The sequence below is a fragment of the Kineothrix sp. MSJ-39 genome (genome assembly GCF_018917935.1).
Taxonomy (GTDB): domain Bacteria; phylum Bacillota; class Clostridia; order Lachnospirales; family Lachnospiraceae; genus CAG-194.
Genome location: NZ_JAHLPN010000004.1, coordinates 1 through 115343, shown reverse-complemented (window position 1 = coordinate 115343; position 115343 = coordinate 1). Strand labels below are relative to the sequence as shown.

106 protein-coding genes and 1 tRNA gene (1 of these 107 running past the window's edge) are annotated in these 115343 nt (G+C 45.0%); 100 read left to right on the top strand and 7 right to left on the bottom strand.

Features of this window, described 5'->3' with window-relative positions; translation table 11 throughout:
• The 15 genes from KQI22_RS04490 to tsf all read left to right on the top strand — a co-directional run.
• On the top strand, positions 1–644 hold the 3' portion of the coding sequence (locus KQI22_RS04490) for a P-loop NTPase (protein WP_216550888.1). 241 nt of this gene lie to the left of the window's left edge; only the last 644 of its 885 coding nucleotides appear in the window; its start codon lies beyond the left edge, outside the window; it ends in the stop codon at positions 642–644.
• A gap of 15 nt (positions 645–659) precedes the next feature.
• Positions 660–1379: a flagellar brake protein gene (locus KQI22_RS04485; RefSeq protein ID WP_216550887.1), complete on the top strand. Its 720-nt coding sequence runs from the start codon at positions 660–662 to the stop codon at positions 1377–1379.
• The gene (gene cheB / locus KQI22_RS04480; RefSeq protein ID WP_216550886.1) at positions 1372–2430 is read left to right on the top strand and encodes a chemotaxis-specific protein-glutamate methyltransferase CheB; all 1059 of its coding nucleotides are present in this window, start codon (positions 1372–1374) and stop codon (positions 2428–2430) included. The genes KQI22_RS04485 and cheB overlap by 8 nt, the downstream gene beginning before the upstream one ends.
• A gap of 1 nt (position 2431) precedes the next feature.
• Positions 2432–4522, top strand: coding sequence for a chemotaxis protein CheA (locus tag KQI22_RS04475; RefSeq protein ID WP_216550885.1), 2091 nt, complete (start codon positions 2432–2434; stop codon positions 4520–4522).
• Between the two features lie 11 nt (positions 4523–4533).
• Positions 4534–4992 carry a chemotaxis protein CheW gene (locus KQI22_RS04470; protein WP_216550884.1) on the top strand — a complete coding sequence of 153 codons (459 nt, stop codon included), beginning with the start codon at positions 4534–4536 and terminating at the stop codon, positions 4990–4992.
• 31 nt (positions 4993–5023) lie between these two features.
• Positions 5024–5641: a chemotaxis protein CheC gene (locus tag KQI22_RS04465; RefSeq protein WP_216550883.1), complete on the top strand. Its 618-nt coding sequence runs from the start codon at positions 5024–5026 to the stop codon at positions 5639–5641.
• 24 nt (positions 5642–5665) lie between these two features.
• Entirely contained in the window at positions 5666–6151 is a 486-nt protein-coding gene (locus tag KQI22_RS04460) for a chemotaxis protein CheD (protein WP_216550882.1), read from the top strand.
• Positions 6148–6435, top strand: coding sequence for a hypothetical protein (locus KQI22_RS04455; protein WP_216550881.1), 288 nt, complete (start codon positions 6148–6150; stop codon positions 6433–6435). Before KQI22_RS04460 ends, KQI22_RS04455 begins: the two co-directional genes overlap by 4 nt.
• A 16-nt stretch (positions 6436–6451) precedes the next feature.
• Positions 6452–7225, top strand: coding sequence for a FliA/WhiG family RNA polymerase sigma factor (locus tag KQI22_RS04450; protein WP_216550880.1), 774 nt, complete (start codon positions 6452–6454; stop codon positions 7223–7225).
• Positions 7226–7246: 21 nt separating this feature from the next.
• A complete protein-coding gene (locus KQI22_RS04445) occupies positions 7247–8839 on the top strand; it encodes a DUF342 domain-containing protein (protein ID WP_216550879.1) in 1593 nt (530 codons plus the stop codon).
• A 13-nt stretch (positions 8840–8852) separates the two neighbouring features.
• Complete coding sequence (locus KQI22_RS04440; RefSeq protein WP_216550878.1) at positions 8853–9176, top strand: hypothetical protein; 324 nt, start codon at positions 8853–8855, stop codon at positions 9174–9176.
• 28 nt (positions 9177–9204) lie between these two features.
• Positions 9205–10200 (top strand): DUF6115 domain-containing protein, encoded by a 996-nt coding sequence (locus KQI22_RS04435; protein ID WP_216550877.1) that lies wholly within the window; start codon positions 9205–9207, stop codon positions 10198–10200.
• 2 nt (positions 10201–10202) lie between these two features.
• Positions 10203–10964: a hypothetical protein gene (locus KQI22_RS04430; RefSeq protein ID WP_216550876.1), complete on the top strand. Its 762-nt coding sequence runs from the start codon at positions 10203–10205 to the stop codon at positions 10962–10964.
• A 226-nt stretch (positions 10965–11190) separates the two neighbouring features.
• Complete coding sequence (rpsB, locus tag KQI22_RS04425) at positions 11191–11931, top strand: 30S ribosomal protein S2 (RefSeq protein WP_216550875.1); 741 nt, start codon at positions 11191–11193, stop codon at positions 11929–11931.
• Between the two features lie 54 nt (positions 11932–11985).
• Positions 11986–13068: a translation elongation factor Ts gene (tsf, locus tag KQI22_RS04420; RefSeq protein ID WP_216550874.1), complete on the top strand. Its 1083-nt coding sequence runs from the start codon at positions 11986–11988 to the stop codon at positions 13066–13068.
• 170 nt (positions 13069–13238) lie between these two features.
• On the opposite strand, the gene pdxR is transcribed toward tsf, so the two are convergent.
• Positions 13239–14639 carry a MocR-like pyridoxine biosynthesis transcription factor PdxR gene (gene pdxR / locus KQI22_RS04415; RefSeq protein WP_216550873.1) on the bottom strand — a complete coding sequence of 467 codons (1401 nt, stop codon included), beginning with the start codon at positions 14637–14639 and terminating at the stop codon, positions 13239–13241.
• 148 nt (positions 14640–14787) lie between these two features.
• On the opposite strand from pdxR, the gene KQI22_RS04410 reads away from it, so the two are divergent.
• Genes KQI22_RS04410 through KQI22_RS04395 form a run of 4 tightly spaced genes read left to right on the top strand, consistent with a single transcriptional unit; the run spans position 14788 to position 17403 of the window.
• Entirely contained in the window at positions 14788–15624 is an 837-nt protein-coding gene (locus tag KQI22_RS04410) for an arylamine N-acetyltransferase family protein (RefSeq protein ID WP_216550872.1), read from the top strand.
• Between the two features lie 5 nt (positions 15625–15629).
• The gene (locus tag KQI22_RS04405; RefSeq protein ID WP_216550871.1) at positions 15630–16721 is read left to right on the top strand and encodes a DegT/DnrJ/EryC1/StrS family aminotransferase; all 1092 of its coding nucleotides are present in this window, start codon (positions 15630–15632) and stop codon (positions 16719–16721) included.
• Between the two features lie 48 nt (positions 16722–16769).
• On the top strand, positions 16770–17243 hold the full coding sequence (locus tag KQI22_RS04400) for a pyridoxamine 5'-phosphate oxidase family protein (RefSeq protein ID WP_216550870.1): 474 nt from the start codon (positions 16770–16772) through the stop codon (positions 17241–17243).
• A complete protein-coding gene (locus tag KQI22_RS04395) occupies positions 17236–17403 on the top strand; it encodes a hypothetical protein (protein ID WP_216550869.1) in 168 nt (55 codons plus the stop codon). Before KQI22_RS04400 ends, KQI22_RS04395 begins: the two co-directional genes overlap by 8 nt.
• A 124-nt stretch (positions 17404–17527) precedes the next feature.
• Here the strand turns inward: KQI22_RS04395 and KQI22_RS04390 are convergent, their stop codons facing one another.
• Positions 17528–17926, bottom strand: coding sequence for an RrF2 family transcriptional regulator (locus KQI22_RS04390; RefSeq protein ID WP_216550868.1), 399 nt, complete (start codon positions 17924–17926; stop codon positions 17528–17530).
• A 355-nt stretch (positions 17927–18281) separates the two neighbouring features.
• On the opposite strand from KQI22_RS04390, the gene sufC reads away from it, so the two are divergent.
• The 24 genes from sufC (at position 18282) to KQI22_RS04270 (ending at position 47046) form a co-directional block, all read left to right on the top strand.
• Positions 18282–19055, top strand: coding sequence for a Fe-S cluster assembly ATPase SufC (sufC, locus tag KQI22_RS04385; protein WP_216550918.1), 774 nt, complete (start codon positions 18282–18284; stop codon positions 19053–19055).
• A gap of 5 nt (positions 19056–19060) precedes the next feature.
• Positions 19061–20467 (top strand): Fe-S cluster assembly protein SufB, encoded by a 1407-nt coding sequence (gene sufB, locus KQI22_RS04380; protein WP_216550867.1) that lies wholly within the window; start codon positions 19061–19063, stop codon positions 20465–20467.
• Between the two features lie 30 nt (positions 20468–20497).
• Entirely contained in the window at positions 20498–21616 is a 1119-nt protein-coding gene (locus KQI22_RS04375) for a SufB/SufD family protein (protein WP_216550866.1), read from the top strand.
• Positions 21606–22820: an aminotransferase class V-fold PLP-dependent enzyme gene (locus KQI22_RS04370; protein ID WP_216550865.1), complete on the top strand. Its 1215-nt coding sequence runs from the start codon at positions 21606–21608 to the stop codon at positions 22818–22820. Before KQI22_RS04375 ends, KQI22_RS04370 begins: the two co-directional genes overlap by 11 nt.
• A complete protein-coding gene (sufU, locus tag KQI22_RS04365; protein WP_216550864.1) occupies positions 22810–23247 on the top strand; it encodes a Fe-S cluster assembly sulfur transfer protein SufU in 438 nt (145 codons plus the stop codon). The genes KQI22_RS04370 and sufU overlap by 11 nt, the downstream gene beginning before the upstream one ends.
• Positions 23248–23615: 368 nt before the next feature.
• On the top strand, positions 23616–24173 hold the full coding sequence (locus tag KQI22_RS04360) for a hypothetical protein (protein ID WP_216550863.1): 558 nt from the start codon (positions 23616–23618) through the stop codon (positions 24171–24173).
• 235 nt (positions 24174–24408) lie between these two features.
• Positions 24409–25110, top strand: a complete 702-nt coding sequence (locus tag KQI22_RS04355) for a methylated-DNA--[protein]-cysteine S-methyltransferase (protein WP_216550917.1) — start codon at positions 24409–24411, stop codon at positions 25108–25110.
• Between the two features lie 497 nt (positions 25111–25607).
• On the top strand, positions 25608–28340 hold the full coding sequence (locus KQI22_RS04350) for an AAA domain-containing protein (RefSeq protein WP_216550862.1): 2733 nt from the start codon (positions 25608–25610) through the stop codon (positions 28338–28340).
• Between the two features lie 33 nt (positions 28341–28373).
• Positions 28374–29318: an NERD domain-containing protein gene (locus KQI22_RS04345; RefSeq protein ID WP_216550861.1), complete on the top strand. Its 945-nt coding sequence runs from the start codon at positions 28374–28376 to the stop codon at positions 29316–29318.
• Positions 29319–29325: 7 nt separating this feature from the next.
• Positions 29326–29940 (top strand): YbhB/YbcL family Raf kinase inhibitor-like protein, encoded by a 615-nt coding sequence (locus KQI22_RS04340; RefSeq protein ID WP_216550860.1) that lies wholly within the window; start codon positions 29326–29328, stop codon positions 29938–29940.
• Positions 29941–30045: 105 nt separating this feature from the next.
• The gene (locus tag KQI22_RS04335; protein ID WP_216550859.1) at positions 30046–30885 is read left to right on the top strand and encodes a DUF3737 family protein; all 840 of its coding nucleotides are present in this window, start codon (positions 30046–30048) and stop codon (positions 30883–30885) included.
• Between the two features lie 38 nt (positions 30886–30923).
• A complete protein-coding gene (locus KQI22_RS04330; RefSeq protein ID WP_216550858.1) occupies positions 30924–32297 on the top strand; it encodes an MATE family efflux transporter in 1374 nt (457 codons plus the stop codon).
• Positions 32298–32348: 51 nt separating this feature from the next.
• On the top strand, positions 32349–33521 hold the full coding sequence (locus tag KQI22_RS04325; protein WP_216550857.1) for a MalY/PatB family protein: 1173 nt from the start codon (positions 32349–32351) through the stop codon (positions 33519–33521).
• Positions 33522–33711: 190 nt separating this feature from the next.
• Positions 33712–34659 (top strand): polysaccharide deacetylase family protein, encoded by a 948-nt coding sequence (locus KQI22_RS04320; protein ID WP_216550856.1) that lies wholly within the window; start codon positions 33712–33714, stop codon positions 34657–34659.
• Positions 34660–34694: 35 nt separating this feature from the next.
• On the top strand, positions 34695–35795 hold the full coding sequence (locus KQI22_RS13795) for a polymer-forming cytoskeletal protein (protein ID WP_253293505.1): 1101 nt from the start codon (positions 34695–34697) through the stop codon (positions 35793–35795).
• Between the two features lie 30 nt (positions 35796–35825).
• On the top strand, positions 35826–36521 hold the full coding sequence (pyrH, locus tag KQI22_RS04310) for a UMP kinase (protein WP_022005382.1): 696 nt from the start codon (positions 35826–35828) through the stop codon (positions 36519–36521).
• A gap of 21 nt (positions 36522–36542) precedes the next feature.
• Entirely contained in the window at positions 36543–37094 is a 552-nt protein-coding gene (gene frr / locus KQI22_RS04305; RefSeq protein WP_022005381.1) for a ribosome recycling factor, read from the top strand.
• Entirely contained in the window at positions 37094–37798 is a 705-nt protein-coding gene (locus KQI22_RS04300) for an isoprenyl transferase (RefSeq protein WP_216550855.1), read from the top strand. The genes frr and KQI22_RS04300 overlap by 1 nt, the downstream gene beginning before the upstream one ends.
• A 1-nt stretch (position 37799) precedes the next feature.
• Positions 37800–38627, top strand: a complete 828-nt coding sequence (locus tag KQI22_RS04295) for a phosphatidate cytidylyltransferase (protein WP_216550854.1) — start codon at positions 37800–37802, stop codon at positions 38625–38627.
• Between the two features lie 37 nt (positions 38628–38664).
• Entirely contained in the window at positions 38665–39810 is a 1146-nt protein-coding gene (dxr, locus tag KQI22_RS04290) for a 1-deoxy-D-xylulose-5-phosphate reductoisomerase (protein WP_216550853.1), read from the top strand.
• Positions 39811–39813: 3 nt separating this feature from the next.
• Complete coding sequence (gene rseP, locus KQI22_RS04285; protein WP_216550852.1) at positions 39814–40938, top strand: RIP metalloprotease RseP; 1125 nt, start codon at positions 39814–39816, stop codon at positions 40936–40938.
• 35 nt (positions 40939–40973) lie between these two features.
• The gene (gene ispG, locus KQI22_RS04280; RefSeq protein ID WP_216550851.1) at positions 40974–42032 is read left to right on the top strand and encodes a flavodoxin-dependent (E)-4-hydroxy-3-methylbut-2-enyl-diphosphate synthase; all 1059 of its coding nucleotides are present in this window, start codon (positions 40974–40976) and stop codon (positions 42030–42032) included.
• Positions 42032–46621, top strand: coding sequence for a PolC-type DNA polymerase III (locus KQI22_RS04275; RefSeq protein WP_216550850.1), 4590 nt, complete (start codon positions 42032–42034; stop codon positions 46619–46621). Before ispG ends, KQI22_RS04275 begins: the two co-directional genes overlap by 1 nt.
• 221 nt (positions 46622–46842) lie before the next feature.
• Positions 46843–47046: a hypothetical protein gene (locus KQI22_RS04270; protein ID WP_216550849.1), complete on the top strand. Its 204-nt coding sequence runs from the start codon at positions 46843–46845 to the stop codon at positions 47044–47046.
• A gap of 46 nt (positions 47047–47092) precedes the next feature.
• On the opposite strand, the gene KQI22_RS04265 is transcribed toward KQI22_RS04270, so the two are convergent.
• On the bottom strand, positions 47093–47962 hold the full coding sequence (locus KQI22_RS04265; RefSeq protein ID WP_216550848.1) for a helix-turn-helix transcriptional regulator: 870 nt from the start codon (positions 47960–47962) through the stop codon (positions 47093–47095).
• A gap of 221 nt (positions 47963–48183) precedes the next feature.
• Between KQI22_RS04265 and KQI22_RS04260 the strand changes: the two genes are divergently transcribed.
• The 3 genes from KQI22_RS04260 to KQI22_RS04250 are packed head-to-tail and all read left to right on the top strand — an operon-like array spanning position 48184 to position 54044.
• Positions 48184–51234, top strand: coding sequence for a glycoside hydrolase family 2 TIM barrel-domain containing protein (locus tag KQI22_RS04260; protein ID WP_216550847.1), 3051 nt, complete (start codon positions 48184–48186; stop codon positions 51232–51234).
• A gap of 4 nt (positions 51235–51238) precedes the next feature.
• The gene (locus tag KQI22_RS04255) at positions 51239–52522 is read left to right on the top strand and encodes a galactokinase (RefSeq protein WP_216550846.1); all 1284 of its coding nucleotides are present in this window, start codon (positions 51239–51241) and stop codon (positions 52520–52522) included.
• A 31-nt stretch (positions 52523–52553) separates the two neighbouring features.
• A complete protein-coding gene (locus KQI22_RS04250; RefSeq protein WP_216550845.1) occupies positions 52554–54044 on the top strand; it encodes a UDP-glucose--hexose-1-phosphate uridylyltransferase in 1491 nt (496 codons plus the stop codon).
• Between the two features lie 60 nt (positions 54045–54104).
• Here the strand turns inward: KQI22_RS04250 and KQI22_RS04245 are convergent.
• Positions 54105–54176 (bottom strand) — tRNA-Glu (locus KQI22_RS04245).
• A 194-nt stretch (positions 54177–54370) separates the two neighbouring features.
• Between KQI22_RS04245 and KQI22_RS04240 the strand changes: the two genes are divergently transcribed.
• The 13 genes from KQI22_RS04240 (at position 54371) to dtd (ending at position 69524) form a co-directional block, all read left to right on the top strand.
• Positions 54371–54805: a hypothetical protein gene (locus tag KQI22_RS04240; RefSeq protein ID WP_216550844.1), complete on the top strand. Its 435-nt coding sequence runs from the start codon at positions 54371–54373 to the stop codon at positions 54803–54805.
• 317 nt (positions 54806–55122) lie between these two features.
• On the top strand, positions 55123–59208 hold the full coding sequence (locus KQI22_RS04235; RefSeq protein WP_216550843.1) for an efflux RND transporter permease subunit: 4086 nt from the start codon (positions 55123–55125) through the stop codon (positions 59206–59208).
• A 329-nt stretch (positions 59209–59537) separates the two neighbouring features.
• A complete protein-coding gene (locus KQI22_RS04230) occupies positions 59538–60500 on the top strand; it encodes an Rpn family recombination-promoting nuclease/putative transposase (RefSeq protein ID WP_216550842.1) in 963 nt (320 codons plus the stop codon).
• Between the two features lie 169 nt (positions 60501–60669).
• Positions 60670–61137: a ribosome maturation factor RimP gene (gene rimP, locus KQI22_RS04225; RefSeq protein ID WP_216550841.1), complete on the top strand. Its 468-nt coding sequence runs from the start codon at positions 60670–60672 to the stop codon at positions 61135–61137.
• 60 nt (positions 61138–61197) lie between these two features.
• Positions 61198–62370 carry a transcription termination factor NusA gene (nusA, locus tag KQI22_RS04220; RefSeq protein WP_216550840.1) on the top strand — a complete coding sequence of 391 codons (1173 nt, stop codon included), beginning with the start codon at positions 61198–61200 and terminating at the stop codon, positions 62368–62370.
• A gap of 18 nt (positions 62371–62388) precedes the next feature.
• Positions 62389–62661, top strand: a complete 273-nt coding sequence (rnpM, locus tag KQI22_RS04215; protein WP_022003895.1) for an RNase P modulator RnpM — start codon at positions 62389–62391, stop codon at positions 62659–62661.
• Complete coding sequence (locus KQI22_RS04210; protein WP_253293504.1) at positions 62639–62956, top strand: ribosomal L7Ae/L30e/S12e/Gadd45 family protein; 318 nt, start codon at positions 62639–62641, stop codon at positions 62954–62956. The genes rnpM and KQI22_RS04210 overlap by 23 nt, the downstream gene beginning before the upstream one ends.
• A gap of 18 nt (positions 62957–62974) precedes the next feature.
• Positions 62975–65836, top strand: a complete 2862-nt coding sequence (gene infB / locus KQI22_RS04205) for a translation initiation factor IF-2 (RefSeq protein ID WP_216550839.1) — start codon at positions 62975–62977, stop codon at positions 65834–65836.
• Between the two features lie 9 nt (positions 65837–65845).
• Complete coding sequence (gene rbfA, locus KQI22_RS04200; RefSeq protein ID WP_216550838.1) at positions 65846–66217, top strand: 30S ribosome-binding factor RbfA; 372 nt, start codon at positions 65846–65848, stop codon at positions 66215–66217.
• 7 nt (positions 66218–66224) lie between these two features.
• On the top strand, positions 66225–67205 hold the full coding sequence (locus KQI22_RS04195) for a DHH family phosphoesterase (protein WP_216550837.1): 981 nt from the start codon (positions 66225–66227) through the stop codon (positions 67203–67205).
• A 5-nt stretch (positions 67206–67210) separates the two neighbouring features.
• A complete protein-coding gene (gene truB, locus KQI22_RS04190) occupies positions 67211–68125 on the top strand; it encodes a tRNA pseudouridine(55) synthase TruB (protein WP_216550836.1) in 915 nt (304 codons plus the stop codon).
• 26 nt (positions 68126–68151) lie between these two features.
• Positions 68152–69072 carry a riboflavin biosynthesis protein RibF gene (ribF, locus tag KQI22_RS04185; protein ID WP_216550835.1) on the top strand — a complete coding sequence of 307 codons (921 nt, stop codon included), beginning with the start codon at positions 68152–68154 and terminating at the stop codon, positions 69070–69072.
• The gene (gene dtd, locus KQI22_RS04180) at positions 69069–69524 is read left to right on the top strand and encodes a D-aminoacyl-tRNA deacylase (RefSeq protein ID WP_216550834.1); all 456 of its coding nucleotides are present in this window, start codon (positions 69069–69071) and stop codon (positions 69522–69524) included. The genes ribF and dtd overlap by 4 nt, the downstream gene beginning before the upstream one ends.
• Before the next feature lie 71 nt (positions 69525–69595).
• Here dtd and KQI22_RS04175 read toward each other — a convergent pair whose 3' ends face one another.
• Positions 69596–70606, bottom strand: coding sequence for a glycoside hydrolase family 5 protein (locus KQI22_RS04175; protein WP_216550833.1), 1011 nt, complete (start codon positions 70604–70606; stop codon positions 69596–69598).
• Between the two features lie 264 nt (positions 70607–70870).
• Between KQI22_RS04175 and KQI22_RS04170 the strand changes: the two genes are divergently transcribed.
• The 25 genes from KQI22_RS04170 to KQI22_RS04050 all read left to right on the top strand — a co-directional run bounded on the left by KQI22_RS04170 (position 70871) and on the right by KQI22_RS04050 (position 93839).
• Complete coding sequence (locus KQI22_RS04170; protein ID WP_216550832.1) at positions 70871–72043, top strand: C40 family peptidase; 1173 nt, start codon at positions 70871–70873, stop codon at positions 72041–72043.
• 125 nt (positions 72044–72168) lie between these two features.
• Positions 72169–72516 carry a 50S ribosomal protein L19 gene (rplS, locus tag KQI22_RS04165; RefSeq protein ID WP_216550831.1) on the top strand — a complete coding sequence of 116 codons (348 nt, stop codon included), beginning with the start codon at positions 72169–72171 and terminating at the stop codon, positions 72514–72516.
• A 181-nt stretch (positions 72517–72697) separates the two neighbouring features.
• Positions 72698–73279 carry a signal peptidase I gene (gene lepB, locus KQI22_RS04160; RefSeq protein ID WP_216550830.1) on the top strand — a complete coding sequence of 194 codons (582 nt, stop codon included), beginning with the start codon at positions 72698–72700 and terminating at the stop codon, positions 73277–73279.
• Between the two features lie 8 nt (positions 73280–73287).
• On the top strand, positions 73288–74157 hold the full coding sequence (ylqF, locus tag KQI22_RS04155; RefSeq protein ID WP_216550829.1) for a ribosome biogenesis GTPase YlqF: 870 nt from the start codon (positions 73288–73290) through the stop codon (positions 74155–74157).
• A 39-nt stretch (positions 74158–74196) separates the two neighbouring features.
• Positions 74197–74739: a signal peptidase I gene (gene lepB / locus KQI22_RS04150; RefSeq protein WP_216550828.1), complete on the top strand. Its 543-nt coding sequence runs from the start codon at positions 74197–74199 to the stop codon at positions 74737–74739.
• A 22-nt stretch (positions 74740–74761) separates the two neighbouring features.
• Complete coding sequence (locus tag KQI22_RS04145; RefSeq protein WP_216550827.1) at positions 74762–75523, top strand: ribonuclease HII; 762 nt, start codon at positions 74762–74764, stop codon at positions 75521–75523.
• Positions 75520–77259 carry a flagellar hook-length control protein FliK gene (gene fliK, locus KQI22_RS04140; RefSeq protein ID WP_216550826.1) on the top strand — a complete coding sequence of 580 codons (1740 nt, stop codon included), beginning with the start codon at positions 75520–75522 and terminating at the stop codon, positions 77257–77259. The genes KQI22_RS04145 and fliK overlap by 4 nt, the downstream gene beginning before the upstream one ends.
• Before the next feature lies 1 nt (position 77260).
• The gene (locus KQI22_RS04135; RefSeq protein WP_216550825.1) at positions 77261–77560 is read left to right on the top strand and encodes an EscU/YscU/HrcU family type III secretion system export apparatus switch protein; all 300 of its coding nucleotides are present in this window, start codon (positions 77261–77263) and stop codon (positions 77558–77560) included.
• A 44-nt stretch (positions 77561–77604) separates the two neighbouring features.
• A complete protein-coding gene (locus KQI22_RS04130; RefSeq protein ID WP_216550824.1) occupies positions 77605–77961 on the top strand; it encodes a YraN family protein in 357 nt (118 codons plus the stop codon).
• Between the two features lie 133 nt (positions 77962–78094).
• A complete protein-coding gene (gene pgeF / locus KQI22_RS04125) occupies positions 78095–79003 on the top strand; it encodes a peptidoglycan editing factor PgeF (protein ID WP_216550823.1) in 909 nt (302 codons plus the stop codon).
• A 28-nt stretch (positions 79004–79031) separates the two neighbouring features.
• Positions 79032–80021 carry a Gfo/Idh/MocA family protein gene (locus tag KQI22_RS04120; protein ID WP_216550822.1) on the top strand — a complete coding sequence of 330 codons (990 nt, stop codon included), beginning with the start codon at positions 79032–79034 and terminating at the stop codon, positions 80019–80021.
• Positions 80018–80983, top strand: coding sequence for a sugar ABC transporter substrate-binding protein (locus KQI22_RS04115; RefSeq protein WP_216550821.1), 966 nt, complete (start codon positions 80018–80020; stop codon positions 80981–80983). Before KQI22_RS04120 ends, KQI22_RS04115 begins: the two co-directional genes overlap by 4 nt.
• A 12-nt stretch (positions 80984–80995) precedes the next feature.
• Positions 80996–82294 carry a sensor histidine kinase gene (locus KQI22_RS13790; RefSeq protein WP_253293503.1) on the top strand — a complete coding sequence of 433 codons (1299 nt, stop codon included), beginning with the start codon at positions 80996–80998 and terminating at the stop codon, positions 82292–82294.
• Positions 82287–82964, top strand: a complete 678-nt coding sequence (locus KQI22_RS04105) for a response regulator transcription factor (protein ID WP_216550820.1) — start codon at positions 82287–82289, stop codon at positions 82962–82964. Before KQI22_RS13790 ends, KQI22_RS04105 begins: the two co-directional genes overlap by 8 nt.
• A 9-nt stretch (positions 82965–82973) precedes the next feature.
• Positions 82974–84326: an ABC transporter substrate-binding protein gene (locus tag KQI22_RS04100; RefSeq protein ID WP_216550819.1), complete on the top strand. Its 1353-nt coding sequence runs from the start codon at positions 82974–82976 to the stop codon at positions 84324–84326.
• Between the two features lie 134 nt (positions 84327–84460).
• Complete coding sequence (locus tag KQI22_RS04095; RefSeq protein WP_216550818.1) at positions 84461–84889, top strand: PTS sugar transporter subunit IIA; 429 nt, start codon at positions 84461–84463, stop codon at positions 84887–84889.
• Between the two features lie 26 nt (positions 84890–84915).
• Positions 84916–85410 (top strand): PTS system mannose/fructose/N-acetylgalactosamine-transporter subunit IIB, encoded by a 495-nt coding sequence (locus tag KQI22_RS04090; protein WP_216550817.1) that lies wholly within the window; start codon positions 84916–84918, stop codon positions 85408–85410.
• 22 nt (positions 85411–85432) lie between these two features.
• Positions 85433–86272 (top strand): PTS mannose/fructose/sorbose/N-acetylgalactosamine transporter subunit IIC, encoded by an 840-nt coding sequence (locus KQI22_RS04085; protein WP_216550816.1) that lies wholly within the window; start codon positions 85433–85435, stop codon positions 86270–86272.
• Positions 86273–87106, top strand: coding sequence for a PTS system mannose/fructose/sorbose family transporter subunit IID (locus tag KQI22_RS04080; protein ID WP_216550815.1), 834 nt, complete (start codon positions 86273–86275; stop codon positions 87104–87106).
• Positions 87107–87260: 154 nt separating this feature from the next.
• Complete coding sequence (locus KQI22_RS04075; RefSeq protein ID WP_216550814.1) at positions 87261–87554, top strand: hypothetical protein; 294 nt, start codon at positions 87261–87263, stop codon at positions 87552–87554.
• Positions 87544–88359, top strand: a complete 816-nt coding sequence (locus KQI22_RS04070) for a Cof-type HAD-IIB family hydrolase (protein WP_216550813.1) — start codon at positions 87544–87546, stop codon at positions 88357–88359. Before KQI22_RS04075 ends, KQI22_RS04070 begins: the two co-directional genes overlap by 11 nt.
• A gap of 28 nt (positions 88360–88387) precedes the next feature.
• Positions 88388–88645, top strand: a complete 258-nt coding sequence (locus tag KQI22_RS04065; protein ID WP_216550812.1) for an HPr family phosphocarrier protein — start codon at positions 88388–88390, stop codon at positions 88643–88645.
• Positions 88646–88677: 32 nt separating this feature from the next.
• Positions 88678–90291, top strand: coding sequence for a phosphoenolpyruvate--protein phosphotransferase (gene ptsP / locus KQI22_RS04060; protein WP_216550811.1), 1614 nt, complete (start codon positions 88678–88680; stop codon positions 90289–90291).
• Between the two features lie 152 nt (positions 90292–90443).
• Complete coding sequence (locus KQI22_RS04055) at positions 90444–91130, top strand: response regulator transcription factor (protein ID WP_216550810.1); 687 nt, start codon at positions 90444–90446, stop codon at positions 91128–91130.
• A 48-nt stretch (positions 91131–91178) separates the two neighbouring features.
• Positions 91179–93839, top strand: coding sequence for a HAMP domain-containing sensor histidine kinase (locus tag KQI22_RS04050; protein WP_216550809.1), 2661 nt, complete (start codon positions 91179–91181; stop codon positions 93837–93839).
• Positions 93840–94373: 534 nt separating this feature from the next.
• On the opposite strand, the gene KQI22_RS04045 is transcribed toward KQI22_RS04050, so the two are convergent.
• Positions 94374–95561 (bottom strand): ribose-phosphate pyrophosphokinase, encoded by a 1188-nt coding sequence (locus tag KQI22_RS04045; protein ID WP_216550808.1) that lies wholly within the window; start codon positions 95559–95561, stop codon positions 94374–94376.
• 198 nt (positions 95562–95759) lie between these two features.
• Here KQI22_RS04045 and KQI22_RS04040 point away from each other — a divergent pair, with 198 nt between their 5' ends.
• From KQI22_RS04040 to KQI22_RS03995, 10 genes are all read left to right on the top strand, one after another.
• The gene (locus tag KQI22_RS04040) at positions 95760–97184 is read left to right on the top strand and encodes a fibronectin type III domain-containing protein (RefSeq protein ID WP_216550807.1); all 1425 of its coding nucleotides are present in this window, start codon (positions 95760–95762) and stop codon (positions 97182–97184) included.
• Positions 97185–97211: 27 nt separating this feature from the next.
• The gene (der, locus tag KQI22_RS04035) at positions 97212–98552 is read left to right on the top strand and encodes a ribosome biogenesis GTPase Der (RefSeq protein WP_216550806.1); all 1341 of its coding nucleotides are present in this window, start codon (positions 97212–97214) and stop codon (positions 98550–98552) included.
• Positions 98553–98587: 35 nt separating this feature from the next.
• On the top strand, positions 98588–99238 hold the full coding sequence (gene plsY / locus KQI22_RS04030) for a glycerol-3-phosphate 1-O-acyltransferase PlsY (protein WP_216550805.1): 651 nt from the start codon (positions 98588–98590) through the stop codon (positions 99236–99238).
• 3 nt (positions 99239–99241) lie between these two features.
• The gene (locus tag KQI22_RS04025; protein WP_216550804.1) at positions 99242–100246 is read left to right on the top strand and encodes an NAD(P)H-dependent glycerol-3-phosphate dehydrogenase; all 1005 of its coding nucleotides are present in this window, start codon (positions 99242–99244) and stop codon (positions 100244–100246) included.
• A gap of 127 nt (positions 100247–100373) precedes the next feature.
• Positions 100374–101606: a BMP family ABC transporter substrate-binding protein gene (locus KQI22_RS04020; RefSeq protein WP_216550803.1), complete on the top strand. Its 1233-nt coding sequence runs from the start codon at positions 100374–100376 to the stop codon at positions 101604–101606.
• Between the two features lie 103 nt (positions 101607–101709).
• Positions 101710–103251, top strand: coding sequence for an ABC transporter ATP-binding protein (locus tag KQI22_RS04015; protein WP_216550802.1), 1542 nt, complete (start codon positions 101710–101712; stop codon positions 103249–103251).
• Positions 103244–104329 carry an ABC transporter permease gene (locus KQI22_RS04010; RefSeq protein WP_216550801.1) on the top strand — a complete coding sequence of 362 codons (1086 nt, stop codon included), beginning with the start codon at positions 103244–103246 and terminating at the stop codon, positions 104327–104329. Before KQI22_RS04015 ends, KQI22_RS04010 begins: the two co-directional genes overlap by 8 nt.
• A complete protein-coding gene (locus KQI22_RS04005) occupies positions 104329–105285 on the top strand; it encodes an ABC transporter permease (protein WP_216550800.1) in 957 nt (318 codons plus the stop codon). The genes KQI22_RS04010 and KQI22_RS04005 overlap by 1 nt, the downstream gene beginning before the upstream one ends.
• Before the next feature lie 26 nt (positions 105286–105311).
• Positions 105312–106178, top strand: coding sequence for a hypothetical protein (locus tag KQI22_RS04000; protein WP_216550799.1), 867 nt, complete (start codon positions 105312–105314; stop codon positions 106176–106178).
• A 13-nt stretch (positions 106179–106191) separates the two neighbouring features.
• A complete protein-coding gene (locus KQI22_RS03995; RefSeq protein ID WP_216550798.1) occupies positions 106192–107040 on the top strand; it encodes a hypothetical protein in 849 nt (282 codons plus the stop codon).
• A 72-nt stretch (positions 107041–107112) separates the two neighbouring features.
• Here the strand turns inward: KQI22_RS03995 and KQI22_RS03990 are convergent, their stop codons facing one another.
• The gene (locus KQI22_RS03990; RefSeq protein WP_216550797.1) at positions 107113–107970 is read right to left on the bottom strand and encodes a formate/nitrite transporter family protein; all 858 of its coding nucleotides are present in this window, start codon (positions 107968–107970) and stop codon (positions 107113–107115) included.
• A gap of 267 nt (positions 107971–108237) precedes the next feature.
• Here KQI22_RS03990 and KQI22_RS03985 point away from each other — a divergent pair, with 267 nt between their 5' ends.
• From KQI22_RS03985 to metA, 6 genes are all read left to right on the top strand, one after another.
• Positions 108238–108834, top strand: a complete 597-nt coding sequence (locus tag KQI22_RS03985; protein ID WP_216550796.1) for a hypothetical protein — start codon at positions 108238–108240, stop codon at positions 108832–108834.
• Positions 108835–108961: 127 nt separating this feature from the next.
• On the top strand, positions 108962–110479 hold the full coding sequence (locus KQI22_RS03980; RefSeq protein ID WP_216550795.1) for a Y-family DNA polymerase: 1518 nt from the start codon (positions 108962–108964) through the stop codon (positions 110477–110479).
• Between the two features lie 12 nt (positions 110480–110491).
• Positions 110492–110908 carry a hypothetical protein gene (locus KQI22_RS03975; RefSeq protein ID WP_216550794.1) on the top strand — a complete coding sequence of 139 codons (417 nt, stop codon included), beginning with the start codon at positions 110492–110494 and terminating at the stop codon, positions 110906–110908.
• Positions 110909–111014: 106 nt separating this feature from the next.
• Positions 111015–111758: a pseudouridine synthase gene (locus KQI22_RS03970; RefSeq protein ID WP_330623260.1), complete on the top strand. Its 744-nt coding sequence runs from the start codon at positions 111015–111017 to the stop codon at positions 111756–111758.
• Between the two features lie 61 nt (positions 111759–111819).
• Complete coding sequence (ligA, locus tag KQI22_RS03965; RefSeq protein ID WP_216550913.1) at positions 111820–113784, top strand: NAD-dependent DNA ligase LigA; 1965 nt, start codon at positions 111820–111822, stop codon at positions 113782–113784.
• 209 nt (positions 113785–113993) lie between these two features.
• On the top strand, positions 113994–114911 hold the full coding sequence (metA, locus tag KQI22_RS03960; protein WP_216550793.1) for a homoserine O-acetyltransferase MetA: 918 nt from the start codon (positions 113994–113996) through the stop codon (positions 114909–114911).
• Positions 114912–115343 lie beyond the last annotated feature (432 nt).

The following is a 115343-nucleotide window of genomic DNA, read 5'->3' as shown; positions in this document are numbered from 1 at the left end:
TGATCTATAAGGGAAAGGATATCACGGAGATCATTACCTGGGGACCGGGCGGGATCGGTTTTATTTCAGGCGGTTCCGGTATTGCGGGACTTTCCAATCTGAACAGAGAATACCTGACCTATATCATTCAGAATCTGGCAAAGCTGGATTCCATAGCGGATGTGATCATCGTGGATACTGGAGCAGGCATTTCGGATGCGGTACTGGAATTTCTGGTGGCAAGCAGTGAGGTACTTCTGGTGACAACACCGGAGCCGACTTCCATCACAGATTCTTATTCCCTGTTAAAAGCACTTAGCCGTCACCCACGTTTTTCCAATGAAATGACAAAAGTCATGATGATCGCTAATAAAATGGAAAAGATAGAGGAAGGGCAGATCCTTTATCAGAAGCTGAATACGGTTGTGACAAGATATCTGAAGATGGAGATTTCCTATCTGGGTACGGTTCCACAGGATGTACAGCTTGAAAAGGCAGTGATGCAGCAGATGCCTGTCTCTTTACAGAACGAAAATGCAAAATCTGCCAAAGCATATGAGCGGATCGCAACAAAACTGATGCATCCCGGAGAAGATACGCCGGCGATAAAAAAACGCGGTATGGCTGCATTTTTTGCACATTTTATCGGAACTACACAGCAATAAAAACAGGAGAATAATATGCTGACAAAATTGATTTTACCGGGAGAAAAAATCGAATTACAGTCGATGGAGAAGAGTATATTGGGAAACTCTTCAGATAAGAAAAGTTATGTATCCAGAATCTATGATGTGTTATCAGACGATCAGTTTGAGGTTTTGATGCCAATGGAGCAGACAAAGCTGATTCTGCTTCCTGTAGATGGGGAGTATGATGTCTGTTTTTATACAAAACAGGGACTGTATCAATGCTATGTCAGAATTGCAGACCGCTATAAAAAGGACAATACTTACATTTTACTATGTGAGACAATCTCTAATCTGCGTAAACACCAGAGAAGAGAGTTTTATCGTTTCTCCTGTATCCTGAATATGAGTAGCAGGGAGCTTGTGGAGGAAGAGCTTTCTGCGATAGAACAGAACCAGCAGTATATTCAGGCGGGACTTCCGCTCAGACAAAGCGTGGTGGTGGATATCAGCGGCGGAGGAATCCGTTTTGTATCCGATTATAAATATGAAAACGGAACATTGATCTACCTGACATATAATTTGAGCAGCGAAAAGATCAAGAAAACCTATAACCTCGTGGGAAAGATCCTTTCTGTGAAAGAACTGGAAAACAGAAGAGGGACATATGAACACAGAGTACAGTATGTCAATATTGATAACCAGCAGCGGGAAGAGATCATTCGCTATATTTTTGAGGAAGAGCGAAAGAACAGGCAGAGAAAAAATGGATAAAAAGAAAAAAATACTGGTTGTAGATGACTCTGCACTCATGAGAAGAATAGTGTGTGATATAATCAGTTTGGATGAGCAGTTTTGTGTGCAGGATCTGGCGGCAAACGGACAGGAGGCTATCCTTCTGATGCAGAAAAATGCATATGATGCAGTCATTCTTGACATCATTATGCCAAAGCTGGACGGGATCGGCGTATTAAAAGAGATCAACCGTCTGGGGCTGCAGGAGCATGTGGTGATATTCAGCTCCGAAACAAGAAAGGATGCAGAGGTCACCTTACAGGCACTGGAGCTTGGTGCAGTGGATTTTATCCATAAGCCGGATTCCATTCTGGAGGCAAAAAAGGATACCTTTGTCAGACGATTCCTGGCAATTTTATCTTCTGCCGTGCAGAGCAGACCACAGCCGAAAAAGCCTGTGGTCAGGGAAAATAGTGGTAAACAGATAAAGAAACAAACGGTTACACCGGATGGAAAGACGGTTGTAGCGATAGCCTGTTCCACGGGTGGACCGAAAGCACTCGCAGAGGTCATACCGAAGTTACCGGAAAATCTGGATGCACCGGTTCTGATCGTACAGCATATGCCTGAGGGCTTTACAAAGTCTCTTGCACAGCGTCTGGATGAACGCAGTCCGCTGCATGTCATGGAAGCGGAAAACAATATGGAGATCCGGAAGGGCTGCGCCTATATTGCAAGAGGTGGCAAGCATATGGAGATCGGGCAGCGGGATGGAAAGCATTACCTGATCCTGAAGGACGGCCCGGCGCGGGAAGGTGTCCGGCCATGTGCTAATTTTATGTATGAATCCCTTGCAGAGTCAGGGTATTCGAGGGTCGTCTGCGTGGTACTGACCGGTATGGGACAGGATGGAACCGCAGGCATACGAAATCTGCATCAGAAGAAACCGATTTATGTGATTGCGCAGCAGAAGGAAAGCTGTGCAGTATACGGAATGCCACGCAGCATTGTGGCGTCCGGCTTAACCGATCAAATTGAACCAGTAGAAAATGTGGCAGATGCCATTATAAAAAGCGTGGGGGTAAAGTGATATGGATGTAACGCAATATCTGGAGATCTTTCTTGACGAAACAAAAGAACACTTACAGAGCCTGAGTGATCAGTTTATGATCCTTGAGCAGGAACCGGACAACATGGATACCATCAATGAAATATTCCGTTCCGCGCATACCCTGAAAGGTATGGCAGGTACAATGGGATATAAGCGGATGCAGACGCTGACACATGACATGGAAAATGTGTTTTCGGAAGTCCGCAACAATACGATCAAGGTTGACAGTGCCATGGTAGATCTTTTATTCCAGTGTCTGGATGCACTCGAAGAGTATACGGAGAATATCCAGAACACAGGTGATGAAGGCACCAATGACAATGAGCACCTGATCAAGGCACTGAATGATTATCTGGCTAAAAACAGCGGAGACGGCGCACCGCAGCCTGCAAAAGAAGAAAAGAAGGAGCCTGCCAGGGAAGAACCAAAGCAGGAAGCAGGGGCAGACGCCGGCAAGGAAAAATGGCGAGAGATCAAGCTGGGAGATACAGAGATCAGCGTCATGACAGAAGCAAAAAAACAAGGAAAGAAATGTCTTGGTGTAACGGTTTATGTGCAGGAATCCTGCATTTTAAAAGCAGCCAGAGCATTTCTTGTATATAAAGCACTGGAGGAACTGGGTGATATGATCGTTTCTGTTCCAAGTGCACAGGATATCGAGGATGAACGTTTTGATTTCGATTTTAGTGTGATCATCCTGACAGATGCGGATGCAGAGGCTGTAAAAAAGGCGGTTCTCAATGTATCTGAGATTGAAGCTGCATATGTGGGAGAGGTAGAGCTTGCACAGCCGGAAGAAGCTACGCAGCCTGCAAAAGCTGCGGAAGCACAGCCAAAGGCAGAGGAACAGCCGAAGCAGACAGTACCTGCAGCACCGGCAAAAGCAGCAGATAAAAAGCCGATTTCCAAACCGATCGTCAACAGAACGGTACGTGTTGATATTGAAAAACTGGATGTCCTGATGAACCTGGTCAGCGAGCTGATCATTGCGAAAAACTCTCTGGTATCGACTTCTTCACAGGAAGGTATCCTGACAAACAATACATTTAACGAGCAGATCGAATATCTGGAAAGTGTGACAACAAACCTGCATGAATCTGTTATGAAGGTACGAATGGTTCCGATTGAGACTGTTGTACAGAAATTCCCGAAGATGATCCGTGATCTGTCCAAGAAGCTGGATAAGAAGATGCAGCTCATCATGTCCGGTGAAGAGACAGAGCTTGACAGAACGGTGGTAGATGAGATCGGTGATCCGCTGATGCATCTGCTGCGTAACTCCGCAGACCATGGTCTGGAATCCGCTGAAGTCCGTAAGGAGAGAGGAAAGCCGGAAATCGGTTCTATTTTCCTGGATGCTTATCAGGATGGTAATAATGTTATTATTGAGGTAAGAGATGACGGTAACGGAATCGATGTGGAAGCAGTGAAACAGAAAGCAATCGAACGTGGTACGATCACACCGGAACAGGCGGAGAATATGGCAGATAAAGATGTCATCGGCCTTCTGTTCTTACCAAGCTTCTCTACAGCAAAGAAAGTATCCGATGTATCAGGTCGAGGCGTCGGTCTTGATGTTGTAAAATCAAAGATCGAATCCCTGAGCGGTGAAGTTGAAGTCAAAACAAAGCTGGGAGAAGGAAGTACCTTTATTATCAGACTTCCTCTGACACTGGCGATCATACAGGCACTGATGGTAGAAGTAGGCGGTGAGAAATATGCAATCCCGCTTGGCTCCATCCAGACGATCGAAGATGTGGAACCGGAAGAGATCAAATATGTACAGGCAAAAGAAGTGATCAACCTGCGTGGTACGGTCATTCCGCTGATCCGGTTAAACGAAGTGCTGGATAACGAATCCACAAAGAAACCGGATGAAAATCTGCTTGTGATCATTGTCAAGAAGGGTGACAAGCTGGCAGGTCTTGTGGTAGACGAACTGATGGGACAGCAGGAGATCGTTATCAAGTCACTCGGTAATTATATCAATAAGAATAAGATCATCAGCGGTGCAACAATCTTAGGTGACGGCGAGATCGCTCTGATCCTTGATACGAATGCATTATTATAAGGAGGGGCAGTATGGACGAATTAAAAGAGCAGTATATGACAACACAGTTCATCGTAGTCCGTTATGGAGATGAGCAGTTCGGTATCGATATCAAATATGTAGATAATATTGTCCGGATGCAGCGTATTACACGTGTGCCAAAGGTGCAGAGCTACATAAAGGGTGTGATTAACCTGCGCGGTGAGATCATTCCGGTCATCAGCCTGCGGCTGAAAATGGGACTTGCCGATGATGAAATTACAAAAGCAACACGTATCATCATTATCAAACTGGAAAGCGGAGACAGTATCGGTGTTTTAGTGGATGCGGTAGAAGAAGTGGTAACACTGGAGCATTCCCAGATTGAAAAGGTTGCTTATGATTCCAAGGACACAAAAGCAAACTTTATCAACGGAGTCGGTAAGGACAGAGACAGACTGATCTCCCTGCTGGATGTCAATGCAACATTTACAGATAAAGACGGACAATAAACGCATTACATTTAGAAAAGGGGGGGTATATATGAGTAAATTTGATTTAAATCATGTATCCCAGCAATATTTTGACATCTTAAAAGAACTGGGCAATATCGGTGCCGGTAATGCAACGACTGCATTGGCACAGATGCTTGGCTGCAAGGTGGATATGAAGGTTCCGCAGGTCAAACTTCTGGAATTTCAGGAGGTTGGTGCGGTGATGGGCGGTGAGGAGCAGATCATGGCAGGTGTTTACCTTCTGGTGGAAGGTGATATTACCGGAAGTATCATGTTCCTTTTGAAGGAAGATGCGGCTCATGATCTTGTGAATAAGCTGATGGGCGTATCCGGACCGGCCAGCGGGGAGTTTTCGGAAATGGAACTTTCTGCACTGAAAGAGATCGGTAATATTATTACGGGCGCGTATCTGAATTCCTTATCCATGCTGACTAATATGAAGATCATCCCATCGGTTCCCGATCTGAGCATTGATATGGCGGGAGCGATCTTAAGTGTTCCGGCGATAGAATTTGGGGCACTGGGTGACAGGATCCTGTTGATCCAGACACAGTTTACGGATGATAAATTGCTGGACGGCTTTTTTATTCTTGTGCCTGATCTGGAATCTTATGATAAGATCATGGCATCTTTGGGATGTAATTAGTAGAAAGTGTAACAGGGTAATGGAATGAGTGAGATAATAAAAGTGGGAATGGCAGATCTGAATATCTGTATCAGTCCGGACGGCATTACGACTCTGGGACTGGGATCCTGTGTAGGAATCGCACTGCGGGATCCGGTAACAGGTATTGGAGGTCTTGCCCATATTATGCTGCCTGACAGTACGCAGATCAAAGACAATTCCAACATCCCCAAATTCGCTGATACGGGAATTGAGGAACTGGTCAGACGGATTGTGGCAGCGGGTGGCAACAGATCGAGGCTGGTTGCAAAGATAGCCGGTGGAGCACAAATGTTTGCATTCCAGAACAAATCCAGTATGGTACGCGTGGGTGAGAGAAATGTGGAAGCAACGAAAGCAAAGCTGAAACAGCTGAACATACCGATTCTGGCGGAAGATACAGGAAAGAATTTCGGTAGAACCGTTATTTTTTACCCGGAAACGGGTGAATTTCAGATCAAGGCAGTTGGAAAGGAAACATACACAATATGAATACCAGAAATATACCAGCGCTTGTTATGCTGACAGCAGGACTGGTGGCAAGCATTGTCATGTTTTGGATGCATTATGATCTGTATACGATGTCCTGGGTGCTTCTTCTTGTTTTTGCAGTTTTTTATGTGCTTGGCTGTGTGATCAGGCTGATGCTTGACAAATTTGGCATGCAGCAGGAGAAGAAGGAAGCACAGCAGCAGGAGGATGCAGCTGCACAGGAGACAGGACAGCAGGAAGAAAAACAGCAAAGTGAGGATGGCGCTGTGATTGAGAAACAGTAGCCAAGGAGGGTAATCTATGGAGGAAGCGGCAAGAAAGCGTCTCTGGGTGGATTATGCGAGAACAAAGGATCCGGGCATCCGGGAGAAGATCATTCTGGAATATGCCCCACTTGTAAAGGTGGTAGCAGGCAGGCTTCATATGTATCTTGGCAGCAATGTGGAATATGAAGAACTGGTAAGTTATGGGATCTTTGGACTGATCGATGCAATAGATAAATTCGATTCTTTAAAAGATGTGAAATTTGAAACGTATGCGAGTCTTCGTATCAGGGGGGCAATTCTGGATCAGATCCGGAAAATGGACTGGATTCCCCGTACGATACGAAAAAAACAGAAACAGATCGAAGGTGTGATGCGTCAGGTCGAACTGGAAAAGGGCAGAGAAGCAACTGATGAAGAGATTGCACAGGGACTGGGCATAACGCAGGAAGAATATACGGACTGGCAATCCAGTATGAAGATCACGGGGATTGTTTCCCTGAATGAATATCTGGAGCAGGGAAGTGATATTTCAGGCGACGGCAGACAGGTTTCCAGACATTTTGCACAGCCGGAATCCGTGATAGAGCAGCAGGAGCTGAAAGCAAAGCTGGCAGATGCACTGGAACTTCTGACAGAGAAAGAAAAGAAAGTCATTCTTCTTTATTATTATGAAGATCTGACTTTGAAAGAAATCAGCAATATATTGGAAGTATCGGAATCGCGTGTTTCCCAGTTACATACGAAGGGACTTTCCAAGATGAAGAAAAAGCTTGGAAATTATATGGGAATTTTGCATGAAACCGTGTAGTCCGGGAGAAAGGGGGCTTATATGAACGCATATTTTCGATTGATCATATCACAGACAGGAACAGCAATCGAACTGATCCCGCAGACAAACGGAGGCAGTCCGCTCAGTATTGACGAGATTGCGGCGTATCTGCAGCTGAAAGGAATTTCGGATTATGACATCAAACTGATCTATCAGACAATCGGAAGGCTGAAAGATAAGCCTGTACAGATCCCGCTCTGTGGCATGCGTTCTTATCAGGAAAACGAAATGTGTTTTTTCCGCATGTCAGAGGATAAAATGACTGTGACAGCGCGGTTTATCGCACCAAGCAGTGCTGGCAGCCTGATGACAAAGGATGAGATCTTAAAGGATCTTTATGCAAGGCAGGTCAGATTTGGAATTGATGAAGCAGCAATCGATGCATTCCTCAAAGACAGAACTTACTGCACGGATATTGTGGTAGCAAGGGGAAAAGAACCGAGACACGGCGAGAATGCGTGGATCGAGTATTTCTTTGAAACAGATCTACAGGCAAAGCCGACGAGACGGGAAGACGGCTCGGTTGATTTTTTTAATCTGAATACAATGAATCACTGCAAAAAGGGAGATCTTCTGGCAAGACTTCATCCCGAGGATAAAGGGGAGGAAGGCTGCAATGTGCTGGGAGAGCGGATCAGACCGCGGGATGTCAAACATCTGACACTCCGTTTTGGCAGAAATATAACGATATCGGAAGACAGACTGGAGTTATATTCCGATATCAACGGGCACGTAGTCCTGTCAGGTGATCAGGTGTTTGTTTCCAATATTTATGAAGTGGAGAATGTTGGCCCTGCTACCGGAAATATTACTTCTGAGGGCAGTGTGATCGTAAACGGCAACGTACAGGCAGGTTTTTCCGTGACCGCAGCGGAAAACGTACAGGTCAAAGGCGTGGTGGAAGGTGCCACAATCCAGGCGGGCGGTGATATTATCATTGAGCGCGGGATGAACGGTATGGGACGCGGCAAGCTTCTGGCAGGTGGCAGAGTAGTTGCCAAATTTGTGGAAAATGCGGTGATCGAAGCCGGAACTTATGTAGAAGCGGATTCTCTGATGCACAGTAAGGTAAGTGCAAAAACAGAGGTAACCGTAGATGGCAGAAAAGGATTTATTGCAGGCGGCATTGTACGGGCAACCGTCAAGATATCCTGTAAAACGCTTGGATCAGAGCTTGGAGCGGACACAGTGGTAGAGGTTGGTGTCAATCCGGAGCAGAAGGCAAGATATGTGGTGCTGCAGAAAGAACTTGTAGAATTACAGAAAAAATATACAACGGTAAAGACAACTCTGACAGGTGCAGCGGCAAAAATCAAAAGTGGTGCTAAACTTTCGCCGGAGCAGATGAAATATGTACAGACATTGCTTGCTGCCAGTCAGCAGATGGAAAAACAGCTGGCGGAAGACAATGCGGAATTTGATGAACTGGAAGTTTTGCTGGGACAGAAGACAGAGGCCTGTGTCTGCGTGCGGGATACTGCATATCCGGGGACAAAGGTTGTGATCGGGGATGATTCCATGACGTTAAAGAGCAAAGTACAGTTTTGCCGTTTTGCCCTGATCGGCGGTGAAGTGAAGTACACCGCACTGTAAAGGAGGAATCGTTATGGCACTGGGACCGATCGAACTGAATATGATGGTAGGACGTGCACAGGATATTTCTGCGATCAAGCAGAATGAAGATATCAGACCGATGACCGAGCAGGCAGCCTTTCAGAATCAGATGGAAAAGGCAGAAAAAAAGCAGGCAGGTCAGGTCAGACGTTCGGAAGAAACGGATACAAGACAGAGACGTCAGGATGCGAGTGAAAAAGGGAAGAATGAATATTTCGGAGATGGTGGACGCAGAAGAAAGAAAAACGAGATTCCACCGGAAGGAAGAGTCATTAAGGGAAAGAACAGTATTTCTCATTTTGACTGTTCGATTTGATACTGGCATATGAAAAGAGGAAGATACTATGACAACATTGGAGATTTTGCTTCTGATATTAGGTGCGGTTATTTTTATTGCAAGTTTTATCGTACCGGAAAGCAAAAGTGAACTGGACGCAGCAGACAGACAACTGACACAGGAAAAACTGCAGGAACTTTTGCAGGAGGAAATGAAAAATGTACGCTCACAGGTAACAGACGCTGTGGATGAAACCATTCATTATTCCATGGAAAAAACAGAGCGGGGGCTGGAACGCCTGACGAATGAAAAGATGACAGCAGTTTCAGAGTATGCACAGACTGTTCTGGAAGATATCCATAAAAACCATGAAGAAGTCATGTTTTTATATGACATGCTCAATAACAAGCATGAAAATTTGAAAGAAACGGCAACAGAAGTATCTATGGCGGTGAAGGAAGCAAATGCCAAGGTGAGTGAGCTGGATGCTGCACGGGCGGCAGAGCCTGAAATCGATCCGGATGTCCCGGTTGAACCTGTGATGGAAGATGCGAGAACGGGTGAACCGATTGTGGAGGAAAATTTTGAGCCGATCAGTCTTTCCGGGATTGAAAAGCTGAAACGCAGGGAGGACAGCCTGCATGAGATGGATAAAGCGGCGGAGTCTGTTGTTAAAAAGGCAATTGCACAGAGCCCTGTGATCCCAAAGGAGAAAAAAGCAGCTACGGCAGAAGAAAAAGCTGAAAAGCCGGCAGAACCGGCAGTGAAGACTGAGGAGAAAATTGCGGTAAAACCGGCAGCTAAGCCTGCGGAAAAAGCAAAAACGGCAGAAAATAAACCGAAAAAGGTTGCGAAGGCAAAAGCAGAAGCAAAGACAAAGCAGCAGACACTGGAAAACGGCGATATTGCACTTTCTCTGCAGCCGATTACAGACAGCAGCAATAAAAACGAACGCGTACTCGCGCTTCATAAACAGGGAAAAAGCAATGTGGCGATCGCAAAAGAGCTTGGGCTCGGCGTCGGCGAAGTAAAACTGATCATTGACTTGTTTAAGGAGATGTAGGGATGAAATTACGATATTATATGCGGGGGCTCGGCATTGGCATTTTTGTGACAGCGATCCTTATGGCACTGACAATACATGGCAAAACAGAGCGTCTGACAGATGAACAGATCATAGAACGCGCCGAAGCACTTGGCATGGAAATGAAATACAGCAGTGATGTGCTGGCAGATACAGTGTCAGAGAATGCTGCGGAAGATACAAAATCGACTGAGCTGTCCGATCAGGTGAAGGAAGAAACTTCTCTGGCAAATCAACTGGCAGCAGAAGAAAAAACAGAAAATCCACTGCTCGACAGGGAAGTGGGAAATACAGATGCTGCTGAAGCAGGAATGACAGACAGCCTGCAGCAGGACATTTATCATGAAGATCCGGATGCGGCAGAACGTACGGAAACAAAGACCGGGCAGACAGACGGCAGTGCAGATGCGGACAGTACGGCGGAAAGCACAGCAGATGAAAGTTCGGCGGATGAACAGGACGAAAGCGCTGCAGGTGATACAGAACAGACAGACGCAGCGGGCAGCAGTATAGCAGACACAGATACACAAGCTGCAGGCAGCAAGCAGATCACAGTCAGCAGCGGCGACGGCTCCGATACGGTAGCCAGAAAGCTGTATGAGGCAGGACTGGTCAGCGATGCAGCCGCCTATGACAAATATCTCTGCCAAAATGGTTATGATAAGAAGATCTGCACGGGTGTCAAGACAATTCCGGCAGGTTCCGGCGAGGCGGAGATCGCAAAGATTCTGACAACGAGGTAGAATTCACAATTTCACAAAATACGAAAAATCCCTTGCAGTAAGGGATTTTTTATGTTAAACTCTATTCGTTGTGACTAGAAAACACGTATGCAGATTTTCAGTTGGTTTTCTGGGTAATAAATGCATTTTATTACTTTGTGCAGCGCACATCCCGTATAACGCCCGGGAAGAATGACTGTAAAAGAAGAAGCATGCGGAAGCAAAAAAACCAAATGGAGGTAAAGACATGAGCGTTATTTCAATGAAACAGTTATTAGAAGCAGGTGTTCATTTCGGACATCAGACAAGAAGATGGAACCCTAAGATGGCTCCATACATCTACACAGAGAGAAATGGTATCCACATTATCGATCTGCAGACATCTGTAGGTAAAGTAGACGAAGCTTATCAGGCAGTATCTGAAATCGCTGCAGCAGGTGGTACAATCCTTTTCGTTGGTACAAAGAAGCAGGCACAGGAAGCTGTTAAGACAGAAGCTGAGCGTTGCGGTATGTACTATGTAAATGAGAGATGGTTAGGCGGTATGCTGACAAACTTCAAGACAATCCAGACACGTATCGCTACATTAAAGAAATATGAAGCTATGGAAGAAGACGGTACATTTGATGTTCTTCCTAAAAAAGAAGTAATCCAGATCAAGAAAGAAATGGAAAAACTCGAGAAGAACTTAGGCGGTATCAAAGAGATGGAACATATTCCGGATGCAATCTTTGTTGTTGACCCTAAGAAGGAAAGAATCTGCGTACAGGAAGCACAGGCTCTTGGAATCACTCTGATCGGTATCGCTGATACAAACTGTGATCCTGAAGAACTTGATTTCGTTATCCCGGGTAACGATGACGCTATCCGTGCTGTAAAACTGATCGTTTCCAAGATGGCAGATGCTGTTATCGAAGCAAATCAGGGTTCAGCTGAGGAAGTTGCTCAGGCAGAAGCTGAAGAATCCGCAGAGGCAGATGCTGAATAATCAGTATCCGAAAGTAAGATTACGACTAACATAATATAAATGGAGGACACGAAAATGGCTATCACAGCAGCTATGGTAAAAGAGTTAAGAGAAATGACTGGTGCAGGCATGATGGACTGTAAGAAAGCTCTTGCAGAAACTGATGGAGATATGGATGCAGCAGTTGAAGTATTAAGAAAAAGCGGCGCAGCTAAGGCTGAGAAGAAAGCCAGCCGTATCGCAGCAGAGGGTATTACACGTACAGCAGCAAACGGTAATACAGCAGTTGTTGTAGAAGTAAACTCAGAAACAGACTTCGTTGCAAAGAACGCAGTATTCCAGGAATTTGTACAGTCTATCGCTGATCAGGCACTTGCTTCATCTTTAAACGGTGGCAAGGACGGCGAAGATGTAGAAGCACTTCTTGGTGAGAACGGACTGAAAGATGCTTTAGTTGAAAAGACAGCAACAATTGGTGAAAAATTATCCTTCAGACGTTTTGAGAAGGTAACAGGAGATGTTGTAACATCTTACCTTCACGGCGGCGGAAGAATCGGTGTATTAGTTGCCGGTACTGGCGCATCTGATGATGCAGCTAAGGAAGCACTTACAAATATCGCAATGCAGATCGCAGCTATGAACCCACAGTATATCAGCAGAGCTGATATGGCTGATGAAGAAGTCGCAAAGCTTCGTGAGATCACAGTTGACAGCGCATTAAATGATCCTGCATCTCTGCCAAAACCGATCTTAAACAAACTGATCGAAAAAGCAGTTGCTGGTGTATGGTCAGCAGAAGATGTAGCTATCTACGAAGAAAAGAAATCTAATATGCAGTATTTATTCAACTTCCTTTCAAAGGAAGCTGCTGCACAGCTTGCTGAGATCGCTATGGCTGATAAAGAAACAATCGTAGCTGATAAGATCTTCAACGGTCTTGTAGAAGGTCGTGTATCTAAGCAGCTGAAAGAGATCTGCCTGCTTGATCAGACATATGTAAAAGCAGAAGATGGAAAACAGTCTGTAGCAAAATATCTTGCTTCTGTAAACAAAGATCTTGCAATCAAGAAATTTGTTCGTTTTGAAGTTGGCGAAGGTATGGAAAAGAAAAATGAAGACTTCGCTGCAGAAGTAGCTGCACAGATGGCTAATGCTTAATTTACAGGTAAATCAAGTATTAGACTACAAATCATAATAAAGTTAATAAAACTCACAACACAACACAAATCCCCGGGATCATTTCTGATCCCGGGGTATTTTATTTTGTATTTAGATTCGAACTTAAAAGCTTCAAACGTAAGAATTCTTTTTCGGTAAACCCCACAAATTCAATCTATGCCGTTTATTACTTCTGAGAGACGTTCCATTGCTTTTGGAAGTTGCGTCAGTGGTATTGCACTAAAGCCAAGTAAAAATTGATTTTGAGGGTAGAGAGCCTTATTGCTCCAAAAAGGAGCTGTAGGGTATATCTGTATTCTGTTCCGTGTAAAATATTCTATCAGTTCATCCTGTTTTCTCTTTGTTTGTATGGAGAGGACAAAGTGCAAACCAGCATCCTCGCCGAGCAGGACAGCTTTTCCGGATAAATTTTCTTTGACATAATTTCTGATGTAATCATGCTTTTTTCTGTAATGTGTTCTCATGGCATTGATATGACGCTGATATTCTCCGCTTTCTATGTATTCGGCAAGCGTTAATTGAAGAAGCGCAGGAACTGTACAGTTTGCATATAAATATTTTTCTCGATAGGAAGGCAGCAGGTGTGTTGGAAGTACCATATATGCCATCCTTAAGTCGGGGGAAAGTGATTTTGAAAAAGTTCCGAGATAGATGGTGCGCTCACTGGAATCAATGGACTGCAGGGAGGGTATGGGGCGGTTGTGGTAACGCAGTTCACTGTCATAGTCATCTTCTATGATGTATCCGTCATTTTTCTTTACCCATTCCAAAAGCTGTAACCGTTTTGATATAGGCAGTACGCTCCCTAATGGGAATTGGTGGGACGGTGTGACGCACAGCAGCGTATGAAAAAGATTTTGAATTCCATCAATGGAAATTCCATCATTTTCTACGGGGACAGGTGTGATATGGAAATCATGATGTTCCATGACCTGTCTTGTTCCACTGTAGCCAGGATCTTCCATAGCGAAGCCCCAGTCTGTACGGTGAAACAGGCTTGCTATCATATTCATGGACTGTTGATGACCGCTTGTAAATATGATTTGCTCAGCAGAACATTTGACGCCCCGTGACAGATACAGATAGCCACTGAGGATATGACGCAGATTAGAAAATCCCTGTGGTTCCTCATAGGCTATGCTGTCTTTTGAGGCGAGTGTGTCGTAAGCATTTAGCATACATTTTCGCCATGTTTTGGAACTGTAGCAATTGTAATCCAGATCGCCGTAGACAAATGTATAGTCGTATGACTTTGCCGTTTGTTTTGACATGACCGGAAAAGTAGCAGGTTTCGGGAAATCAATTTTAAAAGAGGTAAGGTTTTCCACATAATACCCGGAACCAGTGACGGGCCTTATATACCCTTCCACTTCCAATTGGCGGTACGCATTGATGACCGTATTTCTGCTTAAATGATATTCGGCGGCAAGTTCACGGGTAGCAGGCAGCCGTTGTCCGGCAGCCATATTCCCGGAAAAAATTTGTTGTTTTAACTGTTCGTATAACTGTCCATAAAGAGAAACTCCGGATTTTTTGTCAATTGTAAGCATCTCATCCGTCCCTCCATATCTGCTTTGAAAATTGGTTCTATATAATTTTATGAAATTGGAACTTTAAGAAGAACCAATCTGATGATAGTATAAAAAATATTGTAGAAAAACGCAAGGAAAAGCAGATGAAAACAAGGTGGATTTAGATATGCTGGAGAATATGCAGATAAAACAATATTTACAACGGATTGAGTACAGCCAGCCCGTTTTCCCGAATTTAGATACTTTATCCGGGTTGCAGTGGGCGCATATCACCCATATTCCCTATGAAAATCTTGCTATATTGGCGGGTATACCGCTGTCTTTGAAAGTGGAAGATTTATTCCAGAAGATTGTGGCAGAAGAGCGAGGTGGATATTGTTTCGAACTTCAAGGTTTGTATGGAGAGCTTCTTAAAAGCATCGGATTTCAGGTTACACAATATTCCGCAAGGTTTATGGATGAGCCGGGAATTGTGCAGATGAGAAGACACAGGGTTTTGATTGTTCAAATGGGAAATGAGCGTTACCTTACCGACGTAGGAGTACGGAGCGAATCCCCAAGGATTCCGTTGAAATTGAGATGTGATGAATTGCAGTCGGATGGCGTTTGCCAATACAGATTTGGGCGGGATCCTTTTTATGGGTGGGTGCTCTGGCAGAAAGAACGGGGAAAGGCATGGAAAGCCATGTATGGATTTACGGAGGAGCCACAGATAGATGATGATTTTGTCATGCCCTCTTTCTATTGTGAAAAACATCCCGATTCCACGTTTAATAAATTTATGAAAATATCTATTTTCAGCGGGGAAAGCAATTTCACTTTAGTAGACGGCGTATTTCGGGAATACCGGAATGCAAAGGTACAGTTGAGAAAAAAACTCACCAGTAAATTGGAAACTAGTAATATTTTAAAAACATATTTTGGGTTAGATGGATATTCTCATAATCTGAAAGAGAAAAAGGACGAAAACGGGAAAGAAGTACCGCAGAAAGGGGCAGTGTAACGAAGATGCAGATAAAAACGAATGTGCTGGACAGGCAGTTTCAAATGTACCAACGGGAATATGAGGAGGCTGCGCTATGTGTACTCCGTTCCGGCTGGTATGTGCTTGGAAAAGAAGTGGAGCAGTTTGAACGGGAATTTGCTGCGTATATAGGCAGAAAATATTGTGTAGGACTAAATTCAGGATTGGATGCACTGATCATGTCTGTGCGGGCATTGGGGATTGGTGCAGGAGACGAAGTTATTGTACAGGCCAACACTTATATTGCGACCGTAATCGGAATCACGGAGAACGGTGCAACACCTGTGTTTGTGGAGCCGGATGAGTATTTTAATATGGACGCACAGAGGATAGAGGCGGCTGTGACCGACAGGACAAAGGCAATTCTGGTAACACATCTGTACGGGCAGGCCAGCAATATGGGAAAAATTATGGCAGTTGCACAAAAACACGGTATAGCCGTGATTGAGGACTGCGCACAGTCTCATGGGGCATGCTTTGACGGAAAAATGACAGGAACTTTTGGCATATCCGGATGCTTCAGTTTCTATCCGACAAAAAACCTTGGTGCTTTCGGGGATGCAGGTGCAGTTGTAACGGATGATGAAGCGTTTGCGGATATGGTTCGGATGATGCGCAATTACGGAAGCCGTGTCCGGTATTACCACGAGATAGAAGGTCTTAACTCCCGGCTGGATGAGTTACAGGCTTCTTTGCTGCGGGTAAAACTTTCGCATCTGGATGAGTTGAACAAAGAACGAAAAGCATTGGCGGACTGCTATAACAGTGGTATCAATAACAGCAAGATTCTAAAGCCACAGGTACAAAAAGGTGCGGACAGCATTTATCATCAGTATGTGATACGATGCCGTGAAAGAGATGCGCTTTTAAAGTATCTTGCAAAGAACGACATTCAGACACTGATACACTATCCGGTTCCGCCACACTTGGCGCAGTGCTATCGGTATCTTGGCGCAAAAAAAGGTGATTATCCTATTGCGGAGCAATATGCGGATGAGGTATTGAGCCTGCCAATCTACACAGGAATGACTGCGGAAGAACAGGCGTATGTAATTGAAAAAATAAATGCGTTTTAAATGAAATGTTTTGGAACAAGGAATATGATTCGAAAGGAGGATTTGCTCATGCAGCACAGAATGAAAACGCACCAATTAACGGACGGGGAAATGGAGCATTTATTATTGAATTGCCTGACAGGTACTCTGGCAACTGTCAATCCGGATGGAACACCCTACAACGTGCCAGTGCATTATGTTTTTTGCGATAATCTCATTTATATTCATGGACTGCCTGCCGGACAGAAAATTGAAAATATACAAAGAAACCATAATATTTGCTTTAATGTTTATGAAATGCAGGGATTGCTGATTGACAAGGAAGAAAAACCATGTGATACCAATACTGCTTATGCAAGTGTTATAATTCGGGGGACAGCACAGCTTGTTGAGGATATGGATGAAAAGAAAGTTGCATTATCGGCAATTATTCAGAAGTATACACCTCATTTAAGTGGGAAAGAAATCCCATTCAATATGTTAAAAGGAACTGCAGTCATGAAACTTTCTGTTTGTGAAAAGACCGGAAAATATTATGTTTAAAAGAAAAGATGGAGAAGTACGTGAAAAAAACTGTGTTTATCGGGTGCCTTCTGGCGACATCACAGGAAATTTTATGGATGAAAATGTAATTTTTAAAATAATTTACAACACAACACAAATCCCCGGGATCATTTCTGATCCCGGGGTATTCTTTTTGTAGTGAGGAAGGAAACCAAGCATATGCGAAGCATGTATTTGGTTTCTCCCGAACGTACAACGAGAAAATCATGGAGCGCGAAGCGCGGGTGCTGCGATAGCAGCAGGATTTTCGAGTACATAGGTGCTTACAAAAGCTGTGCCAGTGTGACACCATCCAGATAGTCATTGATGATCGCATCCAGCTTCTGCCAGACAGGATGTGTGGGACAGGTGGCAATATTGGCACATGGGCCGGTAGATAAGGAAGTGCAGGATACAGAAGTCAGGTCGCCTTCCGTCAGGCGAAGAATTTCTCCTAACGTATAGTCCGCTGCAGGCTTTGTCAGACGATAACCGCCGCCTTTTCCTTTCACGCCCTCCAGCAGGTCGTGTTCTACCAGGATCTTTAAAATCCCTTCCATATATTTCTTGGAAATGTGCTGCCGTTCGGCAATTTCTTTCAGTGGCACATATCCTTCGTTTTCATGATGAGCAAGATCAATCAGCACATAGAGTGCATATCGTCCCCGGGTTGAGATCAGCATATGAAATCCGTCCTTTTTCCGTCTTTAGAGTAAAATACTATTGCTACAACCTCATTATAACATAAACTATAACCTGCTGCGCAGGTTATTTGGAACTTGCAGTGCATTTGCTACGCAGGTTGATTAGAAGAATATAGGTGGGCTATAACCTGCTACGCAGGTTATTTGGTCCCATATTTGCCTTGCGGACTATATGAGAAGTGTAGGAAGTCTATAACCTGCTATCGCAGGTTATTTAGCAGTGCATTTGCTATGGAAATGCACTGCAAGAGTTGACAAAACCTTAGTAACATACTATAGTTTAATTGCCTACCAAACAGGTGGGTTGAATAAAATGAAAGGTGTGGATCAGAAAATGGCAGACAAACTTTTGCAGGTAAACGGTATATCAGTTCGTGTAGAGGATAAGGAAATTCTGCATGATATAAATTTAGAAATCGGAAAAGGAGAAACCCATGTTTTAATGGGACCTAACGGTGCAGGAAAATCAACACTTGGTTATGCGCTGATGGGCAATCCGAAATATGATGTAACGAAAGGGGATATCCTGTTTCATGGAAATCGGATCAATGAGGACGGGGCAGACAAGAGAGCCAAGGACGGTATCTTTTTATCCTTCCAGAATCCTTTGGAGGTTCCGGGACTTTCTTTAAGCTCCTTTATCAGAAACGCAGTGGAAAAGAGACGTGGCAGCAGAATCCGTCTTTGGGATTTTAAGAAGGAGCTGCAGAAGGAAATGGAGCTGCTGCAGATGGATCCATCTTATGCAGAACGTGATCTGAATGTAGGATTTTCCGGCGGTGAAAAAAAGAAAACAGAGATTTTGCAGATGCTGATGCTCAGACCGGAGCTGGCAATTCTGGATGAGACGGATTCCGGACTTGATGTGGATGCAGTGCGTACTGTTTCAAAAGGTGTGGAGGAATACCAGAAGACAAGAGATGGAGCACTTCTGATCATCACGCACAGCACAAGGATTTTGGAGTCGTTACATGTGGATTATACGCATGTTCTGGTAGACGGACATATTGTAAAGACGGGAGATGCTTCCCTGATTGACGAGATCAATGAGCACGGATTTGAAAAATATCTGGATCTTTTAAAACAGGAATCAGAGACAGGGAGGTAAGTCAGATGAAAGAAAAAACCTATGTCGATGATGTGGACAGAAGCATTTACGATATCCGCAATGAAGAAAAAGACGTATATCGTGTGCAGGAAGGTCTGGATGCTTCCATTGTAGAAAAAATCTCAAAGGAAAAGAACGATCCTGCCTGGATGACGTTGTTCCGTCTGCAGTCATTGCAGATTTATAATGAACTGAAAGTGCCTGACTGGGGACCTTCCATTGACGGACTGGACATGAGCCATATTGCAACCTATGTACGTCCGAATACGAAAATGAGTGCAAAATGGTCTGAAGTACCGGAGGATATCAAGGATACGTTTGAAAAACTGGGCATTCCGCAGGCAGAAAGAAAATCGCTGGCAGGTGTCGGTGCGCAGTATGATTCCGAGCTTGTTTATCATAATGTCAGAGAAGAAGTGGCAGCGCAGGGCGTTGTGTATACGGATATGGAAAGTGCCTTAAAAGGCGAATATGCAGATATGGTCAGAAAATATTTTATGAAGCTTGTAAGACCGAGTGATCATAAATTTGCAGCTCTGCACGGGGCAGTCTGGTCAGGTGGATCCTTTGTCTATGTACCACCGGGTGTTTCCGTGGAAATCCCGTTGCAGTCTTATTTCCGTCTGAATGCACCGGGCGCAGGACAGTTTGAACATACGCTGATCATTGTAGATGAGGGCGCAGATCTGCACTTTATTGAAGGCTGCTCTGCTCCTAAATATAATGTGGCGAACCTGCATGCGGGCTGTGTGGAGCTTTTTGTAAAGAAAAACGCCAGACTGCGTTATTCTACGATTGAAAACTGGTCTAAAAATATGTATAACCTGAATACCAAACGCGCCATGGTGGAAGAAGGCGGCGTGATGGAATGGGTTTCCGGTTCATTTGGATCCCATGTTTCTTACTTATATCCGATGACGATCCTGAAAGGGGATCATTCCCGGATGGAATTTACGGGAATCACCTTTGCCGGAAAAGGACAGAATCTGGACACGGGAGCAAAGGTTGTGCACATCGGGAAAGATACTTCTTCCTTTATCGGTACAAGATCCATTTCCAAAGATGGCGGTGTCAGCACATTCAGAAGCAGTGTGCAGGTAGAAAAGTCTGCAAAGAATACAAAATCGGCTGTTTCCTGCCAGTCCCTGATGCTGGATGACAAGTCAAGATCCGATACGATCCCGGCGATGGATATTCGGACAGCAGATGCGGATATCGGACATGAGGCAAAGATCGGACGGATCAGTGATGAAGCTGTCTTTTATCTGATGTCGAGAGGGCTTTCGGAAGAAGATGCGAGAGCAATGATCGTCAGCGGCTTTGCAGATAATGTATCAAAGGAACTGCCACTTGAGTATGCGGTGGAAATGAATAACCTGATACAGCTCGAAATGAAAGGCAGCATAGGCTAAATAGGAAATGGGCATTGTAGGAGGAACGAAATGGAACAAAAAATAGATATGATCGTAAACAGACTGCCTGCAAAAACCTGGAACAGACTATCGGTCAATCAGGCAGAGATCAAGGATCTGACGGCTGATGGCTGGACGAAACCGGCTGTTACCGTCCGCTATCCAAAAGCGGAAAAGCCGGTAGTAAAAGAACTGACAGCAGAGCAGCAAGACTCTTTGTATAAAAAGATGGAAGAAATCCATACCGGAATGGGAGCAGAAGTAAGCAGGCTGAAACCGGAAGATGCAACAGATATTTGTGTGGAGACAGCAGGTCATTCTGAAGAAACAGTCCCAAATGACGTGCAGACAGTTCTTGTATTTGACTATTCATCGCAGAAAAACAGCTATCAGGATGTGAAGATCCATGCGAAAGCAGGAGAAAATGTGACTGTCTGGACAGTGGTAAGATCCGAAAAGGATGCAGAAGGGAAAGCCGTGCTGCGGACACTGATGCAGGCAGAAGAAAATGCAAAGATCCGGCTTGTGCAGGTAGACCTGCTTGGAAACCGGATGGAGCTTTTCAATGATATCGGAGCTGAAAGCGGCAAACAGGCACAGATAGAAGTTGTGCAGTTGTTCCTGGGTGCAGAAAAAATCTGGGCAGGAAGTTATGCTACGCTAACCGGAGAAAAGAGCCATCTGCAGCTTGACGCCGGTTATTACAGAGAAAAACAGCAGCTTCTGGATATGAACTATGTGGCGCAGCATATCGGAAAGAAAACAGAAAGCGGCATGAATGTGGGCGGTGTGCTGCAGGATGCGTCTAAGAAAGTATTCCGCGGAACAATTGACTTTCCGCTGGGCTGCGCAGGCGCAAAGGGAGATGAAATGGAGGATGTGCTCATTTTAGGAGAGGATGCCATCAACCAGACAGTTCCGCTGATCCTATGCGCAGAGGAAGATGTAGAAGGAAACCATGGTGCTTCAATCGGAAGACCGGCGGATGAGGTACTGTTTTATCTGGCAAGCAGAGGACTTTCGGAAGAGGATGCCTGCAATCTGTTGGCAAGAGCAAAGCTGGAAGCACTCTGTAACCGGATCGGAGAACAGGAAATCGCAGAGCAGGCAGAAAACTGGCTTTTGGAGGTGACTGGCGATGAAGCGTGATTACAGGCAGGATTTTCCGCTTCTGCGGGAGAATCCGATCGTATATCTGGACAGTGCAGCAACGGCGCAGCGTCCCGATGTGGTCATAGAAGCGGAAATGGAATTTTACAAAAAATATAATGCAAATCCTTTGCGTGGTCTGTATTCGCTGGGAATAGAGGCGACGGATCGTTATGAGGAGGCGCGGGAATGCGTGGCAAACTTTATTCATGCAGCATCCGCAAAAGAGATCATCTTTACGAGAAATGCAACGGAAAGTCTGAATCTGGTTGCCTATAGCTACGGTTTATCACATCTGCGGGAAGGCGATGAGATTGTCGTCAGTATATTAGAGCATCATAGCAATCAGCTTCCGTGGCGTATGGTAGCTGAAAAAACAGGTGCGGTCGTCAAGTATCTGGAATGTGACCGGCAGGGACATATTTCGGATGTGGATCTGCAGGCAGCTTTTTCAGAAAAAACAAAGCTGGTCGCAGTCACGCAGGTATCCAATGTGCTTGGCATCAAGACACCGATCGACAAGATCGTCGCACTGGCAAAGAAAAGCGGAGCTGTTGTCGTACTGGATGCAGCACAGTCTACGCCGCATATGGAAGTGGATGTGCAAAAGCTGGATGTGGATTTTTTGGCATTTTCCGGGCATAAACTGATGGCACCTATGGGAATCGGCGTATTATATGGCAGGAAGGAACTGCTTTCTGAAATGCCGCCTTTTTTGACCGGTGGAGAAATGATCCAGACGGTGACAAGAGATAAGGTGGTTTATGCCGAACTGCCGCATAAATTTGAAGCAGGTACTGTCAATGGTGCAGGGGCATGGGCACTTGCAGCAGCGATCCGGTATTTACAGGAAGTCGGTTATGAGCATATACAGAAGCAGGAGCTTTTGCTGACGACGCAGTTGATGGAAGGACTCACGAAGCTGCCCTATGTACAGATTCAGGGATCGCCGGATCCGAAGGAACACTGCGGGATTGTCAGCTTTACCATAGATGGCGTGCATCCGCATGATGTCAGCAGCATTTTGGATGCGGATGGCATTGCAGTCCGTGCTGGACATCACTGTGCACAGCCTCTGATGCAGCAGATTGACGTTATGTCAACCACTCGCGCCAGTATGTATTTTTATAATACGGAAGAAGACATAGAAAAGCTGCTTACAAGTGTGCAGACGATCAGAAGGAGAATGGGCTATGGAGAATAACAGAAGCTTTTACAATGAAATATTAACAGATCACAACCTGCATCCCATGCACAAGCATGCACTGGCAGATGCCAATATGCAGCTGGAAGGTGTGAATCCAAGTTGTGGCGATGACATCATTTTAAATCTCAAGGTGGAGGACGGAAAGATCGTAGACGGTTCCTTTACCGGTGATGGCTGTGCGATTTCGCAGGCTTCCGCTGATATTATGCTGGATCTGATCATCGGCAGAGAGGTGGAGGAAGCGGAAAAATTAAAGGAAAGTTTTCTGCATATGATTAAGGGAGAAGCCACAGACGAGGAAATGGAGCTTTTGGAAGAAGCTGGTGCACTTGCCGATATTTCCCATATGCCTGCCCGTGTCAAATGTGCGGTACTTGGCTGGCATACACTGGAGAATATGCTGGAAGGCAAGACAGAAGCGTAAAAAGTCTGCACATATTTGCTTTTCATAGTATGCATATGATATGCTGTAACAGGAAGATAGGACACACGGTTATAGCGCTGCGGTATATAGATGTGAAATGCCGTTATGGCATAGAAAAGTTGACAGCGGCTAACTATGGAGGATATATGTGGAATAAAACAAAGTCTCTGTATGATACGGATGCGGCATATTGGTATTCGCAATACCTAAAAATAATGAAGTTAGATACGTACAAATAATGGTATGATACGGATGCGGCATATTGGTATTCGCAATATGAAGAGCAGTTTCTTTTTGAAAAGGGAAAGCTGGAGAGCCAGCTTGCGGCAGCACGTAAAAGAAAAGGGGACGATATCTTTGAACTTAGGATGTATGGTGGTATTTTAGCGGCACTTGTATTACTGGTGCCGCTGGAAGCCGTTTTTATGCTGGCAGGCGGTCTGGCACTTTCAATCGTAGCAACTATCGGTCTGTTTATACTGATCGCAGGGTATACGATCGTTCTGCCGGTTGTCTGCTATAAACTTGTAAAAGGATCTTTTTTATATCTGGTCTATCATAACAGGGATTTCGCAGCTTTTCTGAAAAACAAGTATCAGATCAGTAATATCAATCATGAAATACTGGCACTTCAGAAACGGCTGCAGGAATTTGAAGAATACGAAAAGAAGCTGGATGCTTGGAAAATGCAGTTAGAAGATGGCATGACCGAGCAGCAGCTTCTTTCTTATCGGCAATATTTTGAGCAGGTTGACTATGGGTTACCGATCACGATCATTGAAGGCAGTAAAGGCGGTTTGCAGTCGCTTACCAAAAAGGCCGCCTGGATTGGCGGGATCCTGCTGTGGCTTTTGCTGGTTTCGTTGGTGATAAAAGTACTGCTGTGGATCGGTGGCGGTATCACAGCTTTATTCAGTCAGTTGTAAGAGGAGACGGAAGAAATATAGCAATAGATCGGAATCGATAAATGTTATAGAAGCGGGCAGGAAACGAATAGAGGAAAATTCAAGTGGTATGTACAACCTGACAGGAAAATAGTAGAGGAAAAGTTAAATGATATGTACAACCTGCCAGGAACATAGTAGAAGGGTCGATAAAGAAATCAGGAGAAGGAATGAAAAGGATATGAAAGAAGCAAAAGCGACAAGAAACACAACGGATATGCTGACGAGGCAGGCAGTATTAGAATATGGACTGTCTTTTCCAGCTGCTTATCAGGAAGCGCCGTTTCACGATCCGAACTGGCAGCTTGTCCGGGTGAAGGGAAGCAAAAAGGCCTTTCTCTGGACGTATGAAAAAGATGGCTTTTTAAATCTGAATGTGAAAGTAAAGCCGGAATGGCGTGACTTCTGGAGAAATGCATATGCTGCGGTTATCCCCGGCTATCATTTAAATAAAGAACACTGGAATACGATCATTGTGGACGGCAGTATTCCGGCAGAAGAGATCAAACGGATGATCGCGGAAAGCTATGATCTGGTCACAGACAGCCCTACAAAGCGGATCTATGAAGCGGTCAGGCAGGTGCCTAAGGGGAAAGTTGCAACCTATGGGCAGATCGCAGAGCTGGCAGGAGATAAAAAGATGTGCAGGGCGGTTGGCAATGCACTGCATAAAAATCCCGACCCGGAACTTACCCCGTGCTATCGCATTGTAAATGCCAAAGGGGAGCTTGCAGGTGCTTTTGCATTCGGCGGAGAGAATGCACAAGCAGACCGCCTTCGCGCAGACGGGATTGAAGTTGTGGATGGCAGAGTCGATTTGGAGAAGTATGGGATCAAGGTTGTGGATGGCAGAGTCAATCTGGAGAAGTATGGGATCAGGGTTGTAGATGGCAGGATAGACTTTGAGAAGCAGAGATAAAGCCCTTAGAGAAGAGAATTTGCCAGATATGGGAATTATATTGGGGATGAGACTGCTGAGGAGATATGGAATATTGGTGAAAATGAAAAGATAATTGCAGAAATTCATCCAGTACCGGAAAAACATCAATTTTAGTATGAAGTATAAATCCTTAGTATGAAAAAATTCGTCCAAAATGAAGAAGGGAAGTAATTAAGTATGAATACTAATTTTGCTGAAAGTCTGTTATTCGTACAATATAAGAGAAAATCAGATTATAGGGCGAAAAATAACACAAGATGCTTCTCATAACAGAAAATCCTGTGCATGTAGCTAGAGAAATTCACACTTATTTCATACAAAATTGATAAAGAAAAGAAAAAAGGGCGAAAAACTGAAAAAGCGTACAAATGGGTGTCGTCCAAAATTGGAAAAAGTATTAAATGTGGGCGAACAATAAAAATAGCCACAAGGATTTCATTTCATTGGAGACAGAAATAGAAAAGGGGAGGGAATAGATGAATACAAGAGCGTATATGATTCTCATTAAGGATGAAATAAAAACATCTGAGATAAGGTCATGTATTTACAATAGAGAAATTCAGAAATGGGATATAAAATTCAATAATGGGAAAGTATACTCTTATGCATATCCTAATGTGAAAAAATTGACAGATCCTACTGTATTAAATCCGAATATGTACCACATTGGTAGAGAGGGAAGAGAGTTTTTTGATATCAGTGCAATATATGTATTTAAAAATGGATTAGAATCATATTGGCACATTTGCTTTGGGGACGGTAGTGAGAGAGATTACAGACAAGATGATTTACATATCATAGAATCATGTCTTAACCAAAGTCAGGCAGCAAATGTATTTGAATATATAAAACAAATCTCAGGTTTGTGTGCAATCAAAAATGATGATACGGGCGAAAAATTATTATCAAAACAAATTGACAAAATCTCTTTTGTGGGTAACGATGTAGCATTAGCTAAATATTTAAATCCAGCTTCAGGAAAGAATAAGAAGAGTAAGTATCATTATACTCCAATTTTTCCATTTGGTTGTAATAGTAGTCAGTATAAAGCAGTCAAAAATGCTATGGAAAATCAGATCAGTGTTATACAAGGACCTCCAGGGACAGGAAAGACACAGACTATATTAAATATCATTGCAAATATATTGTTACAGGGAAAAACAGTACAGATAGTGTCAAATAATAATTCGGCAACTGAAAATGTATATGAAAAATTATCTGCATCGAAATACAATTTAGGTTTTATTGTAGCTGCGTTAGGAAATTCTAAGAATAAAGAATGGTTTATTGAACATCAAAAGACTGATTATCCGGATTTCTCATCATGGAAAACAGATAAAAAACCAAGAGATATAAAACAGAAAATAGCGGAGCAGTCTGAGCAGTTGAAAACTGTATTTGAAAAGCAGGAAAAACTGGCATATTTAAGACAGGAACTTTCTCAGTTAGTCACAGAGCAGAAATATTTTGATCAATATGTTGATGAATCTGATGTAGATACCAGTAATATAAAATTCAGAAAAAAATTATTTTCTAAGCATTGGATGGAATTATGGCAAGAATGTCAGATGCTGGCAGAAAAGAAAAATGCAACAAGTTTTTGGGTGAAGATAAAAATATTTTTGAAATATAGATCAAGCAATTGGAATTTCTACAAACAGCCTATAGCAAAAATGATTACATCCTTTCAGGCTATGTATTATGCAGCAAGGCTGGCAGAATTATCTGAAGAAATTGCAGATATTGAAAACTATTTAAAGGGTGTTAATAAGAATTTGCTTAATGAGTTATGCGAGCAGTCAATGATTTTGTTAAAAGATCATTTGGCTAGAAAGTATGAAGGGTGCAACCAAAGAAAATTATTTAGTCTGGATGATTTGTGGAAGAATCCGTATGATGTTCTGTTTGAATATCCAGTTATACTAAGTACAACATTTTCATCCAGAAATAGTTTGAACACAGATATTGTATATGATTATCTGATCATGGATGAGGCATCACAGGTAGATGTCGCGACCGGAGCACTGGCACTTTCCTGTGCGAGAAACGCTGTTATTGTTGGTGATACAAAGCAGCTTCCGAATGTTATTAAAGATGATGTAAAAGACAGGGCAAAAGCCATTTTTGATACATTTCATATAAATGAAGGATATCAATACACAAAAAGCTTCTTACAATCTATTCTTGATATTATGCCAAATGTAACACAGGTAATGCTACGGGAGCATTATAGATGTCATCCTAAAATTATTAATTTTTGTAATCAGAAATTTTATCGTGGTGAATTGATTATTATGACAAAAGATGAGGGGGAAAAAGATGTTTTATCCGTAGTTAAAACAACCAAAGGAAATCATGAAAGAAGCCATTACAGCCAACGACAGATAGATGTTATAAAAAATGATATTATCCCTAAATACGATCTGGATCCAAAAGAAACTGGAATTATAGCCCCATATAAAAATCAGGTAGAGGCATTGAACAGGGAAATTAATGATATTGATATTGCTACAGTGCATAAATTTCAGGGAAAAGAAAAGGAAAATATTATCATATCTACTGTAGATGATGAGATATCTGATTTTACAGATGATCCATACTTGATTAATGTCGCTGTGTCAAGAGCAAAGAAAAGATTGCTTTTGGTGGTAACAGGAAATGAACAATCAAAAGAACGTAATATAACAGACTTGATAAATTATATTCAGTACAATAACTTTGATGTAGTTGAAAGCAGGATCTATTCAGTCTTTGACTATTTATACAAGCAGTATACAGAAGAAAGAATGGCATATTTGCAGAAATATAAAAAAGTATCGGAATACGATTCTGAAAATCTGGTATATACTCTGATCAGAGAAATTATATCCGATAATAAATATGCGAGTTTGGATGTGGTATGTCATTTTCCACTGAATATGCTGATTAAAGATCCTGTGTTATTGGATGATCAGGAGTGTCGTTATGCAATGAATCCAGCAACTCATTTAGATTTCCTGATATACAATAGAATTGGCAAAACACCTATATTAGCGATAGAAGTGGATGGATATGAGTATCATAAAAAAGATACTTTACAAGCAGCAAGGGATTTGTTGAAAGACCATATAATGGAACTGTATAAAATTCCATTGTTGAGACTGAAAACCAATGGGAGCGGAGAAAAAGAAAAAATCATAGCGTTGTTGAGCAAAATTTATAAGGAATGAAAGCTATTTTAACAAATGGTAAGGAGGCAGTACATGGGATTTTTTTCAAAACCGGAACAGATTATTTTAAAGGAAGCAAGTGATGCGAGAGCATATTTGGAAAGACTGGAGAAACTGTTGCCACAAACAAGTGGGGAACTGAATACAAAATTACAGAAAGAAATAGCTATTACAAAAGCCGGAATTGCAGGAGAAGATAATATTGTCTTTGAACTGAAAAACAGTGGGATAGATATGGTAGTCTTACATGATATTTATATTGAAATGGAGAATGGCTTAAGTGCACAAATAGATTTTATTGTTGTGACAGCAAAACTGATATATGTTATAGAATGTAAAAACCTATTTGGTAATATTGAAATCAATAACAGTGGAGCTTTTATCAGGACATTTGAGTATGGCGGTAAACGAGTCAAGGAAGGTATTTATTCTCCGATTACGCAAAATGAAAGACATCTTACTGTTTTGAACCAATGCAGAGTAGAAAATGCGGGAGCTTTTATGGGCTTGCTAAAACAATGGGGAACCAAAACTTTTTATAAACCACTTGTTGTTCTTGCGAATCCTAAGACTATTGTAAATGACAGATATGCGAAAAAAGAAATAAAAGAACAGGTAATACGTGCAGATCAATTAGTGGCAACGATAAAAAGAATGAATGCTGAATCCAAAGAGCCATCCTCCAGTTTGAAACAGATGCAACAGGTTGCCCAGAGGCTGTTAGATATGAATATGGAAAGTAAGAAAGACTATTTTGCAAAATTTGATCTTCTGGCACAGGAAGCATATTTGGAGAAGAAAAAGGATAAGGAACAAGAAACAGAAAAGATCAAATCAAAGCAGGAAGAACTGCGTTGCCCGAAGTGTGGAGCAGAGCTTGTTCTTAGAACCGCACAAAAGGGACCGAATGTGGGTAAACAGTTTTATGGATGCAAAGCATTTCCAAAATGTAAATACATAAGAAATATGGAAGCGTGAATCTTATATGAAAAAGGAACATAAGAAGAGTAAGAACAGGATATTTATAATAGGAACACTTTGTCTGGTGCTATTATTATTGGTATTACTGGCAATAGTGCTGACAATGGCAGTTAGCCATAAGCAACGGAATACAGACTCCACATTCGATTGGGCAGGAATAGACGAGCTGACCGTAACAAGTGAAAATCTGCAAAATGGCATATGGGATGACAGTATTGCCAATACGGATCGGGGCAGGAATCTTTCGCCGCAGCTAAGCTGGGAGAAAGCAGGAAATGCTCAGGCATACGTGATCTATATGATAGACCCGGATGGAAATAACTGGATACATCTGATCTCAGGTACTCTGACCAAAGAAGAACTGGCGCAGGGGGAGATCACATCGATCAATAAGGGGACAAGTGACATCGGTTATATCGGACCGTATCCACCTGCCGGAACTCATTCCTATGAAGTGTATGTGTTTGCATTAAAGCAGGCAAAGACAGACTATGCAGGAAAAGTCAATACAGTGTGTGATGGTATTGACAGGATTGCACAGGAACTGAATGCAGATGATGCAGGAGCGAGTGGAAATATAGCCGCCTATGGTAAATTGACCGGTACTTATACAAAATAGATACCTAAACCTGACTTTACCTTGACAGGTGGCAAAAGTCGTGATAAAAAAGAACAGGATAATCGAAATCCGGATATGCTATAAGAAGAAAGTGAGTGGAAGAACATGAATCAGTATACACAACAAAAATTTGTAGGAGAGCGTGCTTTATTTCAGAGCAGGGATTTGGAGCTTTCCTATTGTACCTTTGCAGACGGTGAATCACCGCTCAAAGAAAGTAAAAATCTAAAAATAGAAAATTGTCTGTTCCAGTGGAAATATCCACTGTGGTATTGCCGGAACGTAGAGGTAAAGCATTCTACCATGTTTGAAATGGCAAGAGCCGGTATCTGGTATACAGACCATATTTCGATGGAAGATATCACCTATCAGGCACCAAAGGGCTTCAGACGCTGCAAGGATGTCGTGCTCAAGGATATCAATTTCCCGAATGCGGCAGAGACACTCTGGAACTGCAGTCAGGTAAAGATGCAGAATGTAACCGCCAAGGGCGATTATTTTGCAATGGGAAGCTCCGATATGGAGATCGAAAACTTTACACTGGTCGGCAATTACAGCTTTGACGGCGCAAAGAATCTGACGATCCGCAATGCCAGAATGCTGTCAAAGGATGCTTTCTGGAACTGTGAGAATGTAACAGTATATGACTCCTTTATATCAGGCGAATATCTGGGCTGGAATGCCAAAAATGTCACACTGATCAACTGCACGATCGAGAGCGAGCAGGGCATGTGTTACATGGAAAATCTGAAGATGGAAAACTGTAAGCTGTTGAACACCAATCTGGCATTTGAATATGCAACCGTAGATGCACAGATCGACTCTAAGATCGATAGCGTGAAAAATCCGATCTCCGGAAAAATCCGTGCAAAACACATTGACGAGATCATTTTCGATAACCCGGATGTCAAGAAAGAAAATACAGATATTATTACCGAAGACTAACAGGTAATTTATAGTAGAAAAGAAAGACTACCAGTTACATGAAACAAGCAAGCGTAAGTAATAAAAAAGAAAACAGAGAAGAACTGATCTCCTATATACGGACGGGGCGCGAGCTTTCCAGCAGGCAGCAGATCCTGCTGGTGATCCAGCTTTCGCTCCCGGCGATCATGGCACAGCTTACTTCTGTGGCAATGCAGTATATCGATGCATCCATGGTGGGACGGCTCGGCTCGGGGGCAGCAGCGGCGATCGGTCTTGTTGCATCGACAACATGGCTTTTTGGTGGTGTCTGCCATTCTTTTTCAGTCGGATTTGCCGTACAGGCGGCGCAGTTGATCGGCGCCAATAAGCTCGAGGCGGCAAGAGATGTCCTGAAGCAGGCACTTTTTACCATTTCGTGTATTTCCGTATTTCTGGCTGTGCTGGGCATTTCTATCAGCAGCTTTCTGCCGGGCTGGCTTGGCGGAGAACCTGCCATTTTAAAGGATGCAGGGCATTATTTTCTGATCTACGTCTGTTTTCTGCCGTGTTCGGGACTGAATGTGCTCGCAGGCAGTATGCTGCAGAGCAGCGGTAATATGAAGGTGCCCGGCATTTTAAATTCACTGCTGTGTGTATTGGATGTTTTGTTTAATGCACTGTTTATTTACGGCTGCAGACTGGGCGTGGCAGGTGCAGCACTTGGCACGGGCGTATCGGAGCTGATCATTGCAAGCATCATGTTATATTTTGCCTGTGTGAAAAGTCCGATTCTGCATATCCGGAAGGAAGAAGGCTTTCATCTGTCGGCAGAATGCCAGAAAAAGGCGATCACTTTATCACTTCCTGTGACATTTGAACGATTTGTTGTCTGCCTTGCCATGATCGTGACGACAGGGATCGTGGCTCCGCTCGGTTCGATCGCACTGGCGGCAAACTCTTTTGCGGTAACGGCGGAAAGTCTGTGTTATATGCCGGGCTATGGAATCGGTGAGGCAGCAGCAACACTGGTAGGACAGAGTACAGGCGCGGGACGCAAAAATCTGGTACATCATTTTTCAAGGATGACGGCGTGGATCGGGATCGGTGTTATGACAGTGACAGGCATACTGATGTATTTTCTGGCACCGCTCATGATGATGTCGCTTTCCCCGGATCCGGCGGTACAGGCACTTGGAACAAAGGTGCTTCGGATCGAAGTTTTTGCGGAACCGATGTATGCGGCTTCTATTGTGGCGTCAGGCGCATTGCGCGGGGCAGGGGATACGATGATCCCAAGTATTTTGAATTTTATCAGCCTTTGGCTTGTGCGGATCCCACTTTCCTGGATCCTTGCAAAGCCGTTTGGGCTGACGGGCGTATGGATCGCCATGTGTCTGGAACTGATCTGCAGAGGAATCCTCATGCTGATCCGCCTTTTGAAAAAATTGTAACAAGTGGTACGAAAGCATTATAAAAACTGCAAGCAGTGGAAAGGAAGGAAAATGGAAGCATTTCATTTTGATCAGATAACAGACAGAAGAAACACCTTCTCTTATAAATGGGATATCAAAGAGGGAGAACTCCCGATGTGGGTTGCAGATATGGATTTTGAAACAGCACCTTGCATCAAGGAAGCTTTGATCAGGCGGGCAGAGCATGGTATCTTTGGCTATTCTGTTGTTCCACAGGAGTGGAATCAGGCAATTTGCGGCTGGTGGCAGAGAAGACATCGTTTTCAAATGCAGGAGGACTGGCTGATCTTTTGTACGGGCGTGATCCCGGCAATCGATGTGGCGGTCAAGCGCATGACAAATGTAGGAGATAACGTTGTTGTGCAGACGCCGGTCTACAATATTTTCTATAACTGTGTTGAAAATCATGGCAGACATGTACTGGAAAACCGTCTCCTTTATGAGAACGGACAATACAAGATGGACTTTGCGGATCTGGAGAAAAAACTGGCACATCCGCAGACAACGCTGCTGCTTTTGTGCAATCCGCAGAATCCGGCAGGAAAGATCTGGAGCAAAGAAGAACTTGCCAGAGTCGGTGCACTTTGCAAAAAGCATCATGTACTGGTTGTAGCGGACGAGATCCACTGTGATCTGACGATGCCCGGCTATGAATATGTGCCGTTTGCTTCCGTATCGGACGACTGTAAGTATAACAGCATTACCTGTCTTGCACCGAGTAAGACCTTTAATATAGCGGGGCTGCAGTCGGCAGCAGTCATGATACCGGATGAAGCGATCCGGGAAAAGATGAACCGGGGACTGAATTCCGATGAAGTGGCAGAGCCGAATGCATTTGCCATGGCAGGCACGATCGCGGCTTTTTCAGAGGGGGATGCATGGCTTGACAGCCTGCGGAGCTACTTAAAAGAAAGCAGGGATATGGTTGCAGCCTTTCTGGCGGACAAACTGCCGCAGATACATCTGGTGGAAAATACAGCGACTTATCTGCTCTGGCTGGATTGCTCCAAGGTAACGGATGATACGGATCATCTGCAGGAATTCCTGCGGAAAGAAACAGGACTGTATCTGTCCAAGGGCAGCAGCTACCACGGAAACGGAAACCTCTTTTTGCGTATGAACATCGCATGCCCGCATGCAGCAGTGAAAGACGGGCTTACGCGTCTTGCCCATGGTATACAGCTTTTTGAAAAAACAAAATAAGGGATAAAGAAGCAGAAAAGCTTATCTGAGCAGCCATAAGGAAAAGGCTGCAAGGATAAGCTTTATTTGTGTAATAGAAAACTTCGTTCCTATTACACAAATACGCTCCGCCAATTTGTATCTATAACGCTGGATTTCAGATAAAAATTATGATAGAATAAATCGAATATGCAAAGAATGGAGTCTTGGTATGCCAAAAAGTGAAGAGGAAAAGAGACGCAGCCGGATTTCTTCCATGAAAAGGCTGATAGTAGCGTATTTACTTTTGGGGATTCTGATTCCGATCCTGTTATGTATTTTGTTGTTCATCAAGGTGGACAGACTGCAGAAAGAGCTGGACCAGATGCAGCGGCAGATCGCATCGCAGCAAAGGGAAGGCACTATAGCACCTGAACAGGCAGATCCGGCAAATGCAGATACAGATGCCGGGCAGCAGGCAGATGGGATGCAGGCAGATAGCAGCCTTGCAAAATGGCAGACAGAAGAAACGGAACCGGACGATGGACAGAAGAGAAAGGTTTATCTGACATTTGATGATGGACCGAGCAGTAATACAGATGCCATACTGGATATTTTAAAGCAGTATGATGTGAAAGCCACTTTTTTTGTGACCGGAAAGCCGCAGGAGAGGTACCAGGCAATGTATCAGCGGATCGTAGCGGAAGGGCATACACTTGGTATGCATTCCTACAGCCACAAATATGATGAAATCTATGCTTCGGAGGAAGCCTTTGAAGAGGATCTGTCCAAATTGCAGGATTTCTTATATGATACGACCGGTGTGTGGTCGCATTTTTACAGATTTCCGGGCGGAAGCTCCAATCAGGTCAGTACGGTGGATATGCGTGAGCTTGCGGCGTATATGCAGCAGCAGGATATCTATTATCTGGACTGGAATGTGGCAAGCGGTGATGCGACCAACAAAAAGATAAAAGCACAGACACTTGTGGATAATGTGCTGACAGGCGTAGGCAAGCATCAGACCGCAGTTGTCCTTCTGCATGATGCGGCAAATAAAAATGCAACAGTGGAAGCGCTTCCTGCGATCATTGAAGGCATACAGGCAATGGAAGATACTGTTCTTTTGCCGGTCAGTGATGACATGGAACTGGTACAGCATCTGAAAATACAACAATAAACTGCGCAGCAGTAATAATAAACGGAGGAGAAAAAATGGGTTTTTTTCAGGAACTGAAAGAAGACCTGTCTCAGGCGGTCAATGAACTTTTGCCGGAAGAAGAGGCAGGACAGGAAAGTAAAAAAGAAGACGAAGATAAGGCACTGGATGATGCGCTGAAGGAAGTGCAGGAAGCGCTGGCTGCAGAAGTCGGAAATTCTGATACAGAAGAAGCCGGAAAGCAGGAAACAGAGGCAGCAGAAGAAACAGCAGAGACTGCAGAAGAAACAGCAGAGTCGGAGGCAGAGCAGACCAGCCAGACTGCTGAAGCGGAATCGGAAGATGAAGCCAAAAAGCAGAATGCCGAGGCACAGGAACCGGAAACTGTGCAGGGGGAAGAAGTTGAGGCGGCAGAACCTGCAGAAGAAACAGAAGCTGCAGAGGAAGCGGATGAAGAGCCGGAGGCAGTGATGCCACAGAAGGCAGCAGCTGAGCAGATGCAGAGCATTGCAGGTATTGTAAAGCCGGATGCAGATGAGGAAGAAGACGATTTTGCAGAGAGACAGATGCAGACACCGGAAGAAATGCTCATGCATATGGATCTGGGACAGCATACAGAAAAAGAAGAATCAGAATTGGAAAAAGAGGTAGGAAAAGCAATGGAAGAACAGAAAATGAGTTTAGAAGATACAGAAGTATTAGACGAAACAGCGATCATCACAGCAGGTATGACATTAAACGGTGATATCAGTGCAAAAGGCAATGTGGATATTCTCGGTAAGGTAAAAGGAAAAGTCGAACTGCTCGGCAAGTTAAATGTTTCCGGTACGATCGAAGGAGATTCCAAAGCTGCAGAAGTATTTGCAGACGGTGCACATATCACAGGCATGATCGTTGCGGAAGGCACAGTCAAGATCGGACAGAATTCCGTTGTGATCGGTAATGTGGCAGCTTCCAGTGCAGTGATCGCAGGTGCTGTCAAGGGTGATATTGATGTGAAGGGCCCGGTTATCTTAGATGCATCTGCCATCGTGATGGGTAATATCAAATCCAAATCCGTCCAGATCAACAACGGTGCGGTGATCGAAGGTATGTGCAGCCAGTGCTACGCAGAAGTAAATCCGACAGATTTCTTTAATGATCTGATCGCAAAATAAACCAAGGGACAAAGTGATAGGAGAAAAACAATGAAAAGAGTAATGCTGAAGCTGAGCGGTGAAGCGCTTGCAGGAGAAAAAAAGACCGGTTTTGACGAGGAGACAGTACGTGGTGTGGCACTGCAGGTAAAGCAGCTTGTCGATGACGGCGTACAGGTCGGTATTGTGATCGGCGGCGGTAATTTCTGGCGTGGACGTTCCAGTGAGAACATCGACAGAACAAAGGCAGATCAGATCGGAATGCTGGCAACTGTCATGAACTGTATTTATGTATCGGAGATCTTCAGAAGTGTCGGTATGATGACAGCGATCCTGACTCCGTTTGAATGCGGTTCCTTTACAAAGCTGTTTTCCAAGGATCGTGCCAATAAATATTTTTCCAAGAATATGGTAGTATTTTTCGCAGGTGGTACAGGACATCCTTATTTCTCAACAGATACAGGTGTTGTACTGCGTGCCATTGAAGTAGAGGCAGATGTGATCCTGCTGGCAAAAGCGATCGACGGTGTGTACGATGATGATCCGCATAAAAATCCGAATGCAAAGAAATATGATGAGGTTTCCATTGATGACGTGGTTGCACAGAATCTGCAGGTTGTTGATATGACAGCTTCCATTCTGGCAAGAGATAACAAAATGCCGATGTGGGTATTCGGTCTGAATGAAGAAAACAGCATTGTCAATACCATGAACGGTAAATTTAACGGAACAAAGGTAACAGTATAGAATAAGGGAGGATATATAAAAATGGATGCAAGAGTAAAAACATTTGAAGAAAAAATGCAGAAGACAGTTGACTTTTTAGGAGAGGATTTTATGACGATCCGTGCAGGAAGAGCCAATCCGCATGTACTCGATAAGATCAAGGTAGATTACTACGGAACACCGACCCCGCTGCAGCAGGTTGGTAATATCACAGTTCCGGAACCGAGAATGATCCAGATCGCACCATGGGAAAAATCCCTGATCAAAGAGATCGAAAAAGCAATTTTATGTTCCGATGTCGGCATTACACCATCCAACGATGGTTCTGTGATCCGTCTGGTATTCCCGGAGCTTACCGAGGAACGCCGTAAGGATCTTGTAAAAGAAGTGAAGAAAAAAGGCGAGGAAAGCAAGGTTGCAGTCCGCAATTCCAGAAGAGACGGAAATGACTCCTTCAAGAAGCTGGCAAAGGAAGATGTTTCCGAAGACGAGATCAAGATGTTAGAAGAACAGTTACAGAAAGTTACCGATAAATTCATCAAAGAAATTGATGGTATGGTAGAAGAGAAGTCAAAGGAGATCATGACTGTATAATGAGTGTACCAAATCATATCGCCATTATATTGGATGGAAACGGCAGATGGGCAAAGAGCAAGGGCATGCCACGTAATTACGGACATGTGCAGGGCAGCAAGAATGTGGAAACGGTCTGTGCTGCAGCATATGATCTTGGTGTGAAATATCTGACGGTTTATGCATTTTCCACGGAAAACTGGAACAGACCGAAGGATGAAGTGGATGCACTGATGAAGCTTCTGCATAATTATATGAAGACCTGTCTGAAAACCGCAGCAAAAAATAATATGCGTGTCCGTGTACTGGGAGATAAGACGGGGCTTGCACCGGATATCCAGAAGCGGATCGCTGAGCTTGAGGAAGCAACGAAAGACTATGACGGTCTGAATTTCCAGATTGCTTTAAATTACGGCGGGCAGGATGAGATCGTTCGTGCAGTCCGCAAGGTAATGGCAGATACCCAGAAGGGGCTTCAGCCGGAGGATATGACGATCGAAAAGTTTGCCGATTATCTGGATACCAAAGGGATCCCTGAACCGGATCTGATGATCCGTACAAGCGGAGAACAGAGGATTTCCAATTTCCTGATCTGGCAGCTTGCCTATACGGAGCTTTATTTCACACCGGTTCCGTGGCCGGCTTTCGGCAAAAAGGAACTGGAGGAAGCGATCGCAGCCTACAATCAGCGGGATCGCAGATTCGGGCTTGTAAAGGAGGAGTAATATGCTGACAAGGCTGATCAGTGGAATACTGCTTCTGATCATTCTGGCATTTGCAATGAGTAACGGGGGCATCGTTTTGTATGCCCTGACTCTTTTTATTTCACTTGTCGGATTTTCAGAGCTTGTGAAAGCAACGAATGTACGAAAAGAAGAGAAAAAGCCGTCCGGTATCGAGATCGTCGGATATCTTGGTATCGTGGCGTATTATATTGTGCGGTATCTGTCGGATTCGGATACATATGCCATGCTTGCGATCATTCTGACGATCATGGGCATGATGCTTGTGTATGTCCTGACATTCCCGAAGTTCCATGCGCAGCAGGTCATGTCGGCGGGATTTTCCTTCCTGTATTGTCCGGTGCTTCTGTCCTATATTTATATGACCAGAAATCTGACACACGGCATCTTCTTGGTATGGCTGATCTTTTCTGCTTCCTGGGGCTGTGATACGTGTGCGTATGCGTTCGGTAAGCTTTTGGGAAAACATAAGCTGGCACCGGTTCTGAGCCCGAAAAAATCAATAGAAGGTGCGGTCGGTGGTGTGGCAGGTGCTGCGCTGATCGGCTTTTTATATGCGTGGGGACTGCAGAAGGCGGGCGTGACAGCTATTTCGGACGATGCGATCTGGGCATTTCCGCTGATCTCAGGTGTCGGAGCAGTCTTAAGCCAGCTCGGTGATCTGGCAGCTTCCGGTATCAAGCGTGATCATAACATCAAGGATTATGGCAAGCTGATTCCGGGACATGGCGGCATTATGGATCGTTTTGACAGCGTGATCGTAACAGCACCGCTGATCTATTACTTATGTATCATTCTTCTGGAGCTGTAGGTGTGATCCGGAGGAAGCTGATAAAAGGAGCAGAAAGATGAAAAATATCGTTTTGCTGGGTTCCACAGGTTCGATCGGAACACAGACACTGGATGTGGTACGCAGCTATAAAGAAGATCTGCATGTGGTTGCACTGGCAGCAGGCAGCAGTGTGGAAAAGATGGAGCAGCAGATCCGTGAATTTTCGCCCTCTTATGCGGTTATGTGGTCGGAAGAGGCGGCAAAGGACTTAAAGCAGCGTGTCAGTGATCTGCAGGTGCAGGTACTGACGGGCATGGATGGTCTGCTTGCCATTTCGGTTCTGCCCGAGGCGGATGTCGTACTCACCGCGATCGTGGGAATGATCGGAATCCGTCCGACGATCGCAGCGATCGAAGCAGGCAAGGATATCGCACTTGCCAATAAAGAAACGCTTGTGACGGCGGGACATATCATTATGCCGCTTGCAAAGAAGCATGGTGTAAAGATCTTACCGGTTGACAGTGAACACAGTGCGATTTTCCAGTCTTTAAACGGAGAACCGAAGGATAAGATCAGACAGATCCTTCTGACTGCATCAGGCGGGCCTTTCCGCGGGTTTACAAAAGAACAGCTTATTAATGTAAAAGCAGCAGATGCCCTAAAGCATCCGAACTGGACGATGGGACGCAAGATCACGATCGATTCCGCGACAATGGTCAACAAAGGACTGGAAGTTATGGAAGCGGGCTGGTTATTTCACGTACCGCCGGAAAAAATAACTGTAGTAGTACAACCACAGAGTATCATACATTCTATGGTAGAGTATGTGGATGGCGCAGTGATCGCACAGCTTGGTGTACCGGATATGAAACTGCCGATCCAGTATGCACTTTTTTATCCTGACAGAAGACCGATGCAGGAAAACAACATAGATTTCTTCAAGTTGGGCAGAATTACATTTGAAGAGCCTGATATGGAAGTGTTCACGGGACTGAAGCTGGCGTATGAGGCATTCCGGGCAGGAGGCAGTATGCCGACGGTATTTAATGCAGCAAATGAAAAGGCAGTCAGTCTCTTCTTACAGGATAAGATCGGCTTTCTGGATATTGCGGAGCTGATCGGTGCATGTATGCAGAACCATCGGGTGATCGCAGATCCGACGGTGGAGCAGATCTTAGAGGCGGAAGCTGCATGCTATGACTATATTGAAAGCAGGTGTTAAAGATTGGGCATTGTCCTGTTTTTTGTCATTTTCGGCGTAGTTGTCATTGCGCATGAATTCGGACATTTTATCATTGCAAAAGCAAATGGAATTTCGGTTGTGGAATTTACAGTCGGTATGGGACCTTGTATTTTTTCTGTAAAAAAGGGCGGTACCAAATATGCGATCCGTTTACTGCCGCTTGGCGGTGCCTGTATTTTTGAGGGTGAGGATGGCATAGAACGTGATACCGAAAAAAAGGAAGCAGAAGACGCAAAGGCAGATCCGCTGCAGGATGTGCAGCAGGCGGTAGCCAATACAGAGCTTGGCAGCAAGAAGAAGCCGGGTGCATTTCCGGATGCCCCTGTGTTTGCAAGGATTGCCACTGTTCTGGCAGGACCGGTATTTAATTTTATTCTGGCGTTTCTGATGTCCACGATCATTGTTGGCAGCTACGGAACCGATCTGCCGGTTGTCCAGCAGGTTTCGGATGGCGGCGCAGCGCAGCTTGCAGGTATGCAGGACGGAGACAGGATCCTTTCCATGAACGGCAAAAAGATCCATCTGTATCGAGAGATCAGTCTTGCCTCCATGCTGAATAAAGGAGAAGATATCGCAGTCACTTATGAAAGAGACGGCAAGCAGTATGATACCGTGATAAAGCCGATTTACGACGAATCGGCAGGACGTTATTATATGGGCTTATATGGCGTAGGTTCTTATCAGAAATTCGGTATTTTCGGGACTGTAAAATACAGCCTGTATGAAGTGGGCTACTGGATCAATACAACGGTCAAGAGCCTGGAACTTCTGATCCAGGGGCAGGTTTCAAAGGATGATGTGTCCGGGCCTGTCGGTATGGCGCAGACTGTGACACAGATTTACGACCAGTCAAAGCCGGACGGTATTTATTATATCTGGTTGAATATGCTGAATTTTGCAATTCTGCTGAGTGCCAACTTAGGCGTGCTGAATCTGTTACCGTTCCCGGCGCTGGATGGCGGCAGACTGGTATTTCTTTTGGTAGAGGCAGTCAGAGGCAAGCCGGTTCCGCCGGAAAAAGAAGGTCTGGTGCATATGATCGGTATGGCGTGCCTGATGCTTTTAATGGTATTTGTACTGTATAATGATCTGACGAAGATCTTTTAATGTATCATACAGATAGAAATGAAAAGAGGATAATTATGTATCGTGATCATACAAAAGTAGTGCATATTGGAGACAGAGTGATCGGTGGCGGGAATCCGGTGCTGATCCAGTCCATGACAAATACACATACAGAGGACGTTGCGGCGACGGTAGCACAGATCCACAGACTGGAACAGGCAGGCTGCGAGATCATCCGCTGTACGGTTCCGACCGAGGAAGCTGCAAAAGCGATCAGTGAGATCAAAAAACAGATCCATATCCCGCTTGTGGCAGATATCCATTTTGATTACAAGATGGCGATCGCAGCCATGGAAAACGGAGCAGATAAGATCCGTATCAATCCGGGCAATATCGGAAGCATTGACAGAGTGAAAGCTGTTGTGGAAGTGGCAAAGGAGCGAAATATCCCAATCCGTGTCGGTGTAAACAGCGGTTCTCTGGAAAAAGATCTGGTAGAAAAATACCATGGTGTAACAGCAGAAGGCATTGTAGAAAGTGCGCTGGATAAGGTGCATATCATAGAAGATCTTGGATATGACAATCTGGTGATCAGTATCAAATCTTCTGATGTCCTGATGTGTGTGGCTGCGCATGAAAAGCTCGTAAAAGAAACCAATTATCCGCTGCATGTCGGTATCACGGAATCCGGTACGATCATGAGCGGCAATATCAAATCTTCGATCGGGCTTGGTATTTTGCTGCATGAAGGCATTGGTGATACGATCCGCGTTTCCCTGACAGGAGATCCGGTGGAAGAAGTGAAATCCGCCAAGCTGATCTTACGGACATTGGGACTGAGAAAGGGCGGTATTGAAGTCGTATCCTGCCCGACCTGCGGCAGAACGAATATTGATCTGATCGGCCTTGCAAATGCAGTGGAACAGATGGTGGCAGATATTCCGCTTGACCTGAAGGTGGCTGTTATGGGCTGCGTTGTAAACGGACCTGGAGAAGCAAAAGAAGCTGACATCGGTATTGCCGGTGGTAAAGGGGAAGGACTTCTGATCAAAAAAGGCGAAGTGATCAGAAAAGTACCGGAAGAACAGTTATTAAATACACTTCGGGAAGAATTGTTGAATTGGGGAAATGCATAATGAGTCATTCATTTATGGAAGTTTTTCCGACACTGCATCTGGAAGGGGACTGTAAAGTCTATATGGAAGATGTCAGAGTCGACAGAGTTGTGACAACAAGAGCAAGAGATCTGCTGAAGGTTTACATAAGTTGTGACAACATTATAGAAAAAGAATACATTTATAAAGTTGAAAAAGAGCTGCATAAGCAGCTTTTTTCATCCTTAGAAGGCGGAAAAGAGGGACCTGCGGTCAAGCTTTATGAAACCTTTCATCTGTCTGCGCAGTATGATGCGCCGGCTGTTTTTGGTGCGTATAAAAACAGTATGCTGCTGGAACTGAAGGAATACAGTCCGATGCTGCACAGCATGTTAAAGTCCGCAGAGCTGTCCTTTGAAGCAGATGATAAAGTCGTTCTGACGCTGGAAGATATTCCGTTGTATCATCAGAAAAGCGGAGAGCTTTTGCAGATCCTGGATAAGATCGTCTGTGAGAGATGCGGGGTACGGGCTTTCTTTGAAGTTGCATATGAAGAACCGAAGGAAAGTAAATACCGGGAAGAGGATGATATCAAGATTGCACGCAGGATTGCGGAAATCGCGGGAAACCGTGCAGCCATTTCACAGACAAGTGACAGTGAATACGTGGATATGAGCGGTGTGGACGGAAATGACTTTGATCATGTCGCAGCTCCTGTGCAGGGGGCAGAAGCAAAGCCCGCAGAACAGCCGCAAAAGCAGCAGCCGGTTCAGAAAGCAGAGCCTGCACAGTCGCCGAAAAAGGAATTTAAAAAGGAAGGCAAAAAAGAGTTCAAGAGCTTCCGCAGACAGGGCAAGCGTTCGGACAACCCGGATGTATTATATGGCTATGACGTGGAAGGTGAGATCGTTCCGATGGATCAGATCCTGGATGAAATGGGCGAAATTACGATCCGCGGAAAAGTACTTAGCGTAGAAGAACGTGAGATCCGTAATGAAAAGACGATCGTCAGCTTTTTTATCACAGACTTTACGGATACGATGAAATGCAAGATGTTCTGTCCGAATGAAGAACTTCCGAATATCCGGGAAGGTGTTAAAAAGGGAGCCTTTCTGCTTGTCAGAGGCCTTTGTGCAATGGACAGCTTTGATAAGGATCTGACGATTTCCATCAAGAGTCTGCAAAAGACAAAGGACTTTACCGTGACAAGAATGGATCACAGTGCAAAGAAGCGTGTAGAGCTGCACTGCCATACGAAAATGAGCGATATGGACGGTGTTTCCGATGTTATCGATATTGTAAAACGGGCATATAAATGGGGACATCCGGCGATCGCGATCACAGATCATGGCGTGGTACAGGCACTTGCGGATGTATTCCATACCTGGCAGGATCTGTATAAGGGTGCAAAAGCAGAAGCGGAAAAAGAAGGAAAGCAGCTTGACAGACAGGATTTCTTTAAGGTGATCTGCGGCTGTGAGATCTATCTGGTAGATGATCTGAAAAATATTGTCGTCAATCCAAAGGGACAATCCCTGATGGATTCTTTTGTCGTATTTGATATTGAAACAACCGGTTTTTCAAGTGTGACGAACCACATTATCGAGATCGGTGCGGTAAAGGTGGAAAATGGAAAGATCGTAGATCGCTTTTCGACTTATGTAAATCCACAGGAGCCGATCCCGTACCGAATCACCAAGCTGACAACGATCACGGATGCAGATGTTATGGATGCACCGACGATCGACCAGGTATTGCCGGAGTTTTTTGCCTTTTGCGAAGGCTGTGTGCTGGTAGCGCATAATGCTTCTTTTGATACGGGATTTATTAAGGAAAATGCAAGAAAACTGAATCTGCCCTATGAATATACACATGTAGATACGCTTGCCATGGCACGTGTACTGTTGCCACAGCTTGCGAAATTCACACTGGATCATGTGGCAAAGACGGTCGGTGTATCACTGGAAAATCATCATCGTGCGGTAGATGATGCGGAGGCAACGGCTGAAATCTTTGAGAAATTTATTCCGATGCTTTTGGAAAGAGGCGCACATGATCTGGATGAGGTCAATGAACTGGGCAGGACAAGTGCGGATTATGTTCGGAAAACACCATCCTATCATGCCATTGTACTGGCAAAAAACGATGTGGGACGTGTCAACTTATATAAGCTCATTTCAGCTTCCCATCTGCAGTATTTTAACAGACGGCCGAAAGTACCAAAGAGCCTGATCCTTGAAAACAGAGAGGGTCTGATCCTTGGTAGTGCCTGTGAAGCGGGAGAGCTGTACAGAGCCTTGCTGCGTGGGGCACCACAGGCGGAGATCGCCGATATCGTGAATTTCTATGATTATTTGGAAATTCAGCCAAACGGCAATAATGCATTTATGATCGATTCCGATAAGTCAGATCATGAAAACATTCATTCCATAGAAGATATTCAGGAGATCAATAAGAAGATCTGCGATCTGGGAGAGGAGTTCCACAAGCCGGTCTGTGCGACGTGTGACGTGCATTTTCTGGATCCGGAGGATGAGGTATACCGCCGTATCATCATGGCGGGAAACGGTTTCAAGGATGCGGATTCCCAGGCTCCGTTATATCTGCGTACCACGGAAGAAATGTTGGCGGAGTTTGAATATTTAGGCAGTGATAAAGCGCGGGAGGTAGTCATTGATAACACAAACCTGATCGCAGATATGGTGGATTCCATCGATCCGGTCAGACCGGATAAGTGTCCGCCAGTCATTGAAAACAGTGACCAGACGCTGACGGATATCTGTTACCGGAGAGCGCATGAGATCTATGGTGAGGTATTGCCGGACATTGTAGAAAAGCGTCTGGAAAAGGAACTGCATTCCATTATTTCCAACGGATTTGCCGTTATGTATATCATTGCGCAGAAACTGGTATGGAAGTCTGTAGAAGATGGATATCTGGTTGGATCCCGTGGTTCCGTAGGTTCGTCCTTCGTTGCCAACATGGCGGGAATCACAGAGGTTAATTCTTTAAGCCCGCATTATTATTGTAAGAAATGCCATTATTATGATTTTGATTCGCCGGAGGTTAAGGCATATGCCGGTAAGGCAGGATGTGATATGCCGGATAAGATCTGCCCGAACTGCGGTGAAAAGCTGGTCAAAGACGGTTTTGATATCCCGTTTGAAACATTCCTTGGATTTAAAGGAGATAAGGAGCCGGATATCGATCTGAATTTCTCCGGCGAATACCAGAGTAAGGCGCATAAATATACGGAAGTTATTTTCGGTTACGGACAGACATTCCGCGCCGGAACGATCGGTACGCTGGCGGAAAAGACGGCATATGGATATGTGATGAAATATTATGAGGAGCGTGGCATCCATAAACGCCGCTGCGAGATCGAACGAATTGCAGAAGGCTGTACCGGTGTCAGACGTTCAACAGGACAACATCCGGGCGGTATCGTTGTACTGCCGCTGGGCGAGGAGATCAACTCCTTTACGCCCGTACAGCATCCGGCAAATGATATGACAACAGATATCGTAACCACACATTTTGATTACCATAAGATCGACCACAACCTGTTAAAGCTGGATATTCTCGGACACGATGATCCGACCATGATCCGTATGCTGCAGGATCTGACAGGGATCGATCCGACCAAGATCCCACTGGATGATAAGGATGTTATGAGCCTGTTCCAGAATACAGATGCACTTGGTGTCAAGCCGGAGGATATTTTAGGCTGTAAGCTGGGATCACTCGGTATCCCGGAGTTCGGTACCGATTTTGCCATGCAGATGTTAATTGATACACAGCCGACCTCGTTTTCTGATCTTGTCCGTATTGCAGGGCTTTCCCATGGTACAGACGTATGGCTGGGTAATGCCCAGACGCTGATCGAGGAAGGCAAGGCGACTATTTCGACGGCAATCTGTACGCGTGATGATATCATGATCTATCTGATGCAGATGGGCGTTGAGGCAGGACTTTCCTTTACGATCATGGAAAGCGTCCGAAAGGGAAAAGGTCTGAAGGATGAATGGATTGCGACCATGAAAGAGCATAATGTACCGGACTGGTATATCTGGTCGTGCAAAAAGATCAAGTACATGTTCCCGAAAGCACATGCTGCTGCCTATGTTATGATGGCATGGCGTATCGCCTATTGTAAGGTAAACTATCCGCTTGCCTATTATGCGGCATTTTACAGCATCAGAGCGGACTGCTTCTCCTATGAACTGATGTGTCAGGGCAAGGAGCATCTGGAAGCCGTGCTGGCGGATTACAACAGAAGAAAAGACGAGCTTTCCAAGAAGGAACAGGATTCCATCCGTGATCTGCGTATCGTGCAGGAAATGTATGCGCGTGGCTTTGAGTTTATGCCAATCGATATTTATAAGGCACATTCGAGATTGTTCCAGATCATCGACGGCAAGATCATGCCATCCCTCGGCAGTATCGACGGTATGGGAGATAAAGCCGCAGAAGCCATGATGGAAGCGGCAAAGGATGGCCCGTTCTTATCCAGGGATGACCTGCGAAGCCGCAGCAAAGCACCGCAGAACGTTATCGATAAAATGAGCGAGCTGGGCCTGCTTGGCAGCCTGCCACAGTCAAACCAGTTGAGCTTATTTGACTTCATGTAATACCAGGGGCACAGACCATTCGCCACGATGTGCTTGCACAGGAGTGGCTATATGGTATGATGACCCGCTCAGACATGAGCATAAAAGCGGAGCGTAAGCTTCGCGATATGCGAATGTCTGAGAGAATTGCGGGAGTGCGGAGCACGTAGCAATTCGTGGTATTACAATAGTTCGAAGAAGTGGTTTCGCGAATAAACTGTGACGATTGGAGGGAGAATTATATGACAATCGAAATGAAAATGGATCAGAAATATGAGCAGGGGAGAAAGATTGGCAGAAGTGAGGGAATGCAACTTGGAAGAGTCGAAGGAGAACAAAACAGAGATAAAACATTAATTACCAAATGGCTGCAAAAAGGCAAAACTATCGCTGAAATTGCAGAAGATCTGGATCGGACAGAGGAGTATGTGAAAAAATTCATATAATTTTGATGGAATAAAGATTCACAAAAAGCAGGCAGATTTCTTACCTTCAGTAAGAAATCTGCCTGCTTTGTTTCCGGTAAACAGAAGGTGAGCAGCCCTTCTGTTTATGGAACAGACGGCTGAAATACAGTGGATTGTCATACCCAACGATCCGTGCGATCTCATTGATGGAATAGCCTGTTGTTTCCAAAAGCATCTGTGCATTGGTGATCCGGATGGAGGTAATATACTGCATGGGTGTCGTACCTGTGTATTTCCTGAAATTGCGGATAAACCAGCTTACACTCATCCCTTTGGAACGGGCATATTCCTCAATATGGATATCCCGGTTATACTGTTCACTGAAGTAAGCTGTAGCAAACTTCATTTCACGGTCTAAATATTCGTTTTTCATCACCTTCTTTTTGGTCATTTTCCGTTGAAAGAGGATCAATAACTGGTGCAGTAAAAACGTCAGCATTTCTTCATACTGCATGGGGCAGCGCTGCAATTCCAAAATGATCTTTTTGAAGATCTCCTCATATTCCAGAGAAGTTCCTACACCAAATACATTCTGCTGGTCTGAAAAACCATATTGCCGCAGTATATTTCGGACATCATTTCCGGTAAAGTGGATCCAGTAAACTTCTGTTTTGTCTGTACCATAGTATTCATATTTTTGAAATTCTTTCGGACGAAATAATACAACATGTCCTGCAGTAACGATCGTCTCGTTTTCCGGAGAACCAAAATGAAAGTGTGCCTGTCCGGAAGCAATATAGATCATTTGAAAATCCAGACGTCCTCTGGGGCGATAGGTTGGCAGGCGTGGATGGGAGATCAGCCGATAGGTACCGCAGCTTCCCACGATCAGAGGTCTGCTTTTATCTTTGAAATCACGAACAGAGTGATCTTTATAACCGGAATTGATGTACATGGAGTGCCTCCTGAAAAACAATGATAAATGATTTATAACTTATAGTATCATTTTGTGCATATTATGTCCATTTCTGTTTATGTACATGTAAGGAAAATAATTATATGATATCTGTATAAGAAATAGGAAAGCGACTATATACCCGGACAACTGCTGGGAGTAGCTGATAAATAAGAGACAAATCAGGACAGGAAAAAATGTATATAAAAGGAGAAAAAGGAATGATCGTGCCACATTTTTATGAAAACCCGCAGATCCTGCATGAGCACACAATGCCGGCAAGAGCCTATTTTATACCGGCGTCTGTCAGAAGAGATGATCTGATAGAACACAGAGAAAGATCGGATCGGTTTCAACTGCTGAACGGTACATGGGATTTTAGGTATTATAAAAGTATTTATGAGGTGACGGAGCCTTTTTATGCACCGGGATATGACAGAACGGCGTTCGAAAAGATAACGGTTCCGGGTATGTGGCAGATGGCAGGATATGACCGGCATCAATATACAAATATCCGATATCCGTTTCCGTTTGATCCGCCCTATGTGCCGCAGGATGATCCTTGCGGTGCTTATATCCATTCATTTTGGTATCAGAAGGATGAAAAGGCACCAAAAGCTTTTTTGAATTTTGAAGGTGTGGACAGTTGCTTTTATGTCTGGCTGAACGGCAGATATGTCGGCTACAGTCAGGTGTCTCATGCAACCAGTGAGTTTGAGGTAACTTCCTATCTGCAGGAAGGAGAAAACACACTGGCGGTTCTGGTACTGAAATGGTGCGACGGCTCCTATCTGGAAGATCAGGACAAATTCCGTATGAGTGGTATTTTTCGGGATGTGTATCTGTTAAAGCGTCCGGAAAAGGCAATCAGGGATTATCGTATCACAACAGATGTGGGAAGAGACAGTGCTGTTGTAAAGCTGGAGCTTCAGTATGATATGCCGGCAGAAACTGTAATTCGGATAGAAGATGCAAATGGAACGGTTGTAGCCAAAGGAAAGCCGGAGCAGGATGGGGAGCTCGAACTGGTTGTGCTGCATCCGATCTTATGGAATACGGAGAATCCGTATCTGTATAAGGTGATCCTGCAGACAGAGGATGAGGTGATCGTGGACAGGATCGGATTTCGGACGATTGCGATCAAAGATGCGGTTGTGTATTGCAACGGACAAAAGATCAAACTGCGCGGTGTCAATCATCATGATACGGATCCGGAAACAGGATACGTCACCAGCGTAGAACAGATCAAAAAAGATCTGACACTGATGAAGCAGCATAATTTCAATGCGATCCGGTCCAGTCATTATCCAAGCGTTCCTTATTTTTATCAGATGTGTGACAGATATGGATTTCTAGTGATCGATGAAGCAGATCTGGAAGCACATGGTCCTTATATGCTGTATCGAAAGGATGATACGGAGCAGAACAGATGCAGCCGCTGGAATGAAAAAATCGCGGATGATCCGGTCTGGGAAGCTGCAATTATGGACCGTGTGCAGCAGATGGTACAAAGAGATAAAAACCGTTTTTGCATTATCATGTGGTCAGTGGGAAATGAGAGTGCTTATGGCTGTAATTTTGAAAAGGCACTGGCGTGGACAAAGCAGAATGATCCGCAACGTCTGACACAGTATGAAAGTGCGCGTTATCGCAATTATGCGGTAACCTATCATTATGAAAATCTGGATCTGTACAGCAGGATGTATCCATCTTTGCAGGAGATAAAAGAGTATCTGGAACAGGACGGCAGAAAACCGTTTTTGCTGGTGGAATATTGTCACAGCATGGGAAACGGGCCGGGAGATCTGGAAGATTATTTTCAGATGATCCAGAAGGACGACAGAATGTGTGGCGGCTTTGTCTGGGAATGGAGTGATCATGCGGTTGCACAGGGAACGGCAAAGAACGGCAAAAAAAGATATCTGTATGGTGGCGATCACGGAGAAAGACTGCATGACGGAAATTTCTGTATGGACGGTCTTGTCTATCCGGATCGCACACCACATACCGGACTTTTGGAATACTGGAACGTATATCGACCGGCAAGAGTGCTTTCTTACGACCAGGAGAGCGGAGAACTGCTGCTTCATAATTATATGGACTTTGACGATCTGGGAGCATATGCAGAGATCTCTTATGAGCTGACAAGGGACGGGCAACTGATAGAGACCGGGAAATTACCGGCTGCTTCGATCCTGCCACATAGTGATGCGGCCATTAAACTGAAACTTCCTGTGCCCCAGACGGGACGGATTTTTCTGAAACTCATGTACAGGCTAAAAAAAGAACTGCCCCTAGTAGAACCCGGTCATCTGCTGGGCTTTGATGAGATCAGACTGACAAATCCGGATGAAAGAAATCAGAAGACCTTGGAATGGCTGGAACGAAAGGAAAGAACGGGCAGGATCACGGTGTCGGAAACAGATGCACAGGTTATTTTGCAGGCAGAGCATTTCCGGTACTGTCTGAATAAAAGAACGGGATTATTTGAATCGCTTTTGTTTGCGGACAGTCATTATCTGAACCATCCGATGGAACTTTCCATATGGAGAGCACCAACGGATAATGACGGACTGATAAAGCAGGAATGGAAAAAGGCAGGGTATGACCGGGCATATACAAGAGCCTATTCCGTTGAAGTAATCCGAAATGAACATGGGGTACTGCTGATGGAGCATATTGCAGTGGTAGCGGATGCAATGCAGAAGATCATGGATGTAGAACTGATATGGAATATTGATGAGACAGGGAAGCTGACAGCTGCGATCAAGGCGGAAAAGGATGCGGAGTTTCCGGTTCTGCCAAGGTTTGGGATCAGGCTGTTTCTGGACAGGACATTCCGGGAGGTTACGTATTTTGGCATGGGACCACAGGAAAGCTACAGCGATAAACACAGAGCAGCCAGTCATGGTATTTACCATGCAGGAGTAGAAGAACTGCACGAGGATTATGGCAGACCGCAGGAAAACGGCAGTCATTATGACTGTGATTATGTGGAAGTAACAAATGCAGCACATGGTCTGACGGTTACCAGTGAACAACCATTTTCCTTTCAGGCATCCGTATATACACAGGAGGAGCTGGAGCGGGCTGCACACAATTATGAACTGACGGAAAGTGACAGCACGGTGCTTTGTATCGATCATGCCCAGCATGGCATCGGGTCTGGCAGCTGCGGTCCGGAGGTACTGGAGAAATACAGCTTTTCAGAAACGGAATTTGCATTTGGTTTTACAATCGTTCCATTTGAAAAGAAAGACAAAAAGGAGTGAGCATATGACAACAGAAGCTATGATAGGACAGATCAAATGTGGCGCTTATGATAGCAGACTACAGGAACTTTACGTGGATGACAGTAAGCTGGAGACACAGAAAATGCGTTATATCAGGGCATTGGAAACATACAGAGAACTGTTTGGAGAAGGAGAGATCGAGATCTACAGTGCACCGGGCAGAAGTGAGATCGGCGGAAATCATACAGATCATCAGCATGGTGAAATCCTTGCCGCTTCCATCAATCTGGACGCGATCGGAATTGTGCAGAAAACGAGTGATCATAAGGCAACCGTCTGTTCTGACGGATATCCGCTTCTGACATTCATGGCAGATGATCTGCAAATGCGGGAGGCAGAAAAGGGAACAACAATTTCTCTGATCCGGGGCGTTTTAGCGGGAATGGTCAGATATGGCTACCGGACAGGCGGATTCCAGGCATATATCACAAGTGAGGTGCTGGTGGGCGCAGGGCTTTCTTCTTCCGCGGCATATGAAACTCTGCTCGGTAATATTTTATCCGGTCTTTATAATGAGATGCGTATTCCGGCAGAAGAGATCGCAATGATCGGACAATATGCGGAAAATGTTTATTTTGGAAAACCGTGCGGACTGATGGACCAGATGGCGTGTTCGGTCGGGAATCTGGTGCATGTGGATTTTGCAGAGCCGGAAAGACCGATCGTGGAAAAACTCGATTTTGACCTGAACAGATATGGGTATAGTCTGTGCATTACAGATACAAAGGGTTCTCATGCTGATCTGACGGCAGATTATGCAGCAATTCCGGCGGAAATGAAATGTGTGGCAAGGTTTTTCGGACAGGAGGTTCTGCTTGGGCTGACACAGGAAAAATTGCTTGAGAATATTGGCGCGCTGCGGGAAAAGGCCGGTGACAGAGCTGTTCTGAGAGCATTTCATTTTATCCGGGAAAATGAGAGAGTCGGACAGGAAGTAAAAGCACTGCGGGAAGGAGACTTAAGAAAATTTCTGGAACTGGTAAAGGCATCCGGCAATTCTTCCTATAAATATCTGCAAAATGTATATACACAGGATACGCAGCATCAGAATGTAGCTCTTGCACTTGCTGTCAGTGAGGACTTCCTGGGAGAGAACGGAGTCTGCAGGGTGCATGGCGGCGGATTTGCGGGCACGATCCAGGCATTTGTGAAAAATGAGGTTGTTGCCGGCTACCGGAAAAGGATGGAGCAGGTATTCGGAGAAGGTGCCTGCAATGTGCTGAAAATCCGGCAATATGGCGGCATATGTGTGACAGCGGAGTTGTGAACAGATAACCGAATATAGGAGGGAAAAGATAATGATTCAGGAATGGATCGGCGAACTTGTTACTTATGGCTTACAGAACGGACTGGTTGATCCGGCAGATGAGATCTATGTGACAAATCAACTGCTGGCATTATTTGGACTGACAGAATATACCGTACCGGCTGAAAGGAAGCTGCCGCGGAAGATTTCTCATATACTGGAGGATATGACAGAATATGGCAGGCAGATGGGAATATGGCAGACAGATACAATCACACAGAAAGACCTGATTGATACAAAAATCATGGGGCTGCTTACGCCACCGCCATCCGTTGTACGAAAACAGTTCTGGAGACTGTATAGTATATCTCCGGAAAAAGCAACAGATGCATATTACCGTTTCAGTCAGGCAACCAATTATATTCGTAAGGACAGGATTGAAAAGGATGAAAAATGGGTAGTGGATACAGAATACGGACCAATGGATATTACGATCAATCTGTCAAAACCGGAAAAGGATCCGGAAGAGATCGCAAGGGCAGGCAGGATGGTACATGCCGGATATCCGTGCTGCCTTTTGTGTAAGGAGAATGAAGGCTATGCAGGGCAGATAGCACATCCGGCAAGACAGAATCACAGGATCATTCCGGTCAATTTATGTAGCGAAACCTATTATCTGCAGTATTCTCCTTATGTATATTACAGGGAGCATTGTATCATTCTGAACGACAGACATGTACCGATGAAGATCGACAGAGCAGTCTTTGCAAAGTTGCTGGATTTTGTACGACAGTTTCCACATTACACAGCAGGATCTAATGCAGATCTGCCGATCGTCGGTGGTTCTATTTTAAGTCACGATCATTTTCAAGGCGGCAGGTATCCATTTGCAATGGCAAAGGCGGCGTATGAATTTACATGGCAGCTCAAGGCGTTTCCGGATGTCCATGCGGGAATTCTGAAATGGCCGATGTCTGTGATCCGGCTGCAGGCGGAAAAAGCGGATTCTCTTGTGCAGGCGGCGGATCGGATCCTAACGGTCTGGCGGAAATATACAGATCAGAATGCATTTATATTTAGTGAAACAGAAGGCGTGCAGCATAACACGATCACACCGATCGCCAGAAGGCGGGGACAGCTTTATGAACTGGATCTAGTACTGCGCAATAACATCACTACGGAAGACTTCCCGATGGGCGTTTTTCACCCACATGCGCAATATCATGCAATCAAAAAGGAGAATATCGGGCTGATCGAAGTTATGGGACTGGCGGTTCTGCCTGCCAGATTGCAAAAAGAAATGGCGGAGCTGGAACGCAGGATACTGGCAAAAGAGGATCTGAAAGAAAGTGAACTGACAGCAGTACATGCACAATGGGCGGAGCAGTGGATAGCAAAATATGAGATTACGGAAGAAACTATTCACGCGATTGTGCAAAAAGAGATTGGAAACGTGTTTGTAAAAGTGCTGGAATGTGCAGGTGTGTATAAAAGAACACCGGAGGGCAGAGCTGCTTTCCATAGGTTTTTGGAGAAGCTATAAAAAAATCCCGTAAGCATCGCTTACGGGATTTCCGGGTTGGGCTGTTATAAAAACAGTTAACAGCTAATAGGGGAATCGAACCCCTGATTCCGCCGTGAGAGGGCGGCGTCTTAACCGCTTGACCAATTAGCCATAAGGCGTTTTCAAAACGTCCTTGACTATAGTATTATAAATCAAATGGAATTGCAAGCATTTTTTTCAAAAAGTTGAAAATATTTTTGGAAAAGAGATAAAATCCCGCAAAAAAGTAGTTTACGAAGCGGGATTGACATGATAAAATAAAGTAATTCTTGGGGTTATCCATTAACGTGTGAGAGGGTATAGGTATGAAGAAAGAAGTATTTAATCAGATTGTAGTAGATAATATCGATTCTAAACTGATCAGTGTCATCTTAAGCAGTGGTATCAAGCTCAGCCAGGAGCTGGAGATCGAAGGTAATCGTACCACACGTACTTCGGTTAAGTTTATCAAGATTGAAGATACCTATGTCGGAATCCGTAAGCATACAGATGTGACTTACGATTATAGTGGACAGATCAGTAAAGGCGATTCCAGAAATGCAGATTTCTACATGGGCTATGATGAGATCGTGGCACTTGAGTTCTATGATGAAGTAGCCAAGCAGATCGAGGATGGCAAGGCGGCGGAAGGAAAGCATGAGATCATTTCCAAGCCAAAAGGAAAATATGCACCGAAGGAAAGCGAAAAGAAAAAATCGGTTGAAGATGAATTGTTTATCAAAACAGCCGGTGATATCTGAAAACAAAATGAGAAAGAAAATCGATAAGAAATGGGTTTTGCCCATTTCTTATTTTATGGGAACTATTCAGAGCCGTGTAAATATCACATAATATGCGGCGAATGCTCGTATTCGTGAGAATATTATGTGATATTTATAGGGCGAAGTAACCACATGAGCAAATGGAAGCATCGAAAGATGCGATTTTGCGAATGTGGTTCTGAATAGTTATCTTTATGTAAAATCAGACATGCTGCAAAGCAGCATATCTGGCGCGTAAGCGGCAGGATTTTCGAGTATGTAGTATGAAATATAATCTAAACACAGGAGAACCAAACATGTCAAAATTCAGTGTCAAAAAACCGTTCACCGTACTGGTCGCAGTCGTTATGCTGCTTGTACTCGGTATCGTCAGCTTCACCAAGATGACGACAGATCTGTTGCCGAGTATTTCTCTCCCGTACATACTTGTGATCACAACCTATCCGGGCGCATCACCCGAAAAAGTGGAAAGCGATGTAACGGAAGTGCTCGAGTCTGCACTCGGTACAGTCAATGGCGTCGAGAATGTCACGAGTGTTTCCAATGAAAATTACAGTATGATCACACTGGAATTTGCGGAAGAGACCAATATGGACAGTGCCATGGTAAAGCTTTCAAGTCAGATCGACCAGATCGAGCTTCCGGATATGGCAGGAACGCCGTCCCTTCTGGAAATTTCACCGGATATGATGGCGACCATGTATGCGGCAGTCGATTACAGTGGAATGGATATCTATGAGCTGACAAAGTTCACGGAAGAAACGGTAACCCCTTATCTGGAGAGGCAGAGCGGTGTTGCCAGTGTGACAGAGACCGGACTTGTGGAAAAGACAGTCGAGATCCGTTTAAATGAGAAGAAGATTGAAAAAGTCAACAACCAGATCCTGGGGATCGCGGTAGACAGGCTGGATGATGCGCAGGCAGAGCTTGACGATGCAAAGAAAAAGCTGAAGGATGCAAAAGCTGAGCTGAAGAGCAATCAGGAAAAGCTGCAGACAGAGCAGATGGATAAGACAAAAGAACTGGCAGAATACAGTAAGATGCTGGACGAGGCAATGGCGACAAAGGCTGCATATGGTGCACAGCTTGTCGGGCTGCAGGCAGATGAAACAGCCCTGAAGACAGAGCGGAAGGCCTATGTGGAAAATAAGGTTGTCGAAAGCTATGATCAGATCAATGCAGGATTTCAGACCGCAAAAGAGACACTGACATCGGAGGAAACCTATCAGGCTGTTTATACGCAGATCTACACACAGGTAAAGATCGCGGCTGTACAGCAGGCGGTGGCGCAGGCAGGTATCACCGATACGATCGATGCAACAAATGTAGATACCTATCTGGCAATGCTGGGAGATGCTGCTGCGGCGATCGAACAGACGGCGCAGGATACGGCAAAAGAAATGACAGAGCAGCAGATCGCGGAGCAGGCAGCGCAGATTCCGGAGAACGTAAAGGACGCGCTGGACAATCCGGATAAGCTGAAGGCATTTAAAAAGCTGCTGGAAAGTCAGGGAAACAGCGATGCGGCAAAGCAGATGACCAAGGCAAATCTGCAGAAGCTGTATGATATTGTAGAAGTCAGGATTCCGCAGATTGATACAGAGCTTGCCAATCTGGCAATTGAGATCAAGGCTGCGGAGGCGGTCAAGGATAAGGTGGATGCATCGATCCAGCAGGCAGAAGATGCCTATGTGGATGTAGAGGCAGGCAAGATCACGGCAGCAGCTTCTTTTGGTGCATATACGGCGCAGATGGCAAGTGGCATGACTTCTATTGAAGATGGCGAAAAGCAGATGGAGGATGCACAGGACCAGCTGGATGACAGCAGGGAGCAGGCGATGGAAAGTGCCAATCTGGATGCTCTTCTGACGATGGATACCCTGTCACAGCTTTTATCTGCCCAGAATTTCAATATGCCTGCAGGCTATATCAAAAATGAAGACGAGTCACAGGTGCTTGTCAAGGTAGGGGATGAATTTTCCGCAATCGATGAAGTGGAAGATATGGTACTCTGCAAGGTAGACAAAGTAGGAGATGTCAGGATCAGTGATGTGGCGGACGTGACAGTCATTGATAATGCGGACGACAACTACGCAAAGATCAACGGAAATGACGGTGTGATCTTAAGTATTTCCAAGGCAAGCACCGCAGGTACTTCCGATGTATCAAAGGCATGTAATAAAGCCATCAAGGAGCTGGAAGAGAAGTATGACGGGCTGCGTATCACTCCACTGATGGATCAGGGAGATTATATCAAGCTGATCATCAATTCCGTATTGTCCAACCTGATCTGGGGTGCGCTCCTGGCGATCGTTGTCCTGGCAATTTTCTTAAAAGATTACAAGCCGACGGTTGTAGTGGCATTCAGTATTCCGATGAGTGTGCTCTTTGCGGTTGTGCTGATGTATTTTACGAATATTACATTGAATATGATCTCCTTATCCGGTCTGGCACTCGGTGTCGGTATGCTGGTAGATAACTCGATCGTCGTGATCGAGAATATATACAGACTGCGCAATAAAGGGATCAGCGCAGCGCGGGCGGCGGTTATGGGAGCCAATCAGGTAGCGGGCGCGATCGCAGCATCTACGCTGACGACGATCTGCGTTTTCCTGCCGATCGTCTTTACCACAGGTCTGACCAGAGAACTGTTTACGGATATGGCACTGACCATTGCGTACAGCCTGATTGCCAGTCTGATTGTGGCACTGACCGTAGTGCCGAGCATGAGCGTGGTACTTTTGAAAAATACGAAAGAAAAGTCACACAGATTGTTTGATAAAGTATTAAAGGTATATGATAAAGTGCTTCGGTTCTGCCTGAAAGTAAAGATCGTACCGTTGGCGATTGCAATCGCATTGCTTGTGCTCTGCGTCGTGCGTGTGCTGTCAACCGGTATGATCATGATGCCTGAGATGGGGGGCAGCCAGATGAGCATGACCGTCAATATGCCTGATGAAATGAAAGTAACGGAAGGCTATGCGGTGGCAGACGAACTGATGGAGCAGATGCAGGCCGTACAGGGCATTGAAACAGTCGGCATTATGTCCGGCGGCGGAAGCGGCGATATGCTGCTGAGTTCCGGCAGTAATAAGGATTTTACCTTCTTCCTGCTGCTCGATGATGAGACAGGGAAAAATAACACCAAGGTGGCAAAGAAGCTGGAAAAGATGATGGAAGCATATCCACAGGTCGAATACAGCGTTGCAACCTCCAATATGGATATGTCCGCACTGACGGGAGACGGTCTGACACTGAATATTTACGGCGATGATCTGGATACACTGCTTTCGGTCAGCGAAGATATGAAGGAGCTGCTTTCTTCTATAGAAGGCTTTGAAAATATCGAAAACGGACAAAGTGACGGGGACAGACAGCTTGTCATTACCGTTGACAAGGATAAGGCAATGCGCCTTGGACTGACGGTGGCACAGATCTACAGCGAACTGTCCGGCAAACTGACAGACAGCAAGGATGCGACAACACTGACCACGGCTGACGAGACCTATCAGGTGACGATCGTGGACGATACGGAAAAACTGACGGAAGATAACCTGATGGCATATACCTTTGAAACAACGACGCAGGATGAAGACGGCAAGTCTGTGACGGAAGAGCATAAGCTGTCCGAATTTGCAAAAGTTTCCGAGGGCGCAAGCGTATCCAGCATCAACCGCGAAAATCAGGAGCGTTATATTTCCGTTACCGCAGATACGATGGAAGGTTATAATACAACGCTGTTATCCAGAACGGTAGAAGATAAACTGAATGATTATAAGACACCGGAAGGTTACCGGATCGAGATCGCAGGCGAGAGTACACAGGTCATGAGCATGATGCATGATATGCTTCTGATGATCACACTGGCGATCATCTTTATCTATCTGATCATGGTAGCACAGTTCCAGAGCCTGTTGTCTCCGTTTATCGTGCTCTTTACGATCCCACTGGCATTTACAGGCGGTTTCCTTGGACTGATGCTGACAGGAGAGGAACTTTCCATGATCGCCATGATGGGATTCTTGATCCTTGCCGGTGTCGTCGTAAACAACGGTATCGTATTCGTGGATTATGTAAATCAGTTGCGACTGGATGGCATGGAAAAACGAGAGGCACTGGTAGAAACAGGAAAGACGCGTATGCGCCCGATCCTGATGACAGCATTGACGACGATCCTCGCCATGATGACTATGGCGCTCTCCAGAGATGCTTCCGCAGTCATGAGCCGGGGAATGGTCATCGTTTCCATCGGCGGACTTGCCTATGCAACGCTGATGACACTCTTTATCGTACCGGTCATGTATGATATCTTCTTCAGAAGGGAGCTCAAAAAGGTGGATTTGGGCGATGAAAGCAATCTGATGGAGGAATCCGCAGAGTAAAATGTGATCAGGCATAAAAGAGGACCTGACCAAGACTTGGATGAAAGTTATTGATACAAAAACAGGAACAGTATATAGCCGCTATCACGTTTGGCTGCCTTTGCCTACACTATTGATTGCTATATGCTGTTTCTGTTTTAATTTCTGCATTTCCATAGTGTTTTAATTTCTGTATTTGTACAGTTGACTACAGGGTTTTCCTCTGCTATCATAACCATATTCACCGTTGCCTTTCAGGCGGCGATTATCTCAGAGCTTCGGCTCATCTTAAAAGGGCATTTCGCCCTGATTTTCAATCATCATTCTATCAATTACATAAGGAGGACTATATGTCACAAAAAGAAAAGGCAGTTATTTCAGATGCACTGAAAATGGAAGGGGTATCGGAGGCACTCAAAAAAGCAACAGGAACAATCCCATACACATTTTTGAATGATTATATGTTTCGGGTAATCTTGCAAAAGCATAAGAATGTATTACGTTCTATTGTATGTGCTTGCCTGAAGCTGGATGCTGGAGATGTGCAAGATATTGTTGTGCAAAATCCAATTGAACCTAGGGAAGCGATTGATGACAAAACGTTTATTCTGGATATCCATGTACTTCTCAACAATAATACGATCATCAATTTGGAAATGCAGGTGCTTGATCTGAAAGACTGGCCGGAAAGGTCATTATCCTATCTTGCCAGAAGCTATGACAATGTTGCAAAAGGAGATGAATACATCAATGTCAAACCGGTATATCATATCGGATTTTTAAACTATACGCTTTTCCCGGAATATCCGGAATTTTTTGCAAAATACCGGATGATGAACCTGAAAAATCACCATGTATATACTACAAAATTTAATCTGTATGTGGTAGACTTAACACAAATAGAATTGGCAACACAAGAAGATGTAGATACGGGACTGGTGTATTGGACACAAGTTTTTAAAGCGAAAACGTGGGAGGAGCTGAGGCAGATGGCAGAAAGAAATCAGGAATTACAGGAAGCCACTGAGGCATTATATGTTTACAATCAGGATGAGATCGTAAAAGAAAAATGCCGTGCAAGGCAGGACTACTACAATCATGAGCGAGGAACCCAGAAGAGGCTGGAAGAAGCAAGGCTTGCGCTTGAGGAAAGCAATGTGGTGATAGAAAATCAAAAGGAATTATTGAAAAAGTCTGTAAAATTACTTGCAGAAAGCCAACATATATCCGAAGAAGAAGCATGCAAACAAATCGGAATCAATAGAGATGATTTAAAAGAAAACCAGAAGAGCTTGAGTTTTTGCAAAATGTAATTTCAAATTGCCAAACCAAAAGAAATTGTGAAAAAACCTTGCAAACAGGGAAACAGAGTGCTATACTGCATAAAGATGATATGATTTTACTAGAAGAGTGGGCTGCAAAGCCCACTCTTTTGTATAATGTCTAAATGGTTACAAAGCAATCAGTAAAGGACAGGTGAAAATGGCAAAAAAAGAAACTTATGAAGCAAAAGCAGAAGAAATGCTGCTTCCCATCGTAGAAAGCCATGGATTTGAGCTGGTGGATGTGGAGTATGTAAAAGAAGGCGGTACATGGTATCTGCGGGCTTACATTGATAAGCCGGGCGGTATTACCATTGATGACTGTGAGCTGGTCAGCCGGGCGTTTTCCGATGTGATCGATCAGAATGATTTTATCGAGGATTCGTACATTATGGAGGTCAGCAGTCCGGGACTTTTACGGCCGCTGAAAAAGGATAAGGACTTTTACCGGTATCTGGAAAAGCCGATCGAGATGCGTACCTACAAGATGATCGACAAAAAGAAAGAATTTATGGGTGTTCTGAAAGCCTATAATAAGGAACAGATCACGATCGAGGAGCCGGACGGCGCATTGCGTGTCCTGCAGAGAAACGAGCTTGCACTTGTCAGACCATATGTGGAATTTTAATCAGATCCGCAAACTACAGAAAGCATACGATTTGATAGAATATAGGAGGAAAAAGGAAAAATGAACAAAGAATTAATTGAAGCAATGGACATTCTGGAAAAGGAGAAAGAGATCAGTAAGGAAACTCTTTTTGAAGCGATCGAGAATTCTCTGCTGACTGCCTGCAGAAACCATTTCGGAAAGGCAGATAACGTAACGGTCAGCATGAACCGCGAAACAGGTGATTTTAAAGTAGTTGCCGAGAAGGAAGTTGTTGCAACACCGGAAGAAGTGGAAGACGACTGCCTGCAGATCGCGTTAGAGGATGCCCTGAAATACAATAAAAAGGCAGAGGTCGGCGGAACAGTTTCCGTAGAGATCAAATCCAAAGAGTTCGGACGTATTGCAACACAGAATGCAAAGAACGTAATTTTACAGAAGATCCGTGAGGAAGAAAGAAACGTTGTTTACAATCAGTTCTACGAAAAGGAAAAAGATGTTGTAACAGGTATCGTACAGAGATATATCGGTAGAAATATCAGCATTGACCTTGGCAAGGCAGATGCAATCTTAAATGAAAATGAAATGGTAAAGGGTGAAGTATTCAAGCCGACAGAGCGTATCAAGGTTTACATTCTGGAAGTTAAGAATACAACAAAGGGTCCAAGGATCCTTGTGAGCCGTACCCATCCTGATCTTGTGAAGCGTCTGTTTGAATCAGAGGTTGCAGAGATCGCAGACGGAACAGTTGAGATCAAAGCGATCGCCCGTGAAGCAGGAAGCCGTACAAAGATGGCTGTATGGAGTGACAATCCGAACGTAGATCCGGTCGGTGCCTGCGTTGGTATGAACGGCAGCAGAGTCAATTCCATCGTAAATGAGCTGCGCGGTGAGAAGATCGACATCATCAACTGGGATGAGAACCCAGGTAACCTGATCCAGAACGCATTATCACCGGCTAAGATCGTAGCAGTATTTGCAGATCCGGATGAAAAGACAGCCAAGGTTGTTGTACCGGATTACCAGTTATCTCTTGCAATCGGTAAAGAAGGCCAGAATGCAAGACTGGCAGCAAGACTGACAGGATATAAGATCGATATCAAGTCCGAGACACAGGCAAAGGATGCACCGGGCTTCCGTTATGAAGATTATATCGATGATGACTATGAAGATGAGGATGAAGCTGCAGAGGATGTGATGGATACAGAAGATGTTTCCGAAACAGAAGAGTCTGCAGACAATATGGAAGAATAAAAGAAACAGAGGAGTTTTATGAGTAAAAAAGTTCCACTCAGACAATGCGTCGGATGCGGGCAGATGAAGAGCAAAAAAGAAATGATGCGCGTTATTAAGACTGCGGAAGGCGATATTGTCTTAGATGTAACCGGTAGAAAAAATGGGAGAGGTGCTTATCTTTGCAAACAGGAAGAATGCTTAAAGATGGCTATGAAGAACAAAGGATTGGAGCGCTCTTTCAAAATGAGTATAGATCAGTCGGTTTATGAGAGCCTGCAAAAGGAGTATGACGAAAACAGTGAAAAATAAGAAAAAGATTTTTTCCCTGATCGGTCTGGCAACAAGAGCCAGAAAAACAGTCAGTGGTGAGTTCGCAACGGAAAAAGCAGTCAAGAGCTTTAAAGCCTGTCTTGTCATTGTGGCAGAGGATGCATCGGACAATACGAAAAAGCTGTTTCAGGATAAATGCAGCTTTTACGAGGTGCCATGCTATGTATGCGGTACCAAAGAGGAACTGGCACATGCGATGGGCAAGGAAGTGCGTGCTTCTCTGGCGGTGACAGACGAGGGATTTGCAGATGCGATTATAAATTTACTTAATTAGACGGAGGTAGTGAAATAGATGGCAAAATTGAAAGTGCGTGAATTAGCAGAAGAGTTAAACATATCAAACGACGATGTAAAGAGCTTTCTGGCATCCAAGGGTGTGGAAGTAAAGAGAAGTGACTCAAGTCTGGATGAAGAAGCAGTGGCAGCAGTCAGAGCAAAATTCAAAAAGGCAGAAGCACCAAAGGCAGAAAGTAAGCCGGAATCACCAAAGGCAGAGGCAAAGCCGCAGCCGAAGGCAGAAAGTAAGCCAGAGGCAACTAAGCCGGAAGCAAAGACAGAGGAAGCACCAAAGAAAAAGAAGAATATTATTTTTGTCAGCAATCCGCATAACAGCAACATGGCAGGAAAAAGAAACCAGGGCGGAAACGGAAATACAACGGGAAATGCACATAACAGAAATAACAATAACGGTGGTGGCAGACAGCAGGGCTATGGCAATGACCGCGGCAGCGTACGCGGAAGCCGCGTGACACAGACCTCGCAGACATATCGTCCGCTGCCAAAGCCTGTAATCAAGCCGGTAGCGATCACACCGACACCGAAGCCACAGCCGGCTAACCAGCAGCCAAAGCCAAAGACGGAGGCAAAACCGCAGGAGCAGCAGGTACAGACAAACCAGCAGCAGGCTGATAACCGAGGCAGAGGTGGCCAGGCAGGTGCAGCGCAGAACACAGAAAGAAGAGCTTATAACAATAATGGAGACGGACAGAAACGTTATGGCGACAGAAGACCACAGAATGGCGGCAACGGAGCAAACGGACAGAGAAATGACAGAGACCGTAACGGCGGTTATAACCGCGGTGGCCAAGGGAATGGCGGTGCTCAGAATCGTCAGGGTGGTAACAGACCTTTTGCAGGTAATGACCGCCCTAACAGAGGCGATGGCAGACCGCAGAATCGATTCGGCAAAAATCAGCCGGGTAAAGGATATGTTCCGGAAGCACCGATGAATGAGCCTGAAAAGCATCGTGACGATGAAAAGAGACGCATGAGTCAGGAAAGAGATAAGAGAAGCAAAAAGGATCATATCTACGAAGATGACAATGCAGCAATGCTGAAAAACAAAAATAAAGCAGGCAGATTTATCAAACCTGAAAAGAAAGAGGAAGTTGTAGAAGAACAGATCAAGGTGATCACGATCCCTGAAACGATCACGATCAAGGATCTGGCAGATAAGATGAAGCTGCAGCCTTCCGCTATCGTGAAGAAGCTCTTTATGCAGGGCCAGATCGTAACAGTCAATCAGGAAGTTGATTTTGAGACGGCTGAAAACATTGCGATCGATTATGATATCATCTGTGAAAAGGAAGTGCAGGTGGATGTGATCGAAGAACTGCTGAAAGAGGACGAAGAAGATGAAAAGGATATGGTGAAGAGACCACCTGTAATCTGTGTCATGGGTCATGTCGATCATGGTAAAACATCCCTTCTGGATGCAATCCGTAAGACCAATGTAACAGACCGCGAGGCCGGTGGTATCACACAGCATATCGGTGCTTATACAGTCAATGTAAAGGGCGAGAAGATCACGTTCCTGGATACACCGGGACATGAAGCCTTTACAGCAATGCGTATGCGTGGTGCAAATTCAACGGATATCGCAATCCTTGTTGTTGCGGCAGATGATGGTGTTATGCCACAGACCGTAGAAGCGATCAACCATGCAAAAGCAGCAGGAATTGAAATTATCGTTGCTGTCAACAAGATCGATAAGCCGAATGCCAATATCGACCGCGTGAAACAGGAGCTGACAGAATATGAACTGATCCCGGTAGACTGGGGTGGAACAACAGAATTTGTACCGGTTTCCGCAAAATCAGGCGAAGGGATCGATACCTTACTTGAAACGATCATCTTAACAGCAGAAATTCTGGAACTGAAAGCAAATCCGAACAGACAGGCAAGAGGTCTTGTTATCGAGGCAGAGCTGGATAAGGGACGCGGTTCCGTTGCAACTGTTCTGGTACAGAAGGGTACACTGCATGTCGGTGACTTTGTATCAGCAGGTGCTGCACATGGTAAGGTAAGAGCCATGGTAGATGACAAGGGACGCAGAGTGAAAGAAGCAGGTCCTTCTACACCGGTTGAGATCTTAGGTCTTTCCGATGTGCCGAATGCAGGTGAGATCCTGATCGCACATGAAAATGATAAGACAGCAAAGCAGTTTGCAGAAACCTTCGTAGCACAGAACAAGGTGAAGAAGCTGGAAGAAACAAAGTCCAAGATGTCGCTTGACGATCTGTTTACCAAAATCCAGGAAGGCAATCTGAAAGAGCTGAACCTGATCATCAAGGCTGATGTACAGGGTAGTGTGGAAGCTGTGAAGCAGAGTCTCTTAAAGCTGTCCAATGAAGAAGTTGTTGTCAAATGTATCCATGGCGGTGTTGGTGCGATCAACGAATCCGATGTTATTCTGGCAAGTGCATCCTCCGCGATCATCATTGGTTTCAATGTCAGACCGGATGCACAGGCAAAGGCAACAGCAGAGAGAGAAGGCGTTGATGTCCGTCTGTATAAGGTTATTTATCAGGCAATTGAAGACGTGGAAGCTGCCATGAAGGGTATGCTGGATCCTGTATTCGAGGAGCAGGTGATCGGTCATGCGGAAGTAAGACAGATCTTCAAGGCATCCGCAGTCGGCAATATTGCCGGTTCTTATGTGCTGGATGGCCGTTTCGAGAGAAACTGCAAGGTTCGTATCACAAGAGAAGGTGAGCAGATCTTCGAAGGCGAGCTGGCATCCTTAAAACGTTTCAAGGATGATGTAAAAGAAGTAAAAGCAGGATTTGAATGTGGTCTTGTATTTGAGGGCTTTGACCAGATGAAGGAGCTTGATATCGTAGAGGCTTACATTATGGTCGAGGTACCTAGATAGGAAGTTATTATGAGAAAGAACAGTGTTAAAAATACACGTATTAATGGCGAAGTCATGAGAGCACTGGCAGACATCATCCGCGGAGAGATCAAAGATCCGCGGATCGGTCTCATGACAAGTGTGGTTGCAGTAGAGGTTGCGCCGGATCTGAAGACCTGTAAAGCATGGATCTCCGTGCTTGGGGATGAGCAGACCGTAGCGGATACGCTGGCAGGCTTAAACAGCGCAGAAGGCTTTATCAGAAGCAAGCTGGCAAAGATGATCAATCTGCGTAACACACCACAGATCCAGTTCATTATGGATCAGTCCATTGCATACGGTGTGAATATGTCAAAGAAAATTGATGAAGTGAATAAGGATTTAAACCGCGAAGAGGAGTAGTGGTGTTATGTTAGATTTAGGAAAGGAATGTCAGGGTGCTTTATCTATCGGCATTACCGGGCATACAAATCCGGATGGCGACTGCATCGGAACAACGCTGGCACTCTGGCAGTTCTTAAAAAAGCTGAAGCCGGAATGCAGGGTAGATGTGATTTTGGAAAAGCCGGCCCCGGAATTTGACTTCATACAGGGCATTGATCAGATCATCACAGATGATCAAGTGCCGTTTGTGTATGATGTCATGATCGTTGTGGATTCGGTACCGGAACGCTGCGGGCATGCCAATACGTATGTGATGCGTGCGAAAAAGCTGCTCAATATCGATCACCATATCAGCAATCCGGGCTGTGGGGACGCTTATTATGTGGATCCGAAGGCAAGCTCGGCGGCTGAGGTCTTATATGATCTGATCGCTTCCAGACAGGAATATCTGGATCTGATCGACAAAGAACTGGCGCAGACGATCTATGTCGGTATCATCCATGACAGCGGTGTGATGCAGTATTCCAATACCTCACCGAAAACGCTGCGGATCGTGGCAGATCTGATCTCCTATGGCTTTGATTTCCCGAAGCTGATCGAGGAAACCTTCTATGAGAGGACGTATATCCAGTCCCAGATCACGGGAAGAGCTGTTTTAGAGGCATTTCCGATGCTGGGCGGCAAGTGTATGGTTTCCATGGTAGATCGAAAGACAATGGATTTTTACGGCGCAGAGAAAAAGGATCTGTCCGGGATTGTCAATGAACTGCGGAATATCAAGGGCGTTGAGGTGGCGATCTTCATTTATGAGGTCGGCACACAGGAATATAAGATCAGTATGCGGTCGCGCTCCTATATCGATGTGGCAAAGGTTGCGGTCTTTTTCGGCGGCGGCGGTCATGTCAGGGCAGCGGGCTGTAACATGAACGGTAATTTTTATGATATCGTCAACAACCTGATGGAGCAGATCGTGCTGCAGATGGAGCAAAACGGGCAGGATGAATAAGGAAAATGATGAACGGAATCATTAATGTATATAAAGAAAAAGGATATACCTCGCATGATGTCGTGGCAAAGCTGCGGGGGATCCTGAAGCAGAAAAAAATAGGGCACACCGGAACGCTTGATCCACAGGCAGAGGGTGTGCTTCCTGTCTGTATTGGAAACGCAACAAAGCTTTGCGATCTTCTGACAGACAAGACAAAAGAATATGAAGCGGTTCTGCTGCTGGGGGTGACAACAGATACCCAGGATACGACCGGAGCCGTACTTTCAGAGAAAACGGTTCAGGTAGAAGCGGATAAGCTGCGGACGATCATGGAAGGTTTTATTGGAAAAAGCCAGCAGATCCCGCCGATGTATTCCGCACTGAAGGTAAACGGGAAAAAGCTGTATGAGCTTGCCAGGGAAGGCAAAGAAGTGGAGCGAAAGCCGCGGGATATCGAGATCTTCTCTCTTGAAATTCTGGAAATGCAGCTCCCGCGTGTGCGCTTCCGTGTACACTGCTCCAAAGGAACGTATATCAGGACGCTGTGTCAGGATATCGGAGAAAAAGCAGGATGCGGCGGCTGTATGGAGGCACTTTTACGGACAAGAGTGGACAGATTTTCGCTGACTGAGGCACATAAGCTTTCTGAGATCGAGCAGATCCGCGATGCAGATAAACTTTCAGAGATACTGATCCCGGTGGATCAGATGTTTTTAAGTTACCCAAAGGTAACTGCACCGGCAAAGTACCAGCTTGCGCTTGCAAACGGAAACAGCTTTACGGCACAGATGCTGGCAGGTGCAGAAGATGTAACTGCACAGATCCATGACGGAGCTCTTGTAAGAGTTTACAGCGCAGAAGATGTATTTTACGGGATCTATCAGTATACACGGGCGGAGGAACGTTTTATCCCCTATAAAATGTTCCTGCCACAGTAAAACAGAACAGGACAAAGGAAACGAAAATGAAGATAATAGCCGGAACAACGGATTTTACAATTGAAGAAATGACAGCAGTTGCCATCGGTAAATTTGATGGGATCCACAAGGGACATAAAAAACTGCTGGATGAAATATTCAAAGCAAGGAATCTGGGACTGAAAACAGCCGTTTTTACCTTTGATCCGTCGCCCGCCGTCTTTTTTAAAGGTAATCAGGCGGGAGAACTGATGACAAGGGAAGAGAAACGCGCAGCCTTTGAAAAGATGGGCGTGGATTATCTGGTCGAGTATCCGTTCAGTAAGGAAACGGCGGCTGTTTCGCCGGAGGCATATGTCAGGGACTTTTTGCTGAAAAAGATGCATGCGGGCTTTATTGCCGCGGGAGAAGATGTGTCCTTCGGGGATAAAGGTGCGGGAAATGCTGCACTTCTGAAACAGATCGCCGGAGAAAACGGTGTACAGGTACGGATCATCAAAAAGATCTGCCACGGCGACAGGGAGATCAGTTCCACCTTTGTCCGGGAAGCACTCACGGAAGGAAATATGGAGCTTGTGAATGCCCTGTTATCGGAGCCGTATTTTATCTGTGGCAGGGTAGCACACGGTAACAGGATCGGCAGAACGCTTGGCATGCCAACGGTCAACCTGCATCCGCAGGAAGGAAAGCTGCTGCCACCGAACGGCGTCTACTTTTCAACAGTTACCTATGGACAACAGACCTTCTACGGTGTAACAAATATCGGCTATAAGCCGACGGTGGAAGATACACACCGTATGGGCGTGGAAACGTATATCTATGATTTTGATGAAGATATTTACGAGAAAGATATTACGGTACATCTGTTCCATTTTGAAAGACCGGAGCAGAAATTTGCGGGGCTTGCAGAACTGAAAGAAGCGATCGCAAAAAACGTAGCGGACGGAAAGAGGTATTTTAACATATGAGATTTGTCATTCAAAGAGTCAGTCATGCAAAGGTAACCATAGACGGTCAGGTACGCGGCAGTATCCAGAAGGGCTATATGGTATTGATCGGGATCGGACAGGAAGATACAGAGGCACTTGCAGACCGTATGATCGCAAAGATGCTGGATCTGCGTATTTTTGAAGATGCGGACGGAAAGAGCAATCTGTCGCTTAGGGATGTTGGCGGAGCATTGCTGCTTATTTCGCAGTTTACCTTATATGCAGACTGCAAAAAAGGAAAACGTCCTTCCTTCTTTAAGGCAGGAGAGCCGCATATGGCAAATGAGCTGTATGAATATATCATCCGGAAATGCAAAGAAGAAGTAAGCGATGTGGAACGCGGCGAATTCGGTGCTATGATGCATGTGGAGCTTTTAAATGAAGGCCCGTTTACAATCATCTTAGACAGCGCAGAAATGGGCTGGGTATAGAAAAAGAAGTCCCGGGAATGCAAGGATCCCCGGGATTTTTTATGGGATAGGAATTTTATATCATGCAAAATTCAGGTATTTGGAAAGTCTTTTGTTACAATACCAAAATCTTTTTCTTTATAGTTCCAGAGCGCGCGGCCGACACCAAATGTATCGAACGCCTGGGAAATGTCAGCAAGCCAGCGATCTTTGTCCTCCTGGGAAGCAAGCTCTATCACACCATATTCGCCGCAGTAAAGTGGAACTCCGGCTTTTTTTGCAGCTTCCACGGCGGGAGCGAATATATCTGCAAAGAAATCAGGACCGATATCGCTGATGCCTTCTTTAAATACTGCACCTGCAAGTGCCTTGGAAAGCTCTGTACTTGTCTTACGGTACTGGGCAAGTGATTTCGGATATCCAATCCGGAAATCAAGTGGCATGTCCTCTACCCAGTAAGCTCCCTGATGCGTAAATACCATCGGCTCATAGCAGTGGAAATTAAATACGATCTTGTAGGTATCCGGTACTTTGATGAGAGGTACAGAGAGCACATTGTTATAACAAACGCCGCCAATGACCAGATATGCTTCCGGTACAATAGAGCGCATCAGTGTTACATATTTTGCGATGACGGCATTCCATGCGTCTGCAACCTCCTCCAGAACAACCTCATTCAGCGGCTCAAAAGCAACCTGATCCGGATAGTCTTTAAACCTGGTTGCGATCTCTGACCAGAGATGCAGGAAGCGTTCCTGCAGTGTATCATCATAAAAGAATTTTTTCCGGTCCATATCCCTTTTGAGTGGATCGAAAGAGTAGCCATAGCATTCATGTAGATCAATCAGCATGTTCAGATGATATTTTTCACACCAGCTGCGGCAATTTTCCAGATAATCGAATCCGGAAGGAATGATGTTTCCATCCTCATCCTCCAGTACATTGTAGTCTACAGGAACACGCACATGATCATAGCCAAGAGATGCAATATATGCAATGTCTTTTTCTGTAATAAAGCTGTCAAAATGTGCTTTGTCATATTTGTCGAACTGGGAGATCCAGCCGCCTAAGTTGATTCCGTTTTGAAACCCTTCAAAAATCATTATAGTTACCTCCAAATGTATAATAGTTGCATAAAGATAGATATCTTCTTGTTTATCATAAGTTACAGGGAAAAAACATGCAATTTGTATTTCCGAATTTATGCAGTGCAGGTAAAAGAAACGATATAATTGACAAGATTTGCAGCGGGTAAGCCTCCTACTTGACACATTACTATCATATTGTTATAATATCTGTAACATTTGTAACAATTATGTAACAAATGACAAGGGTTGAGAAATACAATTGGTTTAGGAAGGCTTTATATGTTTCATAAAAAAGGACTGAAAAAACAGATATTTACACTCGTCTTAGCAGCTGCTATGATCTGCCAGTCGCAGACAGCATCAGCAGCGGCAGTATCCCTGCAGGCAGGTGCACAGAATGCACTGACCACACCGTCTTTACAGGTAACGGGAACGGAAGGGGTACAGACGATTTCCGTAGACGGTATGCAGCAAGCAGAGACAGAAGCTAAAGCGGATAATTCCGATGTGGCGCTGACAGCCGGAGCAGGTGTCATGGTTTCCTCTCCGCTCTACGTAGCACCGGAAGATATGGATGAGCAGGAATACGATGAAGAAGAAACTGCCGGAGCGGCTTACGGCTATACCAATCTCGGTATTGCACAGGTAGCGGATCATCTGAATGTCAGAGAGACAGCGGAAGATGGCAGTAAGATCGTCGGAAAGATGGAAAATGATACCGGCTGTGAGATCCTTGGGATCGAAGGCGATAAAGCACATATCACATCGGGCAGTGTGGAAGGCTATGTGAGCCTTGATTATATTCTGACCGGTAAAGATGCGGTAGCACAGGCAGACAGTGTGGTAAAAGAGCTTGCCACAGTAAATGCGGACGGACTGAAGCTGAGAGAGGAACCTTCTTTAGATGCTCCTGTTTATGATATGGTTGCTTACGGCGAAGAACTGGAAGTGCTTGACAATGGCAGCGACTGGGTCGGTGTTGATTTTGACGGAAACGAATTATATGTATCCGCAGATTATGTAACGGTTGATACAAAGCTGAAAACAGCCCTGAATATGACAGAGTTTTTATATGGTGCAGGTGTATCGGATGTCAGAGTGGAGCTTTGTGAATATGCAAAGCAGTTTGTCGGCAATCCGTATGTCTGGGGCGGAACAAGTCTGACAAAGGGTGCGGACTGTTCGGGTTTTGTCCTGAGCGTATTTGCAAAATACGGTATTTCTCTGCCACACTCCTCAAGAGCACAGGCAAACAGCGGTACAAGGGTCAAAATGTCCGAGGCAAAGCCGGGCGATCTTGTCTTTTATGCAAAGGGCGGCAGGATCAATCACGTAGCAATCTACATCGGTGGCGGACAGGTTATCAGTGCCAGCTCACCGAAGACCGGAATCCGTATTGCAAGTGCTTATTACAGGACACCGGTAGCAGTCACGAGAATTTTGCAGGATTAGCATAAAAATAAGAAAAAACGGTTGATTTCCCCTATCAATTATGATAAAGTATGAATGTTGTGAAAAAGAGATGGTCCTCTGTTACGAAGTGTATTAAGAACATCCAGAATGGAAGGAGAAACACAATGAACGAAATCATTAAAGAAATCGAAGCAGCACAGTTAAAGGCAGAAGTACCTCAGTTCAACGTAGGTGATACTGTAAAAGTTTACGGTAAGATCAAAGAAGGAAACCGCGAAAGAATCCAGATCTTTGAAGGAACCGTTATGAAAGTTCAGGGTGGCAGCAACCGCGCTACATTTACAGTACGTAAGACATCAAACGGTGTCGGCGTTGAAAAGACATGGCCTCTTCACTCTCCAAACGTTGAGAAAGTAGAAGTTGTCAGAAAGGGTAAAGTAAGACGTGCAAAACTGAACTACTTAAAGGGTCGCGTAGGAAAGAAAGCGAAAGTAAAAGAGTTAGTAAAATAGTCATTGCCGCTTAAGCAAAGAAAAAGGGACAAAATACATTGTGTATCTTGTCCCCTTTTTAATAATGTCATGCATCATTTATGATGCATGATGCAGCCTCGCTCATCTGCGAAGCAGATTTTGCATGAGCGAGGTTCCAAATAATGTCATACATCACAGATGCATGATGAAAGGAAACTTTATGAGACGACGCAAAGGACTTAGTTTTTATCAGAAAAAGAAAAAGATCAGCGCTTCCGTGATGAAGGAGATCTGGAATGTGATCTTTATTACGATCGCCTGCTGGATGCTGGCGTTTGTGCTCATGTTCTGTTTTGGCATGCGGACAACCGTCATCGGTGTTTCCATGGAGCCAAGCCTTTACAACGGACAGCATATTTTAGTCAACCGGTTTGTGTATAAGCTCAGTTCTCCCAAAAACGGAGATATTGTGGTGTTTCTGCCAAACGGCAACTCCAACACCCATTATTATGTGAAGCGTGTGATCGGTGTACCGGGAGATACGGTGCAGATCAAAAACGGTTCCTTATATATCAATGGGCTTTTGTATAAAGATGTGGAATATGATAAAATAGAAGATGCGGGGATTGCGGAAAATCCCATTACCCTCGGCAATAATGAATATTTTACCCTGGGAGATAACATCAACAACAGTGAGGACAGCAGATCCGGTAATATCGGTGCTGTGAAAAAGGATAATATAATCGGAAAGGTATGGTTCCATCTGGCGGCGGGCGACAGCTCGATCGGCTTTATGGAATAGGTGTATAGATGAATTATCAGTGGTATCCCGGACACATGACAAAGGCAAAGCGGATGATGCAGGAGAATATCAAGCTGATCGACCTTGTGATCGAGCTTGTAGATGCAAGGATTCCGTTATCCAGCCGCAATCCGGATATTGATCAGCTTGGACAGAATAAGGCGAGACTGATCTTGTTAAATAAAGCGGATCTGGCAGACGAAAGGCAGACGGCAAAGTGGCAGCAATATTTCGAGAAGAAAGGCTGCTTTGTTGTGGCGCTCAATGCGCGTAACCGCAACAGCATGAAAGCGATCAACGGTGTTGTCGCAGAAGCCTGTAAGGAAAAGATCGAGCGTGACAGAAAGCGTGGTATTTTAAACCGCCCTGTCAGAGCCATGGTAGTGGGAATCCCAAATGTCGGGAAATCCACCTTTATCAATTCCTTTGCCGGAAAAGCCTGTGCAAAGACAGGAAATAAGCCGGGCGTAACAAAAGGAAAGCAGTGGATCAGGCTCAGCAAGACGCTGGAGCTTTTGGACACACCGGGTATTTTATGGCCGAAGTTCGAAGATCAGCAGGTAGGACTCAATCTGGCACTGATCGGTTCCATGAATGATGAGATCTTAAATATAGAAGAGATGGCAGTCAGCCTGATCCTGTATCTGAAGGACGCCTATCCGCTTCTTCTGACAAAGCGTTATGATCTTTCGGATGAAGCAGAGGAAAACTGCAAAGGAGAACAGGATGCTTATGAAGTGCTGGCACAGATCGCCAGAAACAGAAAATGTGTATTAAAAGGCGACGAACCGGATATCCGGAAGGCAGCGGCGCTTCTGTTGGATGATTTTAGAAGTGGCAGGATCGGACGGATCACACTGGAAAGCCCGACAGAATAGACATAATGCAAAAGGGGAAAGAAAAGCTTGAGTAAAAAAATGAAACAGATCTTAAAGGAAGTGCTTGGCACCAGTATTTATCTGTTGGCAGTTCTGGCACTGACTTATTTTGTGATCGCCTTTGTAGGGCAGAGAACAGTTGTACATGGACAATCCATGGAAAATACACTGGAAGACGGAGATAACCTGATCGTAGATAAGATCACATACCGCTTCCATGAGCCGAATCGGTTTGATGTGATTGTATTTCCGTACCAGTATACGGCAAATACCTATTACATAAAGCGTGTCATCGGTCTTCCGGGAGAAACGGTCATGATTGATGGGCTGGGTAACATCTATATCAACGGAGAACTTTTGGCGGAATCTTATGGGAAGGAAGCCATCAAGGATCCGGGCATGGCGGCAAACAGTATTTATTTAGGCTCGGATGAATATTTTGTACTCGGTGATAACCGGAATAACAGCTCGGACAGCAGGGATCCGTCCGTTGGACTGATCAAGCGTGATCAGATCATTGGCAGGGCGTGGCTGCGTATTTTCCCGTTTGACAAGATCGGTTTTGTAACGCACGGGAAATAACCTTAGCAGAGAGGACAGACAGATGAAAATCGGAGAGATCAGAGAGTTATTACAGGCAGCAGAGGATCAGATGCTGCCTGATTTTATAGCAAGATTTGAAAGGGATGAAAGAAGCGGTGTACAGCAGCTCGTGCAAAGGGCGCAGAAGCGTCTGGAGGCATTGGCGAAAGAACGGGAAAGGCTCAAGGTCATGCACCGGTATGAGGAGCAGTACAAGGACTGTCAGGCGATCTGTGGGATCGATGAGGCGGGCAGAGGCCCACTTGCAGGACCGGTTGTGGCTGCAGCGGTCATTTTACCGAAGGATTGTGAGATCCTGTACTTAAATGACAGCAAACAGCTTTCTGCCAAAAAGAGAGATCTGCTGTATGATGAGATCATGGAGAAGGCAGTGGCGGTCGGTGTCGGCTATGCAACACCGCAGCGGATCGATGAGATCAATATCCTGCAGGCGACCTACGAGGCAATGCGGCAGGCGGTTAATAAACTGTCTGTTTGTCCCGATATATTATTAAATGATGCGGTGCGGATCCCCGGGCTTCCCATGCAGCAGGTTCCGATCGTAAAGGGAGATGCGAAAAGCGTTTCCATTGCAGCGGCAAGCATCATTGCAAAAGTAACAAGGGACAGACTGATGATGGAGTATGACAAGGCAATGCCACAGTATCACTTTGCGGCAAACAAGGGCTATGGCAGTGCGGAACATATCGAGGCGCTTGCTGCCTATGGGGCAAGTCCGATCCATCGCAGATCATTTATTACACATTTTAAGGTAAAAGAATGAGTTTTGACTTAGCTGGATTATGGCAACGGAATACACAAAATACATTGTCGGGGCTTTCTTCTTCTGCATCTGCAGGATATGCGGACAAAAGCAGCAGGGCGTCAGAAGGGGCACAGACGGGCAGGCTGACAGTCGGCTCTGCCATCAGCGGACAGGTGATGAAAGTAGAGGGAGATACTGTCTATGTGAAGCTGCCATCGGAGGTATTGACCGCAAAGCTGCAGGAGGGGATGAGCCTACAGCCCGGGCAGTCGGTGACGTTTGCTGTCAGTGGGATCTCAGATAAACAGATCACATTGCAGGCACTTTTCCAAAACAGTGCCCAGACACAGGTGCTCGGAAAAGCATTGGAGCAGGCTGGGATCGCCCAGACGGCGGATTCCCTCTCCATGGTAGATTCCATGATGCGGGAAGGCATGTCGGTCGATAAAAACTCGCTCTGGCAGATGTACCGACAGGTGCTGGATCATCCGCAGACAACGGGAGAAAATATTGTGCTGATGAATCGGCTGCAGATTCCGGTCAATGATCTGACTGCGGCGCAGTTTCAGAACCTGCAAAATGCAAACGGTCAGCTTGCACAGGCGGCAAATGCACTGACAGACAGCCTGTTTGCGGAATTTACGGATATGGCGGCGCAGTCTCCGCAGGAGGCAGCTTCCTTTATGAAGGAACTGGTACTTTTGCTTGGAGAAAGCAGTCAGACGGAGGCAGGACAGGCTGGCGCACTTGGGGAGGAAGTACCGGGGGATGTGCAGCCTGCAGACGAAAATCAGCAGGCGGTAGCAGAAAATAGCGCAGGACAGACTGATGCGACGGGAGATCCGGCGACAACCAAAATAGCAGGCGGTCAGGCAGCAGAAAATGGCGTAGATGCGCGGCTTGCATTTGACGGACAAATGCAGACAGAGACTGCTGGCAGGCAGGTGAATGCAGGATCAGACAACAGGCAGTTGCAAGTATCCGGTTCGGACAATCAGGGAGCAGACGGGCAGGCTGTGCTTTCGGAAACAGCGGAAAACACTGTGCAGCCGGGCGTAGATTCTCTGGCAGAACTGATGAAAAGCGATCTGTTTACAAAGGGAGATACCAGACAGCTTTTGCGCCTGTTTTCTTCAAAAGAATTTCGTAACCTTTTGACGGAGCAGATGAAAGAGAACTTTCTGCTCAAACCGGAAATGGTGGCAGATAAGGAAGAAGTAGAGCAGTTTTTTACAAAGCTGCGGGAGCAGGTGTCGCGTCTGGCGCAGACAGTATCGGAAGCGGGAAAAGCGCAGACGCAGCTTTTTACCCAGACAAACCAGCTAAGGGAAAATCTGGATTTTTTACACCAGCTTTCCCAGACGATGCAATATGTGCAGCTTCCGCTTCGTATGGCAGGGCAGGAGACAACAGGGGATCTGTATGTGTATGCCAATAAAAAGGGACTGACCAAAGAGGACAGTATCAGTGCTTTCTTGCATCTGGATATGGAGCATTTAGGACCTGTGGATGTGTATGTTGCCATGCAGAACCAGAAGGTGAATACACATTTTTACTTACAGGACGATGCCATGATCGATTTTATACAGGCGCATATCCATCTGCTGAATGAACGATTGGAGCAGAAAGGCTATCAGATGCAGACCGAGGTATCACAGAAGGATACGCCTTCCAAGGTAACGGAAGAAATGCGCAAAGATCAGGAAGAAGAAAACGTATGTATCAATCAGTATTCATTTGATGTGAGGGCTTGATATGGCAGGAAAAGAGCAGAAACCAAAACAGGCGATCGCACTTTCTTATGATCCGGACGATGATGCGCCAAAGGTTGTTGCGACCGGTAAGGGTGCACTTGCGGAAAAGATCATAGAGGAAGCAAAACAGGCAAAGGTTCCGGTGCATAAGGACAGTAAGCTGGCAGATACATTGTCAAGGCTGGAGATCGGAGAGCTGATTCCGCCGGAGCTGTACGAAGTGGTAGCGGAGATCCTTGTATTTGTGGATCAGATGGATCGCATCCGTGCAAAGATGGAACAGGCGAACAAGAAAAAATAGGGATAAGTTTAGGGAGATCAGGATGTGTCTGGAGCGGACATCCTATGAATAAAAGAAGAAAAGGAGCAGCCCATGAACAGGCTGCAAAAGCATATCTGGAAAAAAGAGGCGTGCGCATTCAGACGCTTAACTATAGAGTCAGACAGGGAGAAATCGATATAGTTGGCTATGAGAAAGGCACGCTTGTTTTCTTTGAAGTCAAGTACCGGGCAAATGCCGGAAACGGACTGCCGCAGGAAGCGGTGAGTGTGGCAAAACAGAGGCAGATCTGCAGGGTGGCATTATTTTATCTGAACCAGTATCATATACCGGAGCAGCAGCCGGTCAGATATGATGTGATCGCCATTCTGGGGAATGAGATTACCTGGATCAGAAATGCATTTCTGCATCGGATTTGGTAAATCTGTGACAAAAGTCACTTGGAAATCATGAGCAGATGCGGTATTTTAGTACAAATAATATAAAGGACGTAAACTGGAAAACAGGCGGAAAGCAAGAAACCAAAATGATCAAATAGTAAGAATAGAGGACTGTATGTACGATTTACAGCGTGTAGCAAAGACAAGGGATACAGAAAATGTACCTGTACAAAACAAATATAACAGCCCGGATGGCTGGGAAATGGAATACCTGACATTTCCGGTACTGACGAATACAGGATGCGTCAGGCATCTGTTCACAACGCGGACAGGCGGGACAAGCAGCGGGATCTTTGAAAGCCTGAACCTGAGCTTTACGCGCGGGGATGATAAAGACTGTGTCCTGCAAAACTATGACAGAGTGGCAGAGGTACTGGGTATTACAAGAGACTGGATCGTCTGCTCCGACCAGACACATACGACGAATATCAGGATCGTCACAAAGGAAGACGCCGGAAAGGGAATCGACAGACAACGGGATTACACGGATATTGACGGACTGATCACGAAAGAGAAAGGGTTAGCACTGGCTACCTTTTATGCGGATTGCGTACCGCTTTATTTTGTGGATCCGGTCAGAGAAGTGATCGGACTGGCGCATTCGGGCTGGCGCGGAACCGTGGCAGGTATGGGTAAAAAGATGGTAGAGCGGATGCATACGGAATTTGGCTGTGATCCGGCAGATATCCATGCGGCGATCGGCCCATCCATCTGTCAGGACTGCTACGAGGTCAGCAGTGATGTGGCAGAAGAATTTCAAAACGCATTTGCGAAAATGCCCAGCGCAGAAAAACTCCTATATCAGAAGCCGGAGCAGAAGGCAGAAGGAAAATATCAGCTGGATCTGTGGCTTGCCAATCAGCTGTGGCTTACAGATGCAGGTATTGTGCCGGAGCATCTGGAAGTGACCAATGTCTGCACGGCGCATAATCCGGCATATCTGTTCTCACACAGAAAAACAAACGGAAAACGCGGTAATCTTGGGGCATTTTTATGTCTGAAAGAAAATAGGACAGAGGAATGACAAAATAAGAAAGCAGTAGGTGATAAAAATGAGAGAGATAAACTGGGCGGTATTAGGCTGCGGTGTGATCGCAAACGAAATGGCAGCGGCATTGCAGAAACAGGGAAGATATATCTATGCGGTAGGAAACAGGACAAGGGAAAAAGCAGTTCTGTTTGCAGAAAAATACGGCATTAAAAAAGTATATGCACAGTACAATGAAATGTTCACGGATCCGGAAGTGGATGCCATTTATATCACAACGCCGCATAATACACATATTTCCTTTATGAAGCAGGCAATCGCAAACGGAAAGCATGTGCTTGTGGAAAAGGCGGTCACATTAAACAGCGGGGAACTGTCGGAGGCGCTTTCATTGGCAAAAGAAAAGGGTGTGATCGTGGCGGAAGCTATGACGATCTTTCATATGCCGATCTATCGCAGGCTTCATGAAATCCTGCAGTCCGGCAAGCTTGGTGCAGTTAATCTGATGACGGTTAATTTTGGCAGCTTTAAAGAGTATGATATGAATAACCGTTTTTTTAACAAGAATCTTGCCGGTGGAGCAATGCTGGATATTGGTGTATATGCACTTTCTCTTTGCAGATGGTTTATGGCATCAAAGCCAGATCAGGTAAAGTCCATTGTGAAAATGGCACCAACCGGTGTGGATGAACAGGCGGGACTGCTTCTGATGAATGCGGAAGGGCAGATGGCGACAATCATGCTTTCTTTGCATTCCAAACAGCCGAAACGCGGTATGATCTCGTGTGAAAAGGGCTATATTGAAATTATGGAATATCCGAGAGCGTGTGAAGCGCGGATCACATATACAGAAAGTGGGAAAACAGAGCTCGTACAGGCTGGCAGAAGAGAAGACGCACTTTTATATGAGCTTACAGATATGGAAAATGCCATAGCTTCACATGCGGATAAACAGGAAGAACTGTATCTGGAGTATACAAAGGATGTCATGGAGCTTATGACCGCATGCAGAAGAGAATGGAATTTTACATATCCAGAGGAAGAAGGCATATGAGCAAAAAGAAATTTCTCGTAATTGGAACCATTCTTTTATGGATCTTTGTGTTTGGTTGTCTGGGTGTTATCCTGAAGAAATATGACGTGGGACTTTTGGATGCGGATAAGCAGCACATGATCGGAGCCAGTTACATGACGATGAATAATGAATTTTATAATATCGTGAGTGAGGAGATCATCCAGAGAGTGGAAGCGGAAGGGGATCAATGGGTGCTCCGGGATCCGGCACTGAGTGTGGAGCGGCAGATCGAGCAGATCAATGATATGCTTTCCATGGGGATTGATGTGCTTGTGCTGACGCCGGTAGACTGGGAAAGTCTGACAGATGTTCTGACAAAGGCAAAGGAAAAGGGTGTTTATATTGTTGTGGTGGATTCCAATGTCAAAGATGAAACGTTGGTGGATTGCACGATCACTTCCGATAATTATGCAGCCGGCAGACAGGTGGGAGAATATTTTGCATCGCAGACAAAAGAGGCAAAGGTTGTTCTGATGGAACATCAGAGTACAAAATCAGGCAGAGATCGTATGGAAGGTTTTCTGGATGCAGTCCGGGAATGTGAGGGAATAGAGATCGTTGAGCAGATTGAATGTGAGGGGCAGCAGGAGATCGCGCTTCCGAAGATGCAGGAGCTTTTGAAAAAGGGAATTGCATTTGACAATGTTTTTTGCCTGAATGATCTTTCCAGTGTAGGTGTTGTGGCAGCACTGGACGAAGCGGGCGTGCTTGACAGGGTAGGCGTATATGGTGTAGATGCTTCACCGGATTCAAAGGCACTGATCAAGGAGGGGATGATGCGGGCTACTGCAGCGCAGTTCCCGTCGAAGATCGGGAAGGCTGCGGCAGAACAAATCTATATGCTTCTGGATGGAAAAGAGGTAGATGCTTATACCTATATTCCGGTGGAGCTTGTAACAAAGGAAAATGTTGATAATTATGGCATTGAACGCTGGCAGTAAAAGGAGCATGGCATGGAAGAAAATCAAACTCCAAAATATCAGTTTGCTTTTATGAAGCAATTAAACCTGCTGATACTTGTTTATATTGGGATTGTGACAATGTGCAGTGTGAAGGGGATCATCCGGGATCAGAATGCACAGAGCTTTTTAAACAGTGCGGGTAAGCTGCCGCTAAGCTATACGGATACATTTGTACTGGGAATCGGTTATTATATTTGCCTGTTGCTGCTGTTGTCCTTTCGCAGCAGAAATGGCTGGCAGCTGGCATGCAAAATTGTATTGGAGATTTTGGTGGGGATTTCCATATGTAATGCAGTGCATTTTGGGTATGCGGGTGTTATGCTGCTGATCATGGCGGATGGCATGCAATATATACAAAATATGCGGCGAAGGGTGTTTGCTATTACTGCGATCTGTGCGATCTATCTGCTGGTGGATGCAAATTTGATCTCTGTGATATATCCGATCGTTTCGCTGAAAACCATGTGGATGTATTATGATCATCAGGCAGTTGTTTTATTGTCTGCAGTCCTGACTTTTTTAAATGCACTGAATCTGTTTGTATTCATTTATTATATGGTTGAAATGATATTAAATCAGATGAGTGAGAAAAAGAGAATCTTAAGCCTGAATGAAGAACTGGCACAAAAAAACGAACAGCTTCTGATACAGGCAAGAGAACTGGAAGCTGCAACACAGACAAAGGAACGGAACCGGCTGGCAAGGGAAATCCATGATACACTTGGGCATGCACTGACCGGTATTATTACGGGGCTGGATGCCTGTATGATGTTGCTGGACATTGATCCGGCTGCTGCCAAGGCACAGCTTTCTGTGATAGCGGATGTTGCAAGAAACGGAATGAAGGATGTCAGAAGATCGATCAATGCACTCCGCCCGGATGCACTGGAAAAGACGATGCTTAAGGATGCACTTGTGCAGATGATCACCGAAACGGAAAAAACAACAGGTGCGGTCATTTCGTTTGACTGCGATACCGGGCTGAACGGGTTTACACAGGATGAAGAGGACACCATTTATCGTATCGTGCAGGAAAGCATGACAAACAGTATAAGGCATGGGAAAGCAACAGAGATCAGGATCCGGATCGGACGGGAGTACAATCTTCTGACAATCAGCACCATGGATAATGGGATCGGCTGTCAGGATGTACAGAAAGGATTTGGACTGCATCATATGCAGGAACGGCTGCAGCTGCTCGGCGGACAGCTTTCCTATCATGGAGAAAACGGTTTTACGATCGAGGCACAGATACCGATCAGATGGGGAGAGGAGAAGGCAGATGATTAAAATACTGATAGCAGATGATCAGGAACTGATCCGTCAGAGTTTACAGATCATTTTGAATAATGAGGCAGATTTCGAAGTGACGGATGCAGTGGCAAATGGACTAGAGGTGGTCCGTTCGGTGCGTAAAAACAGACCGGATATTATTTTGATGGATATCCGTATGCCGGAGATGGATGGGGTTGTCTGTACACAGATCATTAAAGAAAACTATCCCGATATCAAGATCATCATTGTGACAACCTTTGATGATGATGAATATGTGTTTAATGCACTCAAATACGGTGCAAGCGGCTATATGCTCAAAGGGGCATCCATGCAGGAACTGTCGGATGCGATCCGTAAGGTATATCAGGGAAATGCCATGATCAACGGGGATATAGCATCCAAGGTTGTGAAGCTGTTTTCCAAAATGGCACAGAGCAATCTGACGATACAGGTAGATGAGTTGCAGTCAAACAGTCTGAAAGAAAATGAATGGCAGATCATTGTACAGGTGGGAAGCGGACTTTCCAATAAAGAGATTGCAACAAAACTGAACCTTTCAGAGGGGACAGTCAGAAACAGTCTGAGTATCATATTGAGTAAACTGGGATTAAGAGATCGTACACAGCTGGCGATCTGGGCTGTTCAGACAGGCGCAGTATACCATGACCTGAAAGATAAAATGTGAGAGAAGCGAATGAAGAAAACAGACAACAAACGAAAAACAGGGAAACTGATCATAGTCATCCTGCTTTTTGCCATACTTGGAATGGTTAGCACAGGACAACTAAAAAGAATAACTCATAAAACAGACAGAACACTTACGGTGGGCTTGTTTTCCGACAGCTACTGGGGTGTCCAGAACGGCTATGCGTATCAGATTATAGATGATGCGATCAGGCAGTTTGAAGCAGCACATGCTGACATTAAAGTGAATTATGTGAGTGGTATTATGAAGAGTGATTATTCGGAGTGGCTGTCACAGCAGCTGCTTGCGAAAACAGCACCGGATGTTTTTTTTGTGCTGGGCAGTGACCTTGGAGATCTGTCGCAGATAGGAGCATTGAAAAAGCTGGATACCTATATCGAAAAGGATCCGTCTCTTTTGCTGGATGATTATTATGAACCTGCACTTTATGCGGGACAATACATGGGAACGCAATATGCCATGCCTTATGAATGTGCACCGAAGCTTATGTTTGTCAATAAGACGATTCTGGACCGGGAAGGTATCGACATGCCGGAGGAAAACTGGACATGGGAAGACTTTTACCGGATCTGCCAGCTTGTCACTAAGGATACAGACGGAAATGGAACGATCGATCAGTTTGGTGTAACCGGGTATACATGGAAAGATGCTTTTGCAGAAAATGGTGTTGCATTGTTTGATACAGATGGGAAAAAATGTTATCTGAATGATGAGAAGGTGGTGGCATCTATTCAGTTTCTGGAACGTCTGAACAGTCTTGTCAGTGGCTATGATGTGACCGCTAAGGAGTTTGATAACGGAAAGGTTGCATTTATGCCAATGTCCTTTTCGGAATACCGGGCTTATAAATCATATCCGCTCAGCATCAAAAAATATGCTGGATTTGAATGGGACTGTGTGGAAATGCCGGCAGGACCTTCCGGAGATAACTGTTCGGAACTTGATACATTGTTAGTCGGTATGAACGCAGAAACGACACAGGAAAAGCTGGCATGGGATTTTATAAAGCTCCTTTCCGGTGATGCCCGGATACAGGCGGAAATTTTTGATTATTCGGAGGGCGTTTCTGTGCTGAAGCGGGTAACGGAATCAGATGAGACAGAGCTTGTGCTGGAGAAGGACAGCGGAGAGCATGTCAATATGAGCACAAAGATTTTGCATGATGTACTGGAGCATGCAGTGGCACCTCCCACATTCAGTGGCTATGATACGGCACTGGAGCAGGTAGACAGGGCTGTACAGTCAGTAATGGATGACAATAAAAACATCAGTATGGATCTGATCGTAAAAAACAGGGAGATCAACAAATACTTGAAAAATATGCAGTATTACAGTGAATAACAGAATAATATGACATTTGTCACAATGGTATTATGACAAAAATCTGAAAGAAGAGATGACACATGCAAGGTGCGTATGTGTCGTCTTTTTTTTATACTTTGTTTAGAAAATAAAAAACAAAGGAGGGAGCAAAAATGAAATATGTAGTATTGGTCAGTCATGGTATGTTTGCACCGGGACTTCATAATGCGCTCGGTATGCTGGCAGGGGAAAGCAGGGAGGATATCCTCTCCACAAGTCTTGAAAACGGAATGGGAGCGGATCAGTTCGCGGAGAACTTCAGAAAGCTGGTTTCTGTTGTGGGAAAAGAGGATGAAATCCTATTGTTTGCGGATCTGCTTGGAGGATCCCCACTTACAGTCAGTGCAAATGTACTTGCACAGGAGGGACTGCTTTCACAGGCGACTATGTTCAGCGGAATGAATCTTCCGATGGTACTGACAGCAGCTATGATGAAGGATGACCTTTCAACCGAGGAATTAAAAGACACATTGATTTCCGAAGCACAGGACGGAATCGGAGAGTTTCGGATCGATGCACTTGAAAACGATGATGACATTTAAGAACACAAAGTAAAGGAGAGAATAATATGGCAGTTTCATTTATCAGAGTAGATGATCGTATGATCCACGGACAGACATGTACAAGATGGGCACTTGAGTACCCTTGCGACGGACTGATCGCAGTCAATAATGCGGCAGCAGCAAATCCGGTATTAAAGGCAGCTTATAAGAGTGCCAGTGGAAAGAAAACATTTGTATGGTCACTGGATGAATTTGCAGCCAAATGCGAAAAGGTACTTGCCAGCAAGGACAACTATTTCCTGATTACCAAAAATCCGATTGATATGGAAAAAATTCTGGTACAGCAGGGCTTTCAGCCGGGGATCAAGACTGTGATCATCGGACCATGTAATGACAGACCGGGTGCTACAAAGCTTGGTAATAACCAGTCCATTACACAGGAAGAAGCACAGGCACTTGAAAATATCCAGAATGCAGGATATTCTGTGGAGTTTGCGTTATTAAAAGAGGAAGCAATCGGTAACTGGACAAAATTCAGAGGACAGTTCGGATTTCATTAATTTGGCTTAGGAGGAAATAATTATGACGATCAGTTGGATTCAGGCCGCTCTTTTAGCCCTGTTTGCATGTTTATCAAGTATGCCGGGTATGGGCGGATCTTCAGTTGGTAACTATACACTGGGAAGACCTCTTGTAGGTGGTCTTGTGTGCGGTATTATTTTAGGGGATATCCCAACAGGTATTATTGTAGGCTGTGCGATGCAGCTTATCTATATTGCGCTTGTTACACCGGGCGGAACTGTTTCAGCCGATGTACGTGCAGTCAGCTATATCGGTATTCCGCTTGCTATGGTAGCACTGAAAAGCTATGGTCTGGAGGCAGACAGTGCACAGGGTACAGCACTTGCAACAAGCTTTGGTGCCATGGTTGGTACACTTGGTACAGTACTGTTCTACGGAACAGCTACGATCAACCTGTTATGGCAGCATATCGGCTGGAAGGCAGTAGAAAAGAGAGAGTATAAAAAGCTTTATCTGGTAGACATGGGTCTTCCATGGATTTCCCACCTGATCTGTTCTTTCATCCCGACGCTGATTATGTGTAAGCTGGGTGCAAATGTTGTAGAACTGATCAAAACAGCACTTCCGATGGATGGTCTTGCCATGAAGACTTTATTTACAGTAGGTGCACTTCTTCCTTGTGTCGGTATTGCGATCCTGTTAAAGCAGATCGTAAAAAAAGCAGCAGACTTTGTTCCTTTCTTCTTTGGCTTTGTTTTGGCAGGAACCATGGGAGTCAATCTAGTAGGTGCAACGATCGTGGCAGGTATGTTTGCAATCATTTTCTACAAGATCAAAATGTTATCTGTAGCAAAGCCAGCAGCAGCCGGTACATATGATGATGACGAGGAGGATATTTAAATGGCAAAGAAATTATCAAAAAAGACATTATTAAAATCTTTCCATAACTGGTATTATGGACATTTAACATGCTTCTCGCAGGAGCATATGCAGACATTCGGTTACCTTTGCGCAATGCTTCCGCTGATAGAAGAACTTTATGATGATGAAGATAAAAAAGCAGAAGCGGTGAACACCTATACAGCCTTCTTTAATACAGAGCCGCAGTTAGGATCTGTCGTAGTCGGTATTACAGCAGGTCTTGAGGAAGCAAGAGCAAACGGAGAAGATGGTGTGGACGAGGAAACGATCAATGGTCTGAGAGCCGGCCTGATGGGACCTGTGGCAGGAATCGGTGATTCGCTCGTAGTCGGAACGGTGATCCCAATCTTACTTGGTATTGCACTCGGTATGTCAACCGGTGGTTCTCCGATCGGAGCTATTTTTTACATCATCGCGTGGAACTTGTTCGCATATTTCGGTATGAAATTCTTATACTTCAAAGGATATCAGCTTGGTGGAAAAGCAGTTGAATTTCTGGTTGGACCGCAGGGAGAAGCAATTCGTGAATCCGTATCCGTACTCGGTGGTATTGTCATCGGAGCAGTAGCAGCGACATGGGTCAGTGTGACGACCTCTTTCAAGCTGTATAACGATGCAGGAGAAGCTTATCTGGTATTGCAGGATAAGTTAAATGAAGTCCTGCCCGGTTCTCTGACCGCAGCATTTGTTATGCTTTGCTGGTATCTGATGGCAAAGAAGAAAATGTCACCGGTTAAAGTTATGTTACTTTTGGTAGTAATCGCGTTTGTCGGTGTTGTAATTGGATTCTTCAATCCGGGACTCGCTTACTAAATACTGTATTCAGACCTTCGTTGGAACCTCGCTCATGCAAATCTGCTTCGCAGATGAGCGGGGCTGCAACATGTATCCGGATACATGACAGAATCCGGATGGTCAGCCGCCATTCGGTACAACCACAGAAAAGAATAGGAAAAGGAGAAAAACAATGACTGGTGAAAAAAAGAAATTTCTGACGCAAGAAGCCGATGCACAGCTTAAGGCAATCCGCACGATCGGACATTGGAAGAATATGGCACTTGGATTATCTGCTATAGGTGCTGCGGTAACGTATCTGGGATTTGTCAATCAGACGCAGCCTCTTTTGATGAAGATCACAGGCATCATTCTCCTGATACTTGGCTTTCTGGGCGCAGCAGTACTGAATCTCGGTATTAAAAACGGAAAGAACAATGTCAATAAGATATTACAGGTAATAGAGAGTGAGGGCTATGGCAAATAAATATGAACTCATCTGTCTGGATCTGGATGGTACATTGCTTGACAGTAGGAAGAAGGTATCACCCGGTGCCAAGGAAGCACTTTACAGAGCCAGAAGGGAAGGAATCCACATTGCTCTTTTATCAGGCAGAATGCCACATGCGATCAGGATCGTAGAGGAACAGATCGGATTCTCCTGCATTGAAGGGAGCATGGCGGGGACTTATATTACGATGAATGGCAGATGCATTTGTGATGATACGATGCCACCTTACAGAATGACAGAGATACTGGAAAGGCTGGCGGATAAATATAATGTTCCTCTGTGGGCATACAAGGGAAATAACTGGTATGTGTCAAGAGAGGATGCTTATACAAGACGGGAATGCGGTCTGATCAGCTTTCAGTCACAGACAGTAGATTTTTATAAGCTCAGGCAGCGATTTGAACAAGAAAAAACAGGACCGAACAAGCTTTTGTTTGGAACAGATGCACAGACCATCGATAAGATCAGAAAAGAACTGGAAGATCCGCAGTATGCAATGCTGGATTTTGCACGTTCCGATGCGGAATATCTGGAAATCCTGCCAAAAGGTGCAAACAAGGGAAGGGCACTTCTGACGATCTGTGATAAGCTCCAGATAGATCCGGAGCGGACACTTGCGATCGGCGATCAGGAGCTTGATATAGAAATGCTTGAAACCGCAGGATTTGGGGTTGCAATGGGAAATGCCACAGAAAAGATCAAAAAAATAGCAGATGCGGTAACAGATACAAATGAAGAAGACGGCGTAGCCAAAGCTATCTGCCGTTATGTGTTAGCATGATCATACAGAATAATAGGAGGAAACGAAAATGAAATCATTTGAATACACAATTACAGATCCGGTAGGCTTACATGCAAGACCGGCGGGACTTCTGGTAAAGGAAGCGAAGAAGTATACAGATACTATTCTGATCCACAAAGGGGAGAAAAGCGCAGAGGCAAAAAAACTGATGGCATTGATGGCACTTTGTATTTTAAAGAACGAGACCATTACTGTTACAGTAGAGGGTGAAAACGAAGAAGCAACAGCAGGTGAGCTGGAAGCATTTTTTAAAGCAAATCTTTAAAAGCTGTCAGGTTGAAAAGAAGGAGAAACGGTATGGAAACAAAGGCGGGAAAAAAAGTTTTTAATGGGGTTGCCATCGGCAAGATCCATTTTTATAAAAAAACGGAAAATGTCATTGTAAGAACAAAGATCGAGGATGCGGAAGCCGAACTTGCACGATATATGGAGGCAAAGGAAAAGGCAGAGCAGCAGCTTGGCGCACTTTATGATAAGGCTGTGGCAGAGGTCGGAGAAGCGAATGCGGAAATTTTCAATGTACAGGCCATGATGCTTGATGATGATGACTATAAGGATTCCATAGAAAATATCATAAGAGCACAGCATGTCAATGCAGAGTATGCGATCGCAACAACAGGTGATAACTTTGCAGAAATGTTTGCCGGTATGGATGATGAATACTTTAAGGCACGTGCTGTAGATATCAAAGACATTACCAACCGTATCCTGACTATTTTGTGTGGCAATGACGGAAGCAGCGAGATCGGTGATGAACCGGTGATCATTGTAGCGGATGATCTGGCACCGAGTGAAACGGTGCAGATGGATAAAAGCAAACTGCTTGCCTTTGTGACAAGACTGGGATCCGCCAATTCCCATACAGCCATTCTTGCCAGAACAATGGGAATCCCTGCACTGGTCGGTGTACAGATCAGCGAAGAATGGGATGGAAAGAATGGCATTGTGGATGGATATGAAGGAAAATTCATTGTAGATCCGGAAATGCCGGTTCTGGAAGAATACTTTAAGAAAAAGCTGCAGGATGAAGAACAGAAGAAGCTTTTACAAATGCTGAAGGGAAAAGAAAATGTTACAAAATCCGGGAAAAAGATAAACCTGTACGCCAATATCGGAAACCCGTCAGACCTTGTTTCTGTCCTTGATAATGATGCAGGCGGTATCGGATTGTTCAGAAGTGAATTCTTGTATCTGGAGGCAGACAATTATCCGACAGAAGAAGAACAGTTTCAGGCGTATAAGAAGGTCGTGGAAACGATGGGCAGCAAGAAGGTGATCATCAGGACTCTTGATATAGGGGCTGATAAACAGGTAGATTATTTTGATCTGGATAAAGAGGATAATCCGGCACTTGGCTATCGGGCGATCCGTATCTGCCTGACAAGACCGGAAATTTTTAAAACACAGCTTCGCGCGCTTTTCAGGGCAAGTGCTTTTGGAAATTTGGCGATCATGTATCCGATGATCATTTCCGTAGATGAGGTTTTAAAGATCAAAGAAATCTCCGCAAAAGTAAAGAATGAGCTTCTGGCAGAAGGCATTCAGATCGGTGATGTGGAAGAAGGCATTATGATCGAAACACCGGCAGCAGTATTTGAAAGTGAAAATCTGGCTAAAGAAGTAGACTTCTTCAGTATTGGTACAAATGATCTGACGCAGTATACGCTGGCGATCGACCGGCAGAACGCAAAGCTGGATCCGTTTTATGATGCGCACCATCCGGCAGTTTTAAAAGAGATCCAGATGGTAATAGACAATGCCCACAAGGCTGGCATCTGGGCAGGCATCTGCGGTGAGCTTGGTGCAGACACTTTCCTGACAAATATTTTCATCAAGATGGGAATTGATGAACTGAGTGTTTCTCCGGGGTGTATCCTGCCTGTTCGAAAAGCGATCAGGGATGCAGAATAATTCAAAAAGATTTATTGTAAATGTCTTGCAACAATGGTATAGTTGTTGCAAGATATTTTTATATATAAGATAGAATTTTAATGGAATCTTAATACTTTTCCTACCCCGGTATTAAGATTCTTTTTATATGATACTTTCAGGAGGTGAAAGAAATGGCAAATATTCTGGTATGTGACGATGATAAAGAGATCGTGGAGGCGATCAGTATTTATCTGTCACAGGAGGGTTATCAGATTTTTAAAGCATACAACGGGAGAGAGGCGATCGAAGTACTGCAAAAAGAAGATATCCAGCTTCTGCTCATCGATATCATGATGCCTGAAATGGATGGGATCCATGCCATGATCAAGATCCGCAGCTTTTCCGCGATTCCGATTTTAGTATTGTCGGCAAAATCGGAGGATGTAGATAAAATATTGGGCCTGAATGTGGGGGCGGATGATTATATCACAAAGCCTTTTAACCCACTGGAGCTTGTGGCACGTGTGAAATCCAGTCTGAGACGCTATACAATGCTGGGAAGCTGCGCAGGCACCAAAAAGAATTATGTAGTCGGTTCGCTGGAGATCGATGATGAGGCAAAGATCGTTACAGTGGACGGAGAACAGGTCAAACTGACACCGATCGAATATCAGATCCTGCTTCTTTTAGTACAGAATCCGGGCAGGGTATTTTCGACGCAGCAGATCTACGAAAGTATCTGGAATGAGGAAGCTTATGGCGCGGAAAATACAGTAGCGGTACATATTCGTCACATTCGTGAAAAAATAGAGATCAATCCAAAGGAGCCTCGTTACCTGAAAGTTGTATGGGGCGTAGGCTATAAAATCGAAAAGTAACAGATAAAAATGAAGCAGCAGAAGAAATTCTGCGAAAGAGGTAGGAAAATGAAAAACTGGTTAAAGGGAAACGGGCGGCTGATCGCCGGTGCGTTTTCCCAGATATGTGCCATGGGAATGGCTTTTGTGCTGGCATTTTTGGGATATTCCATGAATGTGGTAAACAGACAGGGCAGCTATTATACGCTGGATCCGTTTTCTGAGGAAGAAAATTTTGAACAGACAAGTACATTTTATGATTTTCTGCATGTAGATCTGTCACAGCTTTCGGAATATATGGCTGTCAGCTCCCAGATGGAAAAGGACGGAAAGTACGATTCCGATAAGGAAATTGACATATTTGCCTATGACAACCGGAAAAGAACTGACAAGCCGACGGTGGAATTACCCAAACTCATTTATAAGATAGGAGATCTGATCGCCTGGTGGAGAAGTGAGGAAGGATTTTGTTATGAATCATACGGTTCTACAGAAAGTATATCGGATGAAAGTATGGACACGACAGAAGGGGATGAAGAGACTGCTTCTTATATGATCGTAGCAGAAACCGCGGACGAGACGGCAGAAGGCGGATACAGGACAGAAGCAAACACTGCCTACACAACAGATGAAACAGAAGAGGCAGCATCGGATGAGGCGGCACTGCAGCCAGACACTGCAGAACAGGAAGAGACCAGACTGATCGAGGAATACAAACCGGTCAATATGGACAGTCTGTATGATCTGACACTTCCCGATGGGATGACTTATGCAAATGTAGAACAGGCAGTGCAGCAGGCAGCATGTGATCTTGCGACCAATTATACGGTTTACAACAGCTATAAGCAGGTGCTCAAGGATGACATGAATTTAAAATATCTGATGGTGGATCCGTCGGGTAAGGTGCAGTATACCAATCTGGACCGCAGCAAGGATACAAATGCGCTCATTGCTGCCATGCAGGAATGCGGTGTTTATATGTGCTACGATTATCAGACCGATGAGCTTGTATGTGATGGAGTAAAAGCAGGGAATGAAGTGCCGTATAAGAGCCTGCTCCATTCTTACCGTTACAGTTTCCCGGAAGGCGGTAAGCTGTATATCTGTGTGCGTACACAGGCAGATAAGACTGCAAACACAAAGCTGCTTGGCAAATGGAATCCGGATGATGCCTATGCGCAGGCAGCGAAAAGTTATACGATGCTGAAAAACAAAATGCCGCTGATGGGATTTATGATGCTGCTTGTGATCGCAGGTATATTGGCATTGTTTGCACTGGCAGGATATATTGCATTTATCATTATGCAGCCAAAGCGGGAAAAAGAGCAGCTTCGTTATTTTGACACCTGGTATACGGAACTGGCAGCGGCTATTGCGATCGGCAGTGCCTTTCTTGTTGGCTGGTTTGGCGTGGAGATTGCGGCAAGTCTGGGCGACAATGGCTATAACACTTACAGCGGACAGATTGGTGCAAAGGTATTCTGCGGTATTCTGCTCCTTACATTCTTCCTGTTATATCTGATGCTGCTTGCCTACACGGGCTCTCTGGTCAGAAGGATCAAGGCTGGTACATTCTGGAAGAACAGTATCTGCTACAGGCTGTTACATGGTTTGAAACTGGTGTGCAAAAAGTGCCTCCATGTGATCGGCAGAGGCATTCAATCTGTACTCAACCACAGATCACTTGCCATCCGCAGTTTTGTACCGGTATATGGCGGACTTTTGGGACTGTTTCTGGTAAACCTGTTTTTTGCAGGTGTCGGTGTGATCGGTATAGCGATTTTCCTTGATCTGATCGTTATCATACTGTATGGGCTGTATATTTATTACAGCAATCGGACACGGGAGAAGATCGTGGAAGGTATTACAAGGATCTCTGAAGGCGACCTCACATATCAGATCGATACAGAAAAAATATATGGTGAAAATAAGGTAATGGCAGAGGCTGTCAACCAGATCGGAAATGCTGTACAAAATGCCGTGACGATCAGTATGAAGGACGAAAGACTGAAGGCGGATCTGATCACGAATGTGTCCCATGATATCAAGACACCACTGACCTCTATTATCAATTATGTGGATCTTTTAAAACGGGAAGATATCCAAAATGAAAAGGCACAGGAATATATCAGGATACTGGATGAAAAGTCACAGCGCCTGAAGCGGCTGACATTGGATCTGGTAGAAGCAAGCAAGATCAGTTCCGGTAATATTACTTTAAAAATGGGTCAGCTTAATGTTTCCGAACTGTTTACGCAGGCAATCGGAGAATATGAGGACAAATGGAAAGAAAAAGGACTGCAGATCGTGGCAGATGTGGAGCCGAAGGATGGAGAGGCACCTTACCTGATCTGGGCAGATTCCGACAGAACATGGCGTGTCCTTAATAACCTGTTCGGAAATATCTATAAATATGCGATGCAGGGAACGAGAGTGTACTGTGATGTCAACCGCATCGTGAAGACAGTTGCAGATCAGGAATCAGAGCAGAGCATGATAGAAATTACGGTCAAAAATATTTCTGCACAGCCGCTGAATATTGCGGCGGATGAACTGACAGAGCGTTTCATCAGAGGGGATGTCAGCCGCAGCACGGAAGGAAGCGGACTGGGACTTTCCATTGCGAAGAATCTTGTGAAAGCGCAGGGCGGAGAGTTCGAGATCTATCTGGACGGGGATCTGTTCAAGGTCAGTATCGATTTCCCGGCGTATACGGATAATATGCATTAACAGAGCAAGAAATTATGAAAGAAAACGGCTCCTGCATGATAAGGGTATGCACGCTGCATATGCTTTTCTACTAGGGCACGTACTGTCAATCTATATGGCACGCGAACATTCGACATCCATGTCTCAGGTTCGCTGCCACGACATCCTTGTCGTGGCACCATATATCTTGTCAGTACTTAGCCAAGTAGAAAGACGCATACGCAGCTAATCGCATCCCCTATCACGCAGGAGCCGTTTTTATATTCTTTCATAACGATTCAGAAATAGAATAGAAATCTGTTCTGGGATCAAAGGCTTTTTACTGATGTGCGGATCTATGATACAAGTGTTAAGATGTAAAAATCCCCGCGGTGGCAGACAGTAAGCAATCGATAGTGTAGACGACTGAGATTTGCGAAGCACTTGCCACGCGGAGAGACCACCATGCTTTTTGGTGGCCGGAGCGCGTGCAATATGTGCTTCGAGCAAATCGCAGGGGAGTCAAACGTGATTGCGTCTGTCTGCCATCGCGGGGATTATATATAAAACTCAAATTTAGATCAGCACATCTTCCCGTGCATTGTACTTCGCAAGTACCTCATGGATCTTCTCCGTCGGTGTCAGTACATTTCCCATGGAAATATCATGATTCATAAAATCAATGATACTGGCAAGGAACTTGCTCATATCTGCAGTGACAAAATAGTCACGCTCTAAAATTTCCGGTGGAAGATATGTCAGGTTGGTGCATACAACACGGTCAAATACACCGTTCGCATAAGCCTCATCAAAAGCAGCAAGACCTTCCGTGAAAAGACCGAAAGTACAGCAGACAAATACACGCTTTGCCTTCATGGCTTTTAGCTGCTTGGCTGTATCGATCATACTACCGCCGGATGCGATCATATCATCAATGATGATTACATCCTTTCCTTCGATATTGTCTCCTAAAAATTCATGTGCAACAATAGGATTCTTGCCGTTTACAACTCTGGAGTAATCACGACGTTTGTAGAACATACCTGTATCGACACCGAGCACGGAAGAGAAGTAAACTGCTCTGTCAAGAGCACCTTCATCCGGACTGATCACGATCATATGATCCTTGTCGATGATCAGATCCTTTTCGTAACGGAGCAGAGAACGGATGAACTGATACGGCGGTGTAAAGTTATCAAAGCCCTTCAGTGGCGTAGCATTCTGGACACGCGGATCATGGGCATCAAACGTAATGAAGTTGGAAACACCCATTTCACTCAGCTCTTTGAGTGCATAAGCACAGTCAAGCGACTCACGACCGCTTCTTTTATGCTGTCTGCCTTCATATAAGAAAGGCATGATAACATTGATCCTGTGTGCTTTTCCTGCGATAGCAGCGATCATTCTCTTTAAATCCTGGTAATGGTCATCCGGAGATTTGTGATTCTCATAACCGTTGACTGTATAGGTCAGACTGTGGTTACACACATCGACCATTAAAAAGACATCCTTACCTCTGACGGATTCGGATAAGATACCCTTGCCTTCGCCGCTTCCGAAACGCGGGCAGGCAGCGTCGATCAGATAATTTTCTTCGGAATAGCCGCGGAATGCGGGATCCTGTTTGATATCATTATGTACATTTTTGCGAAAATCCACAAGATATTCGTTGACACGGTTACCGAGCTCCTTACAGCTGTCAAGTGCTAAAAGCTTCAGCGGAGCAACCGGCATTGCGGATTCGAGTTCGACTAAGTTTGGCATGATTCCCTCCTAAGATATGTGCAGTTAAAATCCATTCTTATTTATAGCATACATAACAGGGAAAGACAAGCTAAAATACAGGGCATGGCATGCGGGACAGGGGCTGACCACTTTACAACTCCCCCTGAATATTGTAATATAAATCAATATGGAGAAAAATGCCTGTCATTGACAGAAACATGAAAATGGAGAGGGATCATGAGGAATAGAAAGATAGATAAATGGCTATGCAGATGCAAGGCAGTTCTGCTTGTGATCGGTATATTACTTTGCTTTGGAGCCGTGGATGCTTATGCGGACACAAACGGCGGAACCGTAAAGCTTGACGGAACGGAATATAAAGGTACAACGACATATGGCAATAATATTTACTATTATTTTGATCTGTCAAAAGCAGGGGAAGTTGTTCTGCGACTGAGCCGGGATACGGTAAGTTCGGATCATCTGGTGCTTAAGCTGGTGGACCGGAACGCTGGAGATAAAGTGCTGCAAAGCGGACAGGGATATCTGGATGTGGTTCTGCCACAGGGAAGATACGCGGCAGTTGTATACTGGACGGATTGTGACGATGATCCGAAGCCGATCGACTATACCTTTACCGCTGTGCTGGGGGATAAAAGTTTCCCTTCCAATATTTCCGTATCTACAGCAACAGAGATGGTACCGCTTCAGACATATTCCGAAACACTGTCAGATACCATGGGGATCAAATGTTATTATAAGATCACGGTACCACAGGAAAGCATGGTGCTGCTGCGGAATCCGGGCGCAGGTTTTATATCCAGGCTTTATGCGGATGCACAGTTGACCACGCAGATCGGCAAAAACATGTCCGGGACATTTAACAGTCAGTATTCCTACTTTACATTGCAAAAGGGTGTTTATTACCTGAGTGTACAGTCGGATACATCGGGACTATATCCATATTCTATCGTAATGGATCTGGTAAAAAAGCCGGAAAAGCTGAATACAACAGGTACGGTTGACGAGCTTGGCAGGGCATATCTGAAATGGACGCATACGAAAAGCACGAGAAGCTACAGAATTTATAAGAAAACAGGAACAGAATGGAAGCTGATCGATAGCACGGTTCCGATGGAGTGTAACAGATATGATGGAAATATCACGACAAACGGCAATCAATATGCCTACAGAGGGAGTGTCATAGAAAAAGGAAGTAAGCAGGAATATGCGGTTGTTGCTGTTGACAGCCCGACGCTTGACACGTCACATGAGTTTTTCTATACGGAAATGATGATCGCAGGGGATATCCGGGAGAATGCGGTCACCATAAGCCGCGGTGCAACGGAACCGGACGGAAATAATACCGAAAAGGTATCTCTTTCCAAACCGGTCTTGAAAAAGCTGACCAACAAGCAGGGACGTAAGCTGTCCGTGCAGTGGAAGAAATATACAAAGGCAACTTCAATACAGGTACAGTATTCTACAAGCAAAAAATTTACCGCAAAGGCGACCAAAACAAAAACGGTAAAAGCATCGAAGACGTCTGTAACCGTCAAAAGCCTGAAGAAAAATAAAACCTATTACGTCAGAGTGCGGGCTGTGAAGGGCGCCTCTAGGTCAAAGTGGAGCAGCGTTAAGAAGATCCGCATCAGGAAGTAGTTGTTTACTGGATAAAAAGGAGAGCATATGGAAAATAGAAAAAGAAAGCCGATCGTTGCGGTGGTTGGACGACCGAATGTCGGAAAATCCACATTGTTTAATGCCCTTGCGGGTTCCCGTATTTCTATTGTAAAGGATACGCCGGGTATTACAAGAGATCGAATCTATGCAGATGTGACATGGCTGAATTACAGCTTTACACTGATCGATACGGGCGGTATAGAGCCGGACAGCAAGGATATCATCCTTTCGCAGATGCGTGAACAGGCACAGATTGCGATCGATACGGCAGATGTTATTTTATTTATGGTAGATGTCAAACAGGGACTGGTAGACGCAGATGCCAAGGTGGCGGACATGCTCAGACGGTCAAAGAAGCCGATCATTCTGGTTGTCAATAAGGTAGACAGCTACGAAAAGATGATGCTTGATGTGTATGAATTTTACAATCTGGGCATCGGAGAGCCAATGGCGATTTCTGCAGCAAACAGACAGGGCATCGGTGAAGTGTTGGATGAAGTCGTATCGCATTTCCCGGATGATGCAGCTGAGGAGATAGAAGATGAAAGACCCCGCATTGCGATCGTCGGAAAGCCGAATGTTGGAAAGAGCTCCCTGATCAATAAGCTGCTCGGGGAAAACAGACTGATCGTTTCCGATATCGCCGGTACGACAAGAGATGCAGTCGATGCGGAAGTGACCTATAACGGCAAAGAATATATCTTTATCGATACAGCGGGACTTCGCCGTAAAAATAAGATCAAGGAAGAACTGGAACAGTATATGATCGTGCGTACGGTTTCTGCCGTGGAGCGTGCGGATATTGTGATCCTTCTGATCGATGCACTGGAAGGTGTGACGGAGCAGGATGCCAAGATCGCGGGAATCGCACATGAACGCGGTAAGGGGATCATCATTGCGGTCAATAAATGGGATGCACTGGAAAAGGACGATAAAACAATCTACCGCTTTACAGAGAAGGTCAGACAGATCCTGTCATTTATGCCATATGCGGAGATCACCTTTATCTCAGCAAAGACAGGACAGCGTATCGGAAAACTGTATGAACTGATCGACATGGTAGAGCAGAACCAGTCCATGCGTGTCGCAACGGGTGTGCTGAATGAGATCATGGCAGAAGCAGTTGCACTCCAGCAGCCACCGAGTGATAAGGGCAAGCGCCTCAGACTGTACTATATCACACAGGTAGCTGTAAAACCGCCTACCTTTGTGATATTTGTCAATGACAAACAGCTGATGCATTTCTCTTATACAAGATATATCGAAAATAAGATCAGAGATACCTTTGGTTTTAAAGGGACACCACTGCATTTTATTATCCGGGAACGAAAAGAGAAGGATCAATAAAAGAGACAATACAGGATAAAAGCGAGGGTAAGAAAATGGAACGAGTTATTTGTCTGGCGATCGGTTATGTCTTCGGTCTGTTCCAGACGGCATTTATCTATGGAAAGATGAACCATATTGATATCAGGGAGCACGGAAGTGGAAATGCGGGTACAACAAATGCACTCCGGGTGCTTGGAAAGAAAGCCGGACTGATCGTATTTTTAGGCGATGTGTTTAAATGCTTTTTCGCGGTAGAACTGGTCAGACTCCTGTTTAAAAACAAATATCCGGATATATTGCCGCTTTTATCTCTCTATGCGGCTGCAGGTGCTATTTTAGGACACAATTTCCCATTTTATCTGCAGTTTAAGGGAGGAAAAGGAATTGCAGCAACAGCAGGATTGATTCTGGCATTTCACTGGCCTTTTCTGATTGTGGCAGCTCCAATCTTCTGTTTGTTGTTTTTTACAACACATTATGTATCGGTCGGCTCATTGGCTGTGTATGTCGGATTTATCACGGAGCTGATCGTTTTGGGACAAAAGGGTTATTTCGGAATGAGCCAGCCTGCACTTCTGGAAATGTATGCGGTCGGCATGTTCCTGATGGTCATGGCATTTGCCAGACATAAAGAAAATATAAAGAGATTATTTGCCGGAACAGAACGAAAGACGTATCTGTTCAAGGCTAACAGGGAGGATTAAAAGATGGCAAAAATTGGTGTGATCGGTGCAGGAAGCTGGGGAACAGCACTTTCCAGACTGCTTGCAAATAACGGACATGACGTGATCGTATGGTCTATTATAGAGGCGGAAGTCAAAATGCTGCAGGAAAAGCATGAGCACGTAGATAAACTGCCGGGCGTAAAACTGCCGGAAAGCATGGAGTTTACCACAGATTTAAAGAAAGCAATCGACGGAAAGGATCTGCTCGTACTGGCTGTACCTTCTTCTTTTACAAGAAGTACGGCAAAATCAATGCGTGAATATGTGGCGGAAGGACAGATTATTGTCAATGTAGCAAAAGGAATCGAAGAACATACGTTAATGACCTTATCCCAGATCATCGAGCAGGAGATCCCACAGGCGGATGTAGCTGTATTATCCGGACCTTCCCATGCGGAAGAAGTCGGAAAGGATATGCCGACGACCTGCGTAGTCGGTGCAAGAACAAAACAGACAGCGGAATATATCCAGAATATTTTCATGAACAATGCTTATTTCCGTGTTTATACAAGCCCTGATATTCTGGGAATCGAGGTTGGTGCAGCTCTGAAAAATGTCGTGGCACTGGCAGCCGGTATCGCAGACGGACTCGGCTGCGGAGATAACACAAAAGCAGCCCTGATCACCAGAGGTATTGCGGAAATTTCACGCTTAGGTGTAGCCATGGGTGGTAAGCCGGAGACATTTACAGGCCTTTCCGGAATCGGTGATCTGATCGTGACCTGTGCTTCCATGCATTCCCGCAACAGAAGAGCCGGTATTTTAATGGGACAGGGTAAGACGATGGATGAAGCCATGGCTGAGGTCAAGATGGTTGTGGAAGGTGTTTATTCCGCAAAGGCAGCCAAAGAACTTGCACAGAAGTACAAGATCGATATGCCGATCATTGAAGAGGTCAATGAGATTCTGTTTGAGAACAAGCCTGCAAAGGATGCGGTTAAAGATCTGATGTTCCGCGATAAAAAGCCGGAGCTTGCGTGGGAATAGTGAATCTTGCCGGAATACGTGCATAATAGCACATAATTTGAAAATGGGTGTTGAAATTTACTGAAAAATAATATAAAGTAACCTTTGTAGTTTAAAATTTCATGAAAGGTCTAAAGAGGAGGACATTATGAAGAAAAAATTATTAAGCATTCTTCTTTCTGTCGCTATGGTTGCTTCTTTATGCGCATGTGGCGCAAGCAATGACGCAACTGACAATGCAGCTCAGACAGAAGAGACAACAGACGAAGCTACAGATGCAGCAACTGATGCAGCTACAGACGAAGCAACTGATGAGACAGCAGATGCAGCTGACAAAGCAGGCGTTATGCCGGCTATCGCAAAAGAGGATATCAAGGTTGGTGTGATCCACATTGGTGATCCTGCAACAGGAAGCGGTTACTCTTATGCACATGATCAGGGTATCGTAGGTATGCAGCAGACATTAGGTCTGTCTGATGATCAGATCGTTCGTAAACTTAACGTAGATGACGGTGATACAACAGCAATCGAAAATGCAATGCTGGAATGTATCGAAGAAGGATGTAACATCATCTTCGCTACAAGCTGGGGTTACATGGATACATGTGAACAGCTTGCTGCAGAATATCCGGATGTTATTTTCTCTCATGCAACAGGTTATAAATCAAACGGCACTAACTTCAATAACTACTTTGGTAGAATCTATCAGGCAAGATACCTTGCAGGTATTGCAGCAGGTCTGAAGACAACAACAAACAAGCTTGGTTATGTATCCGCAATGGGTCAGGAAAACTCTGAGTGTACAGGTGGTATCAATGCATTCGCAATGGGCGCTTACTCTGTAAATCCTGATTGTGAAGTATATGTAAAGGTTACAAACAGCTGGTATGATCCGGAAGGTGAGACACAGGCTGCACAGGCTCTGATCGATGCCGGTTGTGATGTGATCGCACAGCACTGCGATACACCAAACCCACAGCTCGCAGCTGAACAGGCAGGCGTATTTGGTGTTGGTTACAACTCAGATATGTCCAAGGATGCTCCAAAGGCAGCTATCACATCTGTTATGTGGGATTGGTCAGCATACTATACACAGGCTGTTGAATCAGTGATCAACGGTACTTGGGATGGTTCTAACTACTTCGGTGGTATGAGTGACGGTCTTGTAAACATTGCACCACTTGCTGATTTCGCAGCAGACGGTACACAGGAAGCAATCGACGAAGCTACAGCTAAGATCGAGTCCGGTGACTGGGATGTATTCGATGGTGTGATCGAAACAAACGACGGTTCTACAGTTGGTACAGAAGGCGAGCATATGGCTGATGCTGATATCACAGGCAATATGAACTGGTACTTCAAGAACGTAGTAGTAAAATAAACATTTTGACTGATTAAGTCAATTTAATCAAGGGGGATCTCTCAATGGTGGTCCCCCTTGAATTTTATAGGGAAGAAACAGGTAAGGTACAAAGAGGTTGAGTATGGCAGATTATGCAATCGAGTGTAAAAAAATAACGAAGACCTTCGGTAGTGTGGTTGCAAACGATCAGATTGATCTGAAGGTGAAAAAGGGTGAAATCCTGGCACTGCTTGGAGAAAACGGATCAGGAAAGACAACTCTGATGAATATGCTTTCCGGTATTTATCATCCGGACAGCGGGGAGATACTGGTAAATGGACAGACCGTGGCGATCAATTCGCCGGTAGATGCGATGCATCTCGGAATCGGTATGATCCATCAGCATTTTAAACTGGTGGATTCGTTTCGGGCAATGGACAATATTGTGATCGGAACAAAGGGAAAGAGACTCACAGATAAGGAACTGAGCCAGAAGATCAAGGAAATCTGTGATAAATTTGGATTGGAAATTGAACCGGAAAAACGTGTCTACGAAATGAGTGTCAGTGAAAAACAGACCGTAGAGATCGTAAAGGTTTTATATAAAGGTGCGGATATTTTGATTTTGGATGAGCCGACAGCGGTTCTGACACCGCAGGAAACGGAACGGCTTTTTGATATTCTCCGCAAGATGAAGGAGAAAGGCTGTGCGATCATCATTATCACGCATAAGCTGCAGGAAGTGCTGGAGATCAGCGATCGTGTGACGATCCTGCGCAAAGGAAAGAGTATTGAAACGGTAGAAACGGCCAAAAGCAATAAACAGACGCTGACAGAGTTAATGGTCGGCAGAAAAGTTAGTCTGGAAATTGACAGACCGGAGCCGGAGCATGTGGATACGATCCTAAAGGTCGTAGATCTTTCGGTTGATAAGCCGGACGGCTCAAAGGGATTGGATGATATTTCTTTTGAGATCAAAAAAGGAGAGATCCTCGGTGTGGCAGGTGTAGCAGGCAGCGGACAGAAAGAGCTTTGCGAGACGATTGCAGGTCTGATGCAGGCAAAGGAAGGCGCAATCCTTTATAAAAAGACAAATCTGCTCGGTAAGACACCTTCCGAGATCATCAATCTGGGCATCAGTATGAGTTTCGTACCGGAGGATCGTCTCGGTATGGGACTTGTTTCCACGATGGGTATGACAGATAATATGCTGCTCAAGAGTTATAAAGCAGGCAAAGGACCGTTTGTCAGAAGAAAACCGGCAAAGGAGCTTGCAGCGAAGTTAGTTGAGAAGCTGAGTATTGTAACGCCAAGCATTGAAACGCCTGTGCGTATGATGAGTGGCGGTAATGTACAGAAGGTTCTTCTGGGACGTGAGATCGAATCAGAACCGAATCTGCTGATCACAGCTTATCCGGTGCGTGGACTTGATATCAATTCTTCTTACGTGATCTATGATCTGTTAAATGAACAGAAGAAGAAAAATGTGGCAGTCATGTATATCGGAGAAGATCTGGATGTGCTTCTGGAGCTTTCCGACCGGATCATGGTACTGTGTCACGGCAAGATCACAGGTATCCTGGATGCCAGAACGGCAACCAAAGAACAGATCGGTCTGCTGATGACAGGCGATACGGAAGATGCTGCGGAAGAAATGACGAAGGGAGGGCAGACAAATGAATAAACACACAAAAGAACCGCTTCTGCGTACAGTCAAACGTGCGGAGATGGGAAACAGACAGATCCTTATTTTACGTCTGCTCGCTATTTTATTATCACTTGTGGCAGGAGGTATTTTTATCCTGTGTATCGGCTATAATCCGTTTGTGATCTATGGTACGATCGTTACCGGTGCATTCAGAAGTGCCATGGCTGTACAGGCGACGGTCAAGATCATGATTCCGCTTCTGATTTGCTCCCTCGGTGTGACGCTTGCTTTTAAGATGCGTTTCTGGAACATCGGTGCGGAAGGACAGCTTATTTTCGGGGCAACCTGTGCTTCTTTCTTTGCTCTTTACTGCAGCAACTGGAATCACGTTGTACTGCTTCTGGTGATGGCAGTGGCAGGTATTGTGGGCGGCGGTCTCTGGGGACTGATCCCTGCATTTTTTAAGGTGAAGTTTAATACAAACGAAACGCTGTTTACCCTGATGCTGAATTACATTGCGATGTATTTTGTATCCTATCTGCAGGATGGCCCATGGAGAGATCCGGCGGCAAACGGTTTTTCCAAGATCCAGAGATTTGACGCCAATGCGGCGCTGGATAAGGTAGCAGGTATCCAGTGTGGCTGGATTGTGGCATTGCTTCTGGTTGTGATCGTATTTGTATATCTGAAGTTCAGCAAGTCCGGTTATGAGATCGGTGTTGTCGGTGTCAGCCAGGATACAGCAAGATATGCCGGTATGAATGTCAAGAAGATCATTTTAAAGACGATGTTTTTAAGTGGTGCGATCTGTGGTCTGGGTGGTATGATCCAGGCAAGCGGTTCCGATGTTACACTGACCATGAATGTAGCAGGCGGTGTCGGATTTACAGCAATTATCGTTGCATGGCTGTCACAGCTGAATCCGTTTGTGATACTGATCGTTTCCTTCCTGTTTGCGGTACTGGAGAAGGGCAGCAGTGTTGTACAGTCATCCTTCGGACTTTCCACAGACTGTGCGGATGTGCTGCAGGGAATTATTTTATTCTTCATTCTGGGCTGTGAATTCTTCGTCCGCTATAAATTTGTAGGAAGAAGTAAAGGAGGAGACAAATAATGGATATGGTAATTAAATTCTTGGTAGCGGCAGTACTTGCCGGAACTCCTTTATTATATGGTACGGTAGGAGAGATTCTTTCCGAAAAAACAGGGCATCTGAATCTGGGTGTGGAAGGCATGATGTCGATCGGTGCCTGCGCAGGATTTATGGCAGGTTATCAGACAGACAGCTTTGTCATTGCTATTTTAGCCTCAGCTCTGGCAGGCGCACTCAGCGCATTGATCTATGCACTTTTGACGGTTACATTTATGGCAAACCAGAACGTAACGGGTCTGACGCTTACAATCTTTGGTATCGGACTTGCCAACTTCATCGGTGTTATGATGATCGCAAAATCACCAGACGGTACTTTGAAACTACCGGAGCATATTACAGCAGCGATGCGGAGCATCCATATTCCGGGACTTTCCGATATTCCGGTTGCAGGACCGCTTTTATTCTCTTATAACCCGTTTGTTTATCTTGGTATCCTGATCGCGATTCTTTGCGGTATTTATCTTGGTAAGACAAAAACAGGTCTGAATGTACAGGCGATCGGACAGAATCCTGCAGCAGCGGATGCGGCAGGTATTCAGGTGACGAAATGGAAATACATTAATATTATAGCCGGTGGTGCGATCTGTGGTATCGGCGGCGCATATTGTTCTATGATCATCAACGGTGGTGTATGGATCAGCGATAATGTAGGTGGTCTTGGCTGGATCGCAGTAGCACTTGTTATTTTTGCTTCCTGGAGACCGACCTTTGCAATCTGGGGATCTTTTGTATTTGGTGCACTGCGTATTCTGAAGTACTATATCCCACAGTCGGTATTTCCGTTCCCAATCGCATTTTACGATATGCTACCATTCCTGATCACAGCGATCGTGCTGGTTATCAGTTCTATCCGCAACAGACGAAACAGTAATATGCCGGAAGCGCTCGGAAACAATTATTTCCGTGAAGAGCGTTAAACCGGAAAAATAAAAGGAGGGTTTTCATGAAGAAATGCAGTAAGTTTTTAGCAGGACTGCTTGCTCTGACACTTGCGATCAGTGCGTTCGCAGCACCGGTAAAAGTGCAGGCAGCAACCAAAACAACAACGTACACGTATGATCAGAAAAACGGCGTGGCTTATCAGACCGCGATCCGTGCGACAGAGCATTCAGCCACAAACTACAGTACAAGTGTATATCTGTTGCATGAGGGAGCTTACATTACAGGACTGAAGTCAAACAGCAGTAATCTGATCGTAAAGGCAACACGTAAAACCAAAGCAGGAGAAGGCGGAGCTATCGTTCCTGCTGTGAAAGGTCTGGCAGAGGGCGCCGGATTAAAGGTATCACAGAGTATCGGTATTTTTGCAAAGAAAAAAGGAACCTATACCATATCCTTTACGGTAAAAAATGCTGCCAATAAAAAGGTGTGCACCAAGAAGATAAAGGTATATGTAACAGATATTGAATCTCCGACCGCATCCTTCTCTTATGCGGGGAAAAAAGCAGAGGACGGAATAAACATGTATGCTATTCTTTCCAAAAAGGGAAGCGGCAAGCTCAGCGTTAAAGCCAGTCCGACCTATAAGATCAAATCGATCGCGATCGCAACAACGATGGATGAGAAAAATGAACCTGTCTATAAAACTGTGAAGAACGGTTCAAAGATTACATTGGGAACACAGACAAATTATCAGATGGTCTTTTTTACACAAGATATTTCTCGTAGCGATGGATATATATATAAATCAGTAAGTGGACGAAGTTATGATCTGATCTATCCGACAACGGTCGTTAAGATCACTTATTACGATACAAAACTGAAGATCACAACCGACTATCTGCGCTATATTATTTACCAGAACAAGTAAGGAGGTATGCAATATGAAACAATTTAGAAAATGGATGACCGCCTTTGCTTTGGTACTTAGTGTGTTCCTCTTTGCAGGCGTGCAGGCACAGGCACAGGAGTATAAGGACGCTTATGTAGAGTATCCGCAGGAGGATACGATCACAGCCGGATATGCCTATTATTATACAAGCGGCGGAGCGTGTGGTGGTTATACCAATATTTATGTAAAAGATACAGATAAGTATCGTATTACCAATGTCAGAACTAACAACAAAAATCTGCTGGCAACAAAGTCAACGGAATATTACAGTACGGTGACAAGAAATAGTTATAATTACAGTACGGGAAGTTATAGTGCGGCAACAACAAAGACAACTTATTCTTCCCCGCGTATCGCCTACTTTGCTAAAAAGCCGGGTAAATATATGGTCAGCTTTGATGTTGTAGACAGTAATGGCAGTGTGATCGGGACAAGAAATATCAAGGTTACGGCAAAGAGAGCACACAGCATAAATACCTCCCATGTAAAATCGATCAAATATGCGGGAAAAGATTTATGGGAGATGAATCCGTATGCCACAAAGAAAAGCGGTGCGCTCAAGGTAACACTGCAGAAGGGTTATTCCCTTGTAAGTCTGGAGCAGGGCAATTTTCTGGGACAGGGTGAAAATTATAACACTCTGACTTATAAGAAGATCAAAAACGGTAAGAAGATCAAGATTGCAACGTCCAGAAAGTACAGCTACAATGCTTCTACAGGGTTTGCCTATGAAGGAAACGATCTGAGTGTCAGCACATATATCCGTATTACTTACAAGAACAAAAAGACAAAAGAAATTGATACAGAAACTTATGTGATCAGTTATCTGAACACAAAATAATATCTGCTGTAAATACGCAGACAGAAAAAAGATCCGGCGTCAGCCGGATCTTTTTTGACAGAAATAAAGCTCTTATTTGGTTACGGCTTTTTTGTGGATCAGATACAGCGGAATGCTGACAAAGACCATACCACCGATGATATTACCGATCGTAACAGGGATCAGATTGTTGATAAAGAAGCCTTTCAGACTGAGTGCTGCAAGCTGCGCTTCTGTATAGCCGTATGCATTCATGGCTGCCTGTTTGTAAGTATCATTGGAAAGTGCCATAAGACCGGCAGGAATATAATACATATTGGCAACACAGTGTTCATATCCGCCGATAACAAATGCCATGATCGGGAACAGGATCGCAAATACTTTACCTGCGATATCCTTGGCTGCGCCAGCCATCAGAACTGCGACACAGACTAAGATATTACATAAGATACCGGAAAACAGAGCACGTGAGAAAGGAAGAGTAGCCTTTCCGTAAGCGACCTTGATCGTAAAAGCACCTAAAAGTCCGGCGGACATATCAAGCTGACCGCTGAAGTAAACAAGTGCGGCAATGATCACGGAGCCGACCAGATTGCTGAGATACACAAGCACAAGGACACGGATCATGGAAAGTGCATTGTATTTTTTATGCAGATTGCCCATCAGCATCATGCAGTCTCCGGTAAAAAGCTCGCCGCCGACGAATACGATCATCATCAGTCCGGCCGGGAAGATCAGTCCGGCGATCAGCTTTGCCACACCCGGATTTTCAATGGCATGGATGGCAAGACTGCTGGAGGATGCACCGAAGGCAATAAACATACCGGCAAAAATACCGAGCAGCAGTACCTTCCAGACCGGCATTTCAGTTTTGGCTTTTCCCTCCGAGATCTTTGCCTGCACAAGCGAAGCCGGGGCGTTAAAACCGGCAGTTACATTTTGTTCGTTCATTTTCTATAGTCTCCCTTCTGTGGAATAAAATTTTGTATGATAAATTTTAGTCATAAGTTCCACGATTTTTCATCAGATGTATATTGTATACACGACTGATAGTGTAGCATACAAGGGGGAAAAAGTCAAAAAAGCACAGGAAAGAGGATAAGTGTTAGAAAACCTGCAAAATATTTCTAAATAAAACAGGTAAAGAAGCCGATATAACTTACAGAAATAGGAATAATGTCAAGGTAGTCGTTTGAGCAGATCAAGGAGGATATGAGAATGAATGTAAACGGAATTTCAAATCAGACAAGTACCTATGCTGCTTATAAGAGCACAGAGCAGAAAGCAGCCGCAATGGAAACAGAAGGAAAGCAGACAGAAGCTTCTGCAGTATATGAACCATCAACAGATGCCAAAAAGACAGATACAGTGACAACAAAGCAGAAAAACGAAGCGATCGTCAGCCAGCTCAAGGCAGATGCAGAGGCACGTACACAGCAGCTGCAGCAGCTTGTACAGCAGATGATCTCCAAGCAGGGAAGTGCTTACGGAAAAGCCAATGATATGTGGAAGTTTTTAGCAAGCGGTAACTTTACGGTAGATGCCCAGACAAAGGCACAGGCGCAGGCAGATATCGCAGAAGACGGTTACTGGGGTGTGAAACAGACTTCAGAACGTATCTTTGACTTCGCAAAAGCTCTTTCTGGCGGTGATATGGATAAGATGAAAGAAATGCAGGCAGCGTTCGAAAAAGGTTTCAAGCAGGCAACTAAGACTTGGGGCAAAGAACTGCCACAGATCTCACAGGATACCCGTTCTGCAGTCAACAAGCTGTTTGAAGATTATTATGCAGGCGATCAGAAAGATGCCGAATAAAATAATACAAAAGTATACAAGCAGGCAATATCGGTATATAATAGAATAAGAACAGAAAACAGAAAGAGAAATGGATATCCGTTTCTCTTTCTTTGTGTGACAGGAAATGATAAAGCAGGAGGTAGAAATGGAAAAACAGTATATCGCGATCGATCTGAAATCTTTTTTTGCCTCTGTAGAGTGCGTGGAACGGCAGCTGGATCCGCTACGGACAAATCTGGTCGTGGCAGATGCGACAAGAACGGAAAAGACAATCTGCCTAGCGGTATCGCCGTCGTTAAAACAGTATGGGATCCCCGGCAGGGCAAGGCTGTTTGAAGTGGTGCAGCGCGTAAAGGAAGTCAATAAAATGCGCGCGCGGCGCGCAGGACATCCGCTGACGGAAGAATCCTGCTTTGATCCGGAGCTGAAAGCGGATCCGAATAAAAGGGTGTCTTATCTTGTGGCACCACCACGCATGAGCTATTACATGAAATACAGTACAAAGATCTACAATATCTATCTGCGGTATGTGGCACCGGAGGATATCCATGTTTATTCGATCGATGAGGTATTTATGGATGTGACCTCTTATCTGCAGACTTATGGAATGAATGCACATGACCTTGCCATGCGGATGATCCGGGATGTGCTGCAGGAGACCGGGATTACAGCGACTGCAGGCATTGGGACCAATCTGTATCTGTGCAAGATCGCCATGGATATTGTGGCAAAGAAGATGCCGGCGGATGCGTCCGGCGTCAGGATCGTACAGATTGATGAACTGTCATACAGGCAGCTTTTGTGGGATCACAGACCGCTGACCGATTTCTGGCGGGTTGGCAGAGGCTATGCAAGAAAACTGGAAAAATGCGGTATTTATACCATGGGAGATATTGCCAGATGCTCCCTCGGTAAACCGGAGGAATACTATAACGAGGAGCTATTGTACAGTCTGTTTGGCATCAATGCGGAGCTTCTGATCGATCATGCATGGGGCTGGGAGCCCTGTACGATCGCAGATATCAAAGCATATAAGCCGGAGGCAAAGAGTATCAGCTCCGGACAGGTATTGAAATGCCCATATCCCTGTGATAAAGCACGGCTTATTGTGCAGGAAATGACAGATCTTTTAGTGCTTGATCTGGTAGACAAAGGATATGTGACAGATCAGCTTGTGCTGACGATCGGTTATGATATCGATAATCTGACAGATCCGGCTATTTTGAAAAAATATCACGGAGAGATCACGACAGACCGCTATGGCAGACGCGTGCCAAAGCATGCCCATGGAACAGAAAATCTGGAGGAAGCGACTTCTTCCACAAAGCAGATCATGGATGGCATGCTTACTTTGTATGACAGGATCATCAATCCCGATCTGCTGATCAGGCGTATCACAGTGGTGGCTGCGCACCTTCAGCGGGAACAGGATGTCGTGCAGGAAGAGACCTATGAACAGATGGATCTTTTCACAGATTATGAGCAGAAAAACAGGGAGAAGCAGGAAAAAGAGGAAGAGCGCAGAAAAGAAAAGCAGATCCAGAAGGCCATTTTGAATGTACAGAAAAAATATGGCAAAAATGCACTGATAAAGGGCATGAATCTGCAGGAAGGTGCCACGACAATGGAGCGTAACCAGCAGATCGGCGGTCACAAGGCGTAAGAAAGGGAAAATATGCAGATCAGGAAGGATTCTTATGAAGATATCATAGGACTGGAACATCATCAGTCAAAGACACATCCGCATATGTCGATCCATGACAGGGCTGCGCAGTTTGCACCGTTTTCCGCACTGACGGGACATGGTGCTGCGATCGCGGAGACGGCAAGGCTGACAGAACAGGAAGTTACATTGGATGAGTATGTGGTAGAAGAAATTGATGAAAAACTGCAATGGCTGATGCAGAATATTGATAGTAAGCCACAGGTAACTGTGACGTATTTTGTGCCGGATGAGAAAAAAGAAGGTGGCGCATTTGTCCAAAAGACCGGGTGTGTGAAGAAACTGGACAGTTACCAAAAGACAATACTTCTTACGGATGATACATGTATCGATATAGAGAAGATCAGAGAGATTGCTATAGAGAAATAAGAAAATGCTATATGTAAGCCGGCTGGAATATGCTATGATAGTATTGTTCTGTGCGGAAGAACTTTTCTAAGTGCAGACAGAAATATGTGAGAGTGCAGAAAAGAAAATGATGCAGGAAGAAAAAATACGTTTAAATAAATATATGGCGCAGGCGGGGCTTTGTTCGCGGCGGGAAGCAGATAAGCTGATCGAGCAGGGACGTGTTTATGTGAATGGTACGGTCGCAGGTCTGGGCTGTCTGGTAGGCGCAGCGGATAAGGTACAGATCGGCAAAAAGGAGATCAAAGGAGCAGCAGAGAAGGTGCTGATCGCTTTTTACAAGCCGGTTGGTGTGACCTGCACGGAGAAAGACCGATTTGCGGATAAAAAGATACTCGACTACGTGAAGACCAAAACGAGAGTGACTTACGCCGGGAGACTGGATAAGGATTCCGAGGGGCTCATGCTTTTGACAAATGACGGCGAGCTGATCCAGAAGCTGATGAGAGGTGCGGAAAAGCACGAAAAGGAATATGTTGTAAAGGTAGAAAAGGAAATCACGCCTGAATTTCTGGAGAAGATGGCAGGCGGTATTTATCTGGAGGAGTTTGACCGTACAACAAGACCCTGCAAGATCATGCAGGAGGGAAAATACACCTTCCGGATCATTCTGACACAGGGACTGAACAGACAGATCCGTAGGATGTGTCAGGCGTGCGGAAACCGGGTAAAGCAGCTCAGACGCGTACGGATCATGAATATAACACTGGGTGATCTGCATAGCGGACAGTCGCGGATCCTGACCAAGGAAGAGACGGCAGAATTGTATACACTTGTCGGACTTCAAATCCCGGAACAGTTTCGAAAATAGATTTGAGACATCCTGAGAGAAGATGGCAGACATAACAGAGGTAAAAGGTATGGAGAATAAAATGGAAGAAAAGATAGCAAGAATGCGGGAACTGATCCCTGTTTTACAGAAAGCATCCAAGGCATATTATGCGCAGGATACAGAGATCATGAGCAATTTTGAATATGACAGATTATATGATGAACTGCAGGCACTGGAGGCAGAAACCGGTATTGTGCTTTCCGGTTCGCCGTCGGTAACGGTCGGCTACGAGGCTGTGGATGCATTGCCAAAGGAACGGCATGAAAAACCGATGCTTTCGCTGGCAAAGACAAAGGAACGGGAAGAACTGAAGAGCTGGCTCGGCGATAAGGAAGGGCTGCTTTCCTGGAAACTGGACGGTCTTACAATCGTGCTGACTTATGAGGGTGGACAGCTTGTCAAAGCGGTAACCCGCGGAAACGGGGAAGTCGGCGAAGTTATTACGCCAAACGCCAGAGTGTTCCGGAACATACCGGGCAGGATTCCATATCAGGGCAGTCTTGTACTGCGCGGGGAAGCGGTTATTCCGTATTCCGAGTTTGAAAAGATCAATGCGCAGATCGAAGATGCGGATGCGAAGTACAAAAATCCACGGAATCTCTGCAGTGGTTCGGTCAGACAGTTAAATAATGAGATCACGGCAAAGAGAAGTGTGTTTTTCTATGCATTTTCCTATGTAAAAGCAGAGCTGGATGGCACAGAACCATCGTTTGAAAATGAACGGGAGAATCAGTTTCGTTTTTTAAAAGAACAGGGCTTTGATGTTGTACCGTATAAACGGGTCAGTGCAGATACGATCCTGGCAGAGATCGAAGGGTATGCACAGGCGATACAGACGTATGACATCCCGTCCGACGGACTGGTGCTTTGTTATTGTGATCTGGCTTATTCTGCTTCGCTGGGACTCACGGCAAAGTTTCCACGCGACTCGATCGCCTTTAAATGGGCGGATGAAACAGCCGAAACAACGCTGTTAGAGATCGAATGGAGTCCAAGCCGGACTGGTCTGATCAATCCGGTAGCGATATTTGAACCGGTCGAGCTGGAGGGAACGACGGTCAGCCGTGCCAGCGTCCATAATATCAGTGTGATGAAAGCGCTGGAGCTGGGGATTGGCGATAAGATCACCGTTTACAAAGCCAATATGATCATTCCGCAGATCGCGGAAAATCTGACAAAAAGCGGTGTGAAGGATATTCCGGTGCATTGTCCGGCTTGTGGCGCCGAGACGAAAATAGAAGCGGCAAATGAGGCAGAGGTTTTATATTGTACCAATCCGGACTGTCCGGCAAAAAAAATCAAGTCGTTTGCTCTGTTTGTCAGCCGTGACGCACTTAATGTAGATGGTTTGTCGGAAGCAACGCTGGAGAAATTCATCGGTAAGGGCTTTATCCATTCCTTTGCGGATATCTTTCATCTGGAACAGCATGCGGATACGATCAAAGAAATGGAAGGTTTTGGAGAAAAGTCCTGCCAGAATCTCCTTGACAGTATCGACAAAGCGAGACAGACAACGCTGCCAAGGCTGATCTATGCGCTGGGGATCACAGGGATCGGTGTTGCCAATGCAAAAGTTCTGTGCAGATATTTTGATTATGATATAGAGAAGATAAAATCGGCTGATGTGGAAGAACTGTCAGAAATAGACGGCGTCGGAGAAGTGCTGGCAGGTGGCATCAGGGCATATTTTACGAAAGAAGAAAATCTGTTAGCACTGGACAACTTATTGAAAGAACTGGAACTGCAGAAGCCGGAAGAAAACACACAGCAGCAGACACTGGCAGGTAAGGTATTCGTTATCACAGGCTCACTGGAGCATTTTGCCAACCGGAATGATCTCAAAGAGCAGATCGAGCAGCGTGGCGGTAAGGTCACAGGCTCCGTGACCGGAAAGACAGATTATCTGATCAACAATGATATTACCTCGACCTCCGGGAAAAACAAAAAAGCAAAAGAACTTTCTGTACCGATCATCACAGAAGAAGAGGCTATGCAGATGCTGTAACTATTACCAAACTTGCACGATTGTGTTATAATGTAATGAGTCCGTAGGAAACCAAGCGACTGCGAAGCAGGCATTTGGTTTCCACGGACTCATTAACGAGCAAACGGTCTGCGGAGCAGACAGAGAGCACCGGAGGTGCGGGTTTGCGAGTAAGAATGAAGAACCAAGCGACTGCGAAGCAGATAAAAAGAAACAGAGGATAGTTAGAAATGCCAATTAAAATACAAAGTGATCTCCCTGCCAAGGGAATACTGGAAAATGAAAATATATTCGTCATGGACGAAGGAAGAGCGGTCAGCCAGGAAATCCGACCACTGAAGATCTGTATCCTGAACCTGATGCCGCTCAAGGAAGAAACTGAGCTGCAGCTTTTAAGAGCACTGTCCAATACGCCGCTGCAGGTGGATGTGGATTTCATGAAGACAAGCACTCACGTTTCGCAGAATACATCGGCGAACCACCTGAACCGGTTTTATTCCACATTTGCGGAGCTGAAGGAAAATAAATACGATGGTCTGATCATTACCGGAGCACCGGTGGAACAGATGGCATTTGAAGAAGTGGATTACTGGGAAGAACTGTGCGGGATCATGGAATGGTCCAAGAAACATGTGACTTCCACACTGCATATCTGCTGGGGCGCACAGGCAGGACTGTATTATCATTTCGGACTGCCAAAGATCCAGCTTGCGGAAAAGCTGTTTGGTATCTTTGAGCATAAGGTAATGAACCGTAAAATACCGCTTGTCAGAGGCTTTGATGATTATTTTATGGCACCGAACAGCCGCTATACGACAGTCAGTGCAAAGGCGATCCATGATTGCCCACAGCTTATCGTGTTGGCAGAGTCGGAAGAAGCGGGCGTGCTTTTGTGCATGACAGAGGATGGCAAACAGATCTTTGTCATGGGACATCTGGAGTATGACAGAGTTACCCTGCAGAAAGAATATGAAAGGGATGTGGCAAAAGGACTTTCCATTAAACTTCCGGTCAATTATTTCCCGGATGATGATCCGACGAAAAGACCGCATCTGCAATGGCGTGCCCATTCCAACAATCTTTACAGCAACTGGCTGAATTATTACGTATACCAGACCACCCCGTACGATATTAACGAAATCCGATAGCATACAGCGTTGCAAAAAAGCCCTGACAGAACTACTCTGTCAGGGCTTTTCAAACTTACACGATCCGTGCAAATTAGCATCCGAAGTTTAAATATTTGCAGATAGCCTTAAATAACTCGGAGCAGCTATTGAAATTAAAACACATAGTTTCGTCCTCCTTATTTGATTTTATACTTGTATCAGCTGAATACAATAGGATTGTAACAATTTTGTAACAAATGAACAATAGGAGAAAGCTGGAAATTGTGTGCGTTCACAAAAAAAGAAAACACTTCTTTTTTGCATCGTTTTTGCTGAAATGCACAAAGTTTTATGTAGGTTTGTCAAACATGTGTTACATTGACGCAAGATAATCCATAAGCACTTGTTTGGGAGTTTTCCAGTTTAATGGGTGCATAGGGAAATTGTTGTAATCTCTACGATTATAAAGCG

Coding starts and splice junctions, on each gene's coding strand:
- KQI22_RS04010 (WP_216550801.1), top strand. CDS start 103,244: ATGAATAAACACACAAAAGAACCGCTTCTGCGTACAGTCAAACGTGCG.
- ribF (WP_216550835.1), top strand. CDS start 68,152: ATGAAGATAATAGCCGGAACAACGGATTTTACAATTGAAGAAATGACA.
- KQI22_RS04235 (WP_216550843.1), top strand. CDS start 55,123: ATGTCAAAATTCAGTGTCAAAAAACCGTTCACCGTACTGGTCGCAGTC.
- KQI22_RS04390 (WP_216550868.1), bottom strand. CDS start 17,926: ATGCTGATCTCAACCCGGGGACGATATGCACTCTATGTGCTGATTGAT.
- KQI22_RS03990 (WP_216550797.1), bottom strand. CDS start 107,970: ATGAACGAACAAAATGTAACTGCCGGTTTTAACGCCCCGGCTTCGCTT.
- KQI22_RS04345 (WP_216550861.1), top strand. CDS start 28,374: ATGGGATTTTTTTCAAAACCGGAACAGATTATTTTAAAGGAAGCAAGT.
- KQI22_RS04455 (WP_216550881.1), top strand. CDS start 6,148: ATGAATACCAGAAATATACCAGCGCTTGTTATGCTGACAGCAGGACTG.
- sufC (WP_216550918.1), top strand. CDS start 18,282: ATGGCAGACAAACTTTTGCAGGTAAACGGTATATCAGTTCGTGTAGAG.
- KQI22_RS04375 (WP_216550866.1), top strand. CDS start 20,498: ATGGAACAAAAAATAGATATGATCGTAAACAGACTGCCTGCAAAAACC.
- KQI22_RS04450 (WP_216550880.1), top strand. CDS start 6,452: ATGGAGGAAGCGGCAAGAAAGCGTCTCTGGGTGGATTATGCGAGAACA.
- KQI22_RS04410 (WP_216550872.1), top strand. CDS start 14,788: ATGCTGGAGAATATGCAGATAAAACAATATTTACAACGGATTGAGTAC.
- KQI22_RS13790 (WP_253293503.1), top strand. CDS start 80,996: ATGGAAGAAAATCAAACTCCAAAATATCAGTTTGCTTTTATGAAGCAA.
- ligA (WP_216550913.1), top strand. CDS start 111,820: ATGGAAGAAAAGATAGCAAGAATGCGGGAACTGATCCCTGTTTTACAG.
- infB (WP_216550839.1), top strand. CDS start 62,975: ATGGCAAAATTGAAAGTGCGTGAATTAGCAGAAGAGTTAAACATATCA.
- KQI22_RS04355 (WP_216550917.1), top strand. CDS start 24,409: ATGCTGACGAGGCAGGCAGTATTAGAATATGGACTGTCTTTTCCAGCT.
- KQI22_RS04470 (WP_216550884.1), top strand. CDS start 4,534: ATGGACGAATTAAAAGAGCAGTATATGACAACACAGTTCATCGTAGTC.
- sufB (WP_216550867.1), top strand. CDS start 19,061: ATGAAAGAAAAAACCTATGTCGATGATGTGGACAGAAGCATTTACGAT.
- KQI22_RS04145 (WP_216550827.1), top strand. CDS start 74,762: ATGAAAATCGGAGAGATCAGAGAGTTATTACAGGCAGCAGAGGATCAG.
- KQI22_RS13795 (WP_253293505.1), top strand. CDS start 34,695: ATGGGTTTTTTTCAGGAACTGAAAGAAGACCTGTCTCAGGCGGTCAAT.
- der (WP_216550806.1), top strand. CDS start 97,212: ATGGAAAATAGAAAAAGAAAGCCGATCGTTGCGGTGGTTGGACGACCG.
- KQI22_RS04335 (WP_216550859.1), top strand. CDS start 30,046: ATGAATCAGTATACACAACAAAAATTTGTAGGAGAGCGTGCTTTATTT.
- truB (WP_216550836.1), top strand. CDS start 67,211: ATGATGAACGGAATCATTAATGTATATAAAGAAAAAGGATATACCTCG.
- dtd (WP_216550834.1), top strand. CDS start 69,069: ATGAGATTTGTCATTCAAAGAGTCAGTCATGCAAAGGTAACCATAGAC.
- KQI22_RS04085 (WP_216550816.1), top strand. CDS start 85,433: ATGACGATCAGTTGGATTCAGGCCGCTCTTTTAGCCCTGTTTGCATGT.
- KQI22_RS04130 (WP_216550824.1), top strand. CDS start 77,605: ATGAATAAAAGAAGAAAAGGAGCAGCCCATGAACAGGCTGCAAAAGCA.
- KQI22_RS04240 (WP_216550844.1), top strand. CDS start 54,371: ATGAAGAAAGAAGTATTTAATCAGATTGTAGTAGATAATATCGATTCT.
- KQI22_RS04050 (WP_216550809.1), top strand. CDS start 91,179: ATGAAAAACTGGTTAAAGGGAAACGGGCGGCTGATCGCCGGTGCGTTT.
- KQI22_RS04445 (WP_216550879.1), top strand. CDS start 7,247: ATGAACGCATATTTTCGATTGATCATATCACAGACAGGAACAGCAATC.
- rplS (WP_216550831.1), top strand. CDS start 72,169: ATGAACGAAATCATTAAAGAAATCGAAGCAGCACAGTTAAAGGCAGAA.
- pgeF (WP_216550823.1), top strand. CDS start 78,095: ATGTACGATTTACAGCGTGTAGCAAAGACAAGGGATACAGAAAATGTA.
- KQI22_RS03995 (WP_216550798.1), top strand. CDS start 106,192: ATGAAACAATTTAGAAAATGGATGACCGCCTTTGCTTTGGTACTTAGT.
- KQI22_RS04275 (WP_216550850.1), top strand. CDS start 42,032: ATGAGTCATTCATTTATGGAAGTTTTTCCGACACTGCATCTGGAAGGG.
- KQI22_RS04080 (WP_216550815.1), top strand. CDS start 86,273: ATGGCAAAGAAATTATCAAAAAAGACATTATTAAAATCTTTCCATAAC.
- rpsB (WP_216550875.1), top strand. CDS start 11,191: ATGAGCGTTATTTCAATGAAACAGTTATTAGAAGCAGGTGTTCATTTC.
- KQI22_RS04070 (WP_216550813.1), top strand. CDS start 87,544: ATGGCAAATAAATATGAACTCATCTGTCTGGATCTGGATGGTACATTG.
- KQI22_RS04005 (WP_216550800.1), top strand. CDS start 104,329: ATGGATATGGTAATTAAATTCTTGGTAGCGGCAGTACTTGCCGGAACT.
- lepB (WP_216550830.1), top strand. CDS start 72,698: ATGAGACGACGCAAAGGACTTAGTTTTTATCAGAAAAAGAAAAAGATC.
- KQI22_RS04105 (WP_216550820.1), top strand. CDS start 82,287: ATGATTAAAATACTGATAGCAGATGATCAGGAACTGATCCGTCAGAGT.
- lepB (WP_216550828.1), top strand. CDS start 74,197: ATGAAACAGATCTTAAAGGAAGTGCTTGGCACCAGTATTTATCTGTTG.
- pyrH (WP_022005382.1), top strand. CDS start 35,826: ATGAAAAGAGTAATGCTGAAGCTGAGCGGTGAAGCGCTTGCAGGAGAA.
- KQI22_RS04250 (WP_216550845.1), top strand. CDS start 52,554: ATGATTCAGGAATGGATCGGCGAACTTGTTACTTATGGCTTACAGAAC.
- KQI22_RS04195 (WP_216550837.1), top strand. CDS start 66,225: ATGTTAGATTTAGGAAAGGAATGTCAGGGTGCTTTATCTATCGGCATT.
- KQI22_RS03985 (WP_216550796.1), top strand. CDS start 108,238: ATGAATGTAAACGGAATTTCAAATCAGACAAGTACCTATGCTGCTTAT.
- KQI22_RS04170 (WP_216550832.1), top strand. CDS start 70,871: ATGTTTCATAAAAAAGGACTGAAAAAACAGATATTTACACTCGTCTTA.
- KQI22_RS04405 (WP_216550871.1), top strand. CDS start 15,630: ATGCAGATAAAAACGAATGTGCTGGACAGGCAGTTTCAAATGTACCAA.
- KQI22_RS04325 (WP_216550857.1), top strand. CDS start 32,349: ATGGAAGCATTTCATTTTGATCAGATAACAGACAGAAGAAACACCTTC.
- ptsP (WP_216550811.1), top strand. CDS start 88,678: ATGGAAACAAAGGCGGGAAAAAAAGTTTTTAATGGGGTTGCCATCGGC.
- plsY (WP_216550805.1), top strand. CDS start 98,588: ATGGAACGAGTTATTTGTCTGGCGATCGGTTATGTCTTCGGTCTGTTC.
- KQI22_RS04460 (WP_216550882.1), top strand. CDS start 5,666: ATGAGTGAGATAATAAAAGTGGGAATGGCAGATCTGAATATCTGTATC.
- pdxR (WP_216550873.1), bottom strand. CDS start 14,639: ATGCTTACAATTGACAAAAAATCCGGAGTTTCTCTTTATGGACAGTTA.
- KQI22_RS04135 (WP_216550825.1), top strand. CDS start 77,261: ATGGCAGGAAAAGAGCAGAAACCAAAACAGGCGATCGCACTTTCTTAT.
- KQI22_RS03970 (WP_330623260.1), top strand. CDS start 111,015: ATGATGCAGGAAGAAAAAATACGTTTAAATAAATATATGGCGCAGGCG.
- ylqF (WP_216550829.1), top strand. CDS start 73,288: ATGAATTATCAGTGGTATCCCGGACACATGACAAAGGCAAAGCGGATG.
- frr (WP_022005381.1), top strand. CDS start 36,543: ATGGATGCAAGAGTAAAAACATTTGAAGAAAAAATGCAGAAGACAGTT.
- KQI22_RS04260 (WP_216550847.1), top strand. CDS start 48,184: ATGATCGTGCCACATTTTTATGAAAACCCGCAGATCCTGCATGAGCAC.
- KQI22_RS04175 (WP_216550833.1), bottom strand. CDS start 70,606: ATGATTTTTGAAGGGTTTCAAAACGGAATCAACTTAGGCGGCTGGATC.
- KQI22_RS04440 (WP_216550878.1), top strand. CDS start 8,853: ATGGCACTGGGACCGATCGAACTGAATATGATGGTAGGACGTGCACAG.
- sufU (WP_216550864.1), top strand. CDS start 22,810: ATGGAGAATAACAGAAGCTTTTACAATGAAATATTAACAGATCACAAC.
- KQI22_RS04120 (WP_216550822.1), top strand. CDS start 79,032: ATGAGAGAGATAAACTGGGCGGTATTAGGCTGCGGTGTGATCGCAAAC.
- cheB (WP_216550886.1), top strand. CDS start 1,372: ATGGATAAAAAGAAAAAAATACTGGTTGTAGATGACTCTGCACTCATG.
- KQI22_RS04100 (WP_216550819.1), top strand. CDS start 82,974: ATGAAGAAAACAGACAACAAACGAAAAACAGGGAAACTGATCATAGTC.
- KQI22_RS04350 (WP_216550862.1), top strand. CDS start 25,608: ATGAATACAAGAGCGTATATGATTCTCATTAAGGATGAAATAAAAACA.
- rimP (WP_216550841.1), top strand. CDS start 60,670: ATGGCAAAAAAAGAAACTTATGAAGCAAAAGCAGAAGAAATGCTGCTT.
- KQI22_RS04090 (WP_216550817.1), top strand. CDS start 84,916: ATGGCAGTTTCATTTATCAGAGTAGATGATCGTATGATCCACGGACAG.
- metA (WP_216550793.1), top strand. CDS start 113,994: ATGCCAATTAAAATACAAAGTGATCTCCCTGCCAAGGGAATACTGGAA.
- KQI22_RS03980 (WP_216550795.1), top strand. CDS start 108,962: ATGGAAAAACAGTATATCGCGATCGATCTGAAATCTTTTTTTGCCTCT.
- KQI22_RS04435 (WP_216550877.1), top strand. CDS start 9,205: ATGACAACATTGGAGATTTTGCTTCTGATATTAGGTGCGGTTATTTTT.
- KQI22_RS04300 (WP_216550855.1), top strand. CDS start 37,094: ATGAGTGTACCAAATCATATCGCCATTATATTGGATGGAAACGGCAGA.
- KQI22_RS04020 (WP_216550803.1), top strand. CDS start 100,374: ATGAAGAAAAAATTATTAAGCATTCTTCTTTCTGTCGCTATGGTTGCT.
- KQI22_RS04295 (WP_216550854.1), top strand. CDS start 37,800: ATGCTGACAAGGCTGATCAGTGGAATACTGCTTCTGATCATTCTGGCA.
- KQI22_RS04320 (WP_216550856.1), top strand. CDS start 33,712: ATGCCAAAAAGTGAAGAGGAAAAGAGACGCAGCCGGATTTCTTCCATG.
- KQI22_RS04395 (WP_216550869.1), top strand. CDS start 17,236: ATGTTTAAAAGAAAAGATGGAGAAGTACGTGAAAAAAACTGTGTTTAT.
- rbfA (WP_216550838.1), top strand. CDS start 65,846: ATGAGAAAGAACAGTGTTAAAAATACACGTATTAATGGCGAAGTCATG.
- fliK (WP_216550826.1), top strand. CDS start 75,520: ATGAGTTTTGACTTAGCTGGATTATGGCAACGGAATACACAAAATACA.
- KQI22_RS04115 (WP_216550821.1), top strand. CDS start 80,018: ATGAGCAAAAAGAAATTTCTCGTAATTGGAACCATTCTTTTATGGATC.
- rnpM (WP_022003895.1), top strand. CDS start 62,389: ATGAGTAAAAAAGTTCCACTCAGACAATGCGTCGGATGCGGGCAGATG.
- KQI22_RS04055 (WP_216550810.1), top strand. CDS start 90,444: ATGGCAAATATTCTGGTATGTGACGATGATAAAGAGATCGTGGAGGCG.
- KQI22_RS04265 (WP_216550848.1), bottom strand. CDS start 47,962: ATGTACATCAATTCCGGTTATAAAGATCACTCTGTTCGTGATTTCAAA.
- KQI22_RS04270 (WP_216550849.1), top strand. CDS start 46,843: ATGACAATCGAAATGAAAATGGATCAGAAATATGAGCAGGGGAGAAAG.
- KQI22_RS04485 (WP_216550887.1), top strand. CDS start 660: ATGCTGACAAAATTGATTTTACCGGGAGAAAAAATCGAATTACAGTCG.
- KQI22_RS04475 (WP_216550885.1), top strand. CDS start 2,432: ATGGATGTAACGCAATATCTGGAGATCTTTCTTGACGAAACAAAAGAA.
- KQI22_RS04400 (WP_216550870.1), top strand. CDS start 16,770: ATGCAGCACAGAATGAAAACGCACCAATTAACGGACGGGGAAATGGAG.
- KQI22_RS04065 (WP_216550812.1), top strand. CDS start 88,388: ATGAAATCATTTGAATACACAATTACAGATCCGGTAGGCTTACATGCA.
- KQI22_RS03975 (WP_216550794.1), top strand. CDS start 110,492: ATGCAGATCAGGAAGGATTCTTATGAAGATATCATAGGACTGGAACAT.
- KQI22_RS04370 (WP_216550865.1), top strand. CDS start 21,606: ATGAAGCGTGATTACAGGCAGGATTTTCCGCTTCTGCGGGAGAATCCG.
- KQI22_RS04095 (WP_216550818.1), top strand. CDS start 84,461: ATGAAATATGTAGTATTGGTCAGTCATGGTATGTTTGCACCGGGACTT.
- KQI22_RS04000 (WP_216550799.1), top strand. CDS start 105,312: ATGAAGAAATGCAGTAAGTTTTTAGCAGGACTGCTTGCTCTGACACTT.
- KQI22_RS04255 (WP_216550846.1), top strand. CDS start 51,239: ATGACAACAGAAGCTATGATAGGACAGATCAAATGTGGCGCTTATGAT.
- KQI22_RS04025 (WP_216550804.1), top strand. CDS start 99,242: ATGGCAAAAATTGGTGTGATCGGTGCAGGAAGCTGGGGAACAGCACTT.
- nusA (WP_216550840.1), top strand. CDS start 61,198: ATGAACAAAGAATTAATTGAAGCAATGGACATTCTGGAAAAGGAGAAA.
- KQI22_RS04340 (WP_216550860.1), top strand. CDS start 29,326: ATGAAAAAGGAACATAAGAAGAGTAAGAACAGGATATTTATAATAGGA.
- KQI22_RS04075 (WP_216550814.1), top strand. CDS start 87,261: ATGACTGGTGAAAAAAAGAAATTTCTGACGCAAGAAGCCGATGCACAG.
- KQI22_RS04210 (WP_253293504.1), top strand. CDS start 62,639: ATGACGAAAACAGTGAAAAATAAGAAAAAGATTTTTTCCCTGATCGGT.
- KQI22_RS04040 (WP_216550807.1), top strand. CDS start 95,760: ATGAGGAATAGAAAGATAGATAAATGGCTATGCAGATGCAAGGCAGTT.
- tsf (WP_216550874.1), top strand. CDS start 11,986: ATGGCTATCACAGCAGCTATGGTAAAAGAGTTAAGAGAAATGACTGGT.
- KQI22_RS04015 (WP_216550802.1), top strand. CDS start 101,710: ATGGCAGATTATGCAATCGAGTGTAAAAAAATAACGAAGACCTTCGGT.
- KQI22_RS04230 (WP_216550842.1), top strand. CDS start 59,538: ATGTCACAAAAAGAAAAGGCAGTTATTTCAGATGCACTGAAAATGGAA.
- KQI22_RS04045 (WP_216550808.1), bottom strand. CDS start 95,561: ATGCCAAACTTAGTCGAACTCGAATCCGCAATGCCGGTTGCTCCGCTG.
- dxr (WP_216550853.1), top strand. CDS start 38,665: ATGAAAAATATCGTTTTGCTGGGTTCCACAGGTTCGATCGGAACACAG.
- KQI22_RS04360 (WP_216550863.1), top strand. CDS start 23,616: ATGTATGGTGGTATTTTAGCGGCACTTGTATTACTGGTGCCGCTGGAA.
- KQI22_RS04330 (WP_216550858.1), top strand. CDS start 30,924: ATGAAACAAGCAAGCGTAAGTAATAAAAAAGAAAACAGAGAAGAACTG.
- KQI22_RS04430 (WP_216550876.1), top strand. CDS start 10,203: ATGAAATTACGATATTATATGCGGGGGCTCGGCATTGGCATTTTTGTG.
- KQI22_RS04465 (WP_216550883.1), top strand. CDS start 5,024: ATGAGTAAATTTGATTTAAATCATGTATCCCAGCAATATTTTGACATC.
- ispG (WP_216550851.1), top strand. CDS start 40,974: ATGTATCGTGATCATACAAAAGTAGTGCATATTGGAGACAGAGTGATC.